The organism is Acinetobacter kookii (assembly GCF_900096895.1).
Classification (GTDB): Bacteria; Pseudomonadota; Gammaproteobacteria; order Pseudomonadales; family Moraxellaceae; genus Acinetobacter; species Acinetobacter kookii.
Window position 1 is genome coordinate 807,398 of the sequence record NZ_FMYO01000001.1, and the last position, 115,343, is coordinate 922,740.

Here is a 115,343-nt window from a genome sequence, read left to right on the forward strand (position 1 = left end):
CGGTACATGTTCCAGGCTATACCGATTTCTATTCTTCTAAAGAACATGCAACGAACGTGGGCTGCATGTTCCGTGATCCTAAAAATGCCCTGCTGGCCAACTGGTCCGAACTTCCTGTGGGTTATAACGGCCGTGCCAGCTCTGTAATTGTCAGCGGTACAGACATTGTGCGCCCTTCCGGTCAGATCAAGTTGCCAAATGAAGAACGTCCGCAATTTTCAGCGTGCCGCAAGCTCGATTTTGAACTCGAAACCGGTTTTATCATTGGCAAACAAAATCAATTGGGTCAGCCCATTACCGTTGAAAATGCATGGGATCATATCTTCGGTATGGTGCTGTTCAATGACTGGTCAGCACGTGACTTGCAACAGTGGGAATACGTGCCACTCGGTCCGTTCAACTCCAAAACCTTTGCCTCTTCCATTTCGCCATGGATTGTCACCTTAGAAGCGCTGGAACCCTTTAAAACAAGTTCGCCTGTTCAAGAACCTCAGCCATTGGCTTACTTACGTGAAGACCATTCAGCAAACAGCTACGACATTCAGCTGTCTGTGGAAATTCAAGCTGAGCAGGCAGCACAGGCTGATGTCATTTGTGAAACCAATTTTAAATACATGTACTGGTCAATGGCGCAGCAATTGGCGCATCACACCATTGCTGGCTGTAATGTACAGGTCGGTGATTTAATGGGTTCAGGGACCATTTCCGGCCCGACCCCCGATTCTTATGGATCATTACTGGAAATTACCTGGAATGCGACCAAACCCTTAACGCTGAGCAATGGCGAACAGCGTACCTTTATTCAGGATGGCGACACCGTGATTATGAAAGGTCACTGTGAAAAAGACGGTTTACGCATTGGCTTTGGCGAAGTCAGCGGCAAAATTTTACCTGCACTTCAGTTTGATTTTCAGTAATTCCGGGGATCAAAGCGATGCAACTGTATACCTATTTTCGTAGCTCGGCGGCCTATCGTGTCCGCATTGCGCTGAATTTAAAAGGCTTAAATGCCGATTATATTCCTGTGCATTTGCTCAACAACGGCGGTGAACAACATAGCGATGCCTATAAAGCGGTCAATCCATCTGAACTGGTTCCAAGCCTGGTCGATAATGAATTTCAGCTCAGTCAATCGTTGAGCATTTTGGAATATCTGGAAGAACGGTATCCCGAGACAGCACTGCTTCCTCAAGATATTCAGCAACGTGCCTTGGTGCGTGCATTCAGTCTCGCGATTGCCTGTGACATTCATCCCCTAAACAACCTGCGTGTACTGCAATATCTGTCAGGCACACTGGAGGTATCGGATGAGCAAAAAAATACCTGGTATCGCCACTGGGTGGACACTGGTTTTAAAACTTTGGAAGCCTTGCTGCACAGCTCCAATGGCCGTTTCTGCTTTGGCGATCAGCCCACATTTGCCGACTGCTGCCTGATTCCACAAGTCTATAACGCCTTACGTTTTAATGTGGATATCACAGCTTATCCCAAAATTGCATCTATTTATCAGCATTGCAACACTCTTGCAGCATTTCAACAGGCTGCCCCAGAAGCACAGCAAGAAGCGGCTTAATTTCAAGAAAAGGACATTCAAAATGGCAATACAAATTGAAAAAATTCACCACGTTGCATACCGTTGCAAAGATGCAAAAGAAACGGTGGACTGGTACAAAAAAAATCTGAACATGAACTTTATTTTGGCATTTGCCGAAGATCATGTGCCATCGACCAAAGCCTTTGATCCCTATATGCATTTATTTTTAGATGCAGGCAACGGTAACGTTCTGGCATTTTTTGAGCTGCCTACTCAGCCTGAAATGGGTCGCGATGAAAACACGCCAAAATGGGTTCAGCATATTGCTTTAAAAGTCAAAGACCGTGCCGCACTCATTGAAGCCAAAGCACATCTGGAAGCCAATGGCGTGGATGTTTTGGGCATTACCAACCACGGAATTTTCCATTCCATTTACTTCTTCGATCCAAACGGTCACCGCCTGGAACTCACTTATGACGACGAAAAAGCGCCTGAAAAAATTGCCATGATTAGCGAAGAAATGAAAGAAGAAATGCTGGCTGAATGGTCGCAGACCAAACGTGCCCCGCACCATACGCATTTCCTGCATGCAGATGAATTGGAAAACAATTCTGCACAAGCCAAAGTTGATCATTGATTAAAAGGATAAATCGGATGAATAAATGGGTTGCAAGTGCAGCAGAAGCCCTGGATGGCATTGTTGCAGACGGTCAAACCGTTGCAGTGGGTGGTTTTGGCTTATGTGGTATTCCTGAAGCATTAATTGATGCCTTAAAAGACGCTGGGGTTAAGAATCTGACCTGTATTTCCAATAATGCCGGCGTTGATGACTTTGGTTTAGGCAAATTGATGCAAACCAAACAAATTAAAAAAATGATTTCATCTTACGTGGGTGAAAACAAGGAATTTGAACGTCAATACTTAAGCGGCGAGCTGGAAGTAGAACTCACCCCTCAAGGCACACTAGCCGAAAAATTACGTTCAGGCGGTGCTGGCATTCCTGCATTTTACACCCGTACAGGTGTCGGCACTTTAATTGCCGAGGGCAAGGAAAGCCGCATATTTGAGGGTCAGGAATATATTCTTGAAGATACCTTAACTGCCGATGTGGCCTTGGTCAAAGCCTATAAAGCCGATAAAGCCGGTAATTTAGTGTTCCGGAAAACGGCACGCAACTTTAACCCTGAATGTGCTGTGGCTGGAAAATTCACTGTGGTTGAAGTGGAACAGATTGTGGAGATTGGTGAGATCGATCCTGATGAGACCCATCTTCCGGGTATTTATGTAAACCGTATCATCGTCAATGCAACACCTGAAAAGCGCATTGAACAAATGACGTTAAAGGCGGAGGCTTAAATCATGGCTTGGACACGCAATGAAATGGCACAGCGCGCTGCGCTTGAGCTTGAAGATGGCTTCTATGTGAACTTAGGCATTGGGCTGCCGACACTGGTTGCCAATTATATTCCTGAAAATATCAACGTCTGGCTACAGTCTGAAAATGGCTTGTTGGGTATTGACGAGTTCCCGACTGCAGAAACCGTTGACCCCGATCTGATCAATGCCGGCAAGCAGACCGTGACCGCACGACAGGGTGCGGCGTTTTTCTCAAGTTCAGAATCTTTTGCCATGATTCGCGGCGGACACGTGAACATTGCCATTTTAGGAGCAATGGAAGTTTCGGAACGCGGCGATTTGGCCAACTGGATGATTCCAGGCAAAAAAGTCAAAGGGATGGGCGGTGCGATGGATCTGGTTGCCGGCGTGCAAAAAGTGGTGGTACTGATGGAACACAGCGCAAAAGACGGTAGCCCGAAAATCGTTAAAAATTGTGCCCTGCCCCTGACAGGTCAAGGCGTCGTGAACCGTGTCATCACTGAACTTGGCATGATGGACATCACTTCTGAAGGCGTAAAACTGGTTGAACTTGCTCAAGATGTCACGCTTGAACAGATTCAGGCAGCATCAGGGGTCGATCTGGTTATCCCCTCAGATGTGGTGGCAGCGTAAATTTTTCATGAAAAAAGCAGCTTCGGCTGCTTTGCTCTGTGCTGAAAATACAGAAGACTTTAATTTTGCAGCGTCTAATCAGGCAACCGGTAAAAGTTTTCTCATAAAAGTCTTCTCATATTTAATTGGGTTTTTAAATATGGTTCTTTTCAGCATGCTTTACGTTGATCCATCCAACGCAGCGGTTACCACTTGAAAGCGTGATCAGGCTTCCACGCACATCTCAACCACGAAATGCCGCTTCTATTGCAGCAATGTCAATTTTTCTCATCGTCATCATGGCATCAAATGCACGTTTGGCGGCTGCACGGTCGGGGCTAGTGTATGCCTTGGTTAGGGCAATCGGCGTAATCTGCCAGGAGATGCCCCATTTATCTTTACACCAGCCGCATTCGCTCTCCTGACCGCCATTGCCAACAATCGCATTCCAGTAGCGATCCGTTTCCTCCTGATTCTCGGTCGCCACCTGAAATGAGAACGCTTCGTTGTGCTGAAACACGGGGCCACCATTCAGCCCGAGGCAGGCAATGCCAAGTACAGTAAACTCCACAGTTAAAATATCTCCTTCCTTCCCTGACGGATAATTTCCAGGTGCATGGTGTACCGCACCGACCGATGAATCTGGAAAGGTCTCGGCATAAAATCTTGCAGCGCCTTCAGCGTCATTGTTGTACCACAGGCATATGGTATTCTTTGCTATATTCATCATTTCACCTCTTTATAAAGAATGCGGCTTATGTGATTCGGAATGACTAGCACGCGTTCCCCATATTGGTTTAAATATTTTGTTCAATACCGTTTCTATATTTGACCAAAAAATGAAATAGACCTATTTCATAATTGTATTTTTATTAGACTTCTTTCATAAATCATTTTAAAAACTAAAATTGTTCGTAAAGCTGAAAATGAAAATGATTCAATTCATTTTTTACCAAAGAAATTTGAGTCTTGACTTGGAAGAATTCTGGGATAATTTAATGATTGCGACTTTTATTAAATACCGATTTAGAGTTCAACCTAATCTGCATAATATTTTGAACATCTAAATCCTTATTTTCATTCATGAACACCGCATTAGACTTAAGTAGTAAAAGATAGAGCATATTTACACAGGAATTGATTAACGTAGGCTTTTTGATAGTTTTTTTTGATGCTGCCATGCTTAGAAAAATAGCTAAAATTACTCCATCTGGGCGATTGAGTCTGATTTAAAAATAAACGATTTATCAAAAGAAACAAAAAATGTACCGCTGAACTTCTCCATAACCGCATTCGGACTTGCCTAAAGGGTCAGGATGGCTGATCGCGATGCATGCTCAGATCAATACATGACAGTATTTCAAGGATTTTTCACCGCTATGGGCTTACTTTCTTTGCGATCAATAACATACAAACAAGAACTCTACATCCAGTGGTTGCCGTAGTTGAATCACGGTTATTCATAGTCAATGGCGCGATATAGCCCAACAAAATGCGACATGCTAAGTCCATCCCGATCGAGTTGATGCTAAACAGGACATTATTGGTTTTTTGTCCCCTCTTAGATTCGAGGTCCTTAGCTTGAGTAAAGTCCAGAATCGCGTTGTGCAGCGCCAAGTACCCATTTCAAGTGCCCATTTAAGGCAAATACACTTTCCAGATCAAACGTCACTTTAAGCTTGATGCAGTGCGGCTTTTCACATCAACGCCTTATCCCAATCTTTGTTTTATGGACTGAGAGAAGTTCAATTCTTCAGCAACGATTATAAAGTCATGCAGTCGCCATAATTTTATATAATTGACCCGTCGATTAATAAAAACATCACACCCAAAAAAAATAAATAAGCCCAGATTAAATACAAGTATTTTAGTAGGAATTACAACTTTAACCATCATTTTAAAATACAAAAATTAAAATAAAATCAAACCTTAAAAACACTAGTAATTTAGTAGGAATTACCCCTGAAGAATAATTAACAAGCAGATCAAAAAGAATAAACTAATTTAAACTAAATGTTTAAAAATAAACAATATAATTAAAAAATAATTTCATTTAAATAAAATTCATTAAAATAAAATAACACATTTTAAATACCAGTAATTTAGTCGGAATTAATATAAAAAAAACACCCCGATTAAAATAAAAAATAAATCAAAATCACGACCAATTTAATAGGAATTAAACCACCGACAATAATCCATTTAATATCTCAATTAAAATAAAAAATATATTTCATCAAAATCCCCTTTGCTTCCATCATCGTTGCAAAGTTTGAATCTATGACTTTGTACCTAGACGGGTCACAGGAGAAGTTTTCATGAATGGAAAAATTGATGTGTGCGAAATCGACGCTTTGGTCGATGCACAAAATGGACGTATTACCCCAGCGATCTATACCGATCCTGGTCTTTATGAGCTGGAACTTGAACGTGTCTTCGGCCGTACATGGTTATTCCTTTGCCATGAAAGCCAAATTCCAAAAGCGGGCGACTTTTTCAATACCTATATGGGCGAAGACCCGATTATCGTGGCACGCCAAAAAGACGGTTCAATCAAAGCATTTTTAAATCAATGCCGTCACCGTGCGATGCGTGTCAGCTTTGCAGACTGCGGTAATACCCGTGCCTTTACCTGTCCGTACCATGGTTGGTCCTATGGCGTCGATGGTTCACTGAAAGACATTCCATTAGAAGACCGTGCTTACCCACAAGGTGCCTGCAAAGAAAAATGGGGCCTACTCGAAGTCAACCGTGTTGAAACTTATAAAGGCCTCGTTTTCGGATGTTGGGATGAAACCACACCTGACCTGATCGACTACATGGGCGATATGGCATGGTACTTAGACGGTGTGCTGGATCGTCGTGAGGGCGGTACCTGTATCGTGGGTGGCGTACATAAATGGGAAATTGAATGTAACTGGAAATTTGCAGCGGAACAGTTCGCCTCTGACCAATACCATGCCCTGTTCTCACACGCATCTGCGGTACAAGTACTTGGTGCAAAACCGGATGATGAATCGACCAAAACCTTAGGTAAAGAACAGACGCCTCGCCCTGTGTGGGAAACTGCCAAAGATGCCTTGCAATTCGGTTCTAAAGGTCACGGTTCAGGCTTCTTCTTTACTGAAAAACCCGATGCAAACGTGTGGGTCGATGGTGAAGTTGCCAACTATTTCCGTGAAACCTATGAAGAAGTGAAAGAACGTTTAGGTGAAATCCGTGCCTTACGTCTTGCCGGTCACAACACCATGTTCCCAACGCTGTCTTGGTTAAATGGTACCGCGACGCTTCGTGTCTGGCATCCACGTGGACCAAACAAAACTGAGGTTTGGGCATTCTGTATCTGCGATGCGGATGCACCACAAGACGTAAAAGATGCATTCGAACGTTCTGCAACACGTGCTTTTGGCCCTGCCGGTTTCCTTGAGCAAGATGACTCTGAAAACTGGGTAGAAATCCAGAAAGTACTACGTGGCTATAAAGCAAGAAACAGCAAGTTGATTGTTGAAATGGGTAAAGGTACTGAGAAAGTCCGTGAAGACGGTGTGCCCGGGATCACCAGCTATATTTTCTCTGAAACAGCCGCACGTGGTTTCTATCGTCGTTGGGCAGATCTTCTGATTCATAAAGAATGGGAAGACGTTGAAAAAGCAACTGAAGCATATGAGAAGGAGCTTGTGAAATGAGCCAAGTGAGCCTAGAACTTCATTACCAAATTAGCCAGTTCCTGTATCGTGAAGCGAAACTGCTGGATGACTGGAAATTCCGCGAATGGTTAGACCTCTTAGCTGAAGATATTTCCTATACCCTGCGGACTACGCCAAATGCTCAAACCCGTGACCGTCGTCGTTCTGTTGAACCACCCACAACCTGGGTATTTAACGACAATAAATTCCTGTTGGAACGTCGTGTGGCACGCCTTGAAACAGGTATGGCTTGGGCTGAAGAGCCTCCATCACGTACCACGCACATGGTCTCTAACGTGATTGTGGAGCCGACTGAAGTTGAAGGCGAATACGATGTGTATGTGACTTACCTGCTCTATCGCTCACAGAAGGAAAAAGACGTGGTGATTTACTGTGGTAAACGTCATGACAAGATCCGCAAAGTGGAAGGCGGTTTAGGTTTCCAAATCTTTAACCGCAAGATCACCCTCGATCAGGTGACCTATACTTCACATAACTTAAGCGTGTTCTTCTAAGAACGGATCGGCAGCCGAATATGGCTGCCTTTTTTTCAGGAGCTTCTCATGGCCGTTAAACTGATTTGTGCATCGCATAGCCCGTTAATGGAATTTGCGACACCTCAAGAACAATACAAAGAACAAGCCGTTCGTGATGCTTTTGCCAAACTTGCAATTGAGGTCAAAGCCTATGACCCGACCCTGATCATTAGCTTTGGTCCTGACCATTTTAATGGTTTCTTTTATGACTTGATGCCAAGTTTCTGTGTGGGCATTCGTGCCACCGCAGCAGGTGATTGGGATTACGGTAAAGACAATGATCAGATCAATGTCCCTGAAGAGAAAGCCTTGGCCTTGGTGCGCCAAGTGCTGGATCAAGGCGTGGATGTGGCTTATTCCTATCGTATGCAAGCCGATCATGGCGTGACCCAACCCCTGCACTTCTTGTGTGAAGGTCAGCTGGACCGTTATCCAACCATTCCGATCTTTGTCAATGGCGCTGCTGCACCGATGCCCACCACCAAGCGCACCATTGCTTTAGGTCGTGCTGTGGGTCAATTTATCCAGTCTTTAAACCTTGAAAATGAACGTGTACTGATTTTGGGAACCGGTGGTCTTTCTCACGATCCACCGACACCGCAAATGGGATCCGTGCCGCCTGAGGTGGAAGAATTCCTGATTGCGGGTCGTAACCCAACAGCTGAAGCACGTGAGGCACGTCAAGCCAAGGTCATTGCTGTGGGGCAAAAATTAGCAGCGGGTGATACCTCTGTTTCAGTGCCCTTGAATCGTGACTGGGATTTGGCTTTGCTGGAGAAATTCGAAAATGCTGATTTTCCAGCTTTAGAGGCCATGACTGAAGCGGAGATTCGACGGGATGGCGGTCGTGGCGGTCAGGAAGTTCGGGCATGGATGGCAGCTTTTGCAGCCCTGCATGAAGTGGGTCACTACGAGATGACAACACATTGCTATGAAGACATCAGTGAGTGGATCGCAGGCTTCGGCATCGTATCTGCAGAATTAAAAGCTTAATCACATCAGCAACATCGAAACCATCCGTGGCCATAGGGTAAATAAAATCAACGCTGAAGCACCTACGGTTGAACTTCAAAATGGTGACGTTGTTGCTGATCACAAACTGTTGCTTACAACTGAAGGTGCAGCACATCAATAGCGACCAGAAAAAGAGGTACACGATCGAAATAAAGGTAAAAGACTCGGTTTTGAGATTCAATTTAATCGCTGGAATCTACAACTTGGAACGAATCTACACCTTGAAACTAAATAAAAGTGATTTAGGAGAGATTTATTATTGAGTATATTTAATTAATGAATACAGAACAGATAAGAAAAATAAAAATATCCAGGCGAAAAAAAACCATCGTTTAAAGTGATAGTAAAATAAAAGCTGTAAAAAAAATGCTGAAGTTATGATCAGGAAAATCCAGGTGATCATTCCCACAGAAAGATCATGGTCCAGACAGTTCAAGTATAAAGAAATACCCATAAAAATAAATGAGCATATTTTTAACGAAGATTGAGCATAATCAAAGGTCAGGAAATTATAATTGAGTTTTTTCATTCCACTTTGACTGGTCATACACAGCTGCATCATTGCAACAATTGCCCACAATATTGCAGCCAAACTCATTTAGCCACCTCCCTCATTTTTATTTTCCTGAAATAATAACAGGCAAAAATATATCCTGTGGCTATGAATATAAATACCAGATCAACGCCTGCCACCGACCATTGCTGATGCCGCAATGTATTGAAAATGAAAGCTTGTGGAGATAGAAATATTGGACTGAATACCGTCATCCATAAAATAAAAGCTGTAAGTATGAAGGCTAAAACAATGGCTTTTTGCATTTTAACCAGCATCGGAATGACCAGAATTCCAATCCAGCTCATAAAAAATATGAATAACTCATACTGAACCCGATGCTCAAGACTGGCCAGTAAAATCCGGTTAGCCAAAAAATACATGGCTGTTGCCAACGGCAAACCCAGGAAGGTGAAATAATTAAGGTAACTCACCACTGTATAACTTAATTTATTGTGCTGTTTAATGCGTTTCCTTTGCCATAATAAAGCTCCCGCGACCAGCATGATACAACCGATTAAACCTAAACTTGCCAGCATCCATCTCATCCATTGACTGGCATAATATCCTAAATGAATGCCATAGGTTGCCGAACTGATTTGAGCGACAGGATGCAGGTTTCTTTCAGAACTCAGATTCTTCCCGGTATTTGCTGCAAAAATAAATTGTGGATTATTGAAAGTAATTAATTTGTTATATCCATAATCAAACGTAATTAACGCTTCTGCAGTATTTGGGTTTTTGACTTCAAATTTTTCCAGAACAGCCCCATTACTCCCCTGCTGAGGCAATTGACGAGAAAATATGGAGAATTCTTTTAATTGAATACCTGAATCTTCTGCCGGTTTTGGAACATTGCTATATTGTATTTCACTATAAAACTTTTTTATTCCATTCTCGCCATATTGTTGATGAATACCCATAGGCATGAGCAGATAGAAGAAAATCATGACACCGGTAAAGGCCATAATCAGATAAAAAGGCAGGGTCACTACGCCGGTAATATGATGTAAATCCAATAAGGTACGCTGTCCCTTGAAACTCCGGAATACAAAAAAATCTTTAATTATTTTTTTATGGGTAAATATCCCGGTGATTAATGCGATGAGAAATAGAACCCCTACAATCACAACAAGCATTCTACCCACGACATCAGGCAAAGGATAAAGACTGTAATGTAATTTAAAAAAGAAGTCACCCCCCAGACTTTCCCGACCCTCTGTTAAAATTAACCCTGTATTCGGGTCTTGCAGTTTATGGTACTTACTGGTTTGGTCTTGCCATTCCAAAGTGTTAAAAGGCATTCGGGAAGTGGCAAGATTCACTCGCCATCTTTTTGCATCGGGCGCATGGGTATTTAAATAATCATAGGCAACCTGGGCCGACTCAAGGGAACTGGGAGGCGCTTTTAGATATAAAAAATTTTCAGGTTTAGACCAGAGATTGATTTCCGTTCTGAAATAGGCAATAGACCCGGTAAAAAAAATCAGGAAAACTGACCACAATACAACGATACCGAACCAGCTATGTAAAATTGCCTGTACCTGGCGAAATTGCATTTAATGTTCTCCCAGTTTCCTTATGATCCAATAGCCCAGCAATAAAATATAACTAAGATAATTGATTCTCTTTTGCCATAATTTAGAGGGAATACAAGGAACTAAAACAGTATAAAAAATGAGAAAAATAAAACTTAGGAGAGCGGATAAATAGATATTTTCAGCTTTTGCAAAGGGCAAATAATCAGGTAAAACCCAAGAGATCCATAGGCTATAGCCATAAGCGGCCAAGCAGATATAAAAAATTTCTTGAATAGATAACCATTCTGGTTTCTGTTTATCCATTGACCTTATCTTTCATCACATATCAGGAAATGAGGAAGTATCTGTACGGCGACAGATACTTCTTGGGTGAGTATTAATAATTAATGGTATAGCTCAGGCCAAAAGTACGACCCTCAGCAGGGATGGCCAACAGGGAGTTGCCATTGGTTACGGCTGCTTGCTGTGCAAATACATTTTTATACTGCTTGTCCCAGACATTATAGACACCAAAATCGACACGGCCTTTCGCTACAGGGAAATGGGCCAAGACATCCATAGTGGTATAGCCTTTAATCTCTGCTGCACTATTACCATCAGTTAAACCTGCGGCTTTTAATGCCTGGTCATCTTTGTAGGCTTCGTCTGTACCTTTAATGGCTTGCATTTGCGCACGTATGCCATAGCCTTCATCATTATTCCATTCAGCAAACAGAGTGCCTTTCACCGGGGACACTGCAAAAGCATTCAGTTCATGCCAGTGATCTGCGGCATCTTTATACTGTCCCCGCGTATAACCCAAGGTACCACCGACCTTATAGTTTTCCATAAATGGGTAGCTTACAGTCGCTTCTGCTCCATAAATGCGTTGATCGGTATCTACCACATTTACTGAACGGTCAGCGTTGAACTGTACAACTTTATCGGAAGTGTTATAGAAACCCGTTAGACCCAAGTTGAGGCCGTCGTCCTGATTTAAGCGCCAACCCAATTCATAGCTGTTGACCGTGATCGGTGCAATACCTGACGTCGTTAAGGTATAGGCAGCTACATCACGCAGCACCCGTTGTACATCGGGATAACTATAACCTTGTGAGAAATTGGCATAAACTTGCTGCGCGTCTGTTAACTCATAGACTGCACCTAAATTGAACAGGAACTTGTCAGCATCGGTAGAGTCAGCCGCCATTAAAGTAATCGGATTGCGTGCGGTTAAATAACTGTCAGTGTCTGCCTGAACATACTGATAACGCACACCGGCCTGAATATTTAAACGATCCGTCAGTGCATAATCACTTTGTACAAATGTGCCAATATTCTGGATTTCTGTATCCGGTCCAGAACCTTGTTTTTCACCTGTCGGGGTATAGACCAGGCCATTGTGACTTGGCGTATAGAAATCAGCCCACTGATGGTCTTTTTCCCAGTCATAGTCCAGGCCATAAGTCAGCTTTAAATCTCGCTCGGCCACCTGCAGGTCAGATTGAACAGTAGAGCGAATCCCGGCATAGTCCACATTGGATTGGCTTTGCTTTACATTCACGCCATCTTTTGAATAACCATACGGTACAAAACGCGCTTTTTCATTACGGTAATACGCTTCAACATTCAAAATTTGTCCCAGGAAATCCTGGTTTTGATACTGGGTATTAAACGCATAGCGTTCTGTAAATGGTTGTTTATCTAAACTCCACCCTTTAATGGCTTTATAAGAAGGCTGTGTCCCTGTTTGCAGATAAGAATAGTCAGGACCATATTCGGTATCCTGTTCATCATTATAATATTGTGCACCAAAACTTAAGCTTTGCTTATCGGTTAAATTAAAGTTTAAACGACCATTCACATCAAGCGTATCGGTATCCATCGTGCTGCCCTGCCAAGGGCTTAACGAGATACGGTCGCCGTTACCATCAAACTGCGAACCCCGACTGGTATAATCTACCCCTAAAAAGCCGTCCATCTTGTCATGACTAAATGAAGCAGTCTGCCCCACTTGATAAGCTAAACTGTCACGACGGAAATTATCAGCCGATGTCAGGCCTAACTTGGTCTGAAAGCTGACCGGTTTAGATTTGTCCGCACGTTTGGTAATAATATTAATAATCCCGCCCGTCGCACCTGAACCATAAATACTGGTCGCACCTGAAACCACCTCGATATGATCAATCATATTCGGACTGATGCTGTTGAGCTGACGCGCCACATCGCGCGAACCGGTCTGTGAAACTCCGTCAATCATCACCAGTACATTCCGCCCACGCATGGTCTGACCATAGTTACTGGTGGTTCCACTACTAGGTGCCAGTGAGGGTACCAGCTGCGCTAAAACATCTGCTACTTTTCGACTCGCTCCAGCCTGTTGAGCAATTTCTTCACCTTGAATGGTCTGCACAGTTCCCGCAACTTCCGCAATTGTTTTAGGGGTACGGGTTGCTGTGACCACAATAGGAGAAAGCTTTATTGTTTGATCTGAACTTTCAGGCTCCTTCGATGCAGGACCAAACTCTTCTGCGTACAGTTGTGAAGAAATAGCGACACTAAGAAAACATAGACTAAATTGAGATAGTCGCATTTTTAATCCCCTTACACAAATATTAATAATGAAGCAAATAATAATCATTACTATTATCAATGTAAATTTTTTATTGCCATATTTACTGTTTTTTATATCCTTTTTCGATTTGCTCTTAATGAATTAAGCTAAATCCCTAACTAGGGAAATCCAAATTTTAAAAACGATAAAAAATGGTGAGCTGTGTCTAGAATTTTGGCTAGGATCAGAAGCATTTTAGCCAATAAAGATGTTTGGCAAAAAATCTATTCCTGTTATTGATATAGATAAATCTTGTTGCTTAAAAATATTTTTTTAACTGCTGTGTGAATTCAGTTTAAATAGGTCTTATTGTATAAAAAACAGTTAATTAAAAATCAGCCCTGAATGGGCAGGGCTGATTTTTAACTGGTTGATGTCGCATTTATTATGAAGATAAATCTACACACAGATATTTCATTTCAAGATATTCATCAATACCGAATTTAGAACCTTCACGTCCTAAACCAGATTGCTTCACACCACCAAATGGCGCAACTTCATTAGAAATGGCACCGGTATTAATTCCGACCATGCCATATTCCAATGCTTCACCCACACGCCATTGACGCGCTGTACTCTGTGTGAATATATAGGTAGCCAGGCCAAACTCGGTATCATTTGCCATCGCCACCACTTCTTCTTCCGTGTGGAAGCGGAATAACGGAGCCAATGGACCAAAAGTTTCTTCTTTAGCCACTTTCATGTCCTGGGTTACTTCAGTCAGCACGGTAGGCTCAAAGAAAGTGCCCCCTAGACTTGAACGTTGGCCACCAATTTTAATCTGCGCACCTTTGCTCGCGGCATCTGCAATATGCGACTGCACTTTGGCAATTGCATCTTCATCAATTAACGGGCCTTGAGTGGAACCGTCTTGACGGCCATCACCCACTTTTAAATTAGCCACAGCTGCAGTCAATTTCTCGGCCAGCGCATCATAAATGCCATCTTGCACATAAATACGGTTGGCACAGACACAGGTTTGACCGCTATTACGGAACTTGCTGACCATAATGCCCTGAACCGCCTGCTCCAGATTGGCATCATCAAAAACCAGTACTGGCGCATTGCCACCCAGCTCAAGTGACAGTTTTTTGATGGTTGGCGCACATTGCTGCATCAGAATGCGGCCGACTTGAGTCGAACCGGTAAAGCTCAGCTTTTTCACTGTATCGCTTTCACACAAGGTTTTGCCCACTTCAATGGCATCGCCACTAATGTGCAATAATACATCTTGTGGTAAACCTGCCTGCAAAGCCAGCACTTCCAGAGCATAGGCTGTTAATGGCGTTTGCTCGGCCGGTTTAACCAGCATAGAACAGCCGGCAGCAATTGCAGGGGCAGCCTTACGGGTAATCATGGCTGCAGGGAAATTCCACGGCGTAATTGCAGCGGTGACCCCAATTGCCTGTTTGATGACCAGCAAACGCTGATTCGGCAGCGTTGGTGTCAGCACTTCACCGTCAATACGGCGTGCCTGTTCAGCAAACCAGCGGATAAAGGAGGCAGCATAAGCAATTTCACCGCGCGCTTCAGCTAAAGGCTTGCCTTGTTCAGCAGTCAAAATCTGAGCCAATGACTCTTTATTTTCCTGCATCAAATTAAACCAGGCCCACAGCACGTCAGCGCGTTGTAATGCTGTTTGTGCTTTCCATGCCGTCTGTGCCGTCTGTGAACGAGCAATTGCTTGTTCTACCGACGCACGGTCATGAGATTTCACCCATGCCAGCGTGTCATGTGTTGCCGCATCTTTAACTTCGATGTAATCACCTGTTTCAGGTTGATCAAAATGAATATCTGGATGCTGTAATAAATCTTTATATTGCGCTTGAAGCATAGTCATTACTCTTCAATTATGCTGCAGCAGAAAGTGCAAAACCTTGTTTTAAAATGTTTAAGCCAGCACGGAATTGCTCTGCAGGAATCGTTAAAGGATATAAGAAACGAATCACATTACCATAACGACCACATGTCAAAATGAGCAAGCCATTTTGCATGGCATAGTTTTGAATCGCTTTGGCTTGATCAGCCGTTTCCAACTCAACAGCAACCATTGAACCTAAGGCACGAATATCTTTGACAATAGAAGAAGACTGTTTCAGTTCATTTAGAACCTCAACTAACTCTGCACCTAATACATTGGCGCGTTCACAAAGACCTTCTTCTTCAATCACATCAATAACTGCATGTGCTGCAGCAACTGCAATCGGACTGCCCGCATAAGTACCGCCTAAGCCGCCAGGATTCGGTGCATCCATAACTTCAGTACGACCAACCACGCCAGAAATCGGGAAACCACCGCCCAGGCTTTTTGCCATCGTGATCAGGTCTGCTTTGGTTTCGTAGTGATTCATGGCAAACAGTTTACCGGTACGGGCAAAACCTGTTTGCACTTCATCTGCAATCATCAAAATACCATGCTGATCACACAATGTACGTAAACGCTTTAAAAATTCTGCCGGTACAACATTAAAACCGCCTTCACCTTGCACAGGCTCAAGTACGATTGCCGCCACATCATGTGCAGCCACATCTTCAGCAAAAATGTCTTCAATGCTTTGGATGGCATCGTCCACAGTAATGCCTTTTGACTCTACCGGATAGCGTGCATGGAAAACACCCGCTGGCATTACCCCAAAGTCACGTTTGTAAGGGGCAGTTTTACCCGTCATGGCCATGGTCATGAATGAACGGCCATGGAAACCGTTACCAAAAGTCACAATGCCGTGACGGCCAGTATAGGCACGGGCAATTTTAACTGCGTTTTCTACTGCTTCAGCGCCGGTAGAAAAGAATGAGGTTTTTGCAGGACCATCAATCGGTGCACGCTCATTGATACGCTCAGCAAGAGAGACATAGCTTTCGTAAGGTACAACCTGATAGGCGGTATGGGTAAATTTTGTTAATTGTTCAGTAACAGCAGCAATAATTTTAGGGTGACGATGACCGGTATTCAGTACCGCAATACCACCTGCGAAATCGATATATTGATTGCCTTCGGCATCCCAAATTGTCGAGTTCTCTGCTTTCTCCGCGTACCATTGACACATGACACCAACACCACGAGGCGTCGCTTGCTGTTTACGTGCATTCAGTGCAGAGTGTTTACTGTCCATTTTGTATCCTCATTCTTGATTCATACATTGTAAAATTTTGGCATCCATATCATGTGCTTGATGATATGCAAATGACTGATTGATCTTCCTCATTTTGCGCTTTTATCGGCCTGATACGAGAGCCACTTTGAATCAGATAGACAGAGCCAATTCACCCCACCCCGAAGATTTTAAAAATCAAAAAAACAGGATAATTATATACAAATCATAAGCTTGAAATTACACCATAAAAAATAGCACCTTTTTTACAAGGTGCCATTTTGATAACTAAGAGCAAAAATTTAAAAATTATACATAAACAGTAAATTCAGCAGCCGGCTATGGCCTGCTGCATCTCCTTGCGCCAAAGAACCGGCATCACCACCAATGAATACATCATTTTTACCGGTGATATATTCGGCTGCCAGCGAAAACTGCTTAACATCCAGCTGAGCACCCAAAATATTGCGTGTAGATGTGGCAAAACCGGACTTCTCTTTGTCAAAGACGGTATAGCTGACATAAGGCGTCAGATCGTAATCTTTGTAAAAATCAGTCATTTGATAATCCAGATTCGCCACATAATAATTGGCTTTATTGGCCACATGATACTTCGATTCAAAAGAACCTACCGTCGCATAATCTGGATTCTCTACAGCCTGGGTATCTGCGCGATTCTGTCCGGCAGTCAGGGTCAGGTTTGCATTCTGGTAGTTTAAGCGACCAAACACATTCCATGCATTGCGATGCCCGGTTTGACCATTGCGGTTATTTTCCAAATCTGAATACCAGTAAGAGCCGCCGACATTCAGCTTAACCGGGCTGTCCTGCAGCGGAATCTGCTGATTGATGCGTGCAACCCACATGTTTTTTTCTTCAATGTCATCGGTGCTGGCATCTTCCGGCTTGACATAATTGGCCGCATAACGCGCCGCATCATCACCAGTGCCGGCAAAACTTCCCCCATCACGCACAAAATAAGCCACATTGACCTTGGTATTTGTACCGAGCTGCTGCTGCCAGTTAATACCCAGATTATGCACATCTTCCAGTCCGGCATTGTCCATTGAACTGCCGTACCAGCTGCTGCTCCAGAAGCGGCCAATACCAAAAGGCATATCTTGCAGACCCATGGTGATGCGGCTGTCATCATTCAGCTTATAGCCCAGGTTGGCATTCACCAAGGTTGAAAAATCACACAGGGTATCATTTTGATAGCAACGGTATTCCACATCGCCGAACAATGACTTGGCATCATATTTCAGGCTGAGTTTCGCCGCATTAAACTTTAATTTATGGTCACTGTCCGAATAATCCTTATCCTGATAATTCGCTCGTAGCCACCCCGATACGGTCAGTTTGCCTAAATCGGTATCGGCATCTCCCCAAGAGAGCGTATCTGCCTGCACGGTGGCAGACATCGTAAGGGTACTGGCGACAAGCGCACAGAACGAAAATGGTTTCACTAAAAAACGTTGCGACATCATAGAAGCCCCAAAAAAGAAATAATAATCTTCAAAACCAGGTCACTGGCATAAGCAAAATTTCTGACCAAATCGAATCAGCAAAGGCGTTAAATATCCAAACTTATGCCGGGTCAAATATTGCATCCTGCAAGAGACCCTACCCTTAACCTGGATAGATGCCGCGCTCTTGGCGAGCCATCAAAATCCGTTCACATGCCAAAATATAAGCTGCGGTACGTAAAGAACATCCGGCCTGCATGGCCTTAAGCCAAACGTCATGCACGGCATTTTTCATGATTACGTCCATGCGCTGATTGATTTCTTCTTCTGTCCAGAAATAGCTGGCAAGGTCTTGTACCCATTCGAAATAGCTGACAGTCACGCCACCGGCATTGCAGATCACGTCCGGTACAACCGTGATTTGACGCTGACTCAGGATTTCATCCGCTTCAGTGAGGGTCGGACCATTAGCCCCTTCCAAAATGATCTTGGCTTGAATGGTTTGGGCAACCTGCACATCAATCACCCCTTCCAGTGCCGCCGGAATAAATACTTCTGCGGGAATTTGCCAGAATTTTGCCGCCGTGATTTCGTCGCTTGCAGCAAATCCCTGAATCTTGTGATGGGTGTTTGAATATTCCATTAACTTGGGAATATCAATGCCTTGTTCCTGATATAGGGTTGCGGAATGATCCTGTACGCAAATCACTTTGCTGCCATTTTCATGAAACAGCAAGGCGGCTTCGCTGCCGACATTCCCAAATCCCTGCACGCACACCCGGGCATCCTTTAAATCCAGGTCAATTTGCTGAGCCACTTCACGTCCGCTAATATACACGCCACGTCCTGTAGCTTTACTGCGGCCTAAAGAACCGCCAAGATGCACGGGTTTTCCGGTCACCACACCGGTAATGGTAGAACCGGCATTCATGGAAAAGGTGTCCATCATCCAGGCCATGATTTGCGGATTTGTCCCCACATCCGGTGCCGGAATATCTTTTTGCGGCCCAATAACCAAATTGATTTCTGCGGTATAACGCCGTGTCAATCGTTCCAGTTCACGCTTGGATAACTGGCTTGGATCAACCCGTACCCCGCCTTTGGCACCACCAAAAGGTAAATTCAGCGCCGCACACTTAATCGTCATCCATGCAGACAGTGCCATCACTTCATCTAGATTGACATCCGGATGGAAGCGTACACCGCCCTTGCCCGGACCGCGGGTCAAATTATGCTGAACCCGATAACCTTCAAAATGCTGAACGCTGCCATCATCCATAATCACCGGAATATCCACAATCAGGCTTCGTTTCGGGCGTCGCAACATATCCAGTCTTTCCCTGAGTTCACCCAGATAAGGAGCCACTTTATCCAGCTGTTTCAGATAATTGTTCCAGGCCGTCGTACCGTGCTCGGTATAGGTGAGCCCCTTCATCATTGTGTTCATTGCATGATCCTGTTTTTTGTATGCAGACGCATTTCCTTGCGGCCGCAAAAAATATAAATTTATCTCTGCTTGTCGGCATTTATTGATCCAGCTCTGTAGCCAGCGTGATCTGGGCTAAAACATACAGCATGGATTTTTCGCTTTGGCTTTAACCAAGATATGTGTATATTGCCTGCCGTTTACAGGCCCGTATTTACATCCACTGCGCAAGAACGGGATACTTTACAATTACTGCCTGACCAGATTATTTTGCACATACCGATATCGCTCTCACGAGAGCCACTTTGAATTTGTAGGAGAGAGCCAATTGCGTAGCTTGCTTGGAGACTATTTGCTGCAGCGATTACAGCAAGATATCGATGGAACATTGCAGCTGCGATTATTTCGCTGCTTGCGCAATGCCATAATTGATGGCGTATTGGCACCCAAGACTCGCCTTCCGGCATCCCGCGATCTGGCCAAAGAGATCAAGGTTTCCCGCAATACGGTATTAAGCGCGTATGAACAATTACAGGCACAAGGCTATGTCGATGCCCGCACAGGACAAGGCACCTGGGTCACAGATAAACTGCCTGAATCCTTTTTAGTCAAGGCGGAAAATAGCAACGCCCCTATTCAAGAAAAAAAATCTCAGCAAAGTTACAGCTTGTCTCAGCGCGGCTCTTACTTAATCGGCTATTCAGCAGCTTCGCCTTATCAATGGGGTGCCTTTGTCCCAGGTGCGCCAGATGTGACAGAGTTTCCGCATCACATTTTTAGCAAAATTCAGACCCGTTTGAGCCGTGAACCGGAAATTACCCGCTTGATTTACAGCAATGCCGGCGGCTGTCTGGAACTGCGCCAAGAACTGGCGGAATATCTGAAAATTGCACGTTCGGTGCAATGCGATGCCGATCAAATCATTATTACCGAAGGCACGCATCAGGCGATTGATTTAGTCTCGCGTACCTTGAGCGACATTGGCGATGAAGTCTGGATCGAAGACCCAGCTTACTGGGGCGCCCGCAATATTTTGCGCATTAACGGGGTCAATCTGCGTTCACTACCGGTCGATCAGGAAGGCATTATTCCTGATCTTGATCCGAAAGTACCTCCCAAGCTGATCTTTGTTACACCTTCCCACCAGTATCCCTTAGGTTCACATCTAAGCCTAGAACGGCGCAAACAGCTGATTGCAATTGCCCGGCAGCATAAAAGCTGGATTGTGGAAGATGATTATGACAGTGAATTCAGGTTTTCAGGCCAGCCCTATCCGTCTTTACAAGGATTGGAACCTGATTCCCCGGTCATTTATATGGGCACATTCAGTAAAACCATTTATCCTGCACTGCGTATCGGCTATCTGGTGGTTCCGAAGAAACTGTTTTCCCCGCTGCGCATTGTGGCCTCAGAACTCTATCGCGGTGGACATTTAATTGATCAGAAGGCACTGGCAGAATTTATCCGTGAGGGCCATTATGAGGCGCATATCCGGCGCATGCGCTTACTCTACAGTAAACGCCATGCATTTCTGATTAATTTAATTCATCGCCATTTAGGTGAAGATTTTCTGCACGAATACAACACGGCAGCAGGCCTACACCTGATTTTAAAACTGCCAAGCAGCAGTGATGATGTCCTGATTGCGTCGAATGCACTTGATCAAGGTATTAAGGTCAGAGCCCTGTCGCAATACTATACCAAGCACTATTCTACCCGGCAGAAAGGATTACTGCTCGGTTTCGCCTGCGTGAGCGAACAAGAAATATTGGTGGCTTTCGGCGTACTGTTAAAATGCTTGCGCGACAATGGGATTCATACTTTAAATTAGTAAAATTTCGATTCTAATTAAAATTTTATTTTTAAAATCAATATATTTTCGGCCTGTTTTTAAACAAGGAGTAAAACCTTTTATGGCCCCTTCATTTTATTTAGTCTTTATTTTTCTGTAAACATTTCTTTCTGTAATTTTCACCTTTTTAACGCAATTGGCTCCCTTCAATAGCTAAAAAATGGCTCTCGTCACCTGACAACAAAAAAGAGAAATTAGCAGCATACATACACAGCATGTAACAGTTTTGTAATCAAAGTGTGATTTTTCATGTGTTTATAGAAACATCGGCTTTATTAAGTTTAACTTAAAATTAATGAAGTGATTGCGAATTCGGTTACAGTTTCAAAGGATAGATAGTGTACACAAGGTAGAGAGCTCTATTGCTGTTGCACTATGGATATTAAGGGAAATTATATGGCAGAACATCAACATGTCTCCACGCCCGATTCATCACACGGCTTAAAAAGTGGACTTAAGTCACGTCATCTTACAATGATCTCGATTGCCGGGGTAATTGGTGGCTCACTGTTCATTGGCTCTGGTAATGTAATCTACTCGGCAGGTCCCGCTGCAATTTTGGCCTATGCCTTTGGTGGATTGCTCATTCTATTAATCATGCGCATGCTGGGTGAAATGGCCGTTCTCAACCCGGATAGCGGTTCATTCTCAACTTATGCTGATCGTGCAATTGGCCGCTGGGCAGGTTTTACCATTGGCTGGCTGTATTGGTGTTCTTGGGCATTACTGATGGGCTGGGAAGCGTATGTCGCAGGTAAAATCCTCAACAGCTGGTTTCCGTTTATCCCCATCTGGGGCTACATGCTCCTAGTTATTGTGTCATTGGTTGTCGTTAACTTACAAAATGTCAAAAACTATGGCGAATTTGAGTTTTGGTTTGCCCTGATCAAAGTGATCGCAATTGTTATTTTCTTGGTCATTGGTAGCTTGGCAGTTATGCACTTATGGCCGTGGAGCCAAGCAGGTGTGTCAGGTATTACCCATTTAACCTCTGAAGGTTTTATGCCCAATGGTTTCTCTGCGGTAATCACGGCATTACTCGGGGTTATGTTTGCCTACATTGGCGCTGAAATTGTGACGGTGGCTGCCGCAGAATCACAAAACCCTGCACGTGAAATCCGCAAAGCATCTAACTCAGTGGTATGGCGTATCATGTTGTTTTATGTCGGTTCAATGCTTATTACCGTCTGCCTTATTCCACATAACAATCCACTACTCAAAGACCCAACCTGGGGAACCTATAGTGTGACCTTAACTGCACTCGGTATTCCAGAAGCAAAACACATTGTCAATTTTGTGGTCCTGACTTCAGTGTGTAGCTGTTTTAACTCTGCACTCTATACCTGTTCACGTATGCTGTTTTCATTGTCAAAACGTCACGATGCACCGAAAAGCTTTGGTTTAATCAACCGTAATGGTAGTCCTTGGATGGGTGTTCTAGTGTCATCATCATTCGCTTTATTGGCAACCTACCTGACTGCCACTGAAAGTATGAATGTCTACGACATCTTTATGTTAGCGACAGGTACAGCGGCACTCTATGTCTATCTCACCATTGCCTTTTCTCAATTACGTATGCGTAAGAAATTAGAAGCGGAAGGACAAGTGATTGACTTTAAAATGTGGCTATTCCCTTGGCTGACTTATGTGGCAATCTTCTTTATTATTGGCGCCCTGATTACCATGCTGGTTGAAGGAACATATTTCAAAGAAGTGACTTATACCAGCTTGCTTGCGCTCTTTATTGTCGGATTAGGCATCTGTGCACAAAAATTCAATTGGGGTAAAGATTCACAAAAAAAAATTTCACAAAATAGAATAAACTTGAGCGACAATATTTAATGCTCAAGCTGATAAAATAAATCTTGCTGACAGAATCAGACCCAGCTGGTAGGTGAATGTTTAATCTAAATTTTCACCTACCAATCGCAATAAAAAAATCTTTTATCATTCAAAAACTGCTCTTCTTTGATCAGCAGGCTTTCCAAGCCATTAAACTGTTGCATCCTGTTTGGCATACTTTTCCATTAGTCTTAACCATTTTTCACGTTTTAGCTCACTTGAACCGCGAACAGAACCAATATAAGCCGTTTTGATCTTTTTTATACCGCAGAATGCTAAGGTGGTTTTTTTCAGCTGCCGAGTACTCGGTTCACCATAATACCATTTATAGAACCAGCCCGGCTGGTCCAATGTGGTGATGATTCTGGCTGTTTTATTGAATAAATGCCCTTGGATATGGTGGCTGTTCTCCACATAACTAAAAGCAGTACTAGGCAAAAATACACGGTCAATAAAACCCTTTGTTATTGCAGGCAGTCCGCCCCACCATACTGGAAAAATCCAGACCAAATGATCAGCAAGCTGAATTTTTTTCCAAGCCTCTTTTAAATCCGGCTCGAGCTCCATTCTCTTTTCATAGCCATGTTTCAAATTAGGATCAAAATGCAAGAGCCCTACTTCAATCAAATCAACCTGTACATTGGACTTTACCAGATAAGATACATAGGCTTCGGTTAAGGCAGCATTAAAACTGGTTTTTGAAGGATGCCCATTAATAACAACGATTTGTTTATCTGTACTCAAACTCATAACAATCTCTATAATTGAACCATATTTTTCAAATTACAAGTGATATCTGAAAACAAGTAGCAAATTTATCGTATAAAATTTAAGATATCAATTGTTATCTCATTTCTTTTATCTTTATGAATCCAGCAAAACTTTCACGCGATGAAAAACAGCTTAAAACCCGTCTGGCGCTCATTGAATCTGGATTTTCACTCATTTCCAGTCATGGTTATGGGGCAGTTTCTATTAGAAATATCTCCAAGCATGCCAATTATACTCAAGGGGCTTTTTATTCTAATTTCAGCAACAAAGAAGATTTTTTATCGGAATTAATGCGATTACAGTTTGAAAAGGAAAATATTCAGCTTCAGAAAATAATATCCACAGAAAACTCAAATATTGATCATACTATTGATGGACTCCGGATTTGGCTTAGTGATTTTTTTAATAATTTTGAATGGTTAAAAATATCCATTGAACTGCAATTATATGCAGCTCGTGATCAAGCTTTTGCATTGGAATATCAAAAAATTTGGCAGACGCATCAAGATGAAGTCGCCAGAATTTTAAGCAGACTCATTCCAGCAACGCAATTGGTCGATCAGAAGCGTATTGAGAACATAACTGTTGAACTCATCTCGTTAAGTTATGGTTTAGCCTTGCAATATATGATTTTTAAAGATGACATTGAAAAATATATAGATATTATTATTAAAAGTTTAAACCACAGTCTTGAAGTCCTAAATACGGATATAAATTGAAGCCAATGTCTAACAACTAGAAGTAAGCTACATTTTTATAATAAATATATGAAAATAAAAAAGCCACTTATTTAAGTGGCTGATTTATAACAAGAATTTTGGTGGAGGTGGCGGGAGTTGAACCCGCGTCCGCCAGCACTACGCTCGAGAATACTACATGCTTAGATATCGTCTATTGTTTTAACTCTTTGTGACCCGACGAACAGGGTACAAATCGCGATCCTCTAAGTTTAGTACAAAGCCCCGAGGCTTGGCTTTATACGGACTTGTGTGCGTGCGCTTCAGTCGGGATCTCTAACCACAAGTATTCAGAGATGCGGACAAGCTGCCCTTAGGCAGCTAGAGCGTATGATTCGTCGTTTGCGACTATTAAAATGCAAATTTGATTTACGAGAGAAAATGCGCTCTCGACATGCATCTATGAGTTTCATCACCAGCGTCGAAGCCAGAAACACCCCCAAAGTAATCACAATCATAACATAAATGTTCAAACCCGCAGCGCGTTTTTTAAACATTTACACAAACAGATGCGATTAATTCAATAATTGCGTTAATATTTTATTTTTCAAGTCCTATAAAAGAAAAAAATTATGAGCTATTTACTTGCACTCGATCAGGGAACCACTTCTAGCCGTGCGATTATCTTCAATGAACAGGGAAAAGTGCAGGCAACAGCTCAGCGTGAAATACATATCTCTACCCCACATTCAGGCTGGGTAGAACAGGATGCACAGGAAATCTGGACCACACAAATTGCCGTTGTGCAGCAGGCCCTTGCTTCTGCCCGTATTCTGGCCAAAGACATTAAAACCATTGGACTGACCAATCAGCGTGAAACGACAGTAGTTTGGGATAAGCGCAATGGCAAGCCGCTTGCCCCTGCCATTGTCTGGCAAGACCGCCGTGCAACCGAATGGTGCAACCGGCTACTGCAGCAAAATTTGCAACAGACCATCCAGCAAAAAACCGGTTTATTGATCGACCCTTATTTCAGTGCCGGAAAACTGGTCTGGCTGCTGGAAAATATCGAAGGCCTGCGTGATCTGGCACAACAGGGACATGTGGCTTTTGGTACCGTTGATAGCTGGCTGATGTGGAATCTGACCCAAGGTGCAGAACATGTTATTGAAGCCAGCAATGCCTCCCGTACCATGCTAATGAATCTGCAAGCTCAGGCCTGGGATGAAGAATTGCTGGAGCTGTTTAATATCCCTAAATCGGTTCTGCCGCAAATTATTGCTTCGGATAGCTATATGGCCGACACGGCTACAGGTTTATTGGGTGCAAATATCCCCATTATGGGAATTCTGGGCGATCAGCAATCGGCCCTTTTTGGTCAGTCCTGCTTTGAAGTGGGCAGTGCAAAAAATACCTATGGCACGGGTTGCTTCATGCTGTTCAATACCGGGCATAAGGTGCAATTTAGCCACAACAAGCTATTGAGCACCTTAGCCTGGCAATGTCATGAAAAAACCACGTATGCACTGGAAGGCAGTGTATTTATGGCGGGTGCCATTGTGCAATGGCTGCGTGATGGTTTAGGAATTATTCAAAACAGTCGTGAAGTCGAACAGCTGGCTTGTCAGGTAAAAGATACCGACGGCGTAGTTTTGGTACCGGCGTTTACCGGACTCGGTGCGCCGCATTGGGACAGTGATGCGCGTGCCCTGCTCTGCGGCATGTCGCGTGGAACAAATAAAGCTCACATTGCCCGTGCAGCCCTGGAGTCGATTGCCTTTCAGGTCTCCGATGTCCTGATGGCCATGCAATCCGATATTACCCATCCCTTAAAAGAACTGCGTGTCGATGGCGGTGCAAGTAGCAATGACATGCTGATGCAGTTTCAGGCAGATATCTTAAATGTGCCGGTATTGCGTCCCAAGATGCTGGAATCTACCGCCTGGGGTGCGGCAGCCATGGCCGGATTAAAAGCTGGCGTATTTTCCAGTATGTCGGATATTTCCGCATCCTGGCAACTGGAGCGGGCTTTTGAACCGAATATGAATCAAGACCAGCGCCAGTTTCATCTCAGCAAATGGCAAACTGCATTAAAGCGGGCCAAATCAGATATTTAATATATTCAAATATTAGTCCCAGATAATCAAAAACCGCTTCGAAAAGCGGTTTTTGATTAATGTGCATGTCCACCCCCGGTGACACCGCTTTTGGGTCTTGGACATAGCCAGATAATCAGCGCGGCAAAAACAAACACCATCGCCAGAATTAAAAACACATGGTTGGCAGATAAGGTGGAGGCTTCTTTATCGACCAGACTCGAAATATAGGCCAAACTGCTTTCCGGACTCATTCCTCTTTGCAGCAGGGTATTTTGCACTTCATCCACATGCAGGCTTCCTGCCATCTCGCTACGTGCCACCTTTGCATGATCATCCCACAGGGTTACCGCAATCGAGGCTCCAATTGCCCCTGCCATGGTTCTGAGGAAGTTCATCAACCCTGCGGCAGAAGCCATTTCCTGTGGCAACACTGAAGCCAGCGCCATATTCGAGAGTGGAATAAAGAAGAACGGTACGGCAAAACCTTGCAAGATTTGCGGCAATGCCAAGGCCATAAAGTCGGCTTCTGTGGTCCAGAAGGCCCGCATCAAGGTTACCCCGCCCAGCAGGCACAAACCAAAACTGGCCAAAGCCCGCTGATCATATTTGGTCGCCAGTTTAGCTACTATGGGCGACATCAGCAAACTGCCAAAACCCATGGTTGCGGTCAGGTAGCCGGCCCAAGTAGCGGTATAGCCCAGATTCACCTGCAACCACTGGGGAATCATGACAATACTGCCAAAGAAAGCACCAAAACCAAAGGCTAAAGCCAGGACAGAAATGGTAAATCCACGATATTTAAAGATCTGGATATTCACTACCGGATGGCGCTCGGTGAGTTCCCAAATGGTAAAAACGATGAGTCCGATCAAGGCAATCATGGCCAAAATGACAATAAAGGGATGATTAAACCAGTCATACTCATGGCCTAAATCCAGCATCAGCTGCAATGCCCCAATCCATAAAATCAGCAGCATTAATCCGCCCCTATCAATTTTCAGTGTATTGGTGGCTGTTTCCGCAGATTTCAGCAAACGCATCGCAGCGAGCGCACAGCCAATCCCGACCGGAATATTGATAAAGAAAATCCAGTGCCAGGACCAGTTATCACTAATGGTCCCGCCCAGAATTGGCCCCAGAATGGGTCCTACCACGGTGGTCATGGCCCACATGCCCATGGCCTGCGACTGTTTCTCCGGCGGGAAAATACGCATCAGCAGGGTTTGACTGAGTGGCATAATCGGCCCGCCAAACAGGCCTTGTCCAATCCGGCAAAATACCAGCATTTCCAGGCTGGTGGATAAACCGCATAGCACCGAAAACAGGGTAAAGCCGAACAGGCTGATGACAAAAATCCGGACCGTGCCAAAGCGTCCCGCCAGCCAACCGGTTAAAGGCACACAAATGGCTTCGGCAACGGCATAGGAGGTAATGACCCAGGTCCCTTGCGATGCAGAAACCGCAAGGCTGCCGGTAATATGCGGAACCGAGACATTGGCAATGGTCATGTCCAGCACGACCATAAAGTTGGCAAAGGCCAGTACAAATGCCGCCAGAAGCAAGCGGCCGCCAGTCAGGTTCGGTATTGGAGCGTAGTTATTCATACATGACTACTTCGAAGACAAATCGACCTTCGCTTCCATGGACAAGCCGACCCTTAATGGATGTTCAGCCAGTTCTTTGGGATCAAGCTTGATGCGAACCGGCAAGCGCTGAACCACCTTAATCCAGTTACCCGTCGCATTTTGTGCCGGAATCAGGGCAAAAGCAGAACCAGTTCCGCCAGAGAAACCTTGTACCGTGCCGTGATACTCAACTGAATCGCCATACAGGTCAGAGGTTAACACCGCTTTTTGACCGGGACGGACTTTCTCCAGCTGGCTTTCTTTAAAATTGGCATCAACATACAGCTGTGAGGTAGGTACCACCATCATCAATACTGTGCCGGGTGCCACACGCTGACCGACCTGAATATTACGACGTGTCACTACCCCATCAAAAGGTGCCTTGATTTCGGTACGTTCCAGATCTAGCAAGGCCTGCTTTAATTTGGCCTGTGCCACCAAAACATCAGGCGTGCTATTTTCATCCGCACCGCGAATCAGCGCTTCATTGGCCGCCAGGTTGCTTTGTGCGGCTTTTTGGCTGGATTTCGCTTGCGCCAAACCCGCTTGAGCCGATGCATAAACCGCTTTGGCAGTAGTCAGCGCACTTTGTGCCGTACTGAGTTCTTCTTTAGAAATGGCCCCAGAGACACTGAGCTTTTCACGGCGGTTTAAGTCATCCTGTGCCTTGTCCATTTCTGCTTTGGCCTCGGCCACTTTGGCTTCAGCACTGTGAATCGCATCATCACTGACAAAAATCTGTGAATTCAGCGAGCTGCTATTGGCCTGCGTCTGCTTGTATTGACGCTGCGCCTTGACCAGTTCCGCTTTGGCGGTAGCCAGGGCAATTTCTGCATCGCGCTGATCAACACGAACCAGCAGCTGACCTTTTTTGACCGTTTGAGTATCACTCACCAGTACCTGTTCAACCTGTCCAGTCACCATGGAGGTAATTGATGCTGTTTCAGCCCCGACATAGGCATTGTCGGTATCAACAGAATGGTTAAAAAATACTGTCCAGACGGCATACAAAATCACGGCAATGATTAAAATCAGCGCGACAAAACCCAAGGCTTTTTTACGCTTGGCTTTTAAGGTCGTATCTGAAACGGGTTCATCGTTTTTTGTTTCTGGCAGGGTGTTTTGAGCATCTGTCATCAATATGTCCTAAATCCAACAAACTTGGTCACCAGCCATCCTGAATGCCTTGTAGTGTTAAGCTACAGGCATAGAGACAAGAGTTGCCCTGAGATGATATCGATGAGAAAGTCATTTTTTCAATTTTATACTGCCAATTTTAATGGTAAAAATTCATAATATGAGAATAAAAATGTAACTCGCCAGTTTAGAAAACAAATTCGGCACCGAATTTTCATTCAATGCCGAATTATTGCTCTTGGTTTTACTTCTTTTACCTTGTCAGGCTTAAAACAAACTTAATACGCATAAGAAGCAATTGCGGTTGCAATCGGTTTGTTTTCATCATTCACTAAAGTCATGCGCATGGTGCATCCCTTACGGCCTAAACGTAAAGTTTCGGCATGTGCGGTAAAGGACTTGCCACGACCGGGCGCGAGATAATCGACCCGCATATCGACTGTTGCCAGACGCGATACCTTTTTAATGGTCTCGGGCAAATCATCAGGCGTGGCTTTCTTGTACAGCTCCCCCATAGCCACAATGCCGCCAATGCTGTCCAAAATAGTCGCCGCAACGCCGCCATGCAAAATCTGGAATGCCACATTGCCAATCATATACGGCTGCATGTCGATATGGGCCTCAATCTGCCCATCCACCACCCGCATGTTCATGCCATTGTGCTGAAAGAAAGGAGATTTGTTAAAAGCCTTACACAACTGGTTCAGCAATACATCAATATCAACTTTCGAGCCTAAATGTATATGACCGGTCCAACTTTTTTCTCTTTCGTTTACCATTCGCTCGAATTTCCTGATTGAATAAAAATCTGTTAAACATCACCCAAAAACATATTCTAGGGCTACAATAGCCAAAGTTTAATACTGATCATTGAGATTGTTATGACCTATACGTTCAATCGTCCAGCATTTCCCGCTACCCGCATGCGCCGCATCCGTAAAAACGACCAGTTACGTGCCATGGTACGTGAAACCCAGCTGACGACCGATCATCTCATTTACCCAGTATTCGTCCTTCCGGGGCAGAACCAAACCCAAGACATTCCAAGCATGCCGAATGTACAGCGTCTGTCTGCCGACCTGCTGTTAAAAAAATCTGAACGTCTACTGGAATTGGGCGTTTCTAAATTAGCGCTCTTCCCTGTTACGCCACAAGAAGATAAAAGTCTGTCCGCTGAAGCGGCCTGGCGTGAGGACGGTCTGGTCCAAAATACCGTTCGCCTGCTAAAAAAAGAATTGCCAGAAATGGTGCTGATCACGGATGGCGCTTTAGACCCCTATACCACGCATGGCCAGGACGGCATCATTGATGACACCGGCTATGTACTAAATGATGAAACGGTAGAATGTCTGATTAAACAAGCCTTAAGTCATGCCGAAGCTGGTGCAGATGTGGTTGCACCGAGTGACATGATGGATGGCCGGATTGGTGCTATTCGTCATGCGCTGGAAGCCAATGGTCATATCTATACCAATATCATGGCTTATTCAGCCAAATATGCCTCCAGCTTCTATGGTCCCTTCCGTGATGCCGTCGGTTCATCGACAAACCTGAAAGGTGGAAACAAGTACAATTACCAAATGGACATCGGCAACCGTGCCGAAGCGCTGCATGAAATTGCCCTGGATATTCAGGAAGGTGCAGACATGGTGATTGTCAAACCGGGCATGCCTTATCTGGATATCGTCCGTGAAGTGAAAGACACGTTTGGGGTTCCGACATTCGTGTATCAGGTCAGTGGTGAATACGCCATGCTGGCCGGTGCCATTCAAAATGGCTGGCTGTCCGACAGCGTGATTATTGAATCCCTGATGAGTTGCCGCCGTGCCGGTGCTGACGGCATCTGGACCTACTTTGCCGAAGAAGCAGCTCTTAAACTGAAAGACATGAAATAAGGATTTGTGGTCTAAGCGATGAAAATTGCCATTATTGGAGCGGGCATTAGCGGCCTTCTGTCTGCTTTAGAGCTGGTGGAACAGGGATGTTCCGTGATGATTTTCGATCAGCAGCAGGCAGGAAAAGCTGCCTCCTGGGCCGGTGGCGGGATTCTTTCCCCGATGTATCCCTGGCGCTATCCGCACGCGGTCAATCAGCTGGCGCAATATGGCAAGCCATTGTATTTAGACTGGAACAAAAAGTTAAAGCCTGTTTCAGGCATTGACTTTGAAATTCATGAAAGCGGTATGCTGATTTTTGATGAAGCTGATTTTGAGAGCGGTCTGAATTATGCCGAGCAGTTTCAGGAACCGATGCAGCAATGTGAATATTTACAACAGGAACAGATCGAACAGCTGAATCCTTATATTGATTCCAAATTTCAGCACGCCATTTATTTTCCCCAGATTGCCAATGTTCGAAACCCGCGCTTACTGCAATCTATGGTGGCCTATTTAAAACAGCATCCACAAGTCGAATTTATCGAACACTGCCCGATTGAACAGTTCAATATCAAAAATGGCAAGGTTCAGTCTGTACAGGCTAAAAATGGCAAAACTTATGATGCAGATCAGTTTGTGATCACCACTGGCGCCTGGTCGCAGCGCTGGTCTGAACAACTGGACCTGGAAATTCCAGTTCGTCCAGTTCAGGGACAGATGGTGCTGTTTAAAACCCCGGCAAACTGGTTGCCGACCATGTGCATGAATGATGTGATGTATTTAATTCCACGTCTGGACGGTCATGTGGTCTGTGGTTCCAGCATGGCGGATTGCGGTTTTGACACCACCCCAACAGTAGCAACCAAGCAGAAAATTTTAGAAGCCTGTTTCGAGATGGTGCCCGAACTGGCAGCGTTCCCTATCGAAAAACAGTGGGCTGGTTTAAGACCCGGCTCCCCAACGGGTATTCCTTACATCGGCAAAATACCTGAGATGGAGAATGTGTGGGCCAACTTTGGACATTTCCGTAACGGCTTATGTATGGGGCCCGCCTCTGCACAATTGCTCAGACAGCTGATGCTGGGCCAAACTCCTCTTGTGAACCCGGCAGCTTACAGCCCTGCACGCCTCAAATCTGAAGCAGAGTTAATGGTGCACTAATATCTCTTCCAAAGTGCTATTCAAGGTCGGATATTTAAACTCAAAACCGGCCTTTTTGAGGGCTTGTGATTGTACATATTGACCATTCAATACCAGTTGTGACTGCTCACCCAGCATGCATCGCAAAACGAAAGCCGGCAAAGAGAACACCGGTTTACGTTTTAAAACCTGGGCAGCAGTTTGGACAAACTGCGCTTGCGAGACTTCTTCAGGTGACACGACATTAAATATTTGTGCTTCAGTTTCATGCAGCATTAAAAATTCGATGGCACGCAGCACATCCTGAACATGCACCCACACGACGGGTTGCCGTCCGTGTCCAATCCGTCCCGCCAGATTCAGTTTAATCGGTAAGAGCATGCGCGGCAGAATCCCGCCATTTTTCCCAAACACAATACCGAGACGAATAATCCTGGTTTTTTGCTGCGTAAAACTGAGGGCAGCCTGCTCCCATAACTGGCACACTTCCGACATAAAAATGGACTGGGGTAGGGACTGTTCGGTACATGTTTCTAACCATTGTTCAGTCGGGTCTATACCGTAATAGCCAACGGCGGAACCGGAAATAATCCGCTTTGGAAAAATCTGTCTTTTTTCCAGGTAGCGATAGAGCTGCTGCGTGGTTTCTACCCGACTTTCAATCAGTTGTTGTTTTCTTTTGGCTGTCCAGCGTCCCTGTCCAATGCTTTCACCCGCCAGGTTGATCACGTAATCAATGCGGTCGGTTTTCAGTTCATCTAAATGCTGAATCCAGATGAGATCCGGATGATTTGAGCGTTTATTTTTCTGGCGGGTCAGCCCCACCACGGCATAATCCCGATCCAACAAATAAGGCAGCAGATGCGAGCCGATAAAACCACTGCCGCCTGTAATCAAGACACATGCTTTTTGCATTTTCGGATCTCGCCTGTTTTTTCTTATCTATAGATCAAGACGGTATAAAACTCAAGCCTACATCCGTTTCGTTTAGCCAAACATTTTTTGCGCCATGCGCTGTGCCTGTTTGCCGTAAAACCAATAGGTCAAAAGATACAGCGGAATGGCAATCAGCAAGACCATGATCAGCACCATACTCATAAATTGCGGATTTTTGAGATATAAAAGAAAATTCTGCCAGACTTCGGGGTCATTTTTGGCAAAAAGGACAATGCCGAGCAATAAAAAGGCCAGGTTATAGCCCCAGAAAATCAGGCTGAATCCCAAGGTGATTTTTTTTTGTTCTTGCGCGGTTGGCGCGCGTCGTTGCTGTTTTAAAAACTTATACAGCACCAAAATCATGGCCGTTAAATAAGGCACGATGGTCAGAATGCCGCCCATGCCGGTTGGCAATAAAGCAGCCAATACACCGCAGATACAGGTAAAAATAAAACAGAAGAAAAAAAACCATAAAAAATATCGGGTTAGTGACACAACAGGCCTGCATGAGCAACTTTTAGATGATCAGTATAAAAAAAATTGAGTTTTTTTTCATTTTATTGTCAACCAATCTGTAAAATGCTGCGTTATATAGGGTACGAAGTTCATAAACCGTTAATTTGTACCGGCATCCACAATATTTTCGGTGAACTTTTCTAAAGCAATAAACTTGGTTTCAGGTTTTAGTGAGGAACAGCAGCCCAAGCTAAAACTTGCAACAGATTTTTTGACCGACGATTTCATCATCACTCGAATCGTCGGTCTTTTATTTTCTACATTCTATTTTAATCTTAAGGTTCAGTCCGGGAATAGATCTATACACTTCTTGCATCAATCACTGTTTTTATAAAATAACAAATGAGTAAGCCATTCAAAATTGATTTACCCATGCCGTGATTTACTTCATTCCAAAGATGAGCTTCAATCCCAACAGCGTCATGATCCCGCCTGCGGCACGGTCAAAAGCGGCTTTAAATTTTAAATAGACACGGCGTGGTTTTTCCGCCGACAAGGCCACTGCAACCAGTGAGCACCAGCCTGCATCAATAAAGAAACACAGTAGCGGCAACACAAAATAATAATAGGTCGGAATTTCTTTGGGTAAAAGTGCGGTAAAAATACTGGCCAGCACAATCGCAATTTTCGGATTGGAAAGCTGGGTAATCAGGCCTGTGGCGAATGCACGGCGCAATGACATTTGGGCCTGTAAATCATGGCCAGATTCAATCGGTGTTTTGGCATGTTTAATAATTTTAAACGCCAGCCACAGCAAATATAAACCGCCGCAAATTTTCAAAGCCAAATAAGCAGATGGCACCGCCAATAAAAATGCCTGCAATCCAAGCACAGCCAACAGGCCAAAAATGGCAGCGCCTGTGCCTGTCCCTAAAGCGGTAAACACACCATGCCGACGTGAAATCGCAATTGAATTTTTAGCGACATAAATCGAAGTCGGTCCGGGACTCATTGCACCTAGCATTAAGGCAAATGCAATTGACCCCAAAATCCAAAATGATTCCACAAGTCCACCTACTGAAATTAATTCCGCGGCAATTTTACAATTTAAAAGCCTGAATATCCCCCTGAATTTCACCTCTTTTTCAGAATTTCACCGCATCATTCACCAAGAATTAAATCAATCGCCTAATAAATCACTAAGCAGGCAATCAAAGCCCTCATTTATTAGAAAATGGATGAAATGAACACAAGTATGGCTCTGCGTAGCGAGAGATATGGAGGAATATAAAATAGAGGTTTATAGGGTAAAAGATCGTTACAGTTACAATGAAATTGGCTGTATACATATATTTTTATGAATGTACTCAAACAGACAAAAAATCCGCACATCATTTCAGTAATAATTTTTTAGATACATATAAATTCAGACCTGCCAATTGGCAGGTCGAGCTTGATTTAACATGAGATTAAATGTCGGTTTCAGCTCGGTTTACTCTTGAGCGATGGGCTGGATTTCACGCGCATTCAGTTGAGACAGCTGGTAATCCTGATCATGCACAGGTACACCGCCAATAATCATGGTGCGTGCTGTTTTCGGCTTGTTATAATCATTTTCGGCATCGCAAGCTGTCATTAACAGTAACATGCATAGCGATAAACCCACGGATAGCGTCTTCATCACATATCCTCTTTTTTCATCATTGTTATAGCTTTTAGATTAACACTAATGAGTATTTTTCAATCATTATTTTTATAATTTTAATTCAATTATTTAAGATATATTTACAAATAAGCCCTGTGTAAATATGCGCAAGAGCAAAAATCATCAGGCATTATTTTCAGGTCCTGCCTGATATTGAAATATCGCTGTGATGATCCTGACGAAAACAGCGTGCCATAAATCATTTTATTTTACGTACAATGCAGTCTCATATTGATGGATCATGATGAAATGTTTGACCCTATTGCCCAGTCAGTGACTTACCAAAAGCTAAGACTGGATGCCCCCGTGACTGTGACCGTGAAGCGTTTGGATCAGATTCATCCACAAATTTCCGGCAACAAGTTTTTTAAACTGAAATACAACTTTCAGGAAGCACAGCAGCAAGGGTTTAAAAAAGTCCTGACTTTTGGCGGTGCCTATTCCAATCATATTGCTGCCACCGCTTATGCAGCGCATCTGTTTGGCTTTGCCAGTGTAGGCATGATCCGGGGGGAAGAACTCAAAGATAAAACGCTCAACCCTACCTTGGCCACGGCGCAGCAATTGGGTATGCAACTGCATTTTGTTTCACGTGAACAGTACCGGCAAAAAGATCAGCCTGAATATCTGGCCGCCTTAAAACAGCACTATCCGGAGCATTACCTCATTCCCGAAGGTGGAACGAATACGCTGGCCATTCAAGGCTGCAAGGAAATTTTAGCTGCCGAAGACCGGCACAACTATGACATGATCTGCTGTGCCGTTGGAACAGGTGGCACCATTTCAGGGCTGATTGAGGCAAGTGCAGCCCATCAAAGCGTGCTGGGTTTTTCGGCCTTAAAAGGCGATTTTTTAAAGTCGGAGGTCGAGCAATGGACGACGAAGAAAAACTGGAAAATCACCGATGCCTACTGCTGTGGTGGTTATGCCAAAACCACGCCAGCGCTGTTACAGTTTATGCATTCCTTCGAAGCCGAGCACCGCATTCCTTTAGAACAGGTTTATACCGCTAAAATGATGTACGGACTGATGGATTTAATTCAGCAAAATTACTTCCCGCAAGGTTCACGAATTTTGGTCATTCATACGGGCGGCTTGCAAGGTCGGCATAGAGATGAATATCTATCCTGAAATTGAGCGCAAAATTGTCTATAATGCCCTGCTTTTATCTCCCGCGGGTTACTCATGTCTACAAATCAGTATGATGTCATTGTTTTAGGTGCAGGTGCATCAGGTCTGATGTTGGCATTTATGGCAGCCCAGCGTGGCCGTAAAGTTTTAGTACTGGAAAAAGCCAACAAGGTGGGCAAAAAAATCCTGATGTCAGGTGGCGGTAAATGTAATTTTACCAATCTGTACGTCGAGCCTGAAAACTACATTTCACATAACCCGCACTTCGTAATCTCGGCCTTAAGCCGCTATACCAACTGGGACTTTATTGGTCTGGTCTGTGAACATGGCATTGAATATGAAGAACGTAAACACGGTCAGTTATTTACCTTAAACGGGGCTAAGGAAATTTTGGCCATGCTGCTGGCTGAATGTGACAAAACCGGCCTAGTCGACATTAAAACCAGCTGTGAAGTCAAAGCGGTTACCGCTATAGATGATCAAGGTTTTCAGGTTGCAACTACTCTAGGTTATTTCCAGGCTGAATCTGTCGTTGTGGCAACGGGCGGTTTGTCTGTACCGACGCTGGGCGGCTCAGGGATTGGTTATGACATTGCCAAACAGTTCGGCCATCATGTGCACCCGACCCGTGCAGGCCTGGTGCCCTTTACTTTTTCCGACCAGTTTAAAGAGGTGACCACCCGTTTAAGCGGTAATGCCGTCGATGCTACCCTGTCGAATGATTTAAACAGTTTTACCGAAGCCCTGCTGTTTACCCATCGCGGTTTAAGTGGCCCAAGTTCATTACAGTTGTCCAACTACTGGAATGTCGGCCAAAGTTTTACCATCAATTTCCTGCCTAATCTTGATCTGACAGATTTCTTTAAAGCCAAGAAATCCAGCCAGCCCAAAGTGTTGCTACGCACCTTGTTAAATGAGCATCTGCCAAAAAGTGTGGTACTGGAACTGCAAAATCTGATCTGGGCAGAATTTGCCGACACAGCGATCGGTAATTTGAGCGATGATAAACTGGAACAGGTCGCCAAGCGCCTGCATCATTTTGAAGTAAAACCCTCAGGAACCGAAGGCTACCGGACTGCGGAAGTGACCTTGGGCGGTGTTGATACCACTGAAGTATCATCCAAGACCATGGAAAGCAAAAAACAGAAAGGCTTGTACTTTGTCGGTGAGGTTCTGGATGTGTCGGGTCATTTAGGTGGTTTTAATTTTCAATGGGCATGGGCGTCTGCACATGCCGCATCGCAGTATGTTTAATCCATTGCAACTGAATTATTCTAAATAATCCGTACGTAAAATTTCAATATTCTGCTTCTGCTGCATACGCACAATTGCTTGATCCATCTTTGCAACTGCTTGTGTATGTTGGCAGTCTTGTTGAAATGCTTGCCCGACTAAACCTAAAAGTTTTTTAACTAACATCATAATTTCCCCTCAATAATTATTTATACGTCCCAGTATAGAATGATGAATATTTCAAGAATATTAAAACTAAGTCTTTATATTCTTTAAATATTACAATTATATTTAGCATAATACATGCCAACAATCGAGCATTTATTGATTATTTTTTATCTAAATTTTCTCGATATTATGGTTTTTTCTGTTGATGTTCAACTTTAAGTTTGGCAAATATAAATTTATATGCACTCATAAGAAACCCAACTGTTATACCTGCGATCACAATTGGTGCAAGAAACTTATTCGGTTCTCTTTTACTCATTTTGCTCTCCTGTTCAGGATTAGGGTCTGTTGACGATCCGTCCATAATTTTGACAATGCATATTTTAACGGATCTCAGGCTTGCAATAGAAAATTCAGTCATTTTACTGACCGCTTCATAACAATAGAGCAGCAAAAAACATACCCATCCCTTATGCACAAACAAAGCAGCCCTTTGTTTGTGCAATATATGACCTATTGCTTTCCGCAATAATTATTGGTCATCTTTGGGCTTAGGATTATTTTTGTCTGTGTTGCTGTGAAGATCAACATCAGACTCCGCCTCACCTGTAGATCCAAAAGGATTATTTTCTGGCGGGTGCTTAGGATCAACACGGAAAGAATCTGGAACGCTCTGATCCTGATTTAGTTCATCCTGGGGTGCCGTGGTTAATGAGGCAGGAGTTGGATTGGATAAACCCGGAGTCGAAACATTTTTTTGATCAGCTCCTGGAAAGTGAGACTCGGCAATCGGTTTTGCCGGATCAGAAGCAGGTGCTGCTCCCCCATCCATTTCCAGTTCAGAAGATTTATCCACCGATGCATCAGAACCTGGTTTTGAATTTTCCGTGCCATGTTCAGTAAATTCACGTGCGGCCTGGGCGGAAACTGAGCTTGAACTCTGCCCTGAACTGATTCGGTCCGAATTGTCCTGACGCAAGGGATTAGGCTGCTTCGCCTCTTTTTTGCATTTATCAATCAAGTCGGTCAAGACACGTTGTGCCGGATCGCGCCCACCTAAACCAAAGGCCAATGCGAAGGCAACGGCGACAGCACCCAAAGTTAAGCCGAAAGCCAGATTGACGATGGAATCGGCAATACCCATTGCACGCAAGCCCATGGCAATCACCAAGCCCATAATCAATATACGAACCAGATTTGCCAGCCAGCGTGAACTGACATATTCACCTCGTCCAATCACCTTGGCCACCAGATTTGCCAGCCAGAATCCAATCATCAGGATGACTGCACCTAGCAAGATATTGGCACCAAATTGAATAAACATTGAAATCAGTACACTGATCTGTTCAAAACCAAGCCGGTTTGCTGCTTCAGATACCGCAAACAGCATGGTAAAGAACACTATCAGATAACCAATAATTGACGATACTTTAGTTGTGCCTAAAAAGCGTTGCGCATCCATTTTGGCAGGAATTTCATCCACACCCGTTCCAGAAACAATGTCCACCACCAGTTTAGCCACAAAGCGTGACACCACATACGCCAGAATAAGAATCAGGGCAGCTGCAATAATATGGGGAATGGCATTCATGATTTCATACAACATGGCCGTGGCCGGTTGTGAAATCGCTTCAACGCCCAGCGCTTCAAAGCCAATAATCAGGGCAGTAATGATAATAATCGCAAAGACAAATGAGCCGAGTACCTGAGGCAGATTGGAATTTTTAAACATCCCGATTTTCTGGGCATGCTGCTGTAGATTTAAACTGCCCACCAGACCTTCGACAATACCGCGTACAATTTTTGCCAGAATATAACCGACAAATACAATCACAGCGGCAATAAAGATATTCGGCAAGAATGAGACAACTTCATTTACCATGTTCTGCACTGGAGCAAGCAATCCGGTTAAGCCCAGAATCGACAGTACAATTGGCAAGAATAATAATAAAATCAGCCAATAAACAATGTCACTAATGTTCTGGCTAATTGGGCTGACACCCACATCAGCACTTAACTTTTCATCCAGTTCAGTTCGGTCCAGCAGTTTTTGCAGTCCCATTTTGACCAGATTCGCAACAATCCAGCCAATAAAACCGACCGCAATAGCTGCTAGAAGTTGAGGAATAAACAACAGGAATTGCTGGATCATATTGCTGAATGGCCCGCTCACGCTGGTGAGATTCAGCACATTCAACGCGCCTATGACGGCAATGATCATTACAATCCAGAAGATGATACGCGAAATGATATTTTCAACATTTGAGCGATGTCCTGTCGCTCCAGAAAGTCTTTGATTTGTTCCAAGCTTTTGTAAAACTTTTTTAATTCCTGCCGCAATAATAAGGGCAACAATCCAACCTATGATTAAAATGGCGATGGCAGCGAGAATAGGATGAAACTGATTCCAATAGTACATCGCATCAAATTCACCCCCTCTAGGGCCTCCAGAAAAATACTCATTCATATTGTCATGTCCTCTTGTTATTACTTATTGAATTTCTACAGATGAATACTGGTTTATGTTGGCTCAGCTCAACCTAAAATGATGACGTTAAGAACACATTAGAATTCGATTATTTTTTCTTCAATACAAACTCGCATAAATACAACAAAAGCGCACATTAGATTGCAAAAAGCTCCAATCCTTTCAGATCAGAGCTTTAAATAATGACATTGAGATTATGCGTTTAGTTGCTGTTGCCTCGACCGATACCGACATTATCGGTCGCCTCACCTATTGCACTTTTTTCACCCGGTTCTGTTACAGTATCGGCGTCTGTAGCAACGGCTTCATCGGTTGCTGTTGCAGTGCCGGTAGTCGCGGTATTGTTTGGTGTGGCAGGTTGGACAGTAGGGTCAGGATGCCCTGGAGGAGCATCTTGTGATTCCGGTTTGGTATAGGCAAACATGTAAACCAGTACGGCAATGAAAAACACCCCTACAAGAAGAAGGATATACACTGGCAAACGTTTTTTTTGAGATCTTTCTTCTTCACTCGTAACATGAGGCGGTTTATTAAAATCATGTGTCATGTTTTTTCCCCTCTTTTATTTCATTCCATGTATTTATATTAACTATATTTCCTGATCAGTTATGTATAAAAGCATAGTGACATAGTGAAGACTTGTAATTTTCACTTAAAAAACAGCAGTTCAGAAAGCAGTTGTTTAAATGTGTTTAAGGCAAGAAGGTTGTGTCGATTCAATTTCCAGTCAGGCTATCATTCTTTTCTATAGCTCTTTTAAAGTTATTGCTGTTGTTGCCTTTATCGCAGTCTATGGAACTGTTATTCCATTTTTATATGTGGAACAAGACACTGTTATTTTAATTGAAGCCCCGGCAAAATTTTAACCATGCAAAGGAAATGAATTTAAGTTACGGTTTTTAAAATAGGAAAATTAACCGATTTTTTAAACCTGCCTAAGCTTTCAGGATGAAGCATGCTTTAGGTGCTGAAAGGCTTAAAATGAGCTATAATTATCCACCTCGTTTTTCATGCTGCTTAACTTTATGGCGTATCGTCAGCAATCTGTAACGCTTGATTTGGACACTGACGTCACTCATCAATGTTGTTTGCATTACACTCGTGATGGACATCTCATTGGGATTATTGAATTTAATAAGCCGAGTTACGTGCTTAAATGGGGTGATCTGGAATATTTCCGTCGCCGTACCGAAGAATTTTCTGTGATGCCGTTTCCTGAATGCATCAATGCCATGGTAATTGACATTCGCAATATTGCCCCGTTTATAGACAATGAAGTGCCCATTATTCCTTGGCGCTTACTGGAAGAAGAATGTCCGATCCGTCTGGTGGTTCCCCAAGAACGGCTTGAATATTATGCAGGGATTTTTGAACCCACCTGGCTGACCAGTGATGTGGATACTGCCATTCAGGAAATCCGTGAATTTATTGATATGTTTGTTCACTAAACTAGTGATCATAAAAAACCTCCATATTGGAGGTTTTTTTGTGACTAAATCTCCTCCCTTTTTTAAAGGGAGGTCAGGAGGGATGAATTTTTAGATGATTTCCATCTGATTGAATTTCCCCAACTCCTCCTTTTACCTCAAGTCACTTACCAATAATTCTCCACCGCAATATTACCTTCACCACGACGGTTCATTTTCAAGCCACGTGCTTTTAATGCTTCTTTGGTGTCTTCCACCATTTGCGGGTTACCGCACAGCATGACATGGCTGGTGTCTACATTAAATTGCAGCCCCACCGCTTTTTCCAGTTCGCCATTTTCAATCAGTACCGGTAAACGGTCATGCAAGGCTGCATGAGGGTCACGGGTAATAATCGGTATAAATTTAAAGCCCGTATGCCCTTCGCCAAAGGTTTCAGCAATTTCCTGAATACGCTCGACATAAGCCAGTTCGGCTTCAGTACGTACACTATAGACCAGATTGATCTTTTGATATTTCGACCAGGTTTCAAAGTCTTGCAGCATGGAAATAAATGGTGCCAACCCCGTGCCAGTGGCAAGTAGCCATAAGTCATGCGGCAAAGGAAGCTGATAACGTGCCAAGGTTAAAAAACCATAGGGGATTTTTTCCAGGTACAGCTCATCACCAACTTGTAGATGTTGCAGGTTAGAAGTGAATGCACCGTCTGGCACGACAATTGAAAAGAATTCCAGGATTTCATCAAAAGGCGATGACACCACGGAATAAGCCCGAACCACCAGTTCATCGCCTACTTTTAGGCCAATACGTGCAAACTGACCTGCGGTAAATTTAAAATGCGCAGGTCGAGTCATGGTAAAACTGAATAAGGTATTGGTCCAGCGGTGTACAGATAAAACTTTTTCTAAGCTAAATTTTTCAATTGACATGATTTCAGCGTGGCATGAAAGACTGTGCTCATGGTAGCATGACCACATAATTTATTAATATTTTTTAAATGTTAAGGCTCTATTCATGCGCATGACCTTACGCCAGTTGGCTGTTTTTGTAGCAGTCGCACAAGAAGGCACAGTAACCAAAGCCAGCGATGCCGTTAAGCTCACGCAAAGTGCTGCAAGTATGGCTTTAGCGGATTTGGAAGATGGCTTGGGTGCTCCACTGTTTGACCGTCTCGGTAAACGTCTACAACTCAATGATTTAGGTCGTTTCTTACTTCCGCAAGCGCTGGAAATTTTAGGTCGCTGCGAAGCTTTTGAACAGGCGGCCAAAGGTGAATTGCAAAGTATTGACCTGCGCTTGGGAGCCACCTTAACCATCAGTGATTACCTGATGCCCGACCTGATGGCGGACTTTTTGCAAATTCAGCCGCAAGCACATTTGCAGTTGCAAGTCGGCAATACCCGTCAGATGATTGAAGCCGTGAACCAGTTCCAGCTGGATTTAGCCTTGATTGAAGGTTCATGTCATCTTCCACAGTTGCAATGTATACACTGGCGCGATGATGAACTGGCAGTATGCTGTTCACCCGAGCATCCATTGGCAAAACTGAACCGTGCAATTACCGCTAAAGATTTTGACCATGTCGAATGGATTTTACGTGAAGAAGGTTCAGGTACCCGTGAGGTGTTTGACAATGCCATTTTAAAAGACCTTCCAGATGCCAATATCCGTTTAACACTCGGTCATAATGAAGCGATTCTTAAAATTGTGGCTGGCGGTTTAGGCATGTCCTGTATTTCTAAACTCGCCATTGAACCTTTACGTGAAAAAGGTCAGCTGGTCATTTTAGACACCCCTTTCTGGCAGCTGACCCGTCCTTTATTCATGTTGGTGCATCGGCAAAAATATCAGGGACCTGGTCTAAAAGCCTTTATAAAATTTTGCGAAGATAAATAATTTCTGTATTTAAAAGGCGCCCGTGGAGGCGCTTTTTTATTTTCGACTCGTTTTACCAGCGTGAATCATTTTCACAAGGTTCACCATCATTGTTACCATCCATTTGTGTTCCCGGACAATTGCGCACAAACCAGCGTGCTTCATCACGAGAATTCATTTGTGAACAATGAATACGTCCATCACAGTGATAACTGTTTAGACTTGAATTAACTGACTGCTCGACAACAGTTTGTACAGTACTCGGTGCTTGTTGTGAAAGTTGCCAACGCTGGTATTTACCGTAGGCCATATAAATCAGTACACCAATAATAACTAGACCAATAATAGTGGTGAGGAATCCTCCCTCCTGCTTATCATTTTTACTTTGACGGTGTCGGTAATTACTCTTCTCTTTTGCTCGACTCAACGGCGTATGTGATACAGATTCAATTTTTACATCTAAACGAACAATATTATCGGCTTTTAGTTTTCCCTTATCTTCAACAATACGAAACTTTAAGTTCTCGCCTATTTTAGGTTCGATATTTTTATTGGGAAAATCTTTGATATGAAAAAATAAATCTCTCTTTTCCCCATTCACATCAATAAAGCCAAAGCCACGCTCAGTGTTATAGCTTTTGATTGTCCCCTCAGCAAACATAACAATCTCTTATTGTTTAAATCTTATGTCGAGGATTGTAATAAAAAAAGTACCTTAATGGCGCTTTTTTATTACCAGCGTGAATCATTTTCACACGGTATGCCGTCACCGTCACCATCCATTTTATGATTGGGACAGTTTTGCACATACCACACAGCTTCTGCTCTTGAGCTCATTTGACTGCAATGCTGCCGTTCATCACATTTAAATTGTGCTGTTGCCAGCCTCACGCCATTTTGCTGATCAATACTGGCACTAATTTTTTCCGAGCGCGGTCTAGTGGTATTGTAAGTTTCACCCGCCAGATTACGCTGCCCTTGCTCCGACAATACCGCTTCGGGTAAATCTCCCAGCGCTTCACGCTGTTCTGACACAATACGCTGCTGCTCTATAATCAATTGCTGTGCTTTCAGCTGCTCTGCGGTGCGATAATCCTGATATTGATCATAACCGATCACAGCAAGTCCTGCCAGAATGATCAGGACAATGCCGGACAGGATTCGGCCTTTCTGTGAAGCTTTATTATAACGTGGTGAAGCCGTCTTCTTTTTTCTGCCTTCCGGCTTGACCGGCATGCTATCCTCTGAGGCAGACTGCAGGTCCAGTCGCATAATACGATCGGCTTTGAACTTGCCGTCATCTTCCACAATAATAAATTTTAAGTTCTCCCCTACTTTAGGTTCGACCCTGCTCTGGGGAACATCTTTAATGTGAAAGAAAATGTCCTTCACTTCCCCTTCCTGTACTGCAATAAATCCAAAACCGCGCTCTGCGTTATAGGTTTTGACTTTCCCCTGAAGCAACATAAAACACTCTTTTTCATTTATATTTTTCCTTATTATAATAAAAAAGAGGCTAAAAAGCCTCTTTTCCGATCATCGTCAAAAGTAACCCGGAACATTCTCATGCTGAACTAAAAAACTGGAATATTCAGCCTCGAAAATTTGACAACAAGGCAGATGTAATCGACTGATTATGCGTCGATACTTTTGATTTTTTCGCTTTTGCTGAATGATCTGCAACGCGCTCTATGCGAACGGCCTTGTACTTGTCGCCATTCTTCACAGCTACAAATTTTACCCGTTCATTACGTTTCGGTTCACCTTCTGCCGCAGGGAAATCTGAAATATGAAAGAAAATATCCCCTTCAGCCGAACCAATAAAACCAAAGCCTTTTTCAGGGTCATACTTCTTGATCTTCCCCTGATATACTTCATTTTTCATGCTGCTGCCCTATGCTAAAAAATGCCATGTCTACAGTATATAAAAAAAGAGGCATGAAGCCTCTTTTAATTTGTCTTCGAGACTCAGTCTTTTTGTACTGAACCGAAAATTTTATCGCCCGCGTCACCCAGCCCTGGAACAATATAGCCATTTTCATTGAGACCATCATCAATAGAGGCGGTGAAAATGGTGACATCCGGATGTTTTTCTTCTACTTTTTTAATGCCTTCTGGTGCAGCCACTAAAACCATGACTCGGATATCTTTACAGCCGCTCGCCTTCAATACGTCAATCGCTGCAACCAGTGAAGAACCGGTGGCCAGCATCGGGTCGATAATCATTGCCAAACGGTTTTGTACATCGGGTACCAGTTTTTTGTAGTAAGTACGCGCTTGCAAGGTCTCTTCGTCACGCTCAAGACCCAGTACCGAGACTTTCGCACTTGGAATCAGGTTCAGGAAACCGTCCAACATGCCAATACCGGCACGCAGAATAGGGACAACGGTAATTTTTTTACCTGCAATGCGGTCTACAGTCACTTTGCCATTCCAGCCGTCAATTTCATGCTCACACATCGGCAAGTCTTTGGTGGCTTCATACGTCAGCAGCATGGTCACTTCTTGTGCCAATTCGCGGAAGTTTTTTGTACTGATGTCTGCACGACGTAGCAAACCTAGTTTATGTCGGATCAGCGGATGACGGATTTCATGAATAGCCACGGGAGAGTACCTAAAAAAATAAGATAAAATTTCAGCTATTATAAATGTTTTTTATATCTCTTATAAACCAAAAAGCCCCCTATGAAAGGAGGCTTTTTGCTAAAAACTTATAGTTTTTTTAGATTATTGCTGAGAGAGCATGAAATGCAATGGAGATAAAATCTCTGCTTGCAGCGCTAATTTGATGATTGGATCAGGATAAACACCAATCACCAATACAGCTAATGCCGCAGCAAGCACCATAATACCACCCACTTTTTGACCCCAATGTTTGTCGGCATCAATACGTGGCGTATCTGGCGGAGTCATGTACATCACCACCATCACACGCAGGTAATAGTACAGACCGATACCTGAACCCACCACAATCATGGCAGCAAGGAACCAATGCTGGGTTGTTACCGCAGCCATCACCACCAGGAACTTACCAATGAAGCCAGCAGTCAATGGAATACCCGCAAGAGACAGCATCATGACAGTCAAGGTCGCAGTCAATACTGGACGGCGCCAGAACAAGCCACGGTAATCTGCCAAGCTTTGTGCTTCATCCACATTGTTAAATGGACTAGACATCAACGCAACAGCACCAAATGCACCAATCGTTGTCAACACATAAGTGATTACGTATACAGATACATTCCCCAGGCTTGCATAAGTCATGCTGATTAAACCAATCAGCAAATAACCAAAGTGCGCAATTGAAGAGTAACCCAGAATACGTTTCAGGTTGACTTGACGTACTGCAAGGAAGTTACCCACCAGAATAGAAAGCACCGCAATAATCGTGATGATGGTTACGATTGAATCTACCAAGATTGCACCTGAAGCCAGTAAATAACGTACAAACAGACCAATGGTTGCAACCTTGGCCACAGTCGCAAGGAATGTTGCGATTGGCGCTGGCGCACCTGCATACACGTCTGGCGTCCATTTATGGAATGGCGCAAGAGACAGTTTGAATGCAACAGCAAAAACGATTAAGCCTAGACCTAAAATCACCATTGGCTGTTTGATGGCTTGCATCAAGGCCTGAACATTGTCATAGAAAGACAATGAACCGGTATAAGCATAGATATATGCCATGCCCATTAACAGCATTGCAGAAGCAGTTGCTGAAAGAACAAGGTATTTAATACCCGCTTCTAAAGATTGTGAACGTTGGTGCGTATAAGCCAAAAGACCGTATACAGGAATCGACATCAGCTCAAGGCTAATGAAGAAAGATGCATAATGAGAACTTGCCACCATCAGCATTGCACCCGCTACCGAGCACAGCATCAGGATATACAGTTCTTCACGGTTATCTTGATAGCTTTCAATATAAGCATGTGACAAGGTACAGCAAGCCAGTGCAGCAATCAGGATGACCAGTTGGTAAAGCAAGGTAAACGGGTCAAGCATAAACATGCCCATCACGTTCGCTGGTGCAAAAGCACCACCGAACATCGCGATCAGGACATAGGCTGCAGAAAGGTTCAAGCCGACTACAGAGGCTGTTGCAATTAAATTATGGTTACGTTTAATTGCAATGAGAAGCATCACTACGATCGCAGTTAAAGCCACGATCATCACAGGAGCTAATGGCATAAGCTCGGAAAATGACATTGTGAAGTTCATGGCTTATTGGATCTCCACATTTTGTTGAGATACGACCTGTTGAGTCGCATCGACAACTTCTTGAACTGGGATATAGCTGTTGGCTAACCACGCCATGCTTGAATTTGAAATATCAAGGAAGCTTTGTGGATAGATACCGAGCCATAGTAGACCAAAAGCACACACTAACAAAATAACAATCTCACGCGCATTCAAGTCTTTCAATGGGCTTGTATAATTTTGTTTTTGCTCTTCATTTGGCGTACCGAACAATGCTTTGTGAATCAGGATCAAGCCGTAAAGACCTGCCAATACCAAGCTGATTGCTGCCACAATAGTGAAGGCTGGGAATTTGTTGAATGAACCCATCAAAATCAGGAATTCACCAATAAAGTTACCCAAACCTGGAATACCGACAAGCGCAGCAACAAAGAACATCAGGAAGAAAGCAAGGTACGGGAATTGACCGCGCATACCACCCATTAAACGCAAGTCGCGCGTATGAACACGCTCGTACACTTGACCACACATAATGAACAAGGCAGCAGATGACAAGCCATGTGCCAGCATCATGATCATTAAGCCTTGGAAAGTCAGGATATTACCTGCGTAAAGTGCAAGCAATACAAAGCCCATGTGCGAAATTGAAGTATACGCCAGCAAACGTTTCATATCGGTTTGCTGGAAAGCACACCATGCACCGTAGAACACGCCAATTAAACCGAAAATGATCGCGATGTCTGCAAACTGTGCAGAAGCCGCCGGGAAGAATGGCATAACAAAACGCAGCAGACCGTATGCAGCAGTCTTAATCAGGATACCTGCCAAGTCGACAGAACCGGCTGTCGGTGCTTGGGCATGGGCATCTGGTAACCAGCCGTGCAATGGGAACACTGGAAGTTTTACAGCGAAACCAATGAACATACAGATCATCAAGGCATAAGCCACTGATGGCAACTGTGCATCAAGCGTATTCGCCACACCTAACAGGTAGTTGTAATCGAAGCCGATCATGCCAGTCATCATGTATCCGTAAACCACAAGGCCTAGAATACCGATCAGCATGATCAAACCTGCTACCTGGGTATAGATGAAGAACTTGGTCGCAGCGTATACACGTGACTTGCCGTCTGCTCCCTTATGGCCCCATAAGGCAATCAGGAAGTAGATTGGTACCAGCATCATCTCCCAGAAGAAGAAGAACAGGAACAGGTCAATCGCCAGGAATACACCGATGACCCCACCCAAAGACCATAAAAGGTTAAGGTGGAAGAAACCAACGTTCTTTTGAATCTCGCCCCATGAACAGCCTACTGCAAGTACACCCAGTAATGCAGTCAGGCCGACCATAAGCAGTGAAAGACCATCCACCGCCAGGTGAATGTTAATGCCGAGGGTTGAAATCCAAGGCAGCATGAATTCGGCAGACCAAGTTGGAACTTTTGCGCCGAGTTCATAGTGATACGTACCCGAATTCCAAAGCGCAACAGTCAAGCCCAAAGTAATGAGCATACCGAATAACGCAATGTAACGCGGCAGTTTGTCGTCGAGCTTGTCGACGACCCAGCATACAAAACCTGCAATGAACGGTACGAGGATCAGCGCGGGTAAAATCCAGTTGTTTGTGATTTCCATCTTATTTCCCCACTACCTGAATCACGATCAGGATCATCAGCAACACCACTACACCGAGTGACATACTTGATGCGTATTCACGCAATGAACCTGTTTGACGTGAGCTGGTGAAGCTATGACCACCTTTAACAATGGCAGGAAGCACTAACCACAGGCCGTCAATCGGATCACGACCTAAAATTTTCGCGATAAGCAAATATGGTTTCACAAATACGATGTTATACAACGCATCAAAACCAAGTGCATTACGGCAGATATTAGCAAGGCCAGCACCGAATGAAGTACGGGCAAAACCTTTCACTGCGTTGTAGGCAAAGACAAATAATACGATACCTACCACAAGACCAGCCAGTGCAATACCCACAGCAGTATATTCAGCGCTATGCATACCATGCATTAAATGTTCATCAACAATAAACGCAGGAATTTTCGCAGCATTTAAGATTGATTCAACCGGTGCTTTCAGGAAGTAAGCCAGACCAGTTGAAAGAACAGCAAGGATTGCCAATGGTGCCCAATACGTCGCACCTTTGATTTCGTGATACGGCGTGTTTTCTTTATCAAAGAATACAACCCAGATTAAACGGAATGTATAGATTGACGTTAAGAAAGCACCTGCTACACCTGTCCAGTATAAGCAGTCATAAAGTGCAATACTTTGACCTTGTACCCAAACTGCACCAAGGATGGCATCTTTAGAGAAGAAGCCGATGGTCAAGAATGGAATTGCAGCCAACGCACCGCCACCAATCGCGAAGCAGGCAAACAAGAATTTGTTATGTTTGAACAAACCACCCATTTTGAAAATGTTTTGTTCGTGGTGGTAAGCCAGAATCACCGCACCAGAAGACAAGAACAATAATGCCTTGAAGAATGCGTGTGAAAGCATGTGGAACAGACCCGCCTGGTATGCTTCAGCACCCACCGCCATAAACATATAACCGAGCTGACTCATGGTTGAGTAAGCCAGGATACGTTTGATGTCGGTTTGAACCAATGCAGCAAAACCGGCCACAATCAATGTTACTGCACCAGTGATCGAGATGAACATCATCACTTCTGGTGTCATTTCAAACACGGAGAACATACGGCAGCACAGGTAAACACCTGCGGTTACCATTGTTGCCGCATGGATCAATGCAGAAACAGGTGTAGGACCTGCCATTGCATCGGCCAACCATGTCTGTAGTGGAATTTGCGCAGATTTACCGGCAGCACCCAGGAACAACATTAATGATGTCCAGATTGCAAGTGAATGGTCACCCGCCAATACTTGAGGTGCATTGGCCACGATTGTACCAATATGCAAAGTACCGAATTGTTGGTATAGCAAGAATAAAGCGATCAGTAAGAATACGTCACCAATACGCGTTACGGTAAATGCCTTGATTGCTGCAAAACCATTTTCCGGGTTTTGGTAGTAGTAACCGATCAGCAAGTAAGAGCAAAGACCTACGCCTTCCCAACCCAGGAACAATAACGCCAGGTTATCGCCAAGAACGAGCAGCAACATGCTGGCAACGAACAGGTTGAAGTAAGAGAAGAAACGTGCGAAGTCTTCTTCACCGCGCATGTACCATGAGGCGAAGATGTGAATCAGGAAACCCACACCGGTGATCATGCCGGTCATCAGCAATGACAGGCCGTCCAGGTGCAGGCTCATGCCCGGTGCAAAACCGCCGACATTGAACCAGGTCCAAAGATGTTGAACCTGAGCTACTGAACCATTGTCTACAAAGCCCATGCCGGCAATCAATGCAAATAAAGCAGATAAACCGACTGAACCGACACCAATAATGGCTGCTACATTTTCAGGAAGCTTATTGCGCCCCGCCGCCAAGAGGACAAAGCCAATGAGCGGAAATAAAATTGTTAAATATAAATAACTCATCCGCGCATCTCACTAGCAGCATCCACATCCAAATGATGGAAGCGATGGTAGAACTGAAGGACGATCGCAAGACCAATACAAGCCTCTGCAGCAGCAAGGGTCAAGATCAGGATGAACATGATTTGTCCATCTGGCTGTAACCATGCACTACCCGCAAGAACGAACGCAAGTGCTGCTGCGTTCATCATGATTTCAAGGCTCATCAACATAAATAATAGGTTGCGTCGCACCATTACACCGTAAAAACCCAGTGCAAAAAGAATGGTTGCAACGATTAAACCGTGTTCTAAAGGAATGTTGCCCATTATTCTTTTTCCTCTTTTGCACTTGGTTCACGTTTACCTAAGTGGAATGCTGCAACGAGGGCTGCAAGCAATAACATTGCGGCAACTTCGACCAATAGTAAGTAGTGAGTAAAGAGCGCTGTACCTACAGCTTTAGGTCCCACAACTTGAGTGCCCATTACAGGACCTGCCGTTGTGTAATCCGAACCAAGCATCCAAACCAGCACCAAGCCCATCAGGAAACTCATCAATGCTGGATATGCCCATGCAGAAGACGTCAGCCATTTACGTTCCTGTTCAACCGTATGTTGACCAAGATTCAGCATCATCACCACAAACACGAACAACACCATGATCGCGCCGGCATAAACGATAATTTCTAGTGCGCCAGCGAATGGCGCACCAACGATCATGAACATCCCTGCTACTGCAAGGAGGGACACGATCAGGCTTAATAAAGCATGCACAGGATTCGCGTTAGTCACCACACGAACCGTAGAAACAATGGCCACGAGTGCCATCAAATAAAATGGCCACATCATGGTAATAAGCTCCGTACGTCAACAGGCGCACTTTCACGTTGTGCTTGACCTTTATCTTTACCTGTCACTGCCATACCGGTTACACGGTAGAAGTTATAGTCAGGATATTTACCAGGACCTGAAATGAGCAAGTTCTCTTTTTCGTAGACCAAGTCTTGACGAACGTATTCACTTAACTCGAAATCTGGTGTCATTTGAATTGCTGTCGTTGGACAGGCTTCTTCACACATACCGCAGAAAATACAGCGCGAGAAGTTGATACGGAAAAACTCCGGATACCAGCGACCATCTTCTTTTTCTGCTTTCTGTAAAGAAATACAGCCAACCGGACATGCAACCGCACACAGGTTACACGCCACGCAGCGTTCCTCACCATCCGGGTCACGTGTCAATACAATACGACCACGGAAACGCGGCGGAACAATTTGTTCAGCTGGCACTTCTGGATAAAGAATAGTGTCACGTTTACGTGTCACGTGGCTGAACACCATCCACAATGAACGTACGATTGACCCGAATCCAGCTAGAATTTTATACATTTTGTACTCCCTGCTGTCCTAGGCCTGATTCATCAGAATCACAGCACCAGTCACCAACAAGTTGACCAACGCCAATGGCAAACAAATTTTCCAACCAAAGTTCATCACCTGGTCATAACGTGGACGCATTAAAGAACCACGAGCCAAGACAAACATCATCACAAAGAATGCTGTTTTGATAATGAACCAGAATACTGGTGGAATAAATGGAATTTCTAGGTTAAATGGTGCTAACCAACCGCCAAAGAATAGAGTGACGATCAATGCTGAAATAAGAACCACGTTGACATATTCTGCAACGAAGAACATACCCCATTTCATACCGCCGTATTCGACGTGATAACCTTCCGCCAATTCTTGTTCAGCTTCCGGTTGGTCAAATGGGTGACGGTGAGTTACCGCAACACCTGCAACAATAAAGATAATGAAACCCAGGAATTGTGGAATCACAAACCATACATCGCGTTGTGCTTCAACAATTTCACGCATGTTGAATGAACCGGCAATTGCCACCACACCCATCAGCGAGATACCCAGGAACACTTCATAAGAAATGGTTTGAGCCGCAGAACGCAGACCACCCAATAACGCATATTTGTTATTTGAAGACCAGCCACCGAATAGCACGGCATATACTGCAATACCAGCCATTGCCATAAAGAACAACAGGCCGATGCTCATGTCTGCTACGCCCATAGTCGGACTTACAGGAATCACCATGAACGACAGTACCGCAGTTGCCATGGCAACTGCAGGTGCTAAACGGAAAGTCAGTTTGTCAGCAAACTTAGGTGTCCAGTCTTCCTTGAACATGATTTTCAGCATGTCGGCAACGATCTGGAACATCCCCCCGGGACCAACACGGTTTGGACCATAACGGTCTTGCCATAACGCAAGTAAACGACGTTCGATGAATGACATCAACGCAGCGACAAGCACCACTACAAGCAAGATTACAATCGCTTGAACAACTGAATAAGCAATTGGCCAGTTCTCAGCCCATAGCGGTGTTTGACGTATAATTTCTTGATTCATGAATTACACTCCTACCGCGACGGATACAGGCTCTGCAAGTGACACCGTTGGTGCAAGACCAACCGGATAACCGATATAACCTGTCGGCAAATATTCGATCACTTGAACTGGAAGGCTGATTGTCGCTTCACCTGCTTTCACAGTAATTTTTTGACCATCTTGAACGTTTAGGCGCGCAGCATCTTGCTCACCTACTGCAAACATGGCTTCAGGAATACGCGATTCCATGGCCGGAGTTTTTACAGTAAATTCACCAGAAGCAAAGATGTGATGCATAGGTACCAAACGGAAGCTTTCAGCATTTGCAAGTACTGCTGCTGGAGCTACGAATGTACGTGCAGGACGTTTAGCCAAACGATCGAATAAACGAATGCCTGAATCACCGCCTTTTAAGTGGCCACCTACGTTATCCTGGAATTTGTTCCAGGCTTGTGGAGAGTTCCAGCCTGCAGACCATGCAAACGGAACCAGTGATGATGGGGTTTCATTACCCACATAACCTTCCATAGAGAATGTTAATGCAGAATCGACATCGATTGGCTGTTTAGGCTCATGCACCGAAAGCGGAGCACGCATTGCGGTACGACCTGAGTAACGACGTGGTTCACGTGCAATCTTCAAGCCATGGATACGGTAACCCGCATCTGGTGCGACATCTTGAATGGCTTCAAGCGCAGGAACATTTTTCACGACGGATTCAATGACATCATCCAGCAATGTCCAGGAAATCGCTTTGCCTTTCACACCGGTTTCAATGGCATGTAACCAGCGCCAGGATTCTTTGATCGCCAGTTCAGGTTTGTAGTAACTTGGGTCATACACCTGATAGAAACGCTGTGCACGGCCTTCTTGAGATACCACAGTACCATCACCTTCCGCGAAGCTTGCAGCAGAAAGTACAATGTTTGCTTTCTTCACAGTTTCAGTTTCAGAGTGATCCAATACAATCACGTCTTTACCCGAAAGTGCAGCATTGACTTGTGCAGCAGGTAAACGGCGGTAAAGGTCATTTTCCACAATCACAACTGTGTCATAGTCTTGTGCAAATGCTTGCTCCAGGCTTTGACCACCGAAGATTGCCAAGCCCATTGAGTTTACTTCAGGAACCGTCAATGTAAGACCTGCATTTGAACCTAAGTTCTGAGCCACTTGTGCAGCAGCTTCCATAATGGCAGCGTCTTGTAAGCTTGTACCAGAGATGATCAATGGTTTCTTCGCAGCTTTTAAAGTGTCAGCGATGGTTTGTGCAAATGCTTTCGCATCGTCATCAAGACCTGTAACCACTTCACCTGCAACTGCCGCAGCAACAGCAAAACCTAAACGTGCGATATCGTTTGGAGATGCCACTACTTCACCTGTCGCAACGTCAGCTAAACGCGTTTGAGTCGCAGCAAGAATGTAGATTGGCGATTTGGCATCTTGCGCAATACGCTGTACCGGTTCAGCCAGCCATTCCTGGGTACGGCGTTCTGCCGCCATTTCTTTGGCTTTGTTTTTCGCAGCCTGGCGAACAGACAAGGCCATACGTGGCGCAGTTTGAGTTAGATCTTCACCGAGAATTAATACTGCATCGTAACTTTCAATTTCACGCATGGTCGGGTTATAAACACCCTCGGTTTGCATGATTGAAGCTGCAAGTTCAACCAGATTTTGCTCTTTTTGAGACATACCGGTTGAGTAGCTGTCTTGACCTACAAGTTCGCGAAGCGCGAAGTTCGTTTCAAGCGATGCACGTGGTGAACCAATACCCAGAACTTTTTTGCCCTGGATTTTCTCAATGACGGTATCAAGTGCTGTATCGACTGAAACAGTCGTTACGTTTGCACCATCACGGAATTGTGGCTGACGTGGACGGTCTGCACGGTTCACATAACCTGTACCAAAACGACCTTTGTCACAAAGGAAATATTGGTTAACGTCACCATTGAAACGGTTTTCTACGCGACGCAGTTCGCCATAACGCTCACCCGGAGAGATGTTACAACCTGAAGAACAGCCTTGGCATACGCTTGGCGCATACTGCATGTCCCACTTACGGTTATAGCGTTCTGAGTGAGTTTTGTCTGTAAATACACCAGTCGGACATACTTCAGTCAAGTTACCCGAGAATTCAGATTCTAAAGTACCTGATTCTGGACGACCGAAGTAAACACGTGATGCGTTTGCATACACGCCAAAGTCTGTACCGCCAGCATAGTCTTTGTAGTAACGAACACAACGGTAACATGCGATACAACGGTTCATTTCGTGGGAAATGAATGAGCCTAGCTCCTGGTTGTAATGCGTACGTTTGGTGAAACGGTAACGACGACGGTCGTGCTGTGTCATCACGGTCATATCTTGTAAATGACAGTGACCACCTTCTTCACAGACTGGACAGTCGTGCGGGTGGTTGGTCATCAAGAATTCAACAATCGAAGCACGGAAATCTTTGGCTTCTTTGTCTTCAATCGAGATGTAGGTATTGTCAGATGCAGGCGTCATACATGACATGACCAAACGGCCACGCGTATCTTCTGGATTCGCGTATTGAGTCACGGCACACTGACGGCAAGAACCGACAGAACCTAAGGATGGATGCCAACAAAAGTATGGGATATCAATGCCAAGACTCAAACATGCTTGTAGCAAGTTTTCCGAGCCGTTGACTTCATACGATTTGCCATCGACATGAATTGTAGCCATAGTCGAATTCCTTAAGCTTGTTCTACGGAGCTAACTTGAGCGGCGGCATTGACTACCTTCGCTTCAAATTCGCCACGGAAATGTTTGAGTGCGCCCATAAGCGGTTCCATCGCACCAGGTGCGTGAGCACAGAAAGTCTTACCAATCCAAAGCTTACGAGTCAGTTCTTGTAAGTGATCGATATCTTCTTTCTTGCCTGTACCATCTTCCAGTGCTTTAAGCGCTTTCACCGCCCAAGGTAAACCGTCACGGCAAGGTGTACAGAAACCGCATGATTCGCGTGCAAAGAATTCTTCCAGGTTACGTGTTGCTGAAACCATACATTGGGTTTCATCAACAACCATGAGCAAACAGGTACCTAAACGTGAACCTGCTTTCATGATGCTTTCCGCATCCATAGGAAGATCGATATGCTCGGCAGCCAGGAAGTCAGTCGATGCACCACCCGGTAACCATGCTTTCAGCTTTAAGCCGTCACGCATACCACCGGCATGCTCTTCGATCACTTCACGTGCAGTGGTACCAAATGGAAGTTCCCAAAGACCCGGGAATTTCACCTTACCTGATGCACCGTAAATTTTGGTACCTGGATCTTTTGATTTACCTTCAGATAAACCGATATACCATTCTGGACCACGCAGCATAATGGCTGGCAAGTTGTTGTAGGTCTCTACGTTGTTGACAATCGTAGGACGGCCCCAAGCACCTGCAACTTGCGGGAATGGCGGTTTGGTACGCGGATTGGCACGACGGCCTTCAAGCGAGTTAATCAATGCAGTTTCTTCACCACAGATATAACGGCCCGCACCGGTATGCACATGCAATTCGAAATTCCAGCCAGTTCCGAGGATGTTATCCCCCAGGTAACCTTTGGCACGAACTTGCTCAAGCGCTTCGTTCAGATACTTCGCAGCTTCGATATATTCACCACGAATGAAGATGTAACCTTGAGTTGCTTCTAAGGTATAAGCAGCAATCAGCATGCCTTCAATCAGTTGGTGTGGAAGATCTTCCATCAACAAACGGTCTTTGAAGGTACCTGGTTCCATCTCATCGGCATTACAAATCAGGTAACGTGGACCCGAGTTGTCATTCGGCGCCATCAACGACCATTTAATCCCTGCCGGGAAACCCGCACCACCACGGCCTTTTACAGTCGCCGCTTTAATGACTTCAAGCACTTCTTTCGGTTGCATGCCAATCGCTTTTTTAAAGCCGGCATAACCTTCCAGCGCTTCGTAATCATCGGCATTACGAACATTGGCTTGTTTGCTTAAACGCCATGTTAATGGGTGAGTTTCCGGGTTACCGTCGCCATAAATTGGTTTTGGTTCAGTATTCATACATACTTCTCCAAGAGCTGTTTAACCGAAGTCACTTCAACCAGACCATGAGTATCTTCATCAATCATTAAGGTTGGACCTTTGTCACAGTTACCTAAGCAGCAGATTGGCAGCAAAGTGAAACGACCATCCGCTGTGGTTTGGCCAAACTGAATGCCCAATTCACGCTGGAAGGCTTCTGCCAAAGTTTCCGCACCCATCAAGAAACATGCAATCGAGTCACACAATAAAATTACGTGACGACCGACCGGTTGACGGTAAATACGGTTATAGAATGTCGCAACGCCTTCTAAATCTGCAAGGCTCATGCTCAGCATTTGAGCAATTGCATTCATTTGTGCGTCGTCTACCCAGCCATTACGGCGTTGTACACATTTCAGCGCATCCAGACATGCGGCACGCGGGTACGGGTAGTGGCCCATGTGATGTTCAATTTCATGGATTTCGTCCGCAGTTAAAATCCCTTCAACATTCACACGTGGCTTTTTATCAGTCAAAATCATCATAATGCGTTTACCCCTTAGCGATCCACGTCAGCCATTACGACGTCAATTGTCGCTAAATAAATGATTAAGTCAGATACTAAACTGCCATTAATCACAGAAGGCATTTGCTGTAAATGCGTGAAAGTTGGTGTACGGATACGGGTACGATAACTCATGGTTGACTTGTCTGAAGTCAGGTAGTAGTTAGACGCACCTTTCACCACTTCCGCCATCACAGATGCTTCACCTGCAGGCATTACAGGACCCCATGACACGCTTAAGAAGTGTGTAATCAAGGTTTCAATATCTTGTAATGTCTTGTCTTTTGGTGGTGGAACAGCCAGTGGATGGTCTGCTTTGTACGCACCAGAAGGCATGTTGTCCAAGCACTGCTTGATGATTTTCAGTGACTGTTCGATTTCACGGAAGTGAACGATTACGCGCGCGTAAGCATCGCCTTCGTATTCAACCGGCACGTCGAAGTCGTAGTTTTCATAACCACTATAAGGACGGTATTTACGTACGTCGAAGTCAATACCTGTAGCACGTAAACCAGTACCTGTTACACCCCAAGCCAATGCCGATTTTGCATCGTATTGCGCAACATTACGGGTACGGCCGACAAACACCGAGTTTTTCAATGCCGCTGTGTAGTACTCGTTCAGACGTTTTGGCATCCAATCAAGTAATTCACGAACCAACTTATCCCAGCCATTTGGCAAGTCATGTGCAGTACCGCCAATACGGAACCATGCCGGATGCATACGGTAACCGGTAATCGCTTCTACGATGTCATAAACTTTTTGACGGTCAGCAAACATATAGAATACTGGGGTCATACCGCCGGCATCCTGAATTGCAGTACCGATATATAACAAGTGGTTATTGATACGGAACAATTCAGACATCATGACGCGGATACATTGTGCACGGTCAGGAACAGTAATTCCCGCAAGTTGCTCCACACCCATCACATAAGGCATGTTTTGCGCACAACCACCCAGGTAGTCAACACGGTCGGTATACGGAATGAATGAATGCCAGGTTTGACGCTCAGCCATCTTTTCCACACCACGGTGGTGATAACCGATATCCGGCACACAGTCTTTGACTTCTTCGCCGTCCAGCTGCAAGATCACACGGAACGCACCATGCGCAGATGGATGGTTAGGACCCAGGTTCAGGAACATGAAGTCTTCATCGGCGTTACCGCGTTTTAGGCCCCAGTCTTCAGGAACGAAACGAAGGTGTTCCTGTTCAAAGTCCTGCTTCGCCTGGTTCTGCATATACGGGGTATATTCAGTCGCACGTGCAGAATATTCTTTACGCAGCGGGTGACCTTCCCAGTATGTCGGCAACAAGATACGACGGAGCATTGGATGCCCTTCGAAGTTGATGCCAAACATGTCGTAAGCTTCGCGTTCGTACCAGTTGGCATTTGGCCAGATGTTGGTTGCAGTTGGAATGTTGAGATCGCTCTCACCCAAGGCAACCTTAATACGAATATCAGCATTACGCTCTAGCGACAACAAGTGATAGAACACAGTGAAGTCCGACGCAGGCAAACCGTCACGGTGAGTACGCAAGCGCTCATCTACCGCAGACAAGTCGAACAGCATCACGTAAGGACGTTCTACTTTCCGCAAGAACATGAGGACTTCTTGCACACGTGCGCGCTCAACCCAGACTGTTGGAAAGTCTTCAAAAGTCGTTTGCACAAAGAAGTTCTCACCAAATTTGGTTTTGAGCTCTTCTATAATTGCAAATGCTGGGCGTGAATCAACTGGTGTTGATTCTGGCATAGCAATGTCAGTTTCAGCCATTGGCTTGGCTTCCTATTTAATACAAATTCAGTCAACCTTAAACGACAATTACACCCAGACCGGGTGCATCAATATTTTGTCGCTCAGATTATTTAATTTCATCCATAGAGCGTAAGTTTTTCACTGCAATACGTTCAGCATTCTTACGGTCACGTTCTGGCTGCATCTTTGGCTTATACACTGGCTGAAGATCATCACCAATCACCGCTGAAAGTGGACGGCGCTCTAATTGAATTTGGTCTTGTAACAACATTAATGCTTGCAATAATGCTTCAGGACGTGGCGGACAGCCCGGGATGTACACATCGACAGGGATGATTTTATCCACACCTTGTACAACCGAATAAATGTCGTACATACCACCCGAGTTTGCACAAGCACCCATTGAAATCACCCATTTAGGCTCTAACATTTGCTCGTATAAACGCTGGATTACAGGTGCCATTTTCACGAAGCAGGTCCCTGCAACGATCATTAAGTCCGCCTGACGTGGCGAAGCACGAATAACCTCGGCACCGAAACGCGACATATCATGCACACCCGTCAAAGTGGTTGCATATTCTACGTAACAGCATGAAGTACCAAAGTTAAAAGGCCATACAGAGTTTTTACGGCCCCAGTTTACAGCTGTATGCATTACATCCTCTAAACGAGTCATGAACACATTTTTATTCACTTCTTCTTCAAGCGGATCGGTAACGATTTGACGCTCTTGAAGTGGATATTGATCAGCATCCGGATTCGCACGGGTTAATGTATATTTCATTCCCGGGTTACTCCTTACTAGATGATGTAGTCGCAGATTTTTTCACACGACCAGATGATTGAGCTGGAATCTGACCTGTAGGGTCAACAACCAACTCTTCAATAGAATTGAAGCGTGTAATGTCGGCAAGGTTCATATTCGGTGAACCCACTTTCGATTTCATCACTGCCGCTTTGAGACGATCGGTTGGTGCCCAGTTTAATGCCCCTACAGCAATGGCATAAATCAAAGCAATCAATAAATCGACCACAAAAATCACAACGGTGGTAAAACCGAACCAACCTACTTCACGAACTGATGTAGCCCATGCGTAGAGATACAGTGCTTCCAGGTCAAATACCACAAAGAAAATAGCAACCAAGTAGAACTTTGCAGACAAGCGGATGCGTGCTCCACCCGCACCTACTACACCTGACTCAAATTGCTCTTGCTTTGCACGGCCCCATGATTTACCCCCAAGGAGTAAAGGAACTGTGAGCATAAAGACACAAAGAAATGTAACGCCGATCACGAAGGCAATAATTGCCCAATCGTATGGAGTAATGGCACTCATGCGGGGATAACTCCTGGCAGGCCTAATTTATTAACAAAGAATGTATGTATTGGCCTTCAAATACACCAAACACAAAATTAATCCCGCCAATTGTACCTGATTTATGATTTCACTTGCTAGCTTATAAGCCTTAGTCTTTTGGATGATTTTTTCGGCATTCCTGCTTTTAATTTGCATTTATTCCTTTACAGCACACCTTAATCGTTTTATTTAATAAAAACGTTTATTTTTATTAAATTTTCTCACATTAAGATTTTTTGAGGAAATCTTGCCCATTTATTTTTCAATCTAAAAATGCATTATTGCTGAATATTCTATCAATTTTAAAAGCCCAGTTTATTTTGAGTATTTATTTAAAAAATGATTGGAACCACGAGAATTGACTAAATTTTATACCGAATTAAAAATAAACTACCCTTCTTTGCTTTATAAGCTACCTCATATTTTTTGCATAAGCTGCTTTATTCTTGTGGCTTTTTTGCAACACTTTGACATGCGTTTAACAGTTTGTGATATTTGTATTTAAAACTCAAAAAGTGAATAGACAGGAGAAACTATAATGACATTAAAATATGCCCATGAATCTGAATATTTCTTCTTTGCACAACTGTTAGTGCACCATGTGGAAAGATACATTGATAAACACCCAGATGCACGTGATGCCATTTTTGACCTGCGTGATATTTATGATCTTTTTCGCCAGGACTTTGCCTCCACCACCACCAATCTCGAAGCTATTTTAAACGTTGCCGATGAATACAGAGTCGAAACATTAAATGGGGACCAGAAATTGATTAGCCATTATGCAATTGACCCCAAAAACAATTCTTTGCTGCTAGATTTTAATGCCGATGCCCTTGCCAGTTTAAAACAGGGAAAAAGCCTGATTGAACCAGATGCCACCAGTCATGAATAAAACTAAAAAAGCACCGGATTCGGTGCTTTTTTATGAGCTAAAATTCTGTATTTAAGATCCCGTCTTTTACAACATGGGCTTTCTTTTTGGTTTTATTAAAGCGTTGCGCAGGCCATGACATGGTGAAACGTGCCCCGCCTAAAACCGGGCTTTGATCAACTTCAATTTTCCCGCCAAACCAGTAAGCAATACGGCTCACAATGGACAGGCCCAATCCATACCCTCCAGAAGCACGGGTACGGCTATCATCCAGACGGGCAAAGGCTTCAAAGATACGCTGACGCTCCTCCTCGGGAATACCGGCACCGTCATCCTCCACCTGGACATAGGCCAGTCCTGCATCATTGATGCCACCACTGACAATTACTTTATGATCACAATAGCGAACTGCGTTGCCGACCAGATTTTGCACCACACGATGCAAGTAACGCCGCTCGGCATCCACCACTATACTAATGGGTGGCGCTTTGAGTTCAATTTCTTTTTGAGTTTTCAGTGCTTCGGTTTCAATCACCACCTGATCCAGCACTTCAAACAGTACGATTTTTTCAAAATCTAAAGATGGTGTGCCCTGCTCCAGTTTTGCATAGGTCATAATTTCATCAATCAAGGTATTGAGCGCTTCAATATCCTTATCAATCTGTTCGACCTGCTGCAGACGATACTCATAGTCATCTTCTTCGGCCAGCATTTCCATGCCGAAACGAATGCGCGCCACAGGCGTACGCAATTCATGCGAAACTGCTCGCATCAGCTCGCGCTGCGCTTCAATCAAACGCTGAATATGATCGGACATACTGTTGTAATTGGTCGCCAGGCTAGCCATTTCATCAGTACCATCGACCGGCAAACGCAAGGTCATGTCACCCGATTTCATGCGATGCAAGGCGTAATTCACCTCGCGTAAGCGACGCTGCATAGGCACCAGCAAGCCATACACCCCAAGGCTTAACACAAACAAACTGAGCAAGGTAATGCCTGCAGCCAACTGGAAAGGCATCCAGTTAAATAATGGGACAGGTCCTAAAACCAGCACCTCGGAAGGTGAGCTGGGCATAGGCGAAACAATCGAGATGGTGGTACCCCGAACCGAAGCATTGTCACGGTACAGAATAATACTGTGATCCAAGCGAAGCCGGCCGATTTGTTCGGAATCAAGCGGCAGGTTTTGCACTTTTTCAATGGCAATAGGATAAGAAAAATTCGATTGAATTTTGGCGAGATATTCTTTTTCCTGCCCAGGGTAATACACCAGATAATCCAGAATAAAAATCGGCAAGGCTTTCATCTGGCGCTCACCTATTTTATTCACTTTCACATACAGCAAATGCCGGGGATCATCCTTCAGGCCAAGAATGATATAGGCAATGGAATTTTCTGCATCGTAACGGACGGCTGCTTTACGCTCTTCAATCCGTTTTCTCTCGGTACGGGATAAATCCACCTTAGCTGCATCAACATAATAAATCGGCAACTCAAGCAAATCAGATGCATCAGAAATCCAGTCTTTTTTCTGCTGTTCATTCGGCTGTCGGGCAATCCCTTCGCTAATAATATAGGAAATTCCGTCGGTTAAAGATTCACGATACTCTTGCGCACGCTGGTAATTGATGATTTGTACCAACAGATAGCCAAATAAGGCGACCAAGGCCACTAAAATCACCAACCCCGCATAAATGCGCAAGAATATACTGTGTTTAAACACGAAGCTGTCCTATAAAATTAGCAGGCAGACATTAAAGACCGGTTTCTTTAACGAACAAATATCCTTTACTACGTACCGTTTTAATACGTTTTGGATTTTCAGGATCATCGCCAATTTTTGGACGTATACGTGAGATACGTACGTCAATTGAACGGTCCTGACCGTCATATTCAATACCGCGCAAACGCTCAAAAATATCTTCACGGGAAAGAATACGACCCGCATTTGAAGCCAGCAGCCATAACAGGTCATATTCAGCGCTAGTGAAGTCGACCAATTCGCCATTCAAAGTTACTGATCGACCACCATTATCGATGACAAGATCATCAAATTCTATACGTTGAGCCACTTCATCTTCAGGAGCCTTGTCTGTACGGCGCAGCAAGGCACGGATACGGGCAAGCAACACGCGGGGTTGAACAGGTTTGGCGACGTAGTCATCCGCACCCATTTCCAGACCCAACACCTGGTCCATGTCTTCAGTACGTGCGGTCAGCATTAGAATTGGCTGATGATAATGTGGACGTACTTCACGACAAATGGTTAAACCATCCGCACCCGGTAACATGACATCAAGTACCACCAAATCCGGTTGTTCAGCAATGATACGACGGATTGCACGATTACCATCAGGTTCTACCCCAACTTCCAATCCATTACGGATAAGGTATTCTTGAGTCAAACGTGCAAGACGTTCATCGTCTTCAACAATTAAAATTTTAGGTAACTTTTCTTCTTGGCTCATAAAATGCCCCTTTATATTGGATTAAGGTATCCTTAAAAATCCATTGGATACGCTTTAATATATTCAGCAATATACACACGTTTACATTGTAAACAAGATACCGTTCACCAAACTGATACATCAAAGTAGCATTTTGTTATATTTTTTTTAAACATTGAATTTATTGAAATTTTCATATTCCAGTGATTTTCACACAAATTTAAGAAACATTTAGTTACAAAATGTCTATTTTTTAATCCACGCTGCTATTTGCACAGTTTCTGACTAGTTAGCTCATTTCTTTTAAGTTATCCACAATGTTATCTATAAGCACATTTTTTTAGCTTTGTTATGCTATGCCTTGCCTGATAAGGCTTATAGAAAAATCAATAAAAATAGCAATATTTTTACAGAGATTAATGCATGTACTAAGAAAAATATTTAGCAAAATGTCAATATTGATCTACCCTAAATTTTCCCGTATCTTGTGTTCAATTAATTTTAAAACCACTAGGTCTTGTGTTTATTCCTCAAATACTGTGGCATAAAATTTGCCCAGTTCAAACGGTCCATAAACATAAAAATAGATGACAATGGAGCTATGCTAAATGAGCGTAATCACTTCAACTCCTGGCCAACTTCAGGTGATTAAACGCACCGGTGATGTTGCCACTTTTGACGCAGAGAAAATTTCTGTAGCGATTGGTAAAGCTTTTTTGGCTGTAGAGGGCCAGCAAAGTGCTGATTCTAGCCGTATTCATGATCGTATCGAGCAATTGACTGAAATGGTGATGAATACGTTTAACCGTCGTTTACCGTCAGGCGGCACGATTCATATTGAAGAAATTCAAGACCAGGTTGAACTTGCGCTCATGCGTACAGGTGAACAAAAAGTTGCACGTGCGTATGTCATCTACCGCGAACAACGCTCTGAAGCACGCAAACAGACTGGCGCTCATCACCATCCGACTTTACAAGTGACTGCTGCCAATGGTCAGCTTAAACCGCTTGACCTGGGTGCACTTGAAGCACATGTGGCAAAAGCAGCTGAAGGTCTGGAAGGCATTGACGTTAAAGCCATTGTCGATGAAACCGTAAAAAACCTGTATAACGGCGTAAAAGAGTCCGACATCTCTACAACAATGATGATGGCGACGCGTACCCGTATTGAACAAGAACCCAACTATACTTATGTGACTGCTCGCCTGCTTCGTGACAATCTTGTGGCAACCGGTTTGGAGTTCCTGGGTTTAAGTACTGACACTCTAGAAAATGACGCTTTAGAAACCTTCCTGAAAAAAGGTGTAGAGCTGGATCTGTTATCAGCAGATCTATTGAATTTTGATCTGGCAAAACTGGCAGCAGCGATTCAGCCAGAACGCTCGAACCAGTTTACCTATTTAGGTCTGCAAACCTTATTTGACCGTTACTTTATCCACTCTGACGGCATCCGTTTCGAATTACCGCAATTGTTCTTTATGCGTGTGTCGATGGGTCTTGCGTTAAATGAAGATGACAAAGAAGCACGTGCCATCGAATTCTATAACTTGCTGTCCAGCTTCGACTACATGGCATCTACACCTACCCTATTCAACTCTGGTACTTTGCGTCCACAGTTGTCGAGCTGTTACTTAACAACCATTGCCGATGACCTTTATAACATTTATGGTGCAATGCGTGACAACGCGATGCTGTCTAAATGGGCTGGCGGTTTAGGTAATGACTGGACCCCAGTTCGTGCCTTGAACTCATACATCAAAGGCACTAACGGTAAATCTCAAGGTGTTGTACCGTTCCTGAAAGTTGCCAACGATACGGCTGTTGCGGTAAACCAGGGTGGTAAGCGTAAAGGTGCAGTGTGTGCATACTTAGAAACCTGGCACCTGGACATCGAAGAATTCCTGGAACTGCGTAAGAACACGGGTGATGACCGTCGTCGTACCCATGACATGAACACTGCAAACTGGGTTCCAGACCTGTTCATGCAACGTGTCTTTGAAGATGCTGAATGGACATTGTTCACGCCATCTGAAACGCCAGATCTTCACGATTTAACCGGTCAGGCATTTGCTGAACGCTATGCTTATTACGAAAGCATTGCCAAAGAAGCTGACATGCTGCACAAGAAAGTGCGTGCCAAAGACTTGTGGCGCAAAATGCTGTCTATGCTGTTTGAAACCGGCCATCCTTGGATCACATTCAAAGACGTATGTAACTTGCGTTCACCGCAACAACACGTAGGCGTGGTGCATTCATCTAACTTGTGTACTGAAATTACCTTAAATACCAACCAAGACGAAATTGCGGTATGTAATCTGGGTTCGATTAACCTGGTACAGCACGTTCAAGGTGGTGTATTAGACCGTGAGAAGTTGGCACGTACCGTAAAAACAGCCGTTCGCATGCTCGACAACGTGATCGACATCAACTACTACGCTGTTCCGCAGGCAAAAAATTCTAACCTGAAACACCGTCCGGTCGGTATGGGTATCATGGGCTTCCAGGATGCTTTATATGAAATGAAACTGGCTTACGGTTCTGATGCTGCGGTTGATTTCGCTGACGAATCTATGGAAGTCATTTCTTACTACGCGATTCAAACCTCTAGCGACCTTGCACTTGAACGTGGTGCTTACGAAACATTTAAAGGATCACTTTGGGATCAAGGCATCTTGCCAATCGATTCTTTAGACATCGTGGCGAAATCACGTCCAGAACGCATGTTTGAAGTTGACCGTACACAACGTCTGGACTGGGACACTTTACGTGCCAAAGTTCAAAAAGACGGTATGCGTAACTCGAACGTAATGGCGATTGCACCAACTGCAACCATTTCAAACATCTGTGGCGTGTCTCAGTCGATCGAACCGACGTTCCAGAACCTGTATGTAAAATCCAACCTTTCTGGTGAATTCACAGTGATCAACCCGTACCTGGTACGTGCGTTAAAAGATCGCGGTCTTTGGGATTCAGTGATGGTGAACGACCTGAAACACTTCGAAGGTTCTGTTCAGAAGATTTCACGTATTCCTGAAGAGCTTAAAGCGATTTTCGCAACTGCGTTTGAAGTTGAACCACGCTGGATTGTGGATGCTGCATCACGCCGTCAAAAATGGATCGACCAGGCTCAGTCGCTTAATCTGTACATCTCTGGTGCAAACGGCAAGAAACTTGACCTGACCTATAAAATGGCATGGTTACGTGGTCTTAAAACAACGTATTACCTTCGCGCATTGGGTGCAACTTCTGCCGAGAAATCGACTATTAACACCGGCGCATTGAACGCAGTTAAACCTGCCACTATTGCAGCACCTGTTACTGCTGCGGTAGCACCTGAAGTGAAAGCTGAAGCAACTGTTGAAGAAGATTTCGCTCAAGCAGCACCAGTGCCAATGGCATGTTCAATTGACAACCCGGATTGTGAGGCTTGTCAGTAATTTAAGCTTATACAGCTAAATTGAGATAATGATGATTACTAACATGACAACATGTTGTAAGTCAGATATCTGAATAGTTGTATTGGTTTGGATGTCCTGATTTTCAACATGTTTTCCTAGAGAAAGCATATGAATAAAACAGCATCAATGATTGGTGCGTGTATTTTAGCTATTTTTGGTGGGACTGCTGGTTTGGGGATTTATCTATATAACTCTCAAACCACTAATGTTCAACGTAATGTACTAACACAGAGTAATAATGAAGGTTCTAACCTAAATCACTCTTCTGTCCAAAATGTTACATATAACATCCACCACAATCACTATTACACCACTGAACAAAAAGCTAAATAGAAAAATCAAAGGAACCCACCATGCTCCATATGACCCATAACTACCTGTTAGGACTTATTGCCTTGGTGGTTTCCTTTTGTTTTACCTTTTACGTGCCGATTGGTTATTTCTGGTTTAAAGCACGTCAACAGCGTAATCAAAATAAGTAGTGAGGATATTTGCTCTTCCGTACAAAACAAGAGCACTCATCGACAAAACTTAATTTTGCTTACACAGAATAAGCGTATAGTAGACATCTTCGTTTGTGAGATGTCAGATAACAGATATAAGCATCGAAGAGAGAATTGATATGTCTATCCTAAGTTGGGACGATTTCGAAGATGATTCGCAAAAACCGGCTGCACCTGAACACAAGTCTGCGCCCGTCGAACCGCAAAAAGCGGCTCATACACAAGTGGTATCTGATGCACGCAACGAACCGACGCGTGTGGCAGCTGCACAACCCCTTAGAGCCACTCAAAACCGAGGATCAGATCCAACCGATTCATTGGCAAGAGCATCTGCTTCCCTAGACAACCTTGACGTTGCTCCGGGTCTGGAAGAGCTTGAAATGGGCGCTCAGCGCGTACAGGTTGACGATAAAGCCATGATCAACTGTCGTGCCGACCTGAACCAGCTGGTTCCATTCAAATACGAATGGGCTTGGCAAAAATATCTGGATGGTTGTGCCAACCACTGGATGCCACAAGAAGTCAACATGAACCATGACATCGCACTTTGGAAATCTGAAAATGGCCTGACTGAAGATGAGCGTACCATCGTGATGCGTTCGCTCGGTTTCTTCTCGACTGCAGACTCACTGGTGGCAAACAATCTGGTCCTGGCGATTTACCGTCACATTACCAACCCGGAATGCCGTCAGTACATCTTGCGTCAAGCCTTTGAAGAAGCGATTCACACTCATGCTTACCAGTACTGTATCGAGTCGCTAGGTATGGATGAAGGCGAAGTCTTCAACATGTACCGCGAAGTACCGTCAGTGGCACGTAAAGCGGCTTGGGGTCTGAAATATACCCAGTCTTTAAGTGACCCTACGTTCAAAACCGGTACACCTGAAAATGACCAGATCTTGCTCCGCAACCTGATCGCGTTCTACTGTGTACTTGAAGGCATTTTCTTCTACTGTGGTTTTAGCCAGATTCTGTCTATGGGCCGTCGTAACAAGATGAACGGTGTTGCCGAGCAATTCCAGTACATTTTACGTGACGAGTCGATGCACCTGAACTTCGGTATCGACATGATCAACCAGATCAAGATCGAAAACCCAGGTTTATGGACGACCGAGTTCCAGGAAGAAATCATCCAGATGATTCTTGAAGGCACCATGCTTGAAATCGAATACGCACGTGACACCATGCCTCGCGGTGTTCTTGGCATGAACGCGGCGATGATGGAAGAATACCTGAAGTTCATCTGTAACCGTCGTTTAGCTCAATTGGGCTTACCGGAACAGTTTGCTGGTGTGAATAACCCATTCCAGTGGATGTCGGAGATGATGGACTTGCGTAAAGAGAAGAATTTCTTTGAAACGCGTGTGACGGATTATCAGACGGGCGGTGCGTTAAGCTGGTAATTGAAAGATTCTAGAAATCCCGCTTCAATAGCGGGATTTTTACTCAAAACAGAAAAATCTTAATAAAATATTTTATTAATACAGTAACTTAAAAAAACACCAAGTTTAACTTTTAAGCATTTCTGCTAGGATGATATGCAATAATCAGGCTAAATTTATAACATATACTATAAAAATAGAGGCTAATAATGAAAGGAACAATTCTGGATTATTCAATCCAAACCAATACAGGCATTATCAGTGGCGACGACCAAAACCGCTACAACTTTACTGGTGCAGAATGGCGCGGTCAGCGTCCGCCTAATCGTGGTGAACATGTCGATTTTGCTGTCGACAATGCCGGCAATGCCACTCAAATCTATATTGCCCTCAACCGCAACAGCACCATGCAAACCCTGTCCGAACAACTCGATAAAATTTCCAACCAGAATCAATCTGAAGAACAGTTCAATATGATGGACTGGTTTGTAAAATGCCTAAAAAAATATGTGGTCTTTGAAGGGCGTGCACGACGTAAGGAATTCTGGTTCTTTATGCTGGTTTCTTTCATTTTGGGCATCATCGTTCAAATCATTGATGCAATACTCGGTACAGACAAAATGTTGAATGGATTATTAAATTTGGCATTATTCCTGCCAAGCCTAGCCGTAGGTGCCCGTCGTCTACATGACACAAACCGGTCTGGATGGTGGCAGCTTCTTGCACTAACTGTTATTGGCATCATTCCTCTCATTATCTGGTGGGCTTCGGACACCAAACAGGAAAACAATCAGTGGGGACAACCTGCTAAATAAAGCAGATAAAAGGGCAATCATGCCCTTTTTCAATAAAATTAGCCGTATTTTCGAGCAAAATCTTCATCTGAAGTACATAAGTAAATGATGAACTCAATGAAAGCGACAAGTGCAGGAATAAAGGTCCAGCAGAAAATCAGGTAAACAATGCCCCAACCAATTTGCCCCAAATAAAATTTATGAATACCAAAGCCGCCGAGGAAAAAGGCTAAAATTGCAGCTATAATCCTGTTTTTCTCACCCACTTGAGTGACAAATGCTGGAGCTGAACTCAGCACATAAATTTCATTGGCCTGACCTGTTCCATCCACAGTAAAATCAACTTTCTGACCTCGGGCAGGTGGCACTTGTCCACGCCAGCTTGCCCCAGTAAAGTTATAGCGGTTCTGGTCATCGCCACTAATTACACCTGTATTACTTTGAATAGAAAAATCCAATATCTGACCTTTCATACATACCCTTATTTTTCTTTATATTCGCTTTTAAAGCATACGTTTAATTAGCCACATTTAAAACATGTTTTAATCAAATTTTCCCTAGCCTGTTAGCTTCGTTTTTTCTTTTGGGTAATTTTTTAACAGATAAAAAGCTCTCTAACCATTTGATATCTTAAAGTGTAAAAATTTGAATTTAAAAAATGCCTAACAAGATTTACGTTCCTATTCAAATCTATAACAAAATTAGATAAACCCGAGTAAACTCAAAAACTTAAAATAGATAAATACAAAAAATGACCATATGAAAATAATCTGTTAAAACAAGCATTAAAAATTTAATGGCAACTTAATTGGAGGAAAATTTAACGCCTGTTTCCGAAAGCAACAATCATTGTGAAAGAAATAGCAATCATGCCCTCTTTATATTTTTCTTGAAAGGTGATGATGAATGGACATACCTACTGAATATCCTCTATTTCAATGTCGTTATCTTCCCCCCTATTTCATCGGGCTGATCTTTATTCCTGCCATATTTATTGTCTTAGCTCAGCACTCACTCAGCAGCTACACCAGGGTTCACGATTTCAGCAGCCTGATTCAGTATTTATTGCATCAATCCATGCCGGGTTGGCTTGTTCTGACACTGGTCATCATGCTGGCATTGATTGCAATAAATATAAAACTGGTCGTCACCAACCAAAGCATATCCATACAAAGTTTTGGAATAAAGCTCAATGACATGGTACAGCGCAACAGGCTCTTAAAGACCCAGCTTTACTCCTCTTATATCTCAAGGTATCGTGCACATAAGCCACTTACAGCAAAGGCATTCAGCCAAGAGCAACTGTGGAAAGTGAGTCGTCTCGGCTTTATTCTAAAACCCGAGTTTCGCAAGCAATATAAAATGGCACATATAGATCTGAATATGTTCAATAAAGACAACCGAAAAAAACTGATTCAGATTTTGGCAAAGCATTATGATTTAGACCCTAAATTTTTTTTAGGTAGAGCACAACTTGCCAGACAGAAATTACAGCACAAGCTTCGATAAAAAAGCGCTCTCGGCGCTTTTCTATTGAGTTCTATTTAAGCAGGAATACGCAGTACCTGCCCGGGAAAAATGTCATCCGCATCTTTTAACAAGGGACGGTTAGCCTCGAAGATTTTGTTGTATTGATTGACATCCCCATAATATTCTTTTGCAATTCTGGACAAGGTATCGCCCGATTTAACCGTATAGAATTTACTTTCCGGAGCAGGCGTAACCACTGTCATTTGGTCATCGACTTTAGCCACATGATCGATATTCCCTACAGCCAGGACAATTTTTTCGCGGTCGGCCTGGCTTTGTACTTGCCCCTTAATGGTCGCCAAATCGCTGCTGCCATTATAAGTCACCGATAAACCGGTCACCGGCAAGCCTAAAGCTTTAATATGTCCTAGAAGCTTGTTTGCGATTTCTTGTGCAGAAGGTTCTGCTGGAGTAGTTGATGCGGCCGGAGCTGGCTGCGGTTCTGCTGATGCCGTATTTTTTTTACCAATACCTTTTACAAAATCGAAAAGACCCATTGTATTTCTCCATCATTATTATTCATGCGATTTGAAATAGCGCCCTTTTTTTATACCTAAAATTTATTCGCTGAAAGGTTGTCTTTGGTCAGGCAACAGTAAAGATATGTAATTATCATTTTGATCATGAATAAAAATAAAAAAGCCACCAAAAGGTGGCTTCTTCATATTCAGCAGAGCTGAAACAACAATTAACCTAGTTTCTTAGAAACATAGTCAATCGCTGATTGAACAGTTGTGATTTCGTTAGAATCTTCATCAGGGATAGTGATGTCAAAATCATTTTCGAAAGACATAACAAGCTCAACTAAGTCCAAAGAGTCAGCACCTAAGTCATCCATGAAAGATGCTTCGTTTTTGATTTCTTCAGCTTTAAGACCAAGTTGTTCTGCAACCGCTTGTTTGATACGTAGTTCGATATCGCTCACAGGAATTCTCCTCATTGCTTGTGGCGTTTTTAATGCCGTTAGTTTAATTGAATATATTATTTTTGCAAAGTTTATACTTGAGCTTAGCTCATGTATAGACCACCATTTACATGTAAAACAGTACCAGTGATATAGCTTGCTTTCTCACTCGCTAAAAAACTCACGGCATTTGCGATATCTTGTGGATCACCTAAACGGTTTAAGGCCACTTGATCACTCATTTTTTTACGAATGTCTTCGCTTAATTGATCCGTCATTTCCGTTGCAATAAAACCAGGTGCCACGGCATTCACAGTAATTTGGCGGCTACCCATTTCTTTTGCAAGACTGCGACCAAACGCCTCTATGCCTGCTTTGGCAGCAGAATAGTTGGCCTGTCCCGGATTTGCAAAATGGGCTACCACAGAGCTGATGTTAATAATGCGGCCAAAACGTGCTTTGGTCATGCCTTTTAAAACACGTTTAGACAGACGGTATACGGCTTTCAAATGAATGTTGAGAATGTCATCCCAATCATCTTCAGACATACGCAGTAACAAATTATCTTTGGTAATGCCGGCATTATTGACCAATACCAGCACAGGACCGTATTTTTGTTCAATATCTGTAACTAATGCATCAATGGCTGCTGCATCACGCACATCCAGCACTGCACCAGCGCCATTTTCAGTAAAACTGGCAGATAATTTTTCTGCACCTGCTTCTGAAGTGGCGGTTCCCACTACAAAATAACCGTCTTGAATCAATTGCTGAGCGATGGCTGCGCCAATCCCTCTGCTCGCGCCTGTCACTAATGCGACTTTGCGTTGCTGTGTCATGCAATTTTCCCTTCAGCCACTAAAATGGCATTTAGCGCATCCTCCATACGACTTTTACTGTCGAGTGGGAATGCTTTATTGATATTTGGTAAACGCTTCGCAAGGTTAGCCAACACATTGCCCGGACCACACTCAACCACATACTGCACTCCCTGATCTTGAAGGAACTGCATGGTCTTGGTCCATTGCACAGATTGATACAATTGTGCAGTCAATGCCTGACGTAATCCTGCTACATCTGTCGCGATTTCCGCGTTGACATTTTGTATTACAGGAAGGCTAGGCAGCTCAATGGCAGTTTGTTCCAAAGCTTGCGCAAATTTGTCAGCAGCCGGTTTCATCAGCGAACAATGCGATGGAACAGACACAGGTAAGCTAATCGCTTTCCCTGCATTTTCTTTTGCCAATTCCATTACCGCTTCCACCAGGGTCTTGTCCCCGGCAATCACTACTTGGCCCTGGGCATTATAGTTGGCAGCTTCTACTGAACCGCGTCCCTGGATATTGACCTGTTCGCATAGTTCAAGCACTTTGGCATCTTCCAGACCCAAAATTGCCGCCATTGCACCCTGACCTTGAGGTACTGCATCTTGCATGAGTTTGCCGCGCAAATTCACCAATTTAACGGCATCACCCAGTGAAATCGCTCCGGCAGCAACCAATGCACTGTACTCACCCAGTGAGTGTCCTGCAAGATATTTTGGCGCTACCCCACCCAACTCTAGCCACACACGCCAGAGTGCAATACTGGCAGTGAGCAGTACAGGCTGGGTAAATTCAGTCTGATTTAAACCTTCGCCGCTTTGTGCGATCTGCCAGAGGTCAAAACCTACCGCTGCCGATGCTTCTGCAAAAGTTTCTGTCACGCTACTAAACTGTTCAGCCAATTCTGCAAGCATGCCGACTTTTTGTGAGCCTTGACCTGGAAATACAAATGCTGTTTTCGTTGCTTGAGCGATCTGCTCGAGTGGTTTAGCAGACATAAAAAAATCCTTTAATGAAGTGACATTGTTATTCGACGATCGGTTAAATATTCAACATACACTTATGTAAGCTTATTTACGGAACGAAATTTACCACTTAATTTTTGTTTTGGTAATTGCCAAATACAACAAAAAGACGGCATAAAAAAAGGGAGCTTAACGCTCCCATTTTTTCTACTAAGCTTGACGCTTAATACATCATCAATTATTCAGCAGATGCTTTAGCGAATAATTGGCGACCACGGTAGATACCATCTTTAGATACGTGGTGACGACGGTGAGTCTCGCCAGTAGCTTGGTCTACAGTTAATGCATTCTCGGTTAAAGCGTCATGTGAACGGCGCATGTCACGGCGAGAGCGACTTTTACGGTTTTGCTGAACGGCCATGATGGCTCCTTACAAAGATCGAAAAAATGGATCAGAACAAATTCAGTTGTCTTATACTTAACAGTATAACACAAAAATTAGTTAAGTTTACCCTTCAAACTTGCCAAAACGTCAAACGGGTTGTCCCGTTTTTCTTCGACAATGTCATCAGTGGCAGGTTGATGCTTATGCTCACAAGTGTCATGCTTAGGAGACAAAGGCAACAACAATAACAATTCATCCTCTATCAGAGAAAGTAAATCAGCCGTCGCAGGCGCATCATAGCTACCTTTTGTCGTTGCTTCACTTTCACCTAAGACGATGAAATCAGCATCCTCATCCAAGCGCTCTATCAGTGATTCATCATCCACAAGCGCTAAATGAAAGTCTGAAACGAGAGGAATTTCAACGGGATTCAGACAACGCTGACATTCCATTGGCACTTTCGTTTCAACATGACCATCTAACCATACGATACGATGATACGCATCCATTGATAGCTTACAGTCTATGTTAATCAATTGGTTATCAATTGATCCAACAGCTTCACGGGAAATTCGAACAAAGCGAGACAATGGCAGTGTACCTGACCATGTAAAGCCTTGTTCAGCCCATTTAAACGGCTCAATCTGTGCCGGAAAGGTATTTGCTGACATAATTAAGGCGGCAATTCTACAAATTCATCGGTACTCTGTCAAAGATTAAGATACAATTTTGTACTTATTTAGACAGATCAATTGGGTAATACAAGTCATGCATCAGTTGCAGCCGCAACCTGAAGTCACCACTTCATTACAGTTAACCACTTATTCAACCTCAAGTTCTGCTTTTTCTATCGACCTTGTGCAACGCTCACCCTGGGCTGATTTGCAAACAGAAGCTCAACAAGTAGATTGGCTTATACTACACTTTAATCACTGGTTTTCCCACTTAAATGTGAGTTTAGTCAAAGGCGATTTTGAACCTGAATATTTCCCGGCGACTGCAGATGCCCCTGCCCGTATCCAATTTGCCCATGGCTTCTTTAATAGTGCCTTGCATGAAATCAGCCACTGGACCATTGCCGGTGAAAAGCGTCGTTTATTGCCAGATTTAGGCTACTGGTATGCCCCAGATGGCCGAACCAAAGAACAGCAGGCTTTGTTTGAACAGGTTGAAATCAAACCGCAGGCCATTGAATGGATGTTTGCCAAAGCCTTTGGCCGCAAGTTCCGCGTGTCTTTGGATAATTTAACCGGTGAAGGTGGTGACGGCACGACATTTAAAGACAATGTTTTTGCTCAGGTGCAGCGATATTTTAATGGTGAAGCCAATCTGCCACGGGATGCTGCACATTTTATTAACTGTATCTGCGCCTGTACCCGGGGTGGCAAAACATTACAAAGTGATGAGTTTCAGCGTGACATGCTGGATTAAATTACACAAAATCATCACAGCCTGATTGCAAGACTTTGTAAACTCAACAGATAATCTCTAATAACACGTCGGGGAGAAGAAATATGCTGCATTTAAGAGTACATCCTGATAATCCTCAGCCGCGTTTGATCAGTCAGGCGGTCGAACGTATTCGTGCGGGTGATGTAGTGGTTTACCCGACCGATGCCGCTTATGCCATTGGCTGCCAGATTGGGAACAAGAGTGCCATGGAACGGATTGCACAGATTCGTGGTCTGGGCCCAAAACATCAATATGCCATTATCTGCTGCGACTTATCCGATATTGCCACTTATGCCAAAGTAGACAATGCCATGTATCGTTTGCTTAAAAATAATACGCCGGCAGTAACCACCTTTATTTTACCGGCGACCAGCGAAGTGCCGCGTCGCCTGATGCACCCGAAAAAGAAAACCATTGGCCTGCGCATTCCCAGCAACCGTGTTTGCCAGATGTTACTGAAAGAATTGGGTGAACCGCTGCTAACCAGCACCCTGATTCTTCCCGGTCAGGACGATCCTTTAGATGACCCTTATGACATCGAACAGCAGCTGGAAAAACGTATTGATGTGTTTATTGATAGCGGCTTGGGCACCTTAAGCACCACCAGTATTGTAGATTTATCCGGTGAAAATCCTGAAGTGATCCGTCGCGGTATGGGTGATGTCAGTGCGTTTGAGTAAGCACGGTTAAGTTTAGATATTAAAGGGAATGTTCAGGATCAAGGAGTAGTGCGAGAATGGATCTGTTTTATGTGCTGCTCAACTATCATGATTTTGAGACAAATAGCCGCATTTATGCGGAAATGCCCTGGACACTTGAGTCTAAAGTGAAAATTATGAAGGCAGATGCTGAGCAATCCCCTTCTGCGATGATCGACAACACCTATGCATTTTTCCTGGAAGTTGCCGTTATTCACAAATTATCCAGCCTCAATCAAACTCAAAATTTATGCATCCGAGACAGTGCGCAACGGATCATCGAATTCGCACTCAAGTTGTCGACATCTACCTCAACAGATCGTTAAACACAATTGGCAAGGCGTTGATTGGTCAAACTTACCCAACTCACAATTACATGACTGACTTCAAGCAGAGAATGAATTGATTTTTTGAAATTAAAGTTATGTTCAAGAGCAGTTCGCAATTCCGCTGCATTTTCAAAACCCGTATAAGGTCAATAAGTTCAGCAGCTGCGATCGATTTTACTATTTACACGTTGTCAAGCTTGCTTCAGCTGAACTTCGCTCATAGCTGCTGAGCTGGCCCGTTTTTTCATACGTTTTTTTCATAACAATGTAAAATCCATCCAATGGATCGGGCAAAAAAATAAAACCCTACAACAGCTATGCATTTCACATTATCAAGCCAGTTAAAAAACCTGACTGAATTTCAGGTTTTTTTGTATTTGATGACTTAACTAATTTATTTGAAGTCAAATTTCCATTACACTAGCGCTTATTAATTTACGTGCTTTTTCTTTCGATGCGAGATCGAGGCAAAAGCATCTTCCTGCATGCCTTTGAAAATTCGCGTGGCTTAAAACTGCAATGAATCAACCTGTCCATAATCCTATGGAGCCAAGCTCATCTATCCGCGTTATGGATGAGTGGCAAGATACGATTCCAGAGGATTTATATATTCCTCCTGCTGCATTTGAAATTCTGCTAGAGCATTTCGAAGGTCCACTCGACTTCCTGATTTACCTGATTCAAAAAAACGGTTTCGACTTATTACAGCTGGATATCGCTCCCATTGCTGCCCAGTATCTGTCTTATATGGATGCCATGAAGTCGCTGAATATTGAGCTGACTGCAGATTATATGGTGATGGCCGCCTTATTGGCCGACTTGAAATCACGGCTGCTGTTGCCAAAACCGAGTGCCAGCGTTGTCGTTGAAAAAGACCCCAAACAGGAACTGATTGACCGGCTGGAAACCTATTTGAGGGTGAAACAGGCGGCTGAACGCCTGGGGCAAATGCCGGTTCTGGAACGTGATACTTTTCCGAGCAATGTCAGCTTAGGTCATATTGCAGAAAATCGTGAAGGCTATGAGGCAAGCCAGTTACGTGATGCCCTGTTTTGTATCTTCAACCGCCCAGAACCAATCATCCATCAAATCCAGCAAGAACCGGTGCTGCTTGAAGAACGTATTGCCTTTATTGAAAGCCGCTTAGAGTCGGGTGAAATTCTACATTTTGAAGCCCTGCTTAAACCCAGCCAGGGGCGCATGGGCATGGTGGTTACATTTATGGCCATTTTAGAACTCACCCGGCAACAGAAAGTGACTATTATTGCCAGCGGTATTGAAGCGCCACTTGCAATTCAAGGAGTAGCTGCCTAATGGATCATCAGACCACATCTCTCTCTGTTGCCGAGAATCAACATGAAGTGCTGATGCAGCTAGAAGCCATTATTTTTGCCAGTGAAACCGCAGTTTCGCTTGCACGTTTGAAAGAAGCATTCCAAAATCAATATAATAAACAGGAATTGCGTCAGTTGTTACAACAGCTCGCCATGTTACAACATGGCAGATCGATTGAACTGGTAGAAACCGCACAAGGGTTCCGTTTCCAGGTTCGGGCAAAATATCGCAATATCATTACCCAGGTGTGGCCGGAACGACCAACTCGCTTGTCGCCCACCCTGCTCGAAACCCTTGCTGTGATTGCTTATCATCAACCAGTAACCCGAGCAGATATTGAACAGATTCGTGGAGTTTCAAACAATAGTCAGATCTTAAGATCATTGTTTGACTGGAACTGGATTAAAGAGTCCGGCTTTAGAGAGCTTCCGGGAAGACCCGCGTTGTTAGTTACAACGCCACAATTTTTAAATGCTTTTGGCCTGACCTCTTTAGGCCAATTGCCTCCCCTGCAGGATGCCAAGGAAGCTTTTATGGCGCTCGATGCTCACGCAGCGAAGTCGTAGATAGGTGAACTGTTGATGATAATTTCTAAGGTTATGCTGTCATGAGTGAAAAATTACAAAAAGTGCTTGCACGCGTAGGTTTGGGTTCTCGCCGTTATATGGAAGAAGTCATTGCCGCTGGTCGTGTAAGCATCAATGGACGCGTTGCCCAAGTGGGTGAACGCATTGAACCGGGTGATGAGCTTCGCATCGATGGTCGTAAAGTCCAATTTCAGATTGAAGATGAAATTCGTCGTCGTGTTCTGATCTATTACAAACCCGAAGGTGAAATCTGCTCACGCAATGATCCTGAACAACGTCCGACCGTATTTGAACAATTGCCTGCAATTGCCAATGATCGCTGGGTGATGGTCGGCCGTCTGGACATTAACTCAACCGGTCTTTTACTGTTCACAAATGATGGTGAATTGGCCAACCGTCTAATGCACCCATCAAATGAAATTGAACGTGAATATGCCGTTCGTGTAATGGGTGAAGTGACCCCACAAATCAAAAACAACATGCTTCAGGGCGTGGTTTTAGATGATGGCCCGGCAAAATTTGAATCTTTCGCGGAAATTGGTGGTGATGGTATCAACCGCTGGTATCAAGTGGTGGTGAAAGAAGGCCGTAACCGTGAAGTGCGCCGTATTTTTGAATCACAAGGCTTGAAAGTCAGCCGCCTGCTGCGTACCCGTTACGGTACCGTAATTTTACCGCGCGAACTTCGCACCGGTCGCTGGATGGAGCTGGATAAAGCCGACATCGACAACTTGACCAAATCTGTTGAGTTGAAACCGCGTCAAGGCACAGGCCTGTTTGGTATGGCAAAACGCCGTACTGAGCGTATGCAAGAAAAACCTATGGCTGCACGTCGTGGCGGTTATTTGCGTCAGCAACGCCGTGACAGCGAAGAAGGTGAAAATCAAAGCCCAATGGCTTATGCACAGCGCGATCGCCGTGAAAACCAGAATGGGTATGCACAACGTCGTGACAGCAATGGCAATAGTTATGGCCAACGTGAACGTCGTGACGGCAATAATGGCAACGGTTTTACCCCACGCGGTGAGCGTCGTCAAGACAGCAATTCAAACACTTATGCTCAGCGTGAATCGCGTCAAGGCAACAGCTATGCACAGCGTGAAAACCGTCCTGACAACTTTGGCAATCAGGCTACATATGGCCAACGCGAACGCCGTGATGAAAATGCACCACGTAAACCATTTGGCAACAAAAGCTTTAAGAAGTTTTAATTTTTAAAGCTTTTCCTTGCAAATAAAAAGCCACTCGATTGAGTGGCTTTTTTATACCCTTTTTTAGGGGAGAATTAGGATAAAACGGGAATATCAATCCACTGTGCATCTGGGAAATGCATCGCCAGATAGCTTTTCAGATAATTCGAAGTATCTCTGGAAATCAGCTGGTCCTGTGATTCATCATTCAGGTTATAGGCCAGTGCAAACAATTCCAGACCACGACTTTTCAAGGCTTCCAGACTGAGTAAAGTATGATTGATACTGCCCAAACGACCGGAACTGACCAGAATCACCGGAAATTTCTGTTCAGCAATATAATCAATGGTTAACAGTTCTGTGGTTAAAGGCACCATTAAACCGCCCGCACCTTCCAGCAAAACCGCATCATATTTCTCACAAAGCTGCCGGGTGGCATCGGCGATTTTCTGGAAGTCGATTTCACGCCCATCAATTTTAGTCGCCAAATGCGGGGAAGCCGGATAAGTAAAAATTTCCGGCATGGTGAGTTTGCTTTCATCTTCCGGAAACCAGCCCATCTGCATCATTTTACGGTGCTGTTCAATATCTTCAGAAATATCGGTATTGCCGGTTTGCACCAGTTTCTGGGTGATGGTTTTCTTGCCCTGTTCATTCCACAACTTCGCCAGATAACCTGTGGTATAGGTCTTGCCAATACCAGTATCAATGCCACTGATAAAATAAACGGGTGCTGTCATGGCTTGCTCCGTGCAATGCAATAAATAGGATGATAGCTCAGCTGATAATGGCGCTGACCAGATTGATCCAGCCTCGAAAATTGCTGATAGTCCTGATAAAACTGCTGTAAAGACTGTTTAGTCCAACGATGCTGTACGGCGGTTGCCGTGACCCCGGTGGCCTTTAAATGTTGCAGCACAGCTTTAGGATGGGAAAAATTCAGCGTTTCCAGGCTCTCGGAAAGATGCAGGATTTCAAAACCTTGTTTGAGCAGCTTGTTCTGAATCTCATCAAGAGTCAGATAATTCAGCCCCTGACCAGTCAGTGCCTTAATTTCCTGCAAATTCTGCTGACCGAAAGTGGAAAAACACAAATAGCCATTTTCGATAAGCGCCGCTGCACTTTTTCTAAAGATCGAATCGATATCGCTCACCCATTGCAAAGCCGAACTGGAAGCGATCAGGTCAAGGGATTGCGGAAAATCCAGCTGTTCCACATCGCCAATCAGCCATTGCAATTTTGGATCATGCTGAAAATGCTGCTGAACTTCAGGATATAGGTCATTTAAAAACAACTGCTTTATTTCAAAGTTTTGTATCAGCAAATGGCTTAAATTGCCCGAGCCACAACCGATTTCAACAACACGGTTCAGGCTGGTACTTGGCAGATAGTGCTGCATCAATTGCAGCAGCTGTTGGCAAATCTGTTTTTGTACGATGGCATGTTTGGCATAGCTTTGCCCTGCCTTGGCAAAACGCTGTGCAACTTGAGACTTATCAATATTCACGGCTACAACTCACAGCAACGCCACCAGCTGCTCAAGGCCAGCCTGATGGACTTGAGACGTCAGTGAAATACGCAATCTTGAACTGTGTTTCGGTACTGTAGGTGGACGCACCGGCATGATATAAAATCCGGCCTGTTGTAGCTGCCGGGCTTTTTCCACCGTCTTTTGCGACTCGCCAATAATCACCGGCACAATATGTGAAGTCGAAGGACAGTCAAAACCTTTGGCCTGTACCGACTGTTGCAGATTTTGACTGATCTGTTGCAGATGCTGACGTTGCTGTTTTAAGCCTAAAACTTTCTGGAAAATAAAATGAGTCCACGCCATACACAGGGGTGGCTGTGCGGTACTGAAAATCAGTGGACGCATGGAGTTGATTAGATATTCCCGGATGACGGGATGGCAAATCAGATACCCTCCGACCGATGCCAGTGCTTTCCCGAAAGTTCCAACCAGTAGGTCAATCTGATCAATCACCGCATACTGTTCTGCACAGCCCAAGCCTTGCTCGCCGCGCACACCAATGGCATGTGCTTCATCAACATACAGCATCACTTTAGCAAATTGTTGTTTGATACGAACCAGTTCAGCCAGATCGGTTTCGTCGCCATCCATGCTGAAAATGGATTCCGTAACCACAATAATGCGCTCAAAAGCCTCATCTGTATGATATTGCTGTAAAAGCTTTTGCAGGTGCTTCAGGTCATTGTGCCGATAACGTACATATTTTGCAGAGGATAAACGGATACCGTCAATCATGCTGGCATGCACCAGTTTGTCGGCCAGAATCAGGGTCTTACTGTCGCTTAAAGCGGGCAGAATCCCGATATTCATGTGATAGCCACTGTTAAATAACAGCACAGCTCGTCCATGAAATGCCTGACTCAAACTGGCTTCCAGCTGCTCGTATTCAGGAAAGTTTCCGGTTAACAGTCTTGAAGAAGATGAACTCATGATCCGAAGTTCATTCGGTGTTTCATCAAAAAACTGCTCACGCAGCTGCAGATCCGCTGCCAATCCCAAATAATCATTGGACGACAGGTTAAGCATCTGCTGCCCCTGGATTTCAATCATTCGGCCTTGCTGGACATTGGAGGTAAATTGCCGCAGATTGCCCTGCTGTCTGAGTTCATCCAGCTTGCTTGCATAATCATTTAACAAAGGACTATTTAACAAAGGGGCATTTGACAGCTGGTCATTTAACAATTTCATGCGGATACCTCCTGCATCAGCTCCACCACATTTACCAATTGTTCCAGCAAGGTATTCAATTGCTGTTCAGTAATCACATACGGCGGCATCACATAGACCAGCTTGCCGAATGGACGTATCCAGATGCCCCGCTTAACAAACTGTTGTTGCAGGCTTTTCATATCCACATTAAATGTCAGCTCTACCACACCAATCGCACCCAGCACCCGCACATCCTGCACATAATCCAGCTCTAAGAGGGATTGCAGATGTTGTTGTAACTGTTTCTCGATGCGCTGGATATTGGCTTGCCAGTCTTGGGCCAATAAAACCTCGGTACTTTTCACAGCCACCGCACAGGCCAGCGGATTGGCCATAAAGGTGGGACCATGCATAAACACCCCTGCCTCGCCCCGACTGATGGTTTCAGCCACGCGCTTGCTGGTGAGGGTAGCCGAAAGCGTCATATAGCCTCCAGTCAAGCCCTTGCCGATGCACATGATATCCGGCTCAACGCCGGCATGCTCCCACGCAAACAATTTTCCGGTGCGGCCAAAACCCGTGGCAATTTCATCAAAAATCAGCAGCACCTTATATTGTTCACACAGCAATTTGGCCTGACGCAAATATTCAGGATGATAAAAACGCATCCCGCCCGCACCCTGCACAATCGGTTCCAGAATTAAAGCGGCAATGCTGGAATGATGCTGTTTTAAAACCTGTTCCAGTTCTGCAATATCATCCTGATTCCATTCATCATCAAAGCCAATTTGTGGCGCTGCCACAAAGAACCGATTTGGCAGGCTGGAACCAAAAATCTGATGCATGCCAGTGACCGGATCGCAAACCGACATGGCATTCCAGGTATCACCATGATAGCCAGAACGCGGCGTAACAAAATTGGTTTTCTGACTTTGGCCTTGTGCAGTCCAAAACTGCACCGCCATTTTTAATGCCACTTCTACCGCAACCGATCCAGAGTCAGCATAGAAAATTTTGTCCAGACTAGGTGGAGTAATTTTTAATAACAGTCTGCCAAGTTCAATCGCCGGATCATGGGTCAAACCACCAAACATGATATGCGACATCTTGTGCAATTGATCCGTCACGGCCTGATTCAGTTCAGGATGATTATAGCCATGAATGGCACACCACCAGGAAGACATACCATCAATCAGTTGCCGTCCATCATCCAGCTCGATGATGGCACCATGCGCCTGCTTTACCTTAAAGGTCGGCAATGGATCGGTCATGGAGGTATAAGGATGCCAGATATGCGCAAGATCAAAGTCCAGGTCGGTTAACTCGGTCATCCAATACTCCATTCAGATGCTTGAAAATCAATTTTTCATGATCTTAAACCTGCATGAACCAAAAATAAATTGCGAGATAAACCAGTTATCCGTTTGTTTGTTCTATTTTCTTTAAAAATTGGCAGATTTTGCCAGTTATCAGTTCAGCTTCAAATAAGGGAAAGCCATGTGACCCGCTGATCAGCTCTGTTTCTAAAAACTTTGCATTGAATTTCTGAAAATTTCTTTGAACTTTGTAACTAACTAAAAAGTCCTGTTTTGCAAAGACATGATATTGATGACCCAGGTAATTCCTCAAGATATCAACATTATTTAAGTGCTCAAGGCAAAATAGCCCTTGTCTTAAAGTTTCAATCGATTGAGCCTGAATCAAACTTTGTAAAGTGATGAAGTCTGCTTTGGTGGTTGCTGTACCTTGACACACCATATAGCCAAACTTTTTTAAGGTGGAAATGGCATCCTGCTCAAATGACTGTTTGAACTGCTGAAATGTCGGCTGATCCATCGCCATTGGCCAGGTATCATTCGCAACGAAACAGGGATTGGAGCCCAAAGTAATCAATACTTTTTCCTGTCCATGCTGCTTTTGAACCTGGTTGGCCAGCACTGTGGCCAACTGCCCCCCCAAAGACCAGCCGGCAATCACATCAAACTGATGCGCCAATTCCACTTTTTGCTGTAGAACCTGTTCATCTAAAGCGTTAAAGATGTTGCAAAGTTCAACCTCATGTCCTTGCGCTGCCAAAGCCTGTTTTAATGGATCAAGCAGTCGGGTTCCACCGCCCCAGCCCGTGATGAGTAAAATACGTTGATTCAAGGTAAGCTCTAAAAAAACTAAATTATTTGAACAGTATAAAACCTCTCTTTCAATTCACACAGCAGCATTTCAAAATTCATTTAGCCTCCGCTATTACAGGCGAAATGCAACCCTCCACCCCGATCAGCATTTTATGCATCTCCCTATAACCATACAGGAATCATCTTTTTCCGATTCCCCTTAAACTGTATAGGAAGTTACTTTAAAACATCCGGTTGCAACTTGATCAACCCTGTATAAATATCCATAAGTTTTTATTTTTATTACATTTAATCAATAAACCCTTGATCATGGCAGCAATTAAAATAAATACCCATCATTTCTACTCTTCCCTACATTTTAAATTTTGTTAAGATCGATACATCTTCTTATCCATTCTAAAAAATATACGATATGAATGAATCAAAAAAATTAAGCAGCGTTTTACTTACGCTTGGTTGTTTGCTCTGTTTTAATACAACAATACATGCACATGCAGCAGAAGAATCTATTTTTTTAAAATCAGAAAATACCCATAAACAATGGGTCGGAAAAGCGGCACCTGCATTTAAATTGCAGGATCAAAATGCTCAATGGCATTCCTTGAGCCAGTATAAAGGCAAATGGGTGGTGTTATATTTCTATCCTAAAGACAACTCTCCCGGCTGTACCCAGGAAGCCAATCAGTTTAAGGCACTCTATCCACAATTTTTAAAAAGCAATGCCGTGGTTTTGGGGGTGAGTCTGGATGATGTGAAATCCCATCAAAAATTTTCAGAAAAATTAGCCTTACCTTTTCCGATATTGGCAGACCACAAGCACCAGTTATCGAATCAATTGGGCATTGTGCGTAATCTGGGCATTACTCAAATAGCCAAACGGGAAAGCTTTTTGATCGATCCTCAAGGCAGCATTGTTTATCACTACAATAGTGTGAATACGCAAACCCATGCTGCTCAGGTCTTGGCGGATATCCGGAAATTTTCTCAATAGTCTGTCTTTCTACCATCTCAATCATAAATTCAAAAAATAAAAAAGCCCGACTCAGGTCAGGCTCTATATTTGAGCATTTAGACTTACATTTGCGATTGAATATAGTTTTGCAAACCAATCAATTCAATCAGACGAATCTGTTTTTCCAGCCAGTAAGTATGATCTTCTTCAGTATCCGACATTTGCTGACGAAGCATATCACGGCTCACGTAATCGCCTTTTTCTTCGCACAATTTCACGCCTTGTGCCAATTTTTCACGTACATGATATTCAAGTTTTAAATCCGCTTTTAAACAGCTGACCACATCTTCACCGGTTTCGATGTCATCACGGTTCATATTCGGTGTACCTTCTAAAAACAATACACGGCGAATAAGCGCATCGGCATGAGCAGCTTCTTCCTGCATTTCATGGTCGATCCGTTCAAAAATCTTGCTTAAACCCCAATCTTCATACATACGAGAATGAATAAGATATTGATCACGAGCTGCCAGTTCGCCACCAATCAACATATTTAGATAGTCTACGACCTCTGGATTGCCACGCATTTCAAATACTCCATACTCTTTTTCTGACATTATGGACAAAACCGGGCATCAATGCAAAATAAAAATTATGTAAGTTTATGATTTTTATAAAATTAAAATGAGAAACATACGCATTTGCAGTTCATTTAACAATATTTTCCATATAAAAAATAAACCTTTGCAGAATTAAAGCAATTTCACAAAGGCAAATTTAAACAGTAAAAGTATATTTTTAAGATTTGTAACGCTTACATATGGTTCTTATTTTCTTAGCCGATAAATGACCTTATCCCTGATTCCTGTCTGGGCTGAGCGTCGTTCAGCACCTTGTACTTGCTGTTTAAGCCCATTAACTCCTCGAGTATCGATCAACGGGAAAGAAAGCATCATTACATACACATTTTAGCTAAAGTCAGCATCAATCAGTCAAAGACAGGCCTGAGATTTCACTCTAAGATATACGCAAATTTAAAAACAACAATGGTTTAACTCATGACGAATCCACAACAGACTGCACCCATTCTTGTAACAGGTGCGACAGGCTACATTGCCAGTTGGGTCATTAAAAATTTACTGGAGCAAGGCCATACTGTCCATGCTACTGTCCGCAACCTGAACAAAAAGCCAAGTTTTGCCCATTTAGAGAAAATTGCCGCTGAAACTACCGGCACACTTAAACTTTTTAAAGCCAATCTCCTTGAGCCCCATTCATTCGATGCAGCTATGCAAGGCTGTGAAATCGTGCTGCATATGGCATCGCCTTTTGTGGTGAACAATTTTAAAGATGCAGTCAAAGACATTATTGAACCTGCGATTTTAGGCACTGAAAATGTACTGAACAGCGTCAATAAAACCGAATCGGTTAAACGTGTGATTGTCACTTCAAGCATTGCTGCCACTTATGGCGATGCCATTGACATTCAGCACACTGCAAAGAATGAGTTTGATGAGTCGCATTGGAATACCACCAGTTCCGAAACACATCAACCGTATTCCTATTCCAAGGTTATGGCAGAACGTAAAGCATGGGAGATGCAACAAGCACAGCAACGCTGGGAACTGGTATGCATTAACCCGGCGCTGGTTCTCGGTCCATCGCTCACGCCAAATACCCAGTCAGGCAGTGTCGAAGTGCTACAGCAGTTTGCTAACGGCATGACCTTGCTCGGTGTACCGCCTATGTGGAATGGGATCGTTGATGTCCGTGATGTCGCAGATGCGCATGTTCAGGCAGCGTTCAACCCTGATGCCAAAGGTCGCTATATTATTAGTGGCGGTACGCTGAGCCTCTTGGAAATGGGGAAAATTTTACGTCGCAACTTTGGTGCCAAGTTCCCTTTCCCACGCAATCTGCTGCCGAAAGCAGCTTTTAAACTGCTTGGGCCTTTGGCCGGTTTTTCCAAGTCATTTGTTGAACTGAATATGGGCTATCCCATCTATTTTAATGCCCAGAAGAGCAAGCAAGACCTGGGGATGCAATATCGCAACATTGAGACCAGCCTGGTAGAGCATTTCCAGCAATTACTGGATGATGGGGTCGTGAAAAAATATATTCCTTAATTGTACTAGCTCAAACCTGATCTGACAGTTACCCAATTTTTTATTGTGTCTGTCAGATTAAATTTGAGCTACTACACCGACTTATGCGCCCACAAGCTCACTATTTCTGCCTAAAAACAAGCTAAGCAGAAGTCCAACGCGCATTTTTCCACGCCTGCTGTTGCTTTGCATCTAGAAAAGTCCAAGCGACAAAACGACTCTCTTTTTGCCCCTGCGTCATTTTAATGGTTTTCACATCCACTGCTCCGCTCTTACGCAAGGTATTTAAGAGCATTGGCAACGTTGTTTTCTTAGAAACCAGTGTACTAAACCAAAGGCATTGCTCAGCAAACTGTGTACTTTCTTGTACCATCTGGCAAACAAATCGTTCTTCGCCACCCTCACACCATAATTCGTTCTTTTGCCCGCCAAAGTTTAACACCAGCTTCGTCCGATCAACCGGTTTGCCCAGTTTTCTTAATTTTTGCGTTGCTGTGGTATTTGCTTCATCTTGCGAGGCATGAAATGGTGGGTTACACAGGGTCAAATCAAAACGTTCTGAGGGTTTCATCACACCTTTGAAAATATTGCTTGAGTTCTTCTGTAATCGAATCTGAATCCCCTTTCTTAGATTCGGATTTGCCTGCACAATAAATTGAGCACTTTTAACGGATGCAGCATGAATATCTGAGCCGACAAATTTCCAACCATAACTACGATGACCAATGATCGGATAAATACAGTTCGCCCCAACCCCAATATCTAATACATGAACTGCGTGTCCTGTCGGAATCTGACCTTTATTGTTGAGACTCAACAAGTCAGCTAAATAGTGAATATAGTCGGCCCTACCGGGAATAGGTGGGCAAAGATAATCTTGAGGAATATCCCAATATTGAATGCCATAAAAATGCTTGAGTAATGCTTTATTGAGCATTTTTACAGCGTATGGATCAGAAAAGTCGACTGAAAGATCGTTATATTGATTTGGGCGGACAAAAGGTGCAAGTTCCGGACAGCTCTTGATTAACTGGGGAAAATCGTAACGACTGCGATGCAGATTTCGTGCATGTAATTCCGATTTTTGTTGCGGAAAAGATTTCTTTGCTTGCGCCATGTGTATGCCAATAATCAACGGGAGAACAGAATAATCTGATAAGTCAGGATCTAGACCTGCAAATGAATCAATATTGTACGTGAATTCAACTCACAATGACGACCCTGTGCTTTTATTTGTCTGTCCCCTACCACAGTCACCAACGCTTATCATTTTGAAATCGCTGTAAAAAAGACACCTCAAGATTCATCATCCTCGGTGTCTTTTTCATTTAGGTCATTGTTTAGAAAGATCAGTCTTCTATTTGACCATGCTCTTTCATCAGTGCAATAAACTGTTCTTCATTTAAAACTGGAATACCCAGTTTTTCTGCCTTATCCAGCTTGGAACCAGCTTTCTCGCCAGCAACCACACATTTGGTTTTACTGGATACACTGCCACTAACCCGAGCGCCTAAGGCCTGGAGTAACTGTGTCGCTTCATCCCGTCCCATACTGCTGAGCGTGCCTGTAACTACCCAGCTTTCGCCATTTAGTGGCTGACGTGTCGGGGCGACTGGTGCATCCCAGTGAATTCCCGCTTCGAGCAAACGCTTGACCACTTCCAGGTTATGCGGCGCCTGAAAGAAATCGACAATCCATTCAGCAGTAATATCCCCGACATCCGGGGTTTTCTTCAAGGCTTCAATATCGGCATTTTGCAATGCTTCAAAAGTCTGGAAAGTATTGGCCAGCATACGTGCCGTGGTTTCTCCCACGCCGCGAATCCCCAAGGCATAGATAAAAGAAGCCAGTGTGGTTTTCTTGCTGTTTTCAATGGCATCAAACAGGTTTTGTACCGACTTTTCACCCATTTTATCAATGCTTAAAAGCTGTTCACGATGTTCGTGCAAGCAGTAAATATCCGCCACATTTTTAAGCAGGTCGAGATGTAACAAACATTCCACCCAGCGATCGCCCAGACCTTCAATATCCATGGCCTTACGCGAAACAAAGTGGCGAATGGCTTCTATCCGCTGTGCAGCACAGTACAAACCGCCAGAGCAGCGTGCCAAGGCCTCGCCCTCAGGCATCACCACCGGTGAATCGCAGACTGGACATTGTTCCGGAAGATGAACCTCTACCGCCTCGTCCGGGCGGAATTCCGGCCAGACTTTTTCCACTTTCGGAATCACGTCCCCGCTACGATACACGCTGACCGTATCGCCAATCCGCACATCCAGACGGTGGATTTCTCCAATATTATGCAGGGTGACATTGGACACCGTAACCCCACCGACAGCGACAGGGTTTAAACGTGCAACCGGGGTTAAAGTTCCGGTACGTCCCACTTGCCAATCAATATTTTCTACCGTGGTTAAAGCCGCCACCGCCGGGAACTTATAGGCGGTTGCCCAACGCGGTTCGCGACTTAAAAATCCGAGCTGTCTTTGCTGCTTCAAGTCATCGACCTTGATCACCAGCCCATCAATTTCAACGCTTAAATCGGCACGTTCCGCATTGATTTTTTCATAGGCTTTTTGTACGTCCTGAATCGTGTCGCAAATAAAATGGCTTTCCCCGATGGTAAAACCAAACTGGGTTAACCACTCCAAACTGGCATACATGGTGGTCTGGCCATGAGGCGGCTCGCACTGCGCTATACCATAGGCATAAAAGGCCAGTGGACGTGAGGCTGCAACATTTGGATCGAGCTGGCGCAGACTGCCTGCTGCTGCATTACGCGGGTTGGCAAAGGTCTTTTCGCCTTTGGCCTCATTTTCGGCATTCAGTTTTTCAAAACCCGCTTTAGGAATCAGCACTTCACCCCGCACTTCAAGCAGCGTCGGCACCTGAGCCTGTGCAGAGCTTAAGACTTTCGGCAAGTTACGGATGGTCTTGACATTATGGGTAATATCTTCACCGGTTTCGCCGTCACCACGGGTAACCCCACGCACCAGCACACCATTTTCATACCATAGGGAAATGGCCAGACCATCAAACTTCAGTTCGACATCGTACTGAATTTTCTGGTTTGGTAAACGCTCTTCAATGCGGCGCGCAAAGGCAAACAGTTCTTCCTGGTTAAAGACATTGCCCAATGACAGCATCGGTACTGCATGGGTCACGCTGGCAAATTTTGTGAGTGCTTTGCCACCCACTTTACTGGTTGGCGTATCCGCCTGCACATATTCGGGATATTGCTGTTCTAAAGCCTTGAGCTGATGAAAGAGTTGATCATATTCACTATCTTCAATGCTGGGTTGATCCATCACATAATAGGCATGGTTATGCTTGGCTAAAATTTGAATCAATTGACGCATTTGCGCTTTGATAGTGGAATTTTCGGTCATATCTACACCATAAAAAAGGGCGGTCTATTTCCGCCCTTCATAACTATTTGATCTACCCGCTATTATAGAAATCGGGTCACTCAGTTTCAAACTAAACTTCTGCGCTTTGACCTGCACGGTAATCAATTGCGAAATGACGCCATTGTTCACGTAATTGCGGCGTAAATTCCTGATTGTTCTGGTCATACACGGTGCCGTCAATTTCACGGGCAATCAGACGTGAAATGCTGTCCATGGTATCGAAGGCATTTTGCACATCGCTGTGTGGCAATGCCAGGAAGAAGGCCAAACCTTTTACCTGTTCAGTGGACAGGGTTTCCAGATCAAAACCGGCTGCACCTTCGTCGGTAATCTGCAATACCGAGAACAGTAACTTGCTGCCATCTTCACTATAACGATGGAAACAGGCCATTTCACCAAAACGCAGGCCATATTTCAGCAACACTTTTAAGGTTTTTTCCCCGGAAAGCACCCGACGTTCCGGATAAATATTCAGGGCAATAAATTCGGCTGCGGTCGACAAGGCACTGGCTTCATCCACACGTTGCTGCTCATGCAAATGCTCATCCAGAATGCTGCTTTCATCGTCAAAGTCTGAAATTTCAGCTTTTTCAATGCTGCTGTTCAGGTTGAATTCAGCCGCTTTTTTATCTTCACCCTGCTGTGCCGGCTCTGGGCTGGCTGCCGATTTTTCCTCTTCTACAGCTGTAGCATCGGCTTTCAACTCCGCCTGAGCGGGTGCTGCTGCCTGTTCAGCCTGAGCGGTTTCAGCTTTTTCTGCTTGCGCTTCTGCCTGCTGAGTCGCTGGAAGCTGTTCAGCCGCCGTTTCAGTTAAAGTCGGTTCAACACGTTCGGCTTCTTTTGCACTTTGTAATTGATCACGCACATGACGTGGAATGACCGGTTGCTGGCTATCAGAATTGACATGAAGTTCCGAATCTAGTGACGGTGCTGCATCCCCAGGTTTTTTAAACAATAATCTTAAACCGAATAGCATAATGATGATGGCGATAACTATGCCAACAATCGTAGTGACTTCCATACTATGACTCCGCAACTAAACCGTATTCTTTTGCCTGTTCCAAATCGACAGTGACTAATTTTGAGGTGCCCGGTTCTGGCATGGTAACACCTAACAAATCGGTTGCCATCGTCATTGCAACTTTATTATGGGTAATGTAAATGAATTGCACCTGTTCAGAAAGTTCTTTTACCAGGTTACAAAACCGCCCCACGTTGGCATCGTCCAAAGGTGCATCGACCTCATCCAGTACACAGAACGGTGCCGGATTTAAACGGAAGATGGCAAACACCAATGCCAATGCCGTTAATGCTTTTTCCCCCCCAGAGAGTAACGCCAGAGAACTGTTACGTTTACCCGGTGGGCGCGCCATTAGTTTTACACCCGATTGCCAGTCATCTTCAAGGCTTAAACTGGCTTCTCCGCCATTAAATACTTTAGGGAATAAATCTTGCAGCTCATGATTGACCTGGTCGAAGGTGGTCATAAACAATTTGCGGGTTTCCTGATCAATACTCTTCATGGCGCCTTGTAATTGATCGACCGTTTTTTCCAGGTCTTCAATCTGATGACTCAGTTCTTCAAAGCGTTTGGAGACTTCCTCATATTCTTCAGAAGCTGCCAGATTGACCGCACCCAGTTTTTCAAAGCGCTGCTGTGCCTGTTCCAGCTGTTTTTGATGGGCAACCAGATCAATATTCAGGCCGCCAATCACCTCGCTATTCAATGCAGCCAATTGCTCTGAATAATGCTGAAAGTCCGATTTGGCCACTTGCCAGGCCAGACGCTTCTCTTCTAGCTGGCCACGCAATTTCTCGTCTTGCTGCTGGTGCTGATGACGCTGTTCGGTCAGGTGCTGCTGTTTTTCCTGAACACTGTTCAGCTCAACCTGCCATTCATTCCAGGTCTTTTGCAACTTTTCGGTCATTTGCGCCTGCTCGTTGAATTGCGATTGCAGCGCTGGCAGTTCCAGTTGCACCGGATCGACAAACTTTTTCGCCTGTTCCATTTGCGCAATAATCTGCTGATACTGTGCTTTTGAGAATGAAGCATCTTTTTCCAGCAATTCAATTTGCTGCCGGGTTTGCGTGACCTGACGACGTAGCAGCTCCAATTCCTGTTGCGCCTGCTGCCAGGTGTGCTGGGTGTTTTCCAGCTGTTCGGTCAGTTCCTCAACCTGGAATTGCAGGGTCTTATAATTCGGTAAAGCCTGTTCCAGTTTCAGGTTTAAGGCATGCAGGTCGATTTCCAGATCATCTTTCTGCATGGCATCTTCTTCCAGCTGCTCATCCAGCTGTTGAAGCTGACTGGCCAGTTGCTGTTTCTGAAGCGAAAAAGCCTGAGCCGTACTTTGTACTTTGGCCATGTTGACATCCAGCTGCTGCAACGCTTTTTGCTGCAGCTTTAACTGGTCTTGCTGATCTTGAATGCCTTTTTGCAGCGTTTGAATCTGTTTTAGCAGTTCCGGCAATTGCTGTTCCGCGGCTTCAAGCTGTGGCAACTGCTGTGCCAATGCTGTTTCAATTTCTTCCAAACGGATACGATGAATCAGTGCCCCTTGTCCTGCCTGACTGGCTTCATCATAAAACAGGCCAATCACCCAGTCCTGAGCCACCTGATAACCATCCAGCGTCAAGATGGACTGACCAACGCCCAATTGCGACTGTAAAGCCAAAGCCTGATGAAGATGATCTGCAACTGCCACCTGCTGCCAGATGGAATGCTGCGGCGATTCAATCCATTCGGCCAGACAAGGCAAACCGGCCAGTTGAATCTGCCCTTGTACAAGCTGAACCTTCAGCTGACGGGCAATACTTTCCGTGAAATCTGCATTGGCATCCAGTACTTGTGCAGAGAGCCATTTGGCCAAAAACTTTTCAATCAGATTGGCATGCTCTTTGGCCTGATCTTTGAGCTTCAACACCTGCATCAACTGCACGGCATTGTTCTGGACTTTAGGGCTGTTCTTGATCAGCAACTGATGGAGGTTTTTCTGTTCCGACTGCAACACCTGAATAGCAGACTTCAAACTTGAAACATTATTTTTTTGCTGCGCATACTGGGTCTGTGCCCATTCTAATGTCTGTTTCTGCGTTTGAATGGCTTGTTCCAGCTGTTCAATCTGCTGAGAGAGTTGAACTTTTTCACTTTCCAGCTGTTCAATATCCTCCAGCTGGTCCTGATTTTGAATCTGTGCGGCTTGCTGTTGCAGGGTCTGCTTTTGCTGTTCAATCCGGGCAATATTTTTAGCGAGCTGCTCACTTTGCGCCAACATCTGCATTTTTTGCTGCTGCTGTTTTTCAACCTGGGCTTTGACCAGTTCAAATTGCTGTTGCACCTGTTGCTGCTGCGCTTTCAAATCCCCCAGAGTTTGGCTCTGGTCCTGTCCCTGACTTTCTTGCTGCTGTAATTGTTCAGCCTGCTGCTCATGCTGAGCTTGCAAAGTTTCAATTTGCAATTCAATTAGTTGCAGCCGTTCTTTGGTCTGTAGTTTTTGCTGTTCCAGCTGACTCAAAGTTGTCGTATTTTGCTGGAACAAGGACTGCTTCTGTTCCAGTGTCACTTTCAGTTCAGACAGTTTCTTTTCTGCCTGTTGCCATTCATTTTGCAACGGTGTGGACTGCTGAATCAGGCGCTGGAATAACTCGCTGGTCGCGGTCAGGTCATGTTCCAGGGTAATAAGTTCCGAACGCACCAGCTTGAAGGTTTCGCCCAGCTCATTCATCTGCACCGTATATTCTTGCTGTAAACGGCTGCTTTGTTCACATTGAAACGACAGCACTTCCACTTTAATGGTACGAATCCGGGTTTCCAGTTCTTTATATTGAATGGCCGTTTCGGATTGACGTTTCAGGGTTTTCAGCTGGGATTTCAGTTCCGCGGCAATATCTTCAAGGCGGGATAAATTCTGCGTGGTGTGATCCAGATGCAACAGGGTTTCACGACGGCGTGCCTGATAACGTGAAACACCGGCAGCCTCTTCAATAAATACCCGCATTTCTTCAGGTTTGGCATCCACCAGACGGTTAATCATGCCCTGTTCAATAATCGCGTAGGAACGCGGACCCAAACCGGTTCCCAGGAAAATATTGGTAATGTCACGACGACGGCATTTGGTGCCATTTAAAAAATATTCGGACTTGCCATCACGGTTGACCTGACGACGCACCGCCAGTTCATTATAGGCATTATAAGCGCCACCGAGCTTGCCATAGGTATTGTCAAAACGCAGTTCGACACTGGCTACACCGACAGGTTTTCGTTTCGCAGTTCCGGTAAAAATCACATCCTGCATGCTGCCGCCACGCAGCTGGCGCGCACTGGATTCCCCCATCACCCAACGTATGGCATCGATCACATTGGATTTACCACAACCGTTAGGCCCAACCACAGCGGTACGATTCGCCTTGAAATGTAAAGTGGTACTATCGGCAAAAGATTTAAAGCCGGAAAGTTTTAAGCTGCTTAAACGCATAATGTCCTGATCAACGTCGTGAACGTCTTGCCCATGCAAGTTCGATTTGTTTCATCCGTGTCAGAGATTCCAACACAAGGTTGCGCAAGTGTCGACAAAAATCATCCATAAATAAAGTAGCTTGTTGTGATTTTCGGATCAAAACTGCATCAGTCACCAACTTGAACAACTCAAATGATTCCTGCAGTTCACGGTTTGAGATATTTAAGGTTAAAAAATAGCTGCGGCGCAGTGAAGGTAATAGCTCCTGATAGACTTTCATCAAGTAAGGATTGCCGACCATTTCGTGCTGGCGTGACAAGCCCTGAAAGATTAGATCATAAAATTTTTCAGTATGGCCGTGACGGGTTTCTTCATGCAACTGTTCAAGCAATGTCTGAATTCTTTCGGCTTCATGCGGACGCCAGGTTTCGGCCATGCGCTGCACGATTTGGCCACAGAGCAATGCACACATCTCAAACAGGGCACGTACCTGCTGGGCAGACATTTCCGAAACAATCGCCCCACGGCGGGGATAGATTTCGATCAGCTGCGTACGCTCCAGCAACAGTAATGCTTCACGTACCGAACCACGGCTGACATCCAGTTCAGATGAAATGCGCAACTCCTGAATGCGCTCCCCCTCAACCAGTTCACCGCGAATGATTTGCTCACTAATATGCCTGGCAATCTGCTCGGACAAACTGTCCTTTTCTTGTTCTTGCATACTGTTCCTATCTTGTTTTTATAAGATGCAATCAAAAAAACTTTTGAATAAATCCTGATTGTTACTTGCTTTTTTACTTGATTTTAATTGCAAAAAATATGACATTGTCAGACAATTTTCAAGTCGTAAAAGCCAATATCAGGGTGTGATAAGCGGATCGAATACAAGCGTCTATCCCCTTTCAGCTTCTCTCTTTAGCCCTATTCTCCATCATAAGTAATTCATTTAAAATAAAAAAATAAATTTAGTTTTAATTCTTTCATTTCCAAAAACAACAGAATAAGTGATATTCCGGTGTGTATGTAAAAAACCATAGCACACCTTCTCATCTCTTTTATATCGTTTTTTCTAAATTAAAAAAAGGTCGAAAAACCTTGATAAATAAAATACGAACCGACAGTTGCCAACAGGCAGGCAAAACATCTTTTCAGCATGGCTGGCGATAACTTATGCGCCACTTTTGCACCTAATTTCGCTGTCATGAAGCTCATGACACTAATGCCAATAAAGGCATAGATATGCACATAGCCAATGCTATGCGGTATTTCAGCCTCAGTATTGGAACCAAACCACATAAAGCCCAAAGCACCGGCAATGGCAATCGGCAAGCCGCCTGCGGCTGAGGTGGCCACCGCTTTCTGGATTACCACGCCATGACGGCTTAAATACGGTACGGTCAGACTGCCACCGCCAATACCGAATATGGCAGAGGCGACCCCGATTCCGCCTCCGGCCAGGATTTGCATGGCTCGGGAAGGTAAATGATGACTCGGGTCCACCGCTTTGCTTGCGCCATTAAACATGGTGTAAGCCACCCAAAGGGCAAAAAAACCGATCAGCAATTGCAAACCCTGACCCGACAGATAATCCGCAATCCCTGCCCCTAAAAATGCCCCTAAAGCCAGTCCGGGTGCCAAGTTACGAAATACATCCCACATCACCGCGCCTCTTTTATGGTGCGCTGTGACCGAGCTGATGGAAGTCACAATAATGGTGGCCAGCGACGTGCCTACGGCCAGATGCATAATCACCGAAGGATCATAATGTAACTGGGTAAATACAATATAAAGAATGGGAACAATAATCAGGCCGCCACCTACACCAAACAGTCCAGCAGCAAAACCCGCCATTGCACCAATCAATAAATATATGATTAACTCCATTATTCACATTCCACAGTTACTTAGATTTAAATGGATTTAGAGACCCGACAGCTGCAAAAAATCCTGGATGATGCCCATCAGCTTCCTGAAGTTTTGCTACTCAAACCCATCACCACATCGACCAATGACGATGTACGTGAAATTGCACTAAAAGGCGTACAGAGTGTTCTGGTTTGCAGTACCCGGCAAACTCAAGGTCGTGGACAGCGCCAACGACAGTGGGTATCCCCTAAAGGCAACATCTATTTAAGCACATTGCTGAATACGCGAACAGCCATTGATGGCCGGCTTGCGCTTGAAATTGCACTGAATATTTTACAAATGCCGAGTTTGCAAAATTTAGATTTGCAAGTGAAATGGCCAAACGACCTGTATAGTTGCCAAGGTAAATGGGGCGGCATTCTGGTTGAACCGATTTCCCCGCATCAGGTCATTGTCGGTGTCGGGATTAATCTTGAGCCTGTTCCCAAAGCACAGATTGACCAGCATGCGACCTCACTGCGTGAATTAGGATTACAGGATATTTCACGTATTCAACTGATTGCAGAACTGTTTATGGCCATCCAGCAAGCCAGCGCATGGTTTGATCATGACTGCTATAACCTCGCTGCACGCTTTAATCATTATGCGGCTTTTAAAGATCAGGCCGTTGAATTTGAGCATCTTTCGGGAGTATGTTCAGGGATCTTCCTGGGCATTCAGGATGATGGTTCGGTCACTATTGAAACCTCTGACGGTTTAAAACAGTTTTATCAAGGGCGTTTACGCCGCCTGGAGACCTCTCTTTAGAGAAATGCAATGAAGAATTTATGGCTGGATATCGGCAATACCCGACTCAAATACTGGATTACTGAAAATGACCAGATTATTGAACATGCGGCAGAATTGCATCTGCAATCTCCTGCCGAACTGCTATTGGGCTTAATCCTGCATTTTAAAAATCTGGATTTACAGCAAGTCGGGGTATCTTCCGTTCAGGACAAAAAAAATAATGAACGCATCCAGAAAATTCTCAAGTTTTTAAATGTGCCTGTCACTTTTGCCAAAGTGCATGCCGAATATGCCGGCCTGCGCTGTGCTTATGAAGATACCAGCAAGTTCGGGATAGACCGCTGGCTGCAAATGCTGGCTGTGGTAAATAATCCAGCGCAAAAATACTGTGTGATCAGTTGTGGAACTGCGCTGACCATTGACCTGACCGATGGCCTGCAACACTTGGGCGGTTATATCCTGCCCAATCTGTATTTACAGCGTGACTCCCTGATTCAAAATACCAAAGGCATCAAGATTCCCGACGCAACATTTGATGAGCTTAGCCCGGGTCGCAATACCATCGATGCCGTTCATCACGGCATTCTGCTCAGTCTGGTCAGCACCATTGAAAAGGTCCTGCAAAAATACCCCAGCCAACTAATTTTAACCGGGGGCGATGCTTCGCTATTTGCCAAATATCTTGCCCAGTATCAGCCTGTTATCGAGCCGGATCTGCTGCTGAAAGGCCTGCAAAATTATATCTATTCCTTGGCCGAGGCCTGATTTTCAGAAATAAGATAAGGCTGTATGACCCGCCAGACTTCGGGCAGTTCGGTACAGCCTTCTGAATCGATAAAATGCCCCTGATGCTTGGCTGCAATCAGTTCGGCATGCAGGCTTTCCGCCTGTTGAATACTGCATTTGGGCGGTACATGCTCATCCCCTTGCGAATAAATCACCACGCGATGCTCAATCTGGCGTTTTAGCAATTCAAAATCAATCCGCGCAGCATCAATAAACGGGTTCACTTCATTCAGACGTCCCAGACGCCCATTAAAACCGGCAATCAAAACCAGCTGTTGAATGCGCTGATGAATTAAATGTTTGGATAAATAATGCATTGCCGCAATAGTCCCCAAGCTATGCGCAATCACAATACTGTTTTCATCCAGACGACCCACCTGCTGTTCTATCTGCGATTCCCAGACTGACAGTCGGGGATGTATTGATGGGTCCAGACGCAAAATGTTCACACTAAAATGCCGTTCAGCAGCAAGCCGTTGCAGCCAGGGATACCAGTTTTCTTCCGGGCTGGCGGTATAGCCATGTATGACAATCACTTGAGCCATTGTTGGGGTTCCATTGCAGCAAGTGGCTCTAGTGTGCAATAGGCTCAGCCGGAATGAAGTGATTCATTTGTTGGTGTTTTTATAAAAAATGCATCACTGAAAATATTTATTCGGCAATTTAAGCCATTACTTGCTAACAGATTACAAGAGACTCTGGCTAGATGAATGATGCAGCAAAGGTTTCAGCACATCCCAGACCTGGTTAAATTCATCAAAACCATCGCTGCGCATAAAATGCCCGGCATGGTTTACCTCCTGCATCTGGGCATTAATGTAATGCCCGAGTAATACGGCTTTGGGTGGTGACACATAAGGGTCATTGCAGGAAAACAGTAAAAAGCGGGTTGCAATCTGTTTCTGCAAAATGGCCATGTCTAATTTTGCCTGACGGATAAAACCGTCCAGTTCAGGCAATGCGGTGAGTTTATCCTTAAAGCCAGCCACTAAAATCAGCCCTCTAATCTGGGTCTGGCTCAGTGCCTGGGTTAAAAAATGCAGACTTGCAAGACAACCTAAACCATGCGCGACAATAATGCTTTCTGGATCTAAACGGGGTATTTGCAGCTGTATTGCAGCTTGCCAGTTCTGAAAATTGGGCGCACTCGGATCGGGCAAGGTCAGCCGTCTTGCCAGATGTCCTGAATGCTGGATTTGCTGGCTGAGCCAGGGGAACCAGTGATCATTGGCGGATGATTGATCACCATGAACGATATAAACTTTCTTTTTAAATTGTGACATAGGATTTCTTCTTATTTAAAAGTGTTTATCAGGTCATCTTTTTGGAATTATTTTATTATGATATGCCGCTTAGAATCAAAAAATCCAGCCTGTTTGTCACAAAAGTGGCTGGATTTTTTCAAAGTGTTTCTAGCATAGAAAAAAGGCAATAAAAAAGGCGCATTACGCGCCTTTTTCTGATCGAACCTCAAGGCTCCATCTTATTTCTGATCTTTATTACCAAAGAGTGGACCCATACCGCCGCCACCGAACTGTTTTTGCATATTGCCCAATGAACGCATCATTTTTGCCATACCTGATGGATTGGCAAACTTCTTCATCATTTTCGCCATTTGCGCATGTTGCTTGATCAGTTTATTCACTTCGGCAACATCCATACCGCAGCCGGCAGCAATACGTTTTTTACGGCTCGGGTTCATCAGGTCCGGGTTACGGCGCTCTTTAATGGTCATCGACTGGATAATCGCTTCCATCTTTTTCACTTGCTTTTCAGGGTTTGCCTGCGCAATTGCGTCTTGAATACCCGAGTTGCTCATGCCTGGAAGCTTATCCAGGAAGCCCATCATGCCACCCATTTTGTTCATTTGCTCAAATTGCATCAGCATGTCTTCAAAGTTGAAGCTGCCGCCTTTTTGCAATTTTTTCGCCATTTTTTCGGCTTTTTCTTTGTCGATCTTGCGTTCAACTTCTTCGACCAAAGAAAGCACGTCACCCATGCCGAGGATACGCTGTGCGATACGCTCAGGATGGAATGGCTCAAGCGCATCAAGTTTTTCACCCATACCCAGGAACTTGATTGGCTTGCCGGTAATCGCACGTACCGAAAGTGCTGCACCACCGCGTGCATCACCATCGGTTTTGGTCAGGATCACACCCGTTAAAGGCAAGGCATCATTAAAGGCTTTAGCTGTATTTGCCGCATCCTGACCGGTCATGGCATCGACCACGAACAGGGTTTCGGTTGGCTTGATGGCAGCGTGGAGCTCTTTAATTTCGTCCATCATTTCATCATCGACGTGCAGACGACCTGCGGTATCGACAATCAAGACATCAGCGAACTGAATTTTAGCCTGTTCAATTGCACGGTTGGCAATGGTAATCGGTTTTTCGTCTGCGCTGGATTCAAAGAAAATCGCGCCTACTTCACCTGCTACCGTTTGTAGCTGCTTGATTGCCGCTGGACGGTAAACGTCGGCAGAAACCATGGCCACTTTTTTCTTTTGACGCTCTTGCAGGAAACGCGCAAGTTTTGCCGCCGTGGTGGTTTTACCCGCACCTTGCAAACCTGCAAGCAGGACAACTACAGGGGGTTTGGCTGCAAGATCAAGGCTTTGATTGGCCTCGCCCATCATTTTGGTCAGTTCGTCATGTACAATTTTGACGAACGCCTGGCCCGGTGATAACTGAGTCATCACTTCTTGGCCCAATGCCTCTTCCTTAACTTTCGCGATGAACTCACGAGTTACAGGTAACGCCACATCGGCTTCAAGAAGTGCCATACGCACTTCACGTAACGTATCTTTAATATTGTCTTCGGTTAGCTGCCCTGAGCCAGTAACATTTCTTAAACTCTGCGTGAGTCGTTCTGTTAAGGTATCAAACATTGCAAATTCCGCTTAAAATAGCCGTGAGCAAAAAATTGTTTCTTAAAATAGAAAATTTATGCATAGAATGCTATAGGATACTGTAGTTCGCATCGAATTTATATAAATGAATATTCATCATCCTGAAAAAGGTTTGACATGATTAGCCTGCCCCTGGTTTACACGATCTTAGCATTAGTCGCTTATACCTCATCCTTCTGGTATCTGTTTATTCACTTAATGTCAAAACGTGATCCAAACCATTGGTTTTTAGGGCTTGTTCTCGGTTTAGGGTTGTTGTTGCATGGCGGTGTTCTGTGTAGCGATATGCTGACCCCTTCCGGCATTAACTATGATGTTTTTGTGTTAATGTCATTTACCTCCGGTCTGATGCTGCTGCTCAGCCTGCTGTTCAGTACCTTCCGTCCTATTCTGGCGCTGAATTTACTCGGCATTCCGGTTGCTGCAACCGGCCTGATTTTAGGTTTTGCCTTAAGCAAATCCAATCAGGTGATTGAGCAGCATTCCTTAGGTTTAGACATTCATATTATTTTGTCTTTATCGGCCTATGCGGTTCTGCTGATGGCGACCATTCAGGCCGTGATTTTGTGGTTTCAGAACCGTGAATTAAAGAATAAAACCAAAAGACTCTGGGTCAATTTATTGCCGTCGTTTCAGGCCATGGAATCATTGCTGTTTGATTTAATCATTACCGGTTTTACCTTGCTGACTTTAGCGCTTGGTTTTGGTTTCTTTACCATTGAAGACTTCTTTGCCCAGCATTTGGCGCATAAAACGGCGTTTAGTATTATTTCCTGGTTTGTTTATGGCTTCCTGTTAATTGGCCATTACCAGTTTGGCTGGCGCGGTCAGAAAGCCATTCGCTTTACCCTCATTGGTTTTATGCTATTGGCGATTGGTTTTATTGGTTCCAAGTTTGTGCTGGAAATGATTTTGGGACGTTAAGAAGATAAGTAAAAGCCCCCTGAGCTGGCAGCTAGATAACGGCAATGCTAAAGCAATGTCTGCTGTTGAAAAAGAATACTCAAAAAATTACCGTGAATGACAAAGGGGTTGAAGGCAATTTGCAATATGAATCCAATCTCATTCAACCGATCGTCAATGGTGATAAAGAAGATCAATATTGCTGTTTATAATTCTGATACAGACCTGGCTTATGCTTGAATCTGCTTAAGCCAAGTATTGGATTAACTATTCTGTTTAATTTGATATTCTGCATCAAACACCTGATAAGTCAGCCGCTCTGCTGAATCTTCTGATAATGGTTCAACTTCATGCAGAGACCTAAGGCAACGCTGGGTCAGCTGAATATATTGCTCGGTGCCTTGGCTTTTCCAGACAATTTCTTTGGCGTCCAGAGGACGCATGACCTTGGCAGGGCTCCCCAGCGCGAGTGAATTTTCAGGAATTTTGGCTTTGGCTTTAACCGTGCTATTGGCGCCAATAATGGTATTTTCACCAATTTCTGCCTCATCCAGAATTACGCTGTTAATTCCGACCAGCACATTCTTGCGAATAATACAGCCATGCAGGATGGCACCATGTCCGATATGCCCATACTCTTCCACCAAAGTGACACTTTGAGGAAAACCGTGAATCGTGCAGGAGTCCTGCACATTGGCATTTTTCTGAATCCGGATACCGCCAAAATCGGCTCTTAAGGTGGCAAACGGGCCAATATAAGCCCCCGCTTCAATCACCACATCGCCAATCAGGACCGCAGTCGGATGCACATAAGCTTGGGGGCTGACCACGGGGATCACACCATCAATGGCATAACAAGGCATAATTTTATTCCTTTAAAATCGAATTGAATTAATAGCTGCTTTCTTCCTGACGCAAACCACCAAAACGTTTATAGAACTGTGGATGTACCGGGGGCATCGAACCTTCTGAAGTACGCGCAAACTCCATAAAGAATTCTTCACCGGCAGCCACGACAGTCTGATATAGATTAGTACTTAAATTACGCGCATTGATCGATAGCCAGTTGGATGGCAATAATTCAAATGGCAGATTCGGATCTTTTAATAAAATACGGCGATATTGATGAATCAATAAAATCCGTAGCTGAAAAGCCTGCATCGGATTCAGATCATCTTCATTTTCGACCAGATGAAAAAATTCTCTAAATACAGTAATGAATTTTTCATAGCGTTGATGCAGCTCCTGAACCGGCCAGTTGGTTTCCACCATCCGTTTTATGGTTGGATAAGACTCTTGCCACAGCAGTAGCGCTTCTGCCTTAAACACCACCACCTGATCTGTCATTTTTAAATTCAACAGCAGGTTTTGCAGCTTCTGGTGATCACAGCCCGGATACGCCATGACATTCGTAGCAATATTGGCAAAGCCGAGCCATTCCAGTTCTTTTTTCAATACCAGCTTATTTTCCAGTTCAACCGAACTGAGCAGTACCAGATCCCATTTTTGATCCCATTCCTGATGGCTAAAACTGTAAATCTTTTGATCCGCCATAATAAAACGCTGACGACTGCTTTCAGTCACCCGGTAGTAACTGGTACGGCCAATTTTTTCCGACACCAGCCAGCCGTTTTGTACCAGGCGGAAGACCGCTGTACGCACCGATCTTTCATTAAAACCAAACACATCCATCAACTGAATCAAACTGGCCAGACTGATAATGCCACCGTGGTGAAAAATACAATCCCCAAAAATGGTCATAATCAATGAAGTACCACTGAGTGCTTCATTGTCAATAAAGTCATCGATGATTTGTTTTAATTTCGAATTCATGTCGTTTAACTTTACCTTGTAAACACTGGATGACAGTGCAGATACCTGTCATCCAGTAGAAGTTATGCAGATTTCCGGATATCAAACACACGCTGTGCCTTACCTTCGGAACGTGGCAGACTGCCTTCTGGCAATACCTCCACACTCACACTAATACCCACCATGGTTTTAATCTGGCTCTTCAGCTGATTTGCTAACTGATGCGCCATAATATCGCTACTATCTTTACGCATTTCGGTGCGAATATGCAACGTATCCATATGTCCATGTTTACAAATATGGATTTGGTAGTTAGGGATCAGTTGATGGATCTGTAAAATCTGCTCTTCAATCTGGGACGGAAACACATTCACGCCACGGATAATCATCATGTCATCACTGCGTCCGACAATCTTATCCATACGGCGCATGGTACGCGCTGTACCTGGCAATAAACGGGTTAAGTCACGGGTACGATAACGAATCACTGGCATGCCTTCTTTGGTAATGGTGGTGAAGACCAGTTCGCCCAATTCACCATCTGGCAGTACTTCACCGGTTTCAGGGTGAATGATTTCCGGATAGAAATGATCTTCCCAAATGGTTGGACCATCTTTGGATTCCAGACACTCCATGGCTACACCCGGCCCCATCACTTCGGACAGGCCATAAATATCCAGGGCATCAATACCAAGACGCTCTTCAATTTCCTTGCGCATCTCATTGGTCCATGGCTCTGCACCAAATATGCCGGTTTTAATCGAACAGTCTTTGGCTGTGCCGAATTTTTTCTCCAGTGCCTCAATAATATTCAGGCAATACGATGGCGTCACCATCAGTGCTGTCGGCTTAAAATCATGAATCAATTGGGCCTGACGTTCCGTTTGGCCACCCGACATCGGGATCACGGTTGCACCCAGGCGTTCCACGCCATAGTGTGCACCCAGACCACCGGTAAACAGACCATAACCATAAGAAACCTGAATGGTATCCTTACTGCTCAAACCGGCCGCACGCAGGGAACGTGCCACCACATCCGACCAGGTATTAATATCATTCTGGGTATAACCCACGACCGTTGGCTGACCTGTGGTTCCAGAGGAGGCATGTACACGTACAATCTGCTCCTGCGGTACGGCAAACATGCCGAACGGATAGTTATCACGTAAGTCCTGTTTGGTGGTAAACGGGAATTTGGCCAGGTCTTCTAATGATTTGAAATCATCAGGATGTACGCCAGCTTCATCAAATTTCTTTTTATACACGGCACTGTTTTGATAAGCGTGCTGGAGTGTCTTTTTCATACGCTGAAGTTGGACACTGCGTAACTCATCTACCGAAACCGTTTCAATCTTTTCCATTGCATTGTTATTCATATTCTTACTCCTGACGCAGTCGTCCTGACCGCGATTTATTGCCTTAATTGAATGACATCCTTCATCTACTTTTCATCGATGTTTAATCGATATTTTCTAAAATCAGTGCAACTCCCTGTCCGACACCAACACACATGGTGCAGAGCGCATATTTGCCTTTACGGCGTTTTAATTCTTTCATTGCGGTGATGACCAGACGGGTGCCACTCATGCCCAGCGGATGACCCAAAGCAATTGCACCGCCATTCGGGTTAATTCTTGCGTCATCATCTTGCAGGCCCAGCTCACGAATTACAGCCAGTGACTGTGCAGCGAACGCTTCATTCAGCTCGATCACATCCATCTGTTCCAGAAGGAGTCCGGTTTGTTTCAAGACTTTCTGTACTGCGGGCACCGGTCCAATGCCCATATATTTAGCTTCGACACCGGCACTGGCCAGCGCTACAATTTTCGCTTGAGGACGAAGACCATGCTGCTCGGCAAACTGCTGATTGCCCAGCAGAACACAGGCAGCACCGTCATTGACACCGGAAGCATTGCCGGCAGTGACTGAACCGCCTTCTTTACGAAATGGTGTTTTTAAGGCTGCCAGATTGTCCAGCGTTGTCTCTGCACGCGGGTGCTCGTCCTGGGAAATGGTGAGCGTGGTTTTCTTCGGACCTTTCACTTCTACCGGCAGGATTTCTGCTGTGAAAATACCGTTTTGCTGTGCTGTGGCCGTTTTTTGCTGACTGCGGTAGGCAAACAGGTCTTGGTCTGCACGGCTAATCTGATATTTTTCAGCGACATTTTCAGCCGTTTCCGGCATGCTATCGACGCCAAACTGCACTTTAAATTTTGGGTTGATAAAACGCCAGCCAATGGTGGTGTCATAAATTTCAGGGGTACGGCTGAAGGCAGTAGTCGGCTTAGATTGCACATAAGGTGCACGGCTCATGGATTCTACGCCACCGGCCAAAATAAATTGTGCTTCACCCGATTTGATACTGCGAGCAGCCAGACCAATGGCATCCAGACCTGAGGCACATAAGCGGTTCACGGTGAGGGCTGGAACAGAATCCGGCAGCCCTGCGAGTAAAGCAGCCATACGCGCCACGTTACGGTTATCTTCACCGGCCTGATTGGCACAGCCCAAGATCACTTCATCCAGTTCTGCCCATGGCAAGGCCGGATGTTGATCTTTCAGATATTGAATCGGTAGCGCCGCTAGATCATCACTACGGATACTGCTCAGTCCACCGGCATAGCGTCCGATCGGAGTGCGTATTCCATCAAAAATATAAACCTGTTCCATGATTGTTCCTTTTATCCAGCTACGCGTAATGGGTGCTGCCGAGTTTTATGTGCATATCCCTGCACTGCTTTCTTCGCTAAATATATACTAGTTCTATAGCGGTCTTCACCATAAATACGATACATATTTTCTAAAATTTGTAAAATTGTGTAATATCCAATTTTATCTGCCCATTCGAATGGACCACAAGGATAATTCACGCCATATTTCATAGCAGAATCAATATCTTGTTCTGATGCGATATCATGCAGTACCGCTTCACAGGCTTCATTCACCAACATGGCAATACTACGTATAACATAAAGACCGGGATGATCCTTAGACCAAATAGGTATCATATCCATACCTATGAGGAATAGCTCCACTGCCTGGCGTTGTTCAGCACTACATGCTGGTGATGCAACGACTGGAATCGATTGGGCATTTTCCCAATCTGCATGCCAATCCATCAACACCACAGGCTCATGCGGATAAGCCAGTTCAACCGACTCGCCGAGCGATAATCGCAGGGAAAGATCACCAATCAGGATTTCATTCTGTTCTGCCGCCTGAAAACTCAGCTCCACATGAGAGGCCTGTTTTAAACGTTCAATCAGTGCTGCTGAATGCAGCCATTCACCTTTTATCGTGACTTTGAGCTTATTCAGCGACTTGGCATAACACACTGGCAATTCATATACAGGTGCAGGCTGGGACTGCGTATAATCATAAAAACCCTGACCGGACTTGCGGCCATAACAGCCGGCATCGACCAGCTCTTTTTGAATCAAGGATGGGCGGTAGCGTGGCTCATAGAAAAATTCCTGATAGACACTTTGTGTGACCGAGAAATTCACATCCTGACCAATCAGGTCGGTGAGTTCACACGGTCCCATGGCAAAACGGCCACATTCGCGCATGATGTAATCGAGCTGTTCGGGTGTGGTGGCATTTTCCTGCAAGGCACGAAAGGCTTCGGCATAATAAGGCCGCGCGACACGATTGACGATAAAACCGGGTGTCGATTTGGCTCGTACCGGAACCTTGTTCCAGTGCTTCATTAGATCAAATACAGCATCGGCAATGACTGCTGAAGTTTTCAGTCCGCGGATAATCTCGACCAGTTTCATCACTGGGGCCGGATTAAAAAAATGCAGGCCAATCACTCGCTCGGGATGTGGAATCGCCGAGGCAATTGCGGTAATGGAAATTGAAGAAGTATTAGACGCAAAAATCGTCTGTTCCGGGCAAATGGCAGCCAGCTGTTGAAACAGGTTTTGCTTCACTTCTTTCTTTTCAACAATGGCTTCAATAATCAAGCCCGCATCGGCAAGCTGCTGAATGTCCTCTGCCATGATCAGATTGGCGAAGGTGCTTTCCAGCAATTGCTGGGTCATTTTTCCATTCTGTACGCGCTTGCTGAGCTGCGCCTCTAAAGCAGTTAAGGCACTCTGAACTTTGCTGCTATCGAGATCAAACACATAGGTCGGATGCCCGTGCATGGCGGCCAATTGTGCAATGCCAATTCCCATGGTTCCCGCACCGACCACAGCAACTTTGACTTGTTCCAAATTGATCTGTTGCATGATTTAGCATCCTTTATATTCAGGGGTACGCTTCTGCATAAAGGCTTGTACACCTTCTTTATAATCGCTTGAACGTCCAGCTAAACGTTGCAGGTCACGTTCCAGAATGAGCTGCTCATCCAGATTATTGTCGGCTGCGGCATGAATGGCCTTTTTGATCAGGGACAGACCATAGGTCGGCTGCTTAGCCAAATGTTCTGCCATTTTGCTGACTTCTGCCTTTAACTGGTCATCTTCAACTACTTGCCAGATCATGCCGAGTTGTACTGCGCGCTCAGCCGGAATTTTATCGCCGAGCATGGCAAGGCCCATTGCCTGAGCACGCCCAACCAGACGCGGCAAGAACCAGGTACCGCCTGAATCTGGTACTAAACCTAGACGGCAAAAAGCCTGAATAAAGGAAGCCGATTTTGCTGCCACCACAATGTCACAAGCCAGGGCAATATTGGCACCTGCCCCTGCTGCCACACCATTCACGGCACAAATCACCGGTTTAGGCATTTCGGTAATCAGCTTGATCAAAGGGTTGTAATATTTTTCAATTGACAGGCCTAAGTCCGGTGCATCGGCATTCGGATCGACCACGCGGTCATTCAGATCCTGACCGGCACAAAAACCGCGGCCTTCGGCTGAAATCACCACGGAACGAATCTGGCTGTCTTTGGCCCAAGCCTTGATGACCTTGGAGACTTCCTGATGCATGGTTTCATTAAAGCTGTTGAGCTGTTTTGGACGGTTAAAGGTCAGGTAGCCCACTGCATTTTTTTCTTCAACAATAATTGTTTGATAATCCATTACACACCTCTAAATTCTGGTTTTCTTTTTTCTAAAAATGCATTGATGCCTTCCTGGCGATCTTGGGTTGCAGCCAGCCAGACAAAATGTTGACGCTCGAGCTTCAATCCCTGACTTAAGGTCACTTCATGAATCGACTTTAAGGATTGCTTGATGGCACGAATGGCGAGCGGTGCCTGCTTGGCAATTTTTGCTGCCAGTTCCAGTGCATATTGCACGGTCAGTCCTGCCGGACAGATCTGACTGCTAATGCCATGTTGCAATGCGGTCTGGGCCGAAATCATGTCGCCTGTCATGGCCCAGCGCATGGTCAGTTGCTGCCCGACCAGACGCGCTAAACGCTGTGTTCCACCGGCACCCGGCAACATGCCCAAGCCAATTTCAGGCAAGGCAAACTGGGCATTGTCACCCGTCAAAATCATGTCACCATGCAAGGCCAACTCGAAACCTGCGCCCAAGGCATAACCGTTAACCGCCATGATTAAAGGCTTGGAAAACTCATCAATTTTTTTCCAGAGCAGCGGACGATGATCCTGCTGGATACTGACCACATCGAGCTGCGCCAGTTCATTCAGATCGGCACCAGCCGCGAAACATTGTGGATTACCGGTGATGACCACGGCTTTGACTACAGCATCGGCATCCAGTGCTTGTAAGCAGGCGGCAATGTCTTGCAAGGTGGCATTATTCAAGGCATTGCGTTTTTCCGGGCGGTTTAGCTCGATCAGGACTACGCCCGGTTTCGGGGTACTGGTTTTAATATAGATCATCCTTGAACTCCTGCTGTGCTTAGCAATTGATTCCGTACTTACTCATCAAAACTCAGACGGACATTGGCTGTGGTCGGACGCGCCTGACAGCTCAGCACATAACCTTTCTGGATTTCATCTTCTTCCAGACTGTAGTTGACTGCCATTTCGACCTCACCTTCCAGCACCTTACATTTACAGGTCGCACAGACTCCGCCCTTACATGCATATGGCAAGTCGGCGCCGGCACGCAGTGCCGCATCCAGAATACTGTCATCCTGTTTAGACACTTCAACAATCAGTTCACGACCATCGAGAATGATATTGACCTTTTCTTCACTGCGTTCCTGAATCTGCTGCGCTGTGGCTTTCGGTACCGTACCGGTATTGAAACGTTCGGTATGAATCTTGCCGCGCTGAATACCCCAAGTGGGTAATACGCTTTCTACCGCTGCCATCATCTCTTCCGGACCACAGGCAAAACAGTGGTCGGTGTCGGCTGAAATCAGATTGGCCTGAAACAGCTGCTGCAACTTGTCTGCATCGATACGACCATTAAAGATTTCACTGTCATTCAGTTCACGAGAGAAAATATTCACCAGTTGCAGACGTTCTTTAAATCGGTCTTTCAAGTCCATGATCTGTTCAGAGAACATGGTCTGCTTCCAGGAACGGTTGCCATATACCAGAGTAAAATTCGCTTCCGGCTGGCGGTTCAGTACCGACTTTACAATCGATAAGATTGGGGTAATGCCACTGCCTGCGGCAAAGCCTAGATAGTTTTGACCACCGGCCTTGGCTGCTTTTTGGAAGAACACCCCTTGAGGTGGCATGACTTCCAGTACATCACCGGCTTTTAAATTTGCATTGGCCCAGGTCGAGAACTGGCCCTGATCAATTTTTTTAATCGCAATGCTCATATCTTCCTGAGTATCGCTACAAATGGAGTAACAGCGGCGCAGCTCGCCGTCATCGGTTAAATGGCGAATGGTTAAATGCTGGCCCGGCTGATATTGAAAAGTATCCAACTGTTCTGGTGCGAGATCAAAGGCAATGCAGATTGCCTGCTCGGTTTGTGGCTGCACAGACTTAATGGTTAATGGTATAAATTGGCTCATTTGAAAATCCCTCTTTCTTTTTGGCTATTTCTTTCTTGTGTTCACGTGGTCGCTGGACGCAGCCTTAAATACATTTGAAATAGTCAAAAGGTTCTAAGCAGTCCTGACATTGATATAAGGCTTTACACGCTGTAGAACCAAATTCACTTAATAATTTGCTGTTCTGGCTCTGGCACTGTGGACAGGTAATGCCATCGGTTAAGGCGACATGTGTACCGCATTGATGTGACTGGCCTTGCGGCGGTGCAATTCCATACTGCTGTAACTTGAGTTTGCCGGATTCACTCATCCAGTCTGTGGTCCAGGCTTCAGACAGATCGATAATCACCTTGACCGGTGTCAGCCCTTTGGCTGTAAAAGCCTGGGTAATTTCTGCTTTTAATAAATCGGTGGCCGGACAGCCGCTATAGGTCGGGGTAAGTCGCACCACAATTTCATTCTGTGCATTCAGCTCGACGCCGCGGATCATGCCCAGATCCATCACCGATAACACTGGAATTTCCGGATCAGAAACCTGCTGTAAAACATCCCAACATTCATCTTCTACATGTCGAATCAGATTCATGCGACTCACTCCCTGTGATCTTGCTGAATTACCAGTTCATGTCTGGATATGAGCGCTGCATATATTGCAGTTCCGCCAAGACAAAACCCAAATGTTCCGTATGCAAACCCTGTTTGGCACCACTACGATAAGCCCCTGTTTCTGGCAGGCTTAATTGCAAGCGGGCCAGTTCGGTGGCAATCGTGTCCAGCCACTGTGCTTTTAAACTTTCAATATCAGGAATCAGGCCCTGCTCGACCAGCTGCTTTTCATCCGCAGTCAGCACGAACAGTTCTTCACTAAAACGCCACAGTTGATTCAAGCCTTGCTGGGTTTTTTCATGGGCTTCTGCCGTACCCAGACTTAAGCGTTCCATCCAGGTGGTTGAAAAGCGTAAGTGATATTTCACTTCTTTCAACGACTTCAGCGCGAAAGCCGCAAGGGCCGCATGCTGGCTGTGGCTTAATGCACCAAACAGCAAGGCATGGTAATGATCCATCAACCACTGGCGCACCATGGTCTGGGCAAAATCACCATTCGGCTGTTCGCACAGCAATAAGTTGCGATATTCACGTTCGGTACGGAAATAGGCCAGTTTGTCTTCATCACGGCCCAAGCCTTCCACTTCACCTGCCAGACTTAGTGCAGTACGGGCCTGCCCTAATAAATCCAGTCCAATATTGGCTAGGGCAATATCCAGTTCCAGCTCAGGCGCGTGTCCGCACCACTCTGCCAGACGATGCGACAGGATCAGCTGACTGTCACCCACATGTAAAAGAAATTGTGCCAAAACTTGATTCGTCATGATGTTCACCCTCTCCCTTACATGTGCTCAATGCCAGCAGGAATGTTATAAAATGTTGGATGGCGGTAAACCTTGTCCAGTGACGGATCAAAAAATTCCGGTTTTTCATCGGGTTGTGAAGAAGTAATCAGTTCAGATTTCACCACCCAGATACTGATACCTTCGTTGCGGCGGGTATACACATCACGGGCATTCTGCAAGGCAACTTCATCATCCGGTGCACGCAGGCTGCCAACATGGCGGTGACTCAAACCCTGCTTACTACGCACGAACACTTCATAAAGTGACCAGTTTTTTTTGTTATTCATGAGCTTATTTCCCTATACTGACTAAACTGTTTTAAGCAACTTTCTGTGCTTCTGACTGTTGCTGCTGTTTCTGCGCATACACCGCTGCAGAATCACGCACCCATTTTCCACCCTCCCAGGCTTTGCGACGTGCTTCAATTCTTTCGTGGTTACATGGCCCTTTTCCTGCCAGCACTGCAAAAAATTCGTCCCAGTTCACTGCACCATATTCATAATGACCGGTCGCTTCGTTGAACTTGAGGTCTGGATCCGGCACGCTCAAACCAAGCTGCAAAATTTGTGGAATGGTGTTATCGACAAATTTCTGACGTAGCTCATCGTTACTGAAACGCTTGATTTTCCACTGCATGCTTTGTGCACTGTTCGGCGAATTATCATCGCTCGGACCAAACATCATCAGGGCCGGCCACCAGAAACGGTTCACGGCATCCTGTGCCAGCTGCTTTTGTTCCGGCGTACCATTGGCCAGTTCCATCATGGCTTCAAAACCCTGACGCTGATGGAAACTTTCTTCTTTACAAATCCGGACCATGGCACGTGCATACGGTCCATATGAGGTACGGCACAGTGCCACCTGATTGACAATCGCAGCACCATCCACCAGCCAGCCAATTGCAGCCACGTCGGCCCAGCTCAGGGTTGGATAGTTAAAAATTGA

General features: G+C 44.6%; 113 protein-coding genes, 1 other RNA gene and 2 pseudogenes (2 of these 116 running past the window's edge). 40 read left to right on the forward strand and 76 right to left on the reverse strand.

What is annotated here, in order from left to right; all coding sequences use genetic code 11:
* The 6 genes in view from fahA to BLP85_RS03910 are tightly spaced (at most 22 nt apart) and all read left to right on the forward strand, a layout consistent with a single transcriptional unit that may run on beyond the window.
* Positions 1-917: the 3' portion of a fumarylacetoacetase gene (gene fahA / locus BLP85_RS03885; protein WP_092818802.1), read on the forward strand. It extends 364 nt beyond the left edge of the window; only the last 917 of its 1,281 coding nucleotides appear in the window; its start codon lies off the left edge, out of view; its stop codon occupies positions 915-917.
* A 17-nt stretch (positions 918-934) separates the two neighbouring features.
* On the forward strand, positions 935-1,573 hold the full coding sequence (gene maiA, locus BLP85_RS03890) for a maleylacetoacetate isomerase (protein ID WP_092818803.1): 639 nt from the start codon (positions 935-937) through the stop codon (positions 1,571-1,573).
* Between the two features lie 22 nt (positions 1,574-1,595).
* On the forward strand, positions 1,596-2,171 hold the full coding sequence (locus tag BLP85_RS03895) for a VOC family protein (protein WP_092818804.1): 576 nt from the start codon (positions 1,596-1,598) through the stop codon (positions 2,169-2,171).
* A gap of 17 nt (positions 2,172-2,188) precedes the next feature.
* The gene (locus BLP85_RS03900) at positions 2,189-2,890 is read left to right on the forward strand and encodes a CoA transferase subunit A (protein WP_092818805.1); all 702 of its coding nucleotides are present in this window, start codon (positions 2,189-2,191) and stop codon (positions 2,888-2,890) included.
* A 3-nt stretch (positions 2,891-2,893) separates the two neighbouring features.
* A complete protein-coding gene (locus tag BLP85_RS03905) occupies positions 2,894-3,544 on the forward strand; it encodes a 3-oxoacid CoA-transferase subunit B (protein ID WP_092818806.1) in 651 nt (216 codons plus the stop codon).
* The gene (locus BLP85_RS03910) at positions 3,528-3,740 is read left to right on the forward strand and encodes a hypothetical protein (RefSeq protein WP_092818807.1); all 213 of its coding nucleotides are present in this window, start codon (positions 3,528-3,530) and stop codon (positions 3,738-3,740) included. The genes BLP85_RS03905 and BLP85_RS03910 overlap by 17 nt, the downstream gene beginning before the upstream one ends.
* 27 nt (positions 3,741-3,767) lie before the next feature.
* Here BLP85_RS03910 and BLP85_RS03915 read toward each other — a convergent pair whose 3' ends face one another.
* Positions 3,768-4,250, reverse strand: coding sequence for a VOC family protein (locus BLP85_RS03915; RefSeq protein ID WP_213031968.1), 483 nt, complete (start codon positions 4,248-4,250; stop codon positions 3,768-3,770).
* Between the two features lie 1,591 nt (positions 4,251-5,841).
* On the opposite strand from BLP85_RS03915, the gene hcaE reads away from it, so the two are divergent.
* From hcaE to BLP85_RS15140, 4 genes and pseudogenes are all read left to right on the forward strand, one after another.
* On the forward strand, positions 5,842-7,209 hold the full coding sequence (gene hcaE / locus BLP85_RS03925; protein WP_092818810.1) for a 3-phenylpropionate/cinnamic acid dioxygenase subunit alpha: 1,368 nt from the start codon (positions 5,842-5,844) through the stop codon (positions 7,207-7,209).
* Positions 7,206-7,724 carry a 3-phenylpropionate/cinnamic acid dioxygenase subunit beta gene (hcaF, locus tag BLP85_RS03930; RefSeq protein ID WP_092818811.1) on the forward strand — a complete coding sequence of 173 codons (519 nt, stop codon included), beginning with the start codon at positions 7,206-7,208 and terminating at the stop codon, positions 7,722-7,724. Before hcaE ends, hcaF begins: the two co-directional genes overlap by 4 nt.
* Positions 7,725-7,772: 48 nt before the next feature.
* Positions 7,773-8,738 carry a 3-carboxyethylcatechol 2,3-dioxygenase gene (locus tag BLP85_RS03935; RefSeq protein WP_092818812.1) on the forward strand — a complete coding sequence of 322 codons (966 nt, stop codon included), beginning with the start codon at positions 7,773-7,775 and terminating at the stop codon, positions 8,736-8,738.
* Positions 8,739-8,751: 13 nt separating this feature from the next.
* Positions 8,752-8,877 (forward strand): annotated as a pseudogene (locus BLP85_RS15140) (3-phenylpropionate/cinnamic acid dioxygenase ferredoxin--NAD(+) reductase subunit); the annotation flags it as partial.
* 476 nt (positions 8,878-9,353) lie between these two features.
* On the opposite strand, the gene BLP85_RS03950 reads toward BLP85_RS15140, so the two are convergent.
* From BLP85_RS03950 to BLP85_RS03980, 7 genes are all read right to left on the reverse strand, one after another.
* Positions 9,354-10,871, reverse strand: coding sequence for a PepSY-associated TM helix domain-containing protein (locus tag BLP85_RS03950; RefSeq protein WP_092818815.1), 1,518 nt, complete (start codon positions 10,869-10,871; stop codon positions 9,354-9,356).
* On the reverse strand, positions 10,872-11,156 hold the full coding sequence (locus BLP85_RS03955) for a hypothetical protein (RefSeq protein ID WP_092818816.1): 285 nt from the start codon (positions 11,154-11,156) through the stop codon (positions 10,872-10,874).
* 73 nt (positions 11,157-11,229) lie between these two features.
* Positions 11,230-13,425, reverse strand: coding sequence for a TonB-dependent receptor (locus BLP85_RS03960; RefSeq protein ID WP_092818817.1), 2,196 nt, complete (start codon positions 13,423-13,425; stop codon positions 11,230-11,232).
* A 406-nt stretch (positions 13,426-13,831) separates the two neighbouring features.
* Positions 13,832-15,280 carry an NAD-dependent succinate-semialdehyde dehydrogenase gene (locus tag BLP85_RS03965; RefSeq protein WP_092818818.1) on the reverse strand — a complete coding sequence of 483 codons (1,449 nt, stop codon included), beginning with the start codon at positions 15,278-15,280 and terminating at the stop codon, positions 13,832-13,834.
* 16 nt (positions 15,281-15,296) lie between these two features.
* Positions 15,297-16,559 (reverse strand): 4-aminobutyrate--2-oxoglutarate transaminase, encoded by a 1,263-nt coding sequence (gene gabT / locus BLP85_RS03970; protein WP_092818819.1) that lies wholly within the window; start codon positions 16,557-16,559, stop codon positions 15,297-15,299.
* A gap of 281 nt (positions 16,560-16,840) precedes the next feature.
* The gene (locus BLP85_RS03975; RefSeq protein WP_409449178.1) at positions 16,841-18,022 is read right to left on the reverse strand and encodes a TonB-dependent receptor; all 1,182 of its coding nucleotides are present in this window, start codon (positions 18,020-18,022) and stop codon (positions 16,841-16,843) included.
* A 145-nt stretch (positions 18,023-18,167) separates the two neighbouring features.
* Entirely contained in the window at positions 18,168-19,439 is a 1,272-nt protein-coding gene (locus tag BLP85_RS03980) for a Glu/Leu/Phe/Val family dehydrogenase (protein WP_171259644.1), read from the reverse strand.
* A 319-nt stretch (positions 19,440-19,758) separates the two neighbouring features.
* On the opposite strand from BLP85_RS03980, the gene pdxR reads away from it, so the two are divergent.
* Positions 19,759-21,261: a MocR-like pyridoxine biosynthesis transcription factor PdxR gene (gene pdxR / locus BLP85_RS03985; protein WP_092818822.1), complete on the forward strand. Its 1,503-nt coding sequence runs from the start codon at positions 19,759-19,761 to the stop codon at positions 21,259-21,261.
* A gap of 417 nt (positions 21,262-21,678) precedes the next feature.
* On the forward strand, positions 21,679-23,124 hold the full coding sequence (locus BLP85_RS03990; protein WP_092818823.1) for an amino acid permease: 1,446 nt from the start codon (positions 21,679-21,681) through the stop codon (positions 23,122-23,124).
* A 150-nt stretch (positions 23,125-23,274) separates the two neighbouring features.
* On the opposite strand, the gene BLP85_RS03995 is transcribed toward BLP85_RS03990, so the two are convergent.
* Positions 23,275-23,874 (reverse strand): NAD(P)H-dependent oxidoreductase, encoded by a 600-nt coding sequence (locus BLP85_RS03995; protein ID WP_092818824.1) that lies wholly within the window; start codon positions 23,872-23,874, stop codon positions 23,275-23,277.
* Between the two features lie 116 nt (positions 23,875-23,990).
* On the opposite strand from BLP85_RS03995, the gene BLP85_RS04000 reads away from it, so the two are divergent.
* Positions 23,991-24,614, forward strand: coding sequence for a TetR/AcrR family transcriptional regulator (locus tag BLP85_RS04000; RefSeq protein WP_092818825.1), 624 nt, complete (start codon positions 23,991-23,993; stop codon positions 24,612-24,614).
* A gap of 99 nt (positions 24,615-24,713) precedes the next feature.
* Here BLP85_RS04000 and ssrA read toward each other — a convergent pair.
* Positions 24,714-25,073: a transfer-messenger RNA gene (gene ssrA / locus BLP85_RS04005) on the reverse strand.
* Positions 25,074-25,204: 131 nt separating this feature from the next.
* Here ssrA and glpK point away from each other — a divergent pair.
* Positions 25,205-26,689 carry a glycerol kinase GlpK gene (glpK, locus tag BLP85_RS04010; protein ID WP_092818826.1) on the forward strand — a complete coding sequence of 495 codons (1,485 nt, stop codon included), beginning with the start codon at positions 25,205-25,207 and terminating at the stop codon, positions 26,687-26,689.
* A gap of 56 nt (positions 26,690-26,745) precedes the next feature.
* Here the strand turns inward: glpK and BLP85_RS04015 are convergent, their stop codons facing one another.
* From BLP85_RS04015 to BLP85_RS04025, 3 genes are all read right to left on the reverse strand, one after another.
* The gene (locus tag BLP85_RS04015) at positions 26,746-28,275 is read right to left on the reverse strand and encodes a DHA2 family efflux MFS transporter permease subunit (protein ID WP_092818827.1); all 1,530 of its coding nucleotides are present in this window, start codon (positions 28,273-28,275) and stop codon (positions 26,746-26,748) included.
* 6 nt (positions 28,276-28,281) lie between these two features.
* Positions 28,282-29,433, reverse strand: a complete 1,152-nt coding sequence (locus BLP85_RS04020; protein ID WP_092818828.1) for an HlyD family secretion protein — start codon at positions 29,431-29,433, stop codon at positions 28,282-28,284.
* Positions 29,434-29,711: 278 nt separating this feature from the next.
* Positions 29,712-30,212 (reverse strand): thioesterase family protein, encoded by a 501-nt coding sequence (locus tag BLP85_RS04025; protein WP_092818829.1) that lies wholly within the window; start codon positions 30,210-30,212, stop codon positions 29,712-29,714.
* A gap of 102 nt (positions 30,213-30,314) precedes the next feature.
* On the opposite strand from BLP85_RS04025, the gene hemB reads away from it, so the two are divergent.
* Positions 30,315-31,328 (forward strand): porphobilinogen synthase, encoded by a 1,014-nt coding sequence (hemB, locus tag BLP85_RS04030; RefSeq protein WP_092818830.1) that lies wholly within the window; start codon positions 30,315-30,317, stop codon positions 31,326-31,328.
* 18 nt (positions 31,329-31,346) lie between these two features.
* The gene (thiO, locus tag BLP85_RS04035; RefSeq protein ID WP_092818831.1) at positions 31,347-32,471 is read left to right on the forward strand and encodes a glycine oxidase ThiO; all 1,125 of its coding nucleotides are present in this window, start codon (positions 31,347-31,349) and stop codon (positions 32,469-32,471) included.
* On the opposite strand, the gene BLP85_RS04040 is transcribed toward thiO, so the two are convergent.
* The 5 genes from BLP85_RS04040 to BLP85_RS04055 all read right to left on the reverse strand — a co-directional run bounded on the left by BLP85_RS04040 (position 32,457) and on the right by BLP85_RS04055 (position 35,523).
* Positions 32,457-33,365, reverse strand: a complete 909-nt coding sequence (locus BLP85_RS04040) for a TIGR01777 family oxidoreductase (RefSeq protein ID WP_092818832.1) — start codon at positions 33,363-33,365, stop codon at positions 32,457-32,459. The two genes, thiO and BLP85_RS04040, sit on opposite strands and share 15 nt — an antisense overlap.
* Before the next feature lie 72 nt (positions 33,366-33,437).
* Positions 33,438-33,881 (reverse strand): ABZJ_00895 family protein, encoded by a 444-nt coding sequence (locus BLP85_RS04045; protein WP_092818833.1) that lies wholly within the window; start codon positions 33,879-33,881, stop codon positions 33,438-33,440.
* A gap of 120 nt (positions 33,882-34,001) precedes the next feature.
* Positions 34,002-34,133, reverse strand: coding sequence for a hypothetical protein (locus BLP85_RS15110; RefSeq protein ID WP_261182877.1), 132 nt, complete (start codon positions 34,131-34,133; stop codon positions 34,002-34,004).
* A gap of 151 nt (positions 34,134-34,284) precedes the next feature.
* Entirely contained in the window at positions 34,285-34,908 is a 624-nt protein-coding gene (locus BLP85_RS04050) for a LysE family translocator (protein WP_092818834.1), read from the reverse strand.
* Positions 34,909-35,334: 426 nt separating this feature from the next.
* The gene (locus tag BLP85_RS04055; RefSeq protein WP_092818835.1) at positions 35,335-35,523 is read right to left on the reverse strand and encodes an NF038215 family lipoprotein; all 189 of its coding nucleotides are present in this window, start codon (positions 35,521-35,523) and stop codon (positions 35,335-35,337) included.
* Positions 35,524-35,796: 273 nt separating this feature from the next.
* Between BLP85_RS04055 and BLP85_RS04060 the strand changes: the two genes are divergently transcribed.
* Positions 35,797-36,678 (forward strand): 1-aminocyclopropane-1-carboxylate deaminase/D-cysteine desulfhydrase, encoded by an 882-nt coding sequence (locus tag BLP85_RS04060; RefSeq protein ID WP_092818969.1) that lies wholly within the window; start codon positions 35,797-35,799, stop codon positions 36,676-36,678.
* Positions 36,679-36,732: 54 nt separating this feature from the next.
* On the forward strand, positions 36,733-37,932 hold the full coding sequence (locus BLP85_RS04065) for a BaiN/RdsA family NAD(P)/FAD-dependent oxidoreductase (RefSeq protein ID WP_092818836.1): 1,200 nt from the start codon (positions 36,733-36,735) through the stop codon (positions 37,930-37,932).
* 15 nt (positions 37,933-37,947) lie between these two features.
* Here BLP85_RS04065 and BLP85_RS14920 read toward each other — a convergent pair whose 3' ends face one another.
* From BLP85_RS14920 to BLP85_RS04080, 4 genes are all read right to left on the reverse strand, one after another.
* Positions 37,948-38,100, reverse strand: a complete 153-nt coding sequence (locus BLP85_RS14920; RefSeq protein ID WP_165493294.1) for a hypothetical protein — start codon at positions 38,098-38,100, stop codon at positions 37,948-37,950.
* Between the two features lie 166 nt (positions 38,101-38,266).
* Entirely contained in the window at positions 38,267-38,398 is a 132-nt protein-coding gene (locus BLP85_RS15030) for a hypothetical protein (RefSeq protein ID WP_228143245.1), read from the reverse strand.
* A gap of 213 nt (positions 38,399-38,611) precedes the next feature.
* Positions 38,612-40,546, reverse strand: a complete 1,935-nt coding sequence (locus BLP85_RS04075) for a mechanosensitive ion channel (RefSeq protein WP_092818838.1) — start codon at positions 40,544-40,546, stop codon at positions 38,612-38,614.
* Positions 40,547-40,769: 223 nt separating this feature from the next.
* The gene (locus BLP85_RS04080) at positions 40,770-41,114 is read right to left on the reverse strand and encodes a hypothetical protein (protein ID WP_092818839.1); all 345 of its coding nucleotides are present in this window, start codon (positions 41,112-41,114) and stop codon (positions 40,770-40,772) included.
* A 139-nt stretch (positions 41,115-41,253) separates the two neighbouring features.
* On the opposite strand from BLP85_RS04080, the gene BLP85_RS04085 reads away from it, so the two are divergent.
* A complete protein-coding gene (locus BLP85_RS04085; protein WP_092818840.1) occupies positions 41,254-41,433 on the forward strand; it encodes a hypothetical protein in 180 nt (59 codons plus the stop codon).
* Positions 41,434-41,592: 159 nt separating this feature from the next.
* The gene (locus tag BLP85_RS04090; protein ID WP_092818970.1) at positions 41,593-42,015 is read left to right on the forward strand and encodes a hypothetical protein; all 423 of its coding nucleotides are present in this window, start codon (positions 41,593-41,595) and stop codon (positions 42,013-42,015) included.
* 146 nt (positions 42,016-42,161) lie between these two features.
* On the opposite strand, the gene BLP85_RS04095 is transcribed toward BLP85_RS04090, so the two are convergent.
* On the reverse strand, positions 42,162-42,923 hold the full coding sequence (locus BLP85_RS04095) for a ferredoxin--NADP reductase (RefSeq protein ID WP_092818841.1): 762 nt from the start codon (positions 42,921-42,923) through the stop codon (positions 42,162-42,164).
* A gap of 85 nt (positions 42,924-43,008) precedes the next feature.
* On the opposite strand from BLP85_RS04095, the gene gigC reads away from it, so the two are divergent.
* Entirely contained in the window at positions 43,009-43,890 is an 882-nt protein-coding gene (gigC, locus tag BLP85_RS04100) for a LysR family transcriptional regulator GigC (RefSeq protein WP_092818842.1), read from the forward strand.
* 52 nt (positions 43,891-43,942) lie between these two features.
* On the opposite strand, the gene BLP85_RS04105 is transcribed toward gigC, so the two are convergent.
* The 17 genes from BLP85_RS04105 to ndhC all read right to left on the reverse strand — a co-directional run bounded on the left by BLP85_RS04105 (position 43,943) and on the right by ndhC (position 61,650).
* Entirely contained in the window at positions 43,943-44,530 is a 588-nt protein-coding gene (locus BLP85_RS04105) for a cold shock domain-containing protein (protein ID WP_092818843.1), read from the reverse strand.
* A gap of 71 nt (positions 44,531-44,601) precedes the next feature.
* Positions 44,602-45,336, reverse strand: coding sequence for a cold shock domain-containing protein (locus BLP85_RS04110; protein ID WP_092818844.1), 735 nt, complete (start codon positions 45,334-45,336; stop codon positions 44,602-44,604).
* A gap of 124 nt (positions 45,337-45,460) precedes the next feature.
* On the reverse strand, positions 45,461-45,754 hold the full coding sequence (locus BLP85_RS04115; protein WP_092818845.1) for a cold shock domain-containing protein: 294 nt from the start codon (positions 45,752-45,754) through the stop codon (positions 45,461-45,463).
* Positions 45,755-45,837: 83 nt separating this feature from the next.
* Complete coding sequence (upp, locus tag BLP85_RS04120; protein ID WP_092818846.1) at positions 45,838-46,473, reverse strand: uracil phosphoribosyltransferase; 636 nt, start codon at positions 46,471-46,473, stop codon at positions 45,838-45,840.
* A gap of 123 nt (positions 46,474-46,596) precedes the next feature.
* Entirely contained in the window at positions 46,597-48,090 is a 1,494-nt protein-coding gene (gene nuoN / locus BLP85_RS04125) for an NADH-quinone oxidoreductase subunit NuoN (protein ID WP_092818847.1), read from the reverse strand.
* Between the two features lie 3 nt (positions 48,091-48,093).
* The gene (nuoM, locus tag BLP85_RS04130; protein ID WP_171259645.1) at positions 48,094-49,698 is read right to left on the reverse strand and encodes an NADH-quinone oxidoreductase subunit M; all 1,605 of its coding nucleotides are present in this window, start codon (positions 49,696-49,698) and stop codon (positions 48,094-48,096) included.
* Between the two features lie 7 nt (positions 49,699-49,705).
* Positions 49,706-51,595 (reverse strand): NADH-quinone oxidoreductase subunit L, encoded by a 1,890-nt coding sequence (gene nuoL / locus BLP85_RS04135; protein WP_092818849.1) that lies wholly within the window; start codon positions 51,593-51,595, stop codon positions 49,706-49,708.
* Complete coding sequence (gene nuoK / locus BLP85_RS04140; RefSeq protein WP_004651041.1) at positions 51,592-51,900, reverse strand: NADH-quinone oxidoreductase subunit NuoK; 309 nt, start codon at positions 51,898-51,900, stop codon at positions 51,592-51,594. The genes nuoL and nuoK overlap by 4 nt, the downstream gene beginning before the upstream one ends.
* The gene (gene nuoJ, locus BLP85_RS04145) at positions 51,900-52,418 is read right to left on the reverse strand and encodes an NADH-quinone oxidoreductase subunit J (protein WP_171259646.1); all 519 of its coding nucleotides are present in this window, start codon (positions 52,416-52,418) and stop codon (positions 51,900-51,902) included. The genes nuoK and nuoJ overlap by 1 nt, the downstream gene beginning before the upstream one ends.
* Complete coding sequence (nuoI, locus tag BLP85_RS04150) at positions 52,418-52,960, reverse strand: NADH-quinone oxidoreductase subunit NuoI (RefSeq protein ID WP_092818850.1); 543 nt, start codon at positions 52,958-52,960, stop codon at positions 52,418-52,420. The genes nuoJ and nuoI overlap by 1 nt, the downstream gene beginning before the upstream one ends.
* Positions 52,961-52,978: 18 nt before the next feature.
* A complete protein-coding gene (nuoH, locus tag BLP85_RS04155; RefSeq protein WP_086174878.1) occupies positions 52,979-53,995 on the reverse strand; it encodes an NADH-quinone oxidoreductase subunit NuoH in 1,017 nt (338 codons plus the stop codon).
* Positions 53,996-53,998: 3 nt separating this feature from the next.
* Complete coding sequence (nuoG, locus tag BLP85_RS04160) at positions 53,999-56,680, reverse strand: NADH-quinone oxidoreductase subunit NuoG (RefSeq protein ID WP_092818851.1); 2,682 nt, start codon at positions 56,678-56,680, stop codon at positions 53,999-54,001.
* A gap of 11 nt (positions 56,681-56,691) precedes the next feature.
* Positions 56,692-58,023 carry an NADH-quinone oxidoreductase subunit NuoF gene (gene nuoF / locus BLP85_RS04165; protein ID WP_092818852.1) on the reverse strand — a complete coding sequence of 444 codons (1,332 nt, stop codon included), beginning with the start codon at positions 58,021-58,023 and terminating at the stop codon, positions 56,692-56,694.
* Positions 58,020-58,529, reverse strand: coding sequence for an NADH-quinone oxidoreductase subunit NuoE (gene nuoE, locus BLP85_RS04170; protein WP_092818853.1), 510 nt, complete (start codon positions 58,527-58,529; stop codon positions 58,020-58,022). Before nuoE ends, nuoF begins: the two co-directional genes overlap by 4 nt.
* Before the next feature lie 14 nt (positions 58,530-58,543).
* Complete coding sequence (nuoC, locus tag BLP85_RS04175) at positions 58,544-60,331, reverse strand: NADH-quinone oxidoreductase subunit C/D (protein WP_092818854.1); 1,788 nt, start codon at positions 60,329-60,331, stop codon at positions 58,544-58,546.
* An 88-nt stretch (positions 60,332-60,419) separates the two neighbouring features.
* Positions 60,420-61,097, reverse strand: coding sequence for a NuoB/complex I 20 kDa subunit family protein (locus BLP85_RS04180; protein WP_086199188.1), 678 nt, complete (start codon positions 61,095-61,097; stop codon positions 60,420-60,422).
* A 7-nt stretch (positions 61,098-61,104) separates the two neighbouring features.
* Complete coding sequence (ndhC, locus tag BLP85_RS04185; protein ID WP_086199189.1) at positions 61,105-61,650, reverse strand: NADH-quinone oxidoreductase subunit A; 546 nt, start codon at positions 61,648-61,650, stop codon at positions 61,105-61,107.
* A gap of 559 nt (positions 61,651-62,209) precedes the next feature.
* Here ndhC and BLP85_RS04190 point away from each other — a divergent pair.
* Complete coding sequence (locus tag BLP85_RS04190) at positions 62,210-62,566, forward strand: hypothetical protein (protein WP_092818855.1); 357 nt, start codon at positions 62,210-62,212, stop codon at positions 62,564-62,566.
* 37 nt (positions 62,567-62,603) lie between these two features.
* Here the strand turns inward: BLP85_RS04190 and bfmS are convergent, their stop codons facing one another.
* Positions 62,604-64,271, reverse strand: a complete 1,668-nt coding sequence (gene bfmS, locus BLP85_RS04195) for a sensor histidine kinase BfmS (protein WP_092818856.1) — start codon at positions 64,269-64,271, stop codon at positions 62,604-62,606.
* A 31-nt stretch (positions 64,272-64,302) separates the two neighbouring features.
* A complete protein-coding gene (gene bfmR, locus BLP85_RS04200; RefSeq protein ID WP_086196042.1) occupies positions 64,303-65,016 on the reverse strand; it encodes a response regulator transcription factor BfmR in 714 nt (237 codons plus the stop codon).
* Positions 65,017-65,603: 587 nt separating this feature from the next.
* On the opposite strand from bfmR, the gene BLP85_RS04205 reads away from it, so the two are divergent.
* The 5 genes from BLP85_RS04205 (at position 65,604) to BLP85_RS04220 (ending at position 71,153) form a co-directional block, all read left to right on the forward strand.
* Complete coding sequence (locus BLP85_RS04205) at positions 65,604-68,432, forward strand: ribonucleoside-diphosphate reductase subunit alpha (RefSeq protein ID WP_092818857.1); 2,829 nt, start codon at positions 65,604-65,606, stop codon at positions 68,430-68,432.
* A gap of 129 nt (positions 68,433-68,561) precedes the next feature.
* Complete coding sequence (locus BLP85_RS04210) at positions 68,562-68,786, forward strand: hypothetical protein (RefSeq protein ID WP_092818858.1); 225 nt, start codon at positions 68,562-68,564, stop codon at positions 68,784-68,786.
* 20 nt (positions 68,787-68,806) lie between these two features.
* A complete protein-coding gene (locus BLP85_RS15115; RefSeq protein WP_261183114.1) occupies positions 68,807-68,935 on the forward strand; it encodes a hypothetical protein in 129 nt (42 codons plus the stop codon).
* Positions 68,936-69,075: 140 nt separating this feature from the next.
* Entirely contained in the window at positions 69,076-70,359 is a 1,284-nt protein-coding gene (locus BLP85_RS04215; RefSeq protein WP_092818859.1) for a ribonucleotide-diphosphate reductase subunit beta, read from the forward strand.
* Positions 70,360-70,547: 188 nt separating this feature from the next.
* A complete protein-coding gene (locus BLP85_RS04220; protein ID WP_092818860.1) occupies positions 70,548-71,153 on the forward strand; it encodes a DUF805 domain-containing protein in 606 nt (201 codons plus the stop codon).
* 38 nt (positions 71,154-71,191) lie between these two features.
* Here BLP85_RS04220 and BLP85_RS04225 read toward each other — a convergent pair whose 3' ends face one another.
* Positions 71,192-71,605, reverse strand: a complete 414-nt coding sequence (locus tag BLP85_RS04225; protein WP_092818861.1) for a TM2 domain-containing protein — start codon at positions 71,603-71,605, stop codon at positions 71,192-71,194.
* 433 nt (positions 71,606-72,038) lie between these two features.
* Here BLP85_RS04225 and BLP85_RS04230 point away from each other — a divergent pair, with 433 nt between their 5' ends.
* On the forward strand, positions 72,039-72,641 hold the full coding sequence (locus BLP85_RS04230; protein ID WP_092818862.1) for a hypothetical protein: 603 nt from the start codon (positions 72,039-72,041) through the stop codon (positions 72,639-72,641).
* A 35-nt stretch (positions 72,642-72,676) separates the two neighbouring features.
* Here the strand turns inward: BLP85_RS04230 and lysM are convergent, their stop codons facing one another.
* From lysM to BLP85_RS04260, 6 genes are all read right to left on the reverse strand, one after another.
* Complete coding sequence (gene lysM, locus BLP85_RS04235) at positions 72,677-73,159, reverse strand: peptidoglycan-binding protein LysM (RefSeq protein ID WP_092818863.1); 483 nt, start codon at positions 73,157-73,159, stop codon at positions 72,677-72,679.
* Positions 73,160-73,350: 191 nt separating this feature from the next.
* On the reverse strand, positions 73,351-73,587 hold the full coding sequence (acpP, locus tag BLP85_RS04240) for an acyl carrier protein (RefSeq protein ID WP_004651013.1): 237 nt from the start codon (positions 73,585-73,587) through the stop codon (positions 73,351-73,353).
* Positions 73,588-73,670: 83 nt separating this feature from the next.
* Complete coding sequence (gene fabG / locus BLP85_RS04245; RefSeq protein WP_092818864.1) at positions 73,671-74,405, reverse strand: 3-oxoacyl-ACP reductase FabG; 735 nt, start codon at positions 74,403-74,405, stop codon at positions 73,671-73,673.
* Positions 74,402-75,388: an ACP S-malonyltransferase gene (gene fabD / locus BLP85_RS04250; protein WP_092818865.1), complete on the reverse strand. Its 987-nt coding sequence runs from the start codon at positions 75,386-75,388 to the stop codon at positions 74,402-74,404. Before fabD ends, fabG begins: the two co-directional genes overlap by 4 nt.
* Positions 75,389-75,593: 205 nt before the next feature.
* Positions 75,594-75,776 carry a 50S ribosomal protein L32 gene (rpmF, locus tag BLP85_RS04255; protein ID WP_004279227.1) on the reverse strand — a complete coding sequence of 61 codons (183 nt, stop codon included), beginning with the start codon at positions 75,774-75,776 and terminating at the stop codon, positions 75,594-75,596.
* 77 nt (positions 75,777-75,853) lie between these two features.
* Positions 75,854-76,411, reverse strand: a complete 558-nt coding sequence (locus tag BLP85_RS04260; protein WP_092818866.1) for a YceD family protein — start codon at positions 76,409-76,411, stop codon at positions 75,854-75,856.
* A gap of 97 nt (positions 76,412-76,508) precedes the next feature.
* On the opposite strand from BLP85_RS04260, the gene BLP85_RS04265 reads away from it, so the two are divergent.
* The 6 genes and pseudogenes from BLP85_RS04265 to rluB all read left to right on the forward strand — a co-directional run.
* The gene (locus BLP85_RS04265; protein ID WP_092818867.1) at positions 76,509-77,171 is read left to right on the forward strand and encodes an elongation factor P hydroxylase; all 663 of its coding nucleotides are present in this window, start codon (positions 76,509-76,511) and stop codon (positions 77,169-77,171) included.
* Positions 77,172-77,254: 83 nt separating this feature from the next.
* Positions 77,255-77,872 (forward strand): L-threonylcarbamoyladenylate synthase, encoded by a 618-nt coding sequence (locus BLP85_RS04270; protein ID WP_092818868.1) that lies wholly within the window; start codon positions 77,255-77,257, stop codon positions 77,870-77,872.
* A 56-nt stretch (positions 77,873-77,928) separates the two neighbouring features.
* Entirely contained in the window at positions 77,929-78,216 is a 288-nt protein-coding gene (locus BLP85_RS04275; protein WP_092818869.1) for a hypothetical protein, read from the forward strand.
* Between the two features lie 522 nt (positions 78,217-78,738).
* Positions 78,739-79,533, forward strand: a complete 795-nt coding sequence (locus tag BLP85_RS04280) for a segregation and condensation protein A (protein WP_092818870.1) — start codon at positions 78,739-78,741, stop codon at positions 79,531-79,533.
* Entirely contained in the window at positions 79,533-80,120 is a 588-nt protein-coding gene (gene scpB / locus BLP85_RS04285; protein WP_092818871.1) for an SMC-Scp complex subunit ScpB, read from the forward strand. The genes BLP85_RS04280 and scpB overlap by 1 nt, the downstream gene beginning before the upstream one ends.
* Positions 80,121-80,161: 41 nt before the next feature.
* A pseudogene (gene rluB / locus BLP85_RS04290) lies at positions 80,162-81,016 on the forward strand (23S rRNA pseudouridine(2605) synthase RluB); the annotation flags it as partial.
* Between the two features lie 410 nt (positions 81,017-81,426).
* On the opposite strand, the gene bioD reads toward rluB, so the two are convergent.
* The 5 genes from bioD to BLP85_RS04315 all read right to left on the reverse strand — a co-directional run bounded on the left by bioD (position 81,427) and on the right by BLP85_RS04315 (position 86,159).
* Positions 81,427-82,071 carry a dethiobiotin synthase gene (gene bioD / locus BLP85_RS04295; protein ID WP_092818873.1) on the reverse strand — a complete coding sequence of 215 codons (645 nt, stop codon included), beginning with the start codon at positions 82,069-82,071 and terminating at the stop codon, positions 81,427-81,429.
* Complete coding sequence (gene bioC, locus BLP85_RS04300; protein ID WP_092818874.1) at positions 82,068-82,838, reverse strand: malonyl-ACP O-methyltransferase BioC; 771 nt, start codon at positions 82,836-82,838, stop codon at positions 82,068-82,070. The genes bioD and bioC overlap by 4 nt, the downstream gene beginning before the upstream one ends.
* Positions 82,839-82,847: 9 nt before the next feature.
* Positions 82,848-84,050, reverse strand: a complete 1,203-nt coding sequence (locus BLP85_RS04305) for an 8-amino-7-oxononanoate synthase (protein WP_092818875.1) — start codon at positions 84,048-84,050, stop codon at positions 82,848-82,850.
* Positions 84,047-85,342 (reverse strand): adenosylmethionine--8-amino-7-oxononanoate transaminase, encoded by a 1,296-nt coding sequence (gene bioA / locus BLP85_RS04310; RefSeq protein WP_092818876.1) that lies wholly within the window; start codon positions 85,340-85,342, stop codon positions 84,047-84,049. The genes BLP85_RS04305 and bioA overlap by 4 nt, the downstream gene beginning before the upstream one ends.
* An 85-nt stretch (positions 85,343-85,427) precedes the next feature.
* The gene (locus BLP85_RS04315) at positions 85,428-86,159 is read right to left on the reverse strand and encodes an alpha/beta hydrolase family protein (protein WP_092818877.1); all 732 of its coding nucleotides are present in this window, start codon (positions 86,157-86,159) and stop codon (positions 85,428-85,430) included.
* Positions 86,160-86,552: 393 nt separating this feature from the next.
* On the opposite strand from BLP85_RS04315, the gene BLP85_RS04320 reads away from it, so the two are divergent.
* Complete coding sequence (locus BLP85_RS04320; RefSeq protein ID WP_092818878.1) at positions 86,553-87,131, forward strand: peroxiredoxin; 579 nt, start codon at positions 86,553-86,555, stop codon at positions 87,129-87,131.
* A gap of 83 nt (positions 87,132-87,214) precedes the next feature.
* Here the strand turns inward: BLP85_RS04320 and ftn are convergent, their stop codons facing one another.
* Positions 87,215-87,679 carry a heteropolymeric bacterioferritin subunit Ftn gene (gene ftn, locus BLP85_RS04325; RefSeq protein WP_092818879.1) on the reverse strand — a complete coding sequence of 155 codons (465 nt, stop codon included), beginning with the start codon at positions 87,677-87,679 and terminating at the stop codon, positions 87,215-87,217.
* A gap of 471 nt (positions 87,680-88,150) precedes the next feature.
* On the opposite strand from ftn, the gene BLP85_RS04330 reads away from it, so the two are divergent.
* Positions 88,151-89,218 carry an SDR family oxidoreductase gene (locus BLP85_RS04330; RefSeq protein ID WP_092818880.1) on the forward strand — a complete coding sequence of 356 codons (1,068 nt, stop codon included), beginning with the start codon at positions 88,151-88,153 and terminating at the stop codon, positions 89,216-89,218.
* 121 nt (positions 89,219-89,339) lie between these two features.
* Here the strand turns inward: BLP85_RS04330 and rlmF are convergent, their stop codons facing one another.
* The 6 genes from rlmF to BLP85_RS04360 all read right to left on the reverse strand — a co-directional run bounded on the left by rlmF (position 89,340) and on the right by BLP85_RS04360 (position 98,951).
* Positions 89,340-90,314: a 23S rRNA (adenine(1618)-N(6))-methyltransferase RlmF gene (rlmF, locus tag BLP85_RS04335; RefSeq protein ID WP_092818881.1), complete on the reverse strand. Its 975-nt coding sequence runs from the start codon at positions 90,312-90,314 to the stop codon at positions 89,340-89,342.
* Between the two features lie 232 nt (positions 90,315-90,546).
* On the reverse strand, positions 90,547-92,586 hold the full coding sequence (gene ligA / locus BLP85_RS04340; protein WP_092818882.1) for an NAD-dependent DNA ligase LigA: 2,040 nt from the start codon (positions 92,584-92,586) through the stop codon (positions 90,547-90,549).
* Between the two features lie 91 nt (positions 92,587-92,677).
* On the reverse strand, positions 92,678-93,628 hold the full coding sequence (locus tag BLP85_RS04345; RefSeq protein WP_092818883.1) for a cell division protein ZipA C-terminal FtsZ-binding domain-containing protein: 951 nt from the start codon (positions 93,626-93,628) through the stop codon (positions 92,678-92,680).
* Between the two features lies 1 nt (position 93,629).
* On the reverse strand, positions 93,630-97,082 hold the full coding sequence (gene smc, locus BLP85_RS04350) for a chromosome segregation protein SMC (protein WP_092818884.1): 3,453 nt from the start codon (positions 97,080-97,082) through the stop codon (positions 93,630-93,632).
* Positions 97,083-97,092: 10 nt separating this feature from the next.
* On the reverse strand, positions 97,093-97,788 hold the full coding sequence (locus BLP85_RS04355; protein ID WP_092818885.1) for a GntR family transcriptional regulator: 696 nt from the start codon (positions 97,786-97,788) through the stop codon (positions 97,093-97,095).
* Between the two features lie 353 nt (positions 97,789-98,141).
* Positions 98,142-98,951: a sulfite exporter TauE/SafE family protein gene (locus tag BLP85_RS04360; RefSeq protein ID WP_092818886.1), complete on the reverse strand. Its 810-nt coding sequence runs from the start codon at positions 98,949-98,951 to the stop codon at positions 98,142-98,144.
* Positions 98,952-98,981: 30 nt separating this feature from the next.
* Here BLP85_RS04360 and BLP85_RS04365 point away from each other — a divergent pair, with 30 nt between their 5' ends.
* Together BLP85_RS04365 and BLP85_RS04370 are read left to right on the forward strand one after the other, a co-directional pair.
* Positions 98,982-99,740, forward strand: coding sequence for a biotin--[acetyl-CoA-carboxylase] ligase (locus tag BLP85_RS04365; protein ID WP_092818887.1), 759 nt, complete (start codon positions 98,982-98,984; stop codon positions 99,738-99,740).
* A 9-nt stretch (positions 99,741-99,749) separates the two neighbouring features.
* Entirely contained in the window at positions 99,750-100,487 is a 738-nt protein-coding gene (locus BLP85_RS04370; protein WP_092818888.1) for a type III pantothenate kinase, read from the forward strand.
* Here the strand turns inward: BLP85_RS04370 and BLP85_RS04375 are convergent.
* The 3 genes from BLP85_RS04375 to ffh all read right to left on the reverse strand — a co-directional run bounded on the left by BLP85_RS04375 (position 100,466) and on the right by ffh (position 103,395).
* Complete coding sequence (locus BLP85_RS04375) at positions 100,466-101,053, reverse strand: RBBP9/YdeN family alpha/beta hydrolase (RefSeq protein WP_092818889.1); 588 nt, start codon at positions 101,051-101,053, stop codon at positions 100,466-100,468. The genes BLP85_RS04370 and BLP85_RS04375 overlap by 22 nt on opposite strands.
* A 141-nt stretch (positions 101,054-101,194) precedes the next feature.
* Positions 101,195-101,791, reverse strand: coding sequence for an RBBP9/YdeN family alpha/beta hydrolase (locus tag BLP85_RS04380; RefSeq protein WP_092818890.1), 597 nt, complete (start codon positions 101,789-101,791; stop codon positions 101,195-101,197).
* A 200-nt stretch (positions 101,792-101,991) separates the two neighbouring features.
* Entirely contained in the window at positions 101,992-103,395 is a 1,404-nt protein-coding gene (ffh, locus tag BLP85_RS04385) for a signal recognition particle protein (RefSeq protein ID WP_092818891.1), read from the reverse strand.
* Positions 103,396-103,533: 138 nt separating this feature from the next.
* Here ffh and BLP85_RS04390 point away from each other — a divergent pair, with 138 nt between their 5' ends.
* The gene (locus BLP85_RS04390; RefSeq protein ID WP_092818892.1) at positions 103,534-104,340 is read left to right on the forward strand and encodes a cytochrome C assembly family protein; all 807 of its coding nucleotides are present in this window, start codon (positions 103,534-103,536) and stop codon (positions 104,338-104,340) included.
* A gap of 44 nt (positions 104,341-104,384) precedes the next feature.
* Positions 104,385-104,531 (forward strand): hypothetical protein, encoded by a 147-nt coding sequence (locus BLP85_RS14925; protein WP_171259609.1) that lies wholly within the window; start codon positions 104,385-104,387, stop codon positions 104,529-104,531.
* A gap of 51 nt (positions 104,532-104,582) precedes the next feature.
* Here BLP85_RS14925 and BLP85_RS04395 read toward each other — a convergent pair whose 3' ends face one another.
* The 12 genes from BLP85_RS04395 to paaA form a co-directional block, all read right to left on the reverse strand.
* Positions 104,583-105,182, reverse strand: coding sequence for a gamma carbonic anhydrase family protein (locus BLP85_RS04395; protein ID WP_092818893.1), 600 nt, complete (start codon positions 105,180-105,182; stop codon positions 104,583-104,585).
* A gap of 28 nt (positions 105,183-105,210) precedes the next feature.
* On the reverse strand, positions 105,211-106,152 hold the full coding sequence (gene paaX, locus BLP85_RS04400) for a phenylacetic acid degradation operon negative regulatory protein PaaX (RefSeq protein ID WP_092818894.1): 942 nt from the start codon (positions 106,150-106,152) through the stop codon (positions 105,211-105,213).
* 62 nt (positions 106,153-106,214) lie between these two features.
* Complete coding sequence (gene paaK, locus BLP85_RS04405) at positions 106,215-107,507, reverse strand: phenylacetate--CoA ligase PaaK (protein WP_092818895.1); 1,293 nt, start codon at positions 107,505-107,507, stop codon at positions 106,215-106,217.
* An 82-nt stretch (positions 107,508-107,589) separates the two neighbouring features.
* Positions 107,590-108,801 (reverse strand): 3-oxoadipyl-CoA thiolase, encoded by a 1,212-nt coding sequence (gene pcaF, locus BLP85_RS04410; RefSeq protein WP_092818896.1) that lies wholly within the window; start codon positions 108,799-108,801, stop codon positions 107,590-107,592.
* Positions 108,802-108,812: 11 nt separating this feature from the next.
* Positions 108,813-110,366: a 3-hydroxyacyl-CoA dehydrogenase gene (locus BLP85_RS04415; protein WP_092818897.1), complete on the reverse strand. Its 1,554-nt coding sequence runs from the start codon at positions 110,364-110,366 to the stop codon at positions 108,813-108,815.
* Positions 110,367-110,369: 3 nt separating this feature from the next.
* Entirely contained in the window at positions 110,370-111,161 is a 792-nt protein-coding gene (gene paaG / locus BLP85_RS04420; protein WP_092818898.1) for a 2-(1,2-epoxy-1,2-dihydrophenyl)acetyl-CoA isomerase PaaG, read from the reverse strand.
* Complete coding sequence (locus tag BLP85_RS04425; protein ID WP_092818899.1) at positions 111,161-111,931, reverse strand: enoyl-CoA hydratase-related protein; 771 nt, start codon at positions 111,929-111,931, stop codon at positions 111,161-111,163. The genes paaG and BLP85_RS04425 overlap by 1 nt, the downstream gene beginning before the upstream one ends.
* Positions 111,932-111,969: 38 nt before the next feature.
* Complete coding sequence (gene paaE, locus BLP85_RS04430) at positions 111,970-113,028, reverse strand: 1,2-phenylacetyl-CoA epoxidase subunit PaaE (protein WP_092818900.1); 1,059 nt, start codon at positions 113,026-113,028, stop codon at positions 111,970-111,972.
* 64 nt (positions 113,029-113,092) lie between these two features.
* Positions 113,093-113,593: a 1,2-phenylacetyl-CoA epoxidase subunit PaaD gene (gene paaD / locus BLP85_RS04435; RefSeq protein ID WP_092818901.1), complete on the reverse strand. Its 501-nt coding sequence runs from the start codon at positions 113,591-113,593 to the stop codon at positions 113,093-113,095.
* Between the two features lie 28 nt (positions 113,594-113,621).
* Positions 113,622-114,377, reverse strand: a complete 756-nt coding sequence (paaC, locus tag BLP85_RS04440) for a 1,2-phenylacetyl-CoA epoxidase subunit PaaC (RefSeq protein WP_092818902.1) — start codon at positions 114,375-114,377, stop codon at positions 113,622-113,624.
* Between the two features lie 17 nt (positions 114,378-114,394).
* Positions 114,395-114,685, reverse strand: a complete 291-nt coding sequence (gene paaB / locus BLP85_RS04445) for a 1,2-phenylacetyl-CoA epoxidase subunit PaaB (RefSeq protein ID WP_092818903.1) — start codon at positions 114,683-114,685, stop codon at positions 114,395-114,397.
* Positions 114,686-114,716: 31 nt separating this feature from the next.
* Positions 114,717-115,343: the 3' portion of a 1,2-phenylacetyl-CoA epoxidase subunit PaaA gene (gene paaA / locus BLP85_RS04450; RefSeq protein ID WP_092818904.1), read on the reverse strand. It continues 318 nt past the right edge of the window; 627 of the gene's 945 nt are visible here — the last part of the coding sequence; its start codon lies beyond the right edge, outside the window — the gene reads right to left on this strand; the stop codon is at positions 114,717-114,719.

Bases quoted from the DNA above. Each gene is read 5' to 3' on its own strand.
- BLP85_RS04095 (WP_092818841.1), bottom strand. From the start codon at position 42,923: ATGTCAATTGAAAAATTTAGCTTAGAAAAAGTTTTATCTGTACACCGC.
- BLP85_RS04355 (WP_092818885.1), bottom strand. From the start codon at position 97,788: ATGCAAGAACAAGAAAAGGACAGTTTGTCCGAGCAGATTGCCAGGCAT.
- thiO (WP_092818831.1), top strand. From the start codon at position 31,347: ATGAAAATTGCCATTATTGGAGCGGGCATTAGCGGCCTTCTGTCTGCT.
- BLP85_RS04000 (WP_092818825.1), top strand. From the start codon at position 23,991: ATGAATCCAGCAAAACTTTCACGCGATGAAAAACAGCTTAAAACCCGT.
- BLP85_RS04090 (WP_092818970.1), top strand. From the start codon at position 41,593: ATGGCGTATCGTCAGCAATCTGTAACGCTTGATTTGGACACTGACGTC.
- BLP85_RS04210 (WP_092818858.1), top strand. From the start codon at position 68,562: ATGAATAAAACAGCATCAATGATTGGTGCGTGTATTTTAGCTATTTTT.
- BLP85_RS03995 (WP_092818824.1), bottom strand. From the start codon at position 23,874: ATGAGTTTGAGTACAGATAAACAAATCGTTGTTATTAATGGGCATCCT.
- BLP85_RS04280 (WP_092818870.1), top strand. From the start codon at position 78,739: ATGAATCAACCTGTCCATAATCCTATGGAGCCAAGCTCATCTATCCGC.
- BLP85_RS04265 (WP_092818867.1), top strand. From the start codon at position 76,509: ATGCATCAGTTGCAGCCGCAACCTGAAGTCACCACTTCATTACAGTTA.
- pcaF (WP_092818896.1), bottom strand. From the start codon at position 108,801: ATGGAACAGGTTTATATTTTTGATGGAATACGCACTCCGATCGGACGC.
- BLP85_RS03900 (WP_092818805.1), top strand. From the start codon at position 2,189: ATGAATAAATGGGTTGCAAGTGCAGCAGAAGCCCTGGATGGCATTGTT.
- BLP85_RS14920 (WP_165493294.1), bottom strand. From the start codon at position 38,100: ATGATGTTAGTTAAAAAACTTTTAGGTTTAGTCGGGCAAGCATTTCAA.
- BLP85_RS04365 (WP_092818887.1), top strand. From the start codon at position 98,982: ATGGATTTAGAGACCCGACAGCTGCAAAAAATCCTGGATGATGCCCAT.
- BLP85_RS04230 (WP_092818862.1), top strand. From the start codon at position 72,039: ATGGACATACCTACTGAATATCCTCTATTTCAATGTCGTTATCTTCCC.
- ffh (WP_092818891.1), bottom strand. From the start codon at position 103,395: ATGTTTGATACCTTAACAGAACGACTCACGCAGAGTTTAAGAAATGTT.
- nuoE (WP_092818853.1), bottom strand. From the start codon at position 58,529: ATGATGATTTTGACTGATAAAAAGCCACGTGTGAATGTTGAAGGGATT.
- BLP85_RS04040 (WP_092818832.1), bottom strand. From the start codon at position 33,365: ATGCAAAAAGCATGTGTCTTGATTACAGGCGGCAGTGGTTTTATCGGC.
- bfmR (WP_086196042.1), bottom strand. From the start codon at position 65,016: ATGAGCCAAGAAGAAAAGTTACCTAAAATTTTAATTGTTGAAGACGAT.
- BLP85_RS04075 (WP_092818838.1), bottom strand. From the start codon at position 40,546: ATGAATGAGTATTTTTCTGGAGGCCCTAGAGGGGGTGAATTTGATGCG.
- smc (WP_092818884.1), bottom strand. From the start codon at position 97,082: ATGCGTTTAAGCAGCTTAAAACTTTCCGGCTTTAAATCTTTTGCCGAT.
- BLP85_RS04060 (WP_092818969.1), top strand. From the start codon at position 35,797: ATGTTTGACCCTATTGCCCAGTCAGTGACTTACCAAAAGCTAAGACTG.
- ndhC (WP_086199189.1), bottom strand. From the start codon at position 61,650: ATGAGTGCCATTACTCCATACGATTGGGCAATTATTGCCTTCGTGATC.
- rlmF (WP_092818881.1), bottom strand. From the start codon at position 90,314: ATGGCGCAAGCAAAGAAATCTTTTCCGCAACAAAAATCGGAATTACAT.
- ligA (WP_092818882.1), bottom strand. From the start codon at position 92,586: ATGACCGAAAATTCCACTATCAAAGCGCAAATGCGTCAATTGATTCAA.
- BLP85_RS04105 (WP_092818843.1), bottom strand. From the start codon at position 44,530: ATGTTTGCTGAGGGGACAATCAAAAGCTATAACACTGAGCGTGGCTTT.
- BLP85_RS04375 (WP_092818889.1), bottom strand. From the start codon at position 101,053: ATGGCTCAAGTGATTGTCATACATGGCTATACCGCCAGCCCGGAAGAA.
- BLP85_RS04270 (WP_092818868.1), top strand. From the start codon at position 77,255: ATGCTGCATTTAAGAGTACATCCTGATAATCCTCAGCCGCGTTTGATC.
- nuoH (WP_086174878.1), bottom strand. From the start codon at position 53,995: ATGAATCAAGAAATTATACGTCAAACACCGCTATGGGCTGAGAACTGG.
- gigC (WP_092818842.1), top strand. From the start codon at position 43,009: ATGCGCATGACCTTACGCCAGTTGGCTGTTTTTGTAGCAGTCGCACAA.
- BLP85_RS04015 (WP_092818827.1), bottom strand. From the start codon at position 28,275: ATGAATAACTACGCTCCAATACCGAACCTGACTGGCGGCCGCTTGCTT.
- BLP85_RS03950 (WP_092818815.1), bottom strand. From the start codon at position 10,871: ATGCAATTTCGCCAGGTACAGGCAATTTTACATAGCTGGTTCGGTATC.
- BLP85_RS04275 (WP_092818869.1), top strand. From the start codon at position 77,929: ATGGATCTGTTTTATGTGCTGCTCAACTATCATGATTTTGAGACAAAT.
- BLP85_RS04055 (WP_092818835.1), bottom strand. From the start codon at position 35,523: ATGAAGACGCTATCCGTGGGTTTATCGCTATGCATGTTACTGTTAATG.
- BLP85_RS15110 (WP_261182877.1), bottom strand. From the start codon at position 34,133: ATGATGAAATCGTCGGTCAAAAAATCTGTTGCAAGTTTTAGCTTGGGC.
- BLP85_RS04080 (WP_092818839.1), bottom strand. From the start codon at position 41,114: ATGACACATGATTTTAATAAACCGCCTCATGTTACGAGTGAAGAAGAA.
- paaG (WP_092818898.1), bottom strand. From the start codon at position 111,161: ATGGATTATCAAACAATTATTGTTGAAGAAAAAAATGCAGTGGGCTAC.
- fabD (WP_092818865.1), bottom strand. From the start codon at position 75,388: ATGTCTGCTAAACCACTCGAGCAGATCGCTCAAGCAACGAAAACAGCA.
- nuoL (WP_092818849.1), bottom strand. From the start codon at position 51,595: ATGAGTTATTTATATTTAACAATTTTATTTCCGCTCATTGGCTTTGTC.
- BLP85_RS04360 (WP_092818886.1), bottom strand. From the start codon at position 98,951: ATGGAGTTAATCATATATTTATTGATTGGTGCAATGGCGGGTTTTGCT.
- BLP85_RS04110 (WP_092818844.1), bottom strand. From the start codon at position 45,336: ATGTTGCTTCAGGGGAAAGTCAAAACCTATAACGCAGAGCGCGGTTTT.
- BLP85_RS03915 (WP_213031968.1), bottom strand. From the start codon at position 4,250: ATGAATATAGCAAAGAATACCATATGCCTGTGGTACAACAATGACGCT.
- maiA (WP_092818803.1), top strand. From the start codon at position 935: ATGCAACTGTATACCTATTTTCGTAGCTCGGCGGCCTATCGTGTCCGC.
- BLP85_RS04190 (WP_092818855.1), top strand. From the start codon at position 62,210: ATGACATTAAAATATGCCCATGAATCTGAATATTTCTTCTTTGCACAA.
- BLP85_RS04260 (WP_092818866.1), bottom strand. From the start codon at position 76,411: ATGTCAGCAAATACCTTTCCGGCACAGATTGAGCCGTTTAAATGGGCT.
- nuoK (WP_004651041.1), bottom strand. From the start codon at position 51,900: ATGGGCAACATTCCTTTAGAACACGGTTTAATCGTTGCAACCATTCTT.
- fabG (WP_092818864.1), bottom strand. From the start codon at position 74,405: ATGACACAGCAACGCAAAGTCGCATTAGTGACAGGCGCGAGCAGAGGG.
- BLP85_RS04390 (WP_092818892.1), top strand. From the start codon at position 103,534: ATGATTAGCCTGCCCCTGGTTTACACGATCTTAGCATTAGTCGCTTAT.
- BLP85_RS14925 (WP_171259609.1), top strand. From the start codon at position 104,385: ATGCTAAAGCAATGTCTGCTGTTGAAAAAGAATACTCAAAAAATTACC.
- bioA (WP_092818876.1), bottom strand. From the start codon at position 85,342: ATGACCGAGTTAACCGACCTGGACTTTGATCTTGCGCATATCTGGCAT.
- BLP85_RS03975 (WP_409449178.1), bottom strand. From the start codon at position 18,022: ATGTCGCAACGTTTTTTAGTGAAACCATTTTCGTTCTGTGCGCTTGTC.
- BLP85_RS04415 (WP_092818897.1), bottom strand. From the start codon at position 110,366: ATGCAACAGATCAATTTGGAACAAGTCAAAGTTGCTGTGGTCGGTGCG.
- BLP85_RS03980 (WP_171259644.1), bottom strand. From the start codon at position 19,439: ATGAAGGGGCTCACCTATACCGAGCACGGTACGACGGCCTGGAACAAT.
- glpK (WP_092818826.1), top strand. From the start codon at position 25,205: ATGAGCTATTTACTTGCACTCGATCAGGGAACCACTTCTAGCCGTGCG.
- hcaF (WP_092818811.1), top strand. From the start codon at position 7,206: ATGAGCCAAGTGAGCCTAGAACTTCATTACCAAATTAGCCAGTTCCTG.
- paaD (WP_092818901.1), bottom strand. From the start codon at position 113,593: ATGAATCTGATTCGACATGTAGAAGATGAATGTTGGGATGTTTTACAG.
- BLP85_RS03935 (WP_092818812.1), top strand. From the start codon at position 7,773: ATGGCCGTTAAACTGATTTGTGCATCGCATAGCCCGTTAATGGAATTT.
- BLP85_RS04085 (WP_092818840.1), top strand. From the start codon at position 41,254: ATGTGTTTAAGGCAAGAAGGTTGTGTCGATTCAATTTCCAGTCAGGCT.
- BLP85_RS15115 (WP_261183114.1), top strand. From the start codon at position 68,807: ATGCTCCATATGACCCATAACTACCTGTTAGGACTTATTGCCTTGGTG.
- BLP85_RS04345 (WP_092818883.1), bottom strand. From the start codon at position 93,628: ATGGAAGTCACTACGATTGTTGGCATAGTTATCGCCATCATCATTATG.
- nuoF (WP_092818852.1), bottom strand. From the start codon at position 58,023: ATGAATACTGAACCAAAACCAATTTATGGCGACGGTAACCCGGAAACT.
- BLP85_RS04220 (WP_092818860.1), top strand. From the start codon at position 70,548: ATGAAAGGAACAATTCTGGATTATTCAATCCAAACCAATACAGGCATT.
- nuoG (WP_092818851.1), bottom strand. From the start codon at position 56,680: ATGGCTACAATTCATGTCGATGGCAAATCGTATGAAGTCAACGGCTCG.
- BLP85_RS03895 (WP_092818804.1), top strand. From the start codon at position 1,596: ATGGCAATACAAATTGAAAAAATTCACCACGTTGCATACCGTTGCAAA.
- BLP85_RS04380 (WP_092818890.1), bottom strand. From the start codon at position 101,791: ATGTCACAATTTAAAAAGAAAGTTTATATCGTTCATGGTGATCAATCA.
- BLP85_RS04395 (WP_092818893.1), bottom strand. From the start codon at position 105,182: ATGCCTTGTTATGCCATTGATGGTGTGATCCCCGTGGTCAGCCCCCAA.
- BLP85_RS04180 (WP_086199188.1), bottom strand. From the start codon at position 61,097: ATGAAATATACATTAACCCGTGCGAATCCGGATGCTGATCAATATCCA.
- rpmF (WP_004279227.1), bottom strand. From the start codon at position 75,776: ATGGCCGTTCAGCAAAACCGTAAAAGTCGCTCTCGCCGTGACATGCGC.
- nuoC (WP_092818854.1), bottom strand. From the start codon at position 60,331: ATGGCTGAAACTGACATTGCTATGCCAGAATCAACACCAGTTGATTCA.
- nuoJ (WP_171259646.1), bottom strand. From the start codon at position 52,418: ATGTGGCCATTTTATTTGATGGCACTCGTGGCCATTGTTTCTACGGTT.
- ftn (WP_092818879.1), bottom strand. From the start codon at position 87,679: ATGCGTGGCAATCCAGAGGTCGTAGACTATCTAAATATGTTGATTGGT.
- paaK (WP_092818895.1), bottom strand. From the start codon at position 107,507: ATGAATAACAATGCAATGGAAAAGATTGAAACGGTTTCGGTAGATGAG.
- BLP85_RS04065 (WP_092818836.1), top strand. From the start codon at position 36,733: ATGTCTACAAATCAGTATGATGTCATTGTTTTAGGTGCAGGTGCATCA.
- hcaE (WP_092818810.1), top strand. From the start codon at position 5,842: ATGAATGGAAAAATTGATGTGTGCGAAATCGACGCTTTGGTCGATGCA.
- paaX (WP_092818894.1), bottom strand. From the start codon at position 106,152: ATGAATTCGAAATTAAAACAAATCATCGATGACTTTATTGACAATGAA.
- paaB (WP_092818903.1), bottom strand. From the start codon at position 114,685: ATGAATAACAAAAAAAACTGGTCACTTTATGAAGTGTTCGTGCGTAGT.
- nuoN (WP_092818847.1), bottom strand. From the start codon at position 48,090: ATGAACTTCACAATGTCATTTTCCGAGCTTATGCCATTAGCTCCTGTG.
- paaC (WP_092818902.1), bottom strand. From the start codon at position 114,377: ATGACGAATCAAGTTTTGGCACAATTTCTTTTACATGTGGGTGACAGT.
- BLP85_RS03955 (WP_092818816.1), bottom strand. From the start codon at position 11,156: ATGGATAAACAGAAACCAGAATGGTTATCTATTCAAGAAATTTTTTAT.
- BLP85_RS04330 (WP_092818880.1), top strand. From the start codon at position 88,151: ATGACGAATCCACAACAGACTGCACCCATTCTTGTAACAGGTGCGACA.
- gabT (WP_092818819.1), bottom strand. From the start codon at position 16,559: ATGGACAGTAAACACTCTGCACTGAATGCACGTAAACAGCAAGCGACG.
- BLP85_RS03910 (WP_092818807.1), top strand. From the start codon at position 3,528: ATGTGGTGGCAGCGTAAATTTTTCATGAAAAAAGCAGCTTCGGCTGCT.
- BLP85_RS04020 (WP_092818828.1), bottom strand. From the start codon at position 29,433: ATGACAGATGCTCAAAACACCCTGCCAGAAACAAAAAACGATGAACCC.
- nuoI (WP_092818850.1), bottom strand. From the start codon at position 52,960: ATGTATAAAATTCTAGCTGGATTCGGGTCAATCGTACGTTCATTGTGG.
- BLP85_RS04205 (WP_092818857.1), top strand. From the start codon at position 65,604: ATGAGCGTAATCACTTCAACTCCTGGCCAACTTCAGGTGATTAAACGC.
- BLP85_RS04215 (WP_092818859.1), top strand. From the start codon at position 69,076: ATGTCTATCCTAAGTTGGGACGATTTCGAAGATGATTCGCAAAAACCG.
- BLP85_RS03990 (WP_092818823.1), top strand. From the start codon at position 21,679: ATGGCAGAACATCAACATGTCTCCACGCCCGATTCATCACACGGCTTA.
- BLP85_RS04115 (WP_092818845.1), bottom strand. From the start codon at position 45,754: ATGAAAAATGAAGTATATCAGGGGAAGATCAAGAAGTATGACCCTGAA.
- BLP85_RS03965 (WP_092818818.1), bottom strand. From the start codon at position 15,280: ATGCTTCAAGCGCAATATAAAGATTTATTACAGCATCCAGATATTCAT.
- BLP85_RS04370 (WP_092818888.1), top strand. From the start codon at position 99,750: ATGAAGAATTTATGGCTGGATATCGGCAATACCCGACTCAAATACTGG.
- scpB (WP_092818871.1), top strand. From the start codon at position 79,533: ATGGATCATCAGACCACATCTCTCTCTGTTGCCGAGAATCAACATGAA.
- BLP85_RS15030 (WP_228143245.1), bottom strand. From the start codon at position 38,398: ATGAGTAAAAGAGAACCGAATAAGTTTCTTGCACCAATTGTGATCGCA.
- BLP85_RS03905 (WP_092818806.1), top strand. From the start codon at position 2,894: ATGGCTTGGACACGCAATGAAATGGCACAGCGCGCTGCGCTTGAGCTT.
- hemB (WP_092818830.1), top strand. From the start codon at position 30,315: ATGACCTATACGTTCAATCGTCCAGCATTTCCCGCTACCCGCATGCGC.
- lysM (WP_092818863.1), bottom strand. From the start codon at position 73,159: ATGGGTCTTTTCGATTTTGTAAAAGGTATTGGTAAAAAAAATACGGCA.
- BLP85_RS04320 (WP_092818878.1), top strand. From the start codon at position 86,553: ATGAATGAATCAAAAAAATTAAGCAGCGTTTTACTTACGCTTGGTTGT.
- BLP85_RS04225 (WP_092818861.1), bottom strand. From the start codon at position 71,605: ATGAAAGGTCAGATATTGGATTTTTCTATTCAAAGTAATACAGGTGTA.
- BLP85_RS04025 (WP_092818829.1), bottom strand. From the start codon at position 30,212: ATGGTAAACGAAAGAGAAAAAAGTTGGACCGGTCATATACATTTAGGC.
- BLP85_RS04305 (WP_092818875.1), bottom strand. From the start codon at position 84,050: ATGAAATTGTTAAATGACCAGCTGTCAAATGCCCCTTTGTTAAATAGT.
- BLP85_RS03960 (WP_092818817.1), bottom strand. From the start codon at position 13,425: ATGCGACTATCTCAATTTAGTCTATGTTTTCTTAGTGTCGCTATTTCT.
- paaE (WP_092818900.1), bottom strand. From the start codon at position 113,028: ATGAGCCAATTTATACCATTAACCATTAAGTCTGTGCAGCCACAAACC.
- bioD (WP_092818873.1), bottom strand. From the start codon at position 82,071: ATGACAGCACCCGTTTATTTTATCAGTGGCATTGATACTGGTATTGGC.
- BLP85_RS04425 (WP_092818899.1), bottom strand. From the start codon at position 111,931: ATGATCTATATTAAAACCAGTACCCCGAAACCGGGCGTAGTCCTGATC.